This is a genomic window from Pedobacter montanisoli, assembly GCF_022809115.1.
GTDB lineage: Bacteria > Bacteroidota > Bacteroidia > Sphingobacteriales > Sphingobacteriaceae > Pedobacter > Pedobacter montanisoli.
In genome coordinates this window covers 1498451-1613793 of sequence record NZ_JALGBH010000001.1, presented here as the reverse complement: position 1 = coordinate 1613793, position 115343 = coordinate 1498451, and the positions used below count along the sequence as shown (strand labels likewise).

The 115343-nt window shown below is 35.4% G+C and carries 100 protein-coding genes and 1 tRNA gene (2 of these 101 running past the window's edge); 63 read left to right on the top strand and 38 right to left on the bottom strand.

What is annotated here, in order from left to right; translation table 11 throughout:
* Together parS and tyrS are read right to left on the bottom strand one after the other, a co-directional pair.
* A protein-coding gene (gene parS / locus MMF97_RS07165) for a type II RES/Xre toxin-antitoxin system antitoxin (protein ID WP_243360959.1) crosses the window boundary here: on the bottom strand, positions 1-145 show its 5' portion. Its footprint begins 335 nt before the window's first position; 145 of the gene's 480 nt are visible here — the first part of the coding sequence; it begins with the start codon at positions 143-145; its stop codon lies beyond the left edge, outside the window.
* 98 nt (positions 146-243) lie between these two features.
* Positions 244-1533, bottom strand: a complete 1290-nt coding sequence (gene tyrS, locus MMF97_RS07160; protein ID WP_243360957.1) for a tyrosine--tRNA ligase — start codon at positions 1531-1533, stop codon at positions 244-246.
* Between the two features lie 115 nt (positions 1534-1648).
* On the opposite strand from tyrS, the gene MMF97_RS07155 reads away from it, so the two are divergent.
* The 5 genes from MMF97_RS07155 (at position 1649) to MMF97_RS07135 (ending at position 6853) form a co-directional block, all read left to right on the top strand.
* Positions 1649-2323 carry an ACP phosphodiesterase gene (locus MMF97_RS07155; protein ID WP_243360955.1) on the top strand — a complete coding sequence of 225 codons (675 nt, stop codon included), beginning with the start codon at positions 1649-1651 and terminating at the stop codon, positions 2321-2323.
* A gap of 3 nt (positions 2324-2326) precedes the next feature.
* Entirely contained in the window at positions 2327-3400 is a 1074-nt protein-coding gene (locus MMF97_RS07150; protein ID WP_243360953.1) for a putative type IX sorting system protein PorV2, read from the top strand.
* Positions 3401-3446: 46 nt separating this feature from the next.
* Complete coding sequence (ligA, locus tag MMF97_RS07145; protein WP_243360951.1) at positions 3447-5462, top strand: NAD-dependent DNA ligase LigA; 2016 nt, start codon at positions 3447-3449, stop codon at positions 5460-5462.
* A gap of 28 nt (positions 5463-5490) precedes the next feature.
* Positions 5491-6369, top strand: a complete 879-nt coding sequence (gene dapA, locus MMF97_RS07140; RefSeq protein ID WP_243360949.1) for a 4-hydroxy-tetrahydrodipicolinate synthase — start codon at positions 5491-5493, stop codon at positions 6367-6369.
* 205 nt (positions 6370-6574) lie between these two features.
* Positions 6575-6853 carry a hypothetical protein gene (locus MMF97_RS07135; protein WP_243360946.1) on the top strand — a complete coding sequence of 93 codons (279 nt, stop codon included), beginning with the start codon at positions 6575-6577 and terminating at the stop codon, positions 6851-6853.
* 66 nt (positions 6854-6919) lie between these two features.
* Here MMF97_RS07135 and MMF97_RS07130 read toward each other — a convergent pair whose 3' ends face one another.
* From MMF97_RS07130 to MMF97_RS07035, 20 genes are all read right to left on the bottom strand, one after another.
* A complete protein-coding gene (locus MMF97_RS07130; RefSeq protein WP_243360945.1) occupies positions 6920-7096 on the bottom strand; it encodes a histone H1 in 177 nt (58 codons plus the stop codon).
* A gap of 190 nt (positions 7097-7286) precedes the next feature.
* Positions 7287-8531, bottom strand: coding sequence for an aminotransferase class I/II-fold pyridoxal phosphate-dependent enzyme (locus MMF97_RS07125; RefSeq protein ID WP_243360943.1), 1245 nt, complete (start codon positions 8529-8531; stop codon positions 7287-7289).
* Positions 8532-8739: 208 nt separating this feature from the next.
* On the bottom strand, positions 8740-10386 hold the full coding sequence (gene ftsZ / locus MMF97_RS07120) for a cell division protein FtsZ (protein ID WP_243360941.1): 1647 nt from the start codon (positions 10384-10386) through the stop codon (positions 8740-8742).
* 130 nt (positions 10387-10516) lie between these two features.
* Positions 10517-11869: a cell division protein FtsA gene (gene ftsA / locus MMF97_RS07115; RefSeq protein ID WP_243360939.1), complete on the bottom strand. Its 1353-nt coding sequence runs from the start codon at positions 11867-11869 to the stop codon at positions 10517-10519.
* 31 nt (positions 11870-11900) lie between these two features.
* Positions 11901-12971: a cell division protein FtsQ/DivIB gene (locus MMF97_RS07110; RefSeq protein WP_243360937.1), complete on the bottom strand. Its 1071-nt coding sequence runs from the start codon at positions 12969-12971 to the stop codon at positions 11901-11903.
* The gene (gene murC / locus MMF97_RS07105) at positions 12964-14316 is read right to left on the bottom strand and encodes a UDP-N-acetylmuramate--L-alanine ligase (protein WP_243360936.1); all 1353 of its coding nucleotides are present in this window, start codon (positions 14314-14316) and stop codon (positions 12964-12966) included. The genes MMF97_RS07110 and murC overlap by 8 nt, the downstream gene beginning before the upstream one ends.
* Before the next feature lie 18 nt (positions 14317-14334).
* A complete protein-coding gene (murG, locus tag MMF97_RS07100; RefSeq protein WP_243360934.1) occupies positions 14335-15441 on the bottom strand; it encodes an undecaprenyldiphospho-muramoylpentapeptide beta-N-acetylglucosaminyltransferase in 1107 nt (368 codons plus the stop codon).
* Positions 15442-15518: 77 nt separating this feature from the next.
* A complete protein-coding gene (locus MMF97_RS07095) occupies positions 15519-15932 on the bottom strand; it encodes a GxxExxY protein (protein ID WP_243360932.1) in 414 nt (137 codons plus the stop codon).
* Positions 15933-15973: 41 nt separating this feature from the next.
* The gene (locus MMF97_RS07090; protein WP_243360931.1) at positions 15974-17173 is read right to left on the bottom strand and encodes an FtsW/RodA/SpoVE family cell cycle protein; all 1200 of its coding nucleotides are present in this window, start codon (positions 17171-17173) and stop codon (positions 15974-15976) included.
* A gap of 1 nt (position 17174) precedes the next feature.
* Positions 17175-18518: a UDP-N-acetylmuramoyl-L-alanine--D-glutamate ligase gene (gene murD, locus MMF97_RS07085; protein WP_243360929.1), complete on the bottom strand. Its 1344-nt coding sequence runs from the start codon at positions 18516-18518 to the stop codon at positions 17175-17177.
* Entirely contained in the window at positions 18519-19781 is a 1263-nt protein-coding gene (mraY, locus tag MMF97_RS07080) for a phospho-N-acetylmuramoyl-pentapeptide-transferase (RefSeq protein WP_243360927.1), read from the bottom strand.
* Positions 19781-21238 carry a UDP-N-acetylmuramoyl-L-alanyl-D-glutamate--2,6-diaminopimelate ligase gene (locus MMF97_RS07075; RefSeq protein WP_243360926.1) on the bottom strand — a complete coding sequence of 486 codons (1458 nt, stop codon included), beginning with the start codon at positions 21236-21238 and terminating at the stop codon, positions 19781-19783. The genes mraY and MMF97_RS07075 overlap by 1 nt, the downstream gene beginning before the upstream one ends.
* Positions 21239-21250: 12 nt before the next feature.
* Entirely contained in the window at positions 21251-23353 is a 2103-nt protein-coding gene (locus MMF97_RS07070) for a penicillin-binding protein (protein WP_243360923.1), read from the bottom strand.
* Positions 23350-23760, bottom strand: coding sequence for an FtsL-like putative cell division protein (locus MMF97_RS07065; RefSeq protein WP_243360921.1), 411 nt, complete (start codon positions 23758-23760; stop codon positions 23350-23352). Before MMF97_RS07065 ends, MMF97_RS07070 begins: the two co-directional genes overlap by 4 nt.
* Complete coding sequence (gene rsmH, locus MMF97_RS07060) at positions 23757-24662, bottom strand: 16S rRNA (cytosine(1402)-N(4))-methyltransferase RsmH (RefSeq protein WP_243360919.1); 906 nt, start codon at positions 24660-24662, stop codon at positions 23757-23759. The genes MMF97_RS07065 and rsmH overlap by 4 nt, the downstream gene beginning before the upstream one ends.
* The gene (gene mraZ, locus MMF97_RS07055; protein ID WP_243360917.1) at positions 24652-25122 is read right to left on the bottom strand and encodes a division/cell wall cluster transcriptional repressor MraZ; all 471 of its coding nucleotides are present in this window, start codon (positions 25120-25122) and stop codon (positions 24652-24654) included. Before mraZ ends, rsmH begins: the two co-directional genes overlap by 11 nt.
* 199 nt (positions 25123-25321) lie before the next feature.
* Positions 25322-26515 (bottom strand): phosphoglycerate kinase, encoded by a 1194-nt coding sequence (locus tag MMF97_RS07050; protein ID WP_243360914.1) that lies wholly within the window; start codon positions 26513-26515, stop codon positions 25322-25324.
* Positions 26516-26607: 92 nt separating this feature from the next.
* Entirely contained in the window at positions 26608-27603 is a 996-nt protein-coding gene (gene gap / locus MMF97_RS07045) for a type I glyceraldehyde-3-phosphate dehydrogenase (protein WP_243360912.1), read from the bottom strand.
* 57 nt (positions 27604-27660) lie between these two features.
* Positions 27661-28788 (bottom strand): MraY family glycosyltransferase, encoded by a 1128-nt coding sequence (locus MMF97_RS07040; RefSeq protein ID WP_243360910.1) that lies wholly within the window; start codon positions 28786-28788, stop codon positions 27661-27663.
* Between the two features lie 116 nt (positions 28789-28904).
* The gene (locus MMF97_RS07035) at positions 28905-29648 is read right to left on the bottom strand and encodes a glycosyltransferase family 2 protein (RefSeq protein ID WP_243360907.1); all 744 of its coding nucleotides are present in this window, start codon (positions 29646-29648) and stop codon (positions 28905-28907) included.
* Between the two features lie 145 nt (positions 29649-29793).
* On the opposite strand from MMF97_RS07035, the gene MMF97_RS07030 reads away from it, so the two are divergent.
* From MMF97_RS07030 to MMF97_RS06870, 33 genes are all read left to right on the top strand, one after another.
* Positions 29794-30588 carry a polysaccharide biosynthesis/export family protein gene (locus MMF97_RS07030; protein WP_243360905.1) on the top strand — a complete coding sequence of 265 codons (795 nt, stop codon included), beginning with the start codon at positions 29794-29796 and terminating at the stop codon, positions 30586-30588.
* Entirely contained in the window at positions 30588-32990 is a 2403-nt protein-coding gene (locus tag MMF97_RS07025) for a GumC family protein (protein WP_243360903.1), read from the top strand. Before MMF97_RS07030 ends, MMF97_RS07025 begins: the two co-directional genes overlap by 1 nt.
* Before the next feature lie 6 nt (positions 32991-32996).
* Positions 32997-33503: a UpxY family transcription antiterminator gene (locus tag MMF97_RS07020; RefSeq protein WP_243360902.1), complete on the top strand. Its 507-nt coding sequence runs from the start codon at positions 32997-32999 to the stop codon at positions 33501-33503.
* A 135-nt stretch (positions 33504-33638) separates the two neighbouring features.
* Positions 33639-34742, top strand: coding sequence for a glycosyltransferase family 4 protein (locus tag MMF97_RS07015; RefSeq protein WP_243360901.1), 1104 nt, complete (start codon positions 33639-33641; stop codon positions 34740-34742).
* Positions 34743-34753: 11 nt separating this feature from the next.
* A complete protein-coding gene (locus MMF97_RS07010; RefSeq protein ID WP_243360899.1) occupies positions 34754-35608 on the top strand; it encodes an ABC transporter permease in 855 nt (284 codons plus the stop codon).
* On the top strand, positions 35609-36442 hold the full coding sequence (locus MMF97_RS07005; RefSeq protein WP_243360897.1) for a glycosyltransferase family 2 protein: 834 nt from the start codon (positions 35609-35611) through the stop codon (positions 36440-36442).
* Between the two features lie 3 nt (positions 36443-36445).
* Positions 36446-37213 carry a glycosyltransferase family 2 protein gene (locus tag MMF97_RS07000; RefSeq protein WP_243360895.1) on the top strand — a complete coding sequence of 256 codons (768 nt, stop codon included), beginning with the start codon at positions 36446-36448 and terminating at the stop codon, positions 37211-37213.
* A 5-nt stretch (positions 37214-37218) separates the two neighbouring features.
* Positions 37219-38484, top strand: coding sequence for an ABC transporter ATP-binding protein (locus tag MMF97_RS06995; protein ID WP_243360893.1), 1266 nt, complete (start codon positions 37219-37221; stop codon positions 38482-38484).
* Entirely contained in the window at positions 38477-39313 is an 837-nt protein-coding gene (locus tag MMF97_RS06990) for an FkbM family methyltransferase (protein WP_243360891.1), read from the top strand. The genes MMF97_RS06995 and MMF97_RS06990 overlap by 8 nt, the downstream gene beginning before the upstream one ends.
* A gap of 112 nt (positions 39314-39425) precedes the next feature.
* A complete protein-coding gene (locus MMF97_RS06985; RefSeq protein WP_243360890.1) occupies positions 39426-40145 on the top strand; it encodes an FkbM family methyltransferase in 720 nt (239 codons plus the stop codon).
* Positions 40138-41391, top strand: coding sequence for an ABC transporter ATP-binding protein (locus MMF97_RS06980; RefSeq protein ID WP_243360888.1), 1254 nt, complete (start codon positions 40138-40140; stop codon positions 41389-41391). Before MMF97_RS06985 ends, MMF97_RS06980 begins: the two co-directional genes overlap by 8 nt.
* On the top strand, positions 41384-42493 hold the full coding sequence (gene glf / locus MMF97_RS06975; protein ID WP_243360886.1) for a UDP-galactopyranose mutase: 1110 nt from the start codon (positions 41384-41386) through the stop codon (positions 42491-42493). Before MMF97_RS06980 ends, glf begins: the two co-directional genes overlap by 8 nt.
* Positions 42490-43542 (top strand): glycosyltransferase, encoded by a 1053-nt coding sequence (locus MMF97_RS06970; RefSeq protein WP_243360885.1) that lies wholly within the window; start codon positions 42490-42492, stop codon positions 43540-43542. The genes glf and MMF97_RS06970 overlap by 4 nt, the downstream gene beginning before the upstream one ends.
* Positions 43543-43570: 28 nt before the next feature.
* Positions 43571-44470 carry a glycosyltransferase gene (locus MMF97_RS06965; RefSeq protein ID WP_243360884.1) on the top strand — a complete coding sequence of 300 codons (900 nt, stop codon included), beginning with the start codon at positions 43571-43573 and terminating at the stop codon, positions 44468-44470.
* A gap of 26 nt (positions 44471-44496) precedes the next feature.
* Positions 44497-45639, top strand: a complete 1143-nt coding sequence (locus MMF97_RS06960; RefSeq protein WP_243360883.1) for a glycosyltransferase — start codon at positions 44497-44499, stop codon at positions 45637-45639.
* Positions 45640-45644: 5 nt separating this feature from the next.
* A complete protein-coding gene (locus tag MMF97_RS06955; protein ID WP_243360882.1) occupies positions 45645-46676 on the top strand; it encodes an acyltransferase family protein in 1032 nt (343 codons plus the stop codon).
* A 197-nt stretch (positions 46677-46873) separates the two neighbouring features.
* Positions 46874-47848 carry a glycosyltransferase gene (locus MMF97_RS06950; protein WP_243360881.1) on the top strand — a complete coding sequence of 325 codons (975 nt, stop codon included), beginning with the start codon at positions 46874-46876 and terminating at the stop codon, positions 47846-47848.
* 5 nt (positions 47849-47853) lie between these two features.
* Positions 47854-48678 (top strand): glycosyltransferase family 2 protein, encoded by an 825-nt coding sequence (locus MMF97_RS06945; protein WP_243360880.1) that lies wholly within the window; start codon positions 47854-47856, stop codon positions 48676-48678.
* Positions 48678-49691 (top strand): acyltransferase family protein, encoded by a 1014-nt coding sequence (locus MMF97_RS06940; protein WP_243360879.1) that lies wholly within the window; start codon positions 48678-48680, stop codon positions 49689-49691. Before MMF97_RS06945 ends, MMF97_RS06940 begins: the two co-directional genes overlap by 1 nt.
* A complete protein-coding gene (locus MMF97_RS06935; protein ID WP_243360878.1) occupies positions 49691-50545 on the top strand; it encodes a glycosyltransferase family 2 protein in 855 nt (284 codons plus the stop codon). Before MMF97_RS06940 ends, MMF97_RS06935 begins: the two co-directional genes overlap by 1 nt.
* Complete coding sequence (locus MMF97_RS06930; RefSeq protein ID WP_243360877.1) at positions 50545-51399, top strand: glycosyltransferase family 2 protein; 855 nt, start codon at positions 50545-50547, stop codon at positions 51397-51399. Before MMF97_RS06935 ends, MMF97_RS06930 begins: the two co-directional genes overlap by 1 nt.
* Positions 51399-52463 carry an acyltransferase family protein gene (locus MMF97_RS06925; RefSeq protein WP_243360876.1) on the top strand — a complete coding sequence of 355 codons (1065 nt, stop codon included), beginning with the start codon at positions 51399-51401 and terminating at the stop codon, positions 52461-52463. Before MMF97_RS06930 ends, MMF97_RS06925 begins: the two co-directional genes overlap by 1 nt.
* A gap of 19 nt (positions 52464-52482) precedes the next feature.
* A complete protein-coding gene (locus tag MMF97_RS06920; RefSeq protein ID WP_243360875.1) occupies positions 52483-53682 on the top strand; it encodes a glycosyltransferase family 4 protein in 1200 nt (399 codons plus the stop codon).
* Positions 53669-55108 (top strand): exosortase Y-associated Wzy-like protein, encoded by a 1440-nt coding sequence (locus MMF97_RS06915; protein WP_394801155.1) that lies wholly within the window; start codon positions 53669-53671, stop codon positions 55106-55108. The genes MMF97_RS06920 and MMF97_RS06915 overlap by 14 nt, the downstream gene beginning before the upstream one ends.
* A 144-nt stretch (positions 55109-55252) precedes the next feature.
* Entirely contained in the window at positions 55253-56464 is a 1212-nt protein-coding gene (locus tag MMF97_RS06910) for a sensor histidine kinase (RefSeq protein WP_243360873.1), read from the top strand.
* 58 nt (positions 56465-56522) lie between these two features.
* On the top strand, positions 56523-58241 hold the full coding sequence (locus tag MMF97_RS06905) for a M3 family oligoendopeptidase (RefSeq protein WP_243360872.1): 1719 nt from the start codon (positions 56523-56525) through the stop codon (positions 58239-58241).
* Positions 58242-58425: 184 nt separating this feature from the next.
* A complete protein-coding gene (locus tag MMF97_RS06900; protein WP_243360870.1) occupies positions 58426-60369 on the top strand; it encodes an amino acid permease in 1944 nt (647 codons plus the stop codon).
* Positions 60329-61450, top strand: coding sequence for an ATP-grasp domain-containing protein (locus tag MMF97_RS06895; protein WP_243360869.1), 1122 nt, complete (start codon positions 60329-60331; stop codon positions 61448-61450). Before MMF97_RS06900 ends, MMF97_RS06895 begins: the two co-directional genes overlap by 41 nt.
* A 32-nt stretch (positions 61451-61482) precedes the next feature.
* Positions 61483-62640, top strand: a complete 1158-nt coding sequence (locus tag MMF97_RS06890) for an XrtY-associated glycosyltransferase XYAG1 (RefSeq protein ID WP_243360867.1) — start codon at positions 61483-61485, stop codon at positions 62638-62640.
* An 11-nt stretch (positions 62641-62651) separates the two neighbouring features.
* The gene (locus MMF97_RS06885; RefSeq protein ID WP_243360866.1) at positions 62652-63275 is read left to right on the top strand and encodes a class I SAM-dependent methyltransferase; all 624 of its coding nucleotides are present in this window, start codon (positions 62652-62654) and stop codon (positions 63273-63275) included.
* Positions 63272-64135 carry a glycosyltransferase family 2 protein gene (locus tag MMF97_RS06880; RefSeq protein ID WP_243360864.1) on the top strand — a complete coding sequence of 288 codons (864 nt, stop codon included), beginning with the start codon at positions 63272-63274 and terminating at the stop codon, positions 64133-64135. The genes MMF97_RS06885 and MMF97_RS06880 overlap by 4 nt, the downstream gene beginning before the upstream one ends.
* A gap of 33 nt (positions 64136-64168) precedes the next feature.
* Positions 64169-64750 carry an exosortase/archaeosortase family protein gene (locus tag MMF97_RS06875; protein ID WP_243360862.1) on the top strand — a complete coding sequence of 194 codons (582 nt, stop codon included), beginning with the start codon at positions 64169-64171 and terminating at the stop codon, positions 64748-64750.
* Positions 64731-66458 carry a carbamoyltransferase family protein gene (locus MMF97_RS06870; RefSeq protein WP_243360860.1) on the top strand — a complete coding sequence of 576 codons (1728 nt, stop codon included), beginning with the start codon at positions 64731-64733 and terminating at the stop codon, positions 66456-66458. The genes MMF97_RS06875 and MMF97_RS06870 overlap by 20 nt, the downstream gene beginning before the upstream one ends.
* 1 nt (position 66459) lies before the next feature.
* Here MMF97_RS06870 and obgE read toward each other — a convergent pair whose 3' ends face one another.
* The 5 genes from obgE to MMF97_RS06845 all read right to left on the bottom strand — a co-directional run bounded on the left by obgE (position 66460) and on the right by MMF97_RS06845 (position 70309).
* Complete coding sequence (gene obgE, locus MMF97_RS06865; protein WP_243360857.1) at positions 66460-67467, bottom strand: GTPase ObgE; 1008 nt, start codon at positions 67465-67467, stop codon at positions 66460-66462.
* 104 nt (positions 67468-67571) lie between these two features.
* Positions 67572-68141: an adenylate kinase gene (locus MMF97_RS06860; protein ID WP_243360855.1), complete on the bottom strand. Its 570-nt coding sequence runs from the start codon at positions 68139-68141 to the stop codon at positions 67572-67574.
* Between the two features lie 397 nt (positions 68142-68538).
* Positions 68539-68612: transfer RNA gene (locus MMF97_RS06855), tRNA-Arg, on the bottom strand.
* A 98-nt stretch (positions 68613-68710) separates the two neighbouring features.
* Positions 68711-69175, bottom strand: coding sequence for a redoxin domain-containing protein (locus tag MMF97_RS06850; protein WP_243360854.1), 465 nt, complete (start codon positions 69173-69175; stop codon positions 68711-68713).
* A gap of 225 nt (positions 69176-69400) precedes the next feature.
* A complete protein-coding gene (locus MMF97_RS06845; RefSeq protein WP_243360852.1) occupies positions 69401-70309 on the bottom strand; it encodes an SDR family oxidoreductase in 909 nt (302 codons plus the stop codon).
* Positions 70310-70550: 241 nt separating this feature from the next.
* Here MMF97_RS06845 and atpD point away from each other — a divergent pair, with 241 nt between their 5' ends.
* The 3 genes from atpD to MMF97_RS06830 all read left to right on the top strand — a co-directional run bounded on the left by atpD (position 70551) and on the right by MMF97_RS06830 (position 73655).
* On the top strand, positions 70551-72053 hold the full coding sequence (atpD, locus tag MMF97_RS06840; protein ID WP_243360849.1) for a F0F1 ATP synthase subunit beta: 1503 nt from the start codon (positions 70551-70553) through the stop codon (positions 72051-72053).
* 113 nt (positions 72054-72166) lie between these two features.
* Positions 72167-72412 carry an ATP synthase F1 subunit epsilon gene (gene atpC, locus MMF97_RS06835; protein WP_243360846.1) on the top strand — a complete coding sequence of 82 codons (246 nt, stop codon included), beginning with the start codon at positions 72167-72169 and terminating at the stop codon, positions 72410-72412.
* A gap of 184 nt (positions 72413-72596) precedes the next feature.
* Positions 72597-73655 carry a hypothetical protein gene (locus tag MMF97_RS06830; protein ID WP_243360844.1) on the top strand — a complete coding sequence of 353 codons (1059 nt, stop codon included), beginning with the start codon at positions 72597-72599 and terminating at the stop codon, positions 73653-73655.
* Positions 73656-73785: 130 nt separating this feature from the next.
* Here the strand turns inward: MMF97_RS06830 and MMF97_RS06825 are convergent, their stop codons facing one another.
* The 4 genes from MMF97_RS06825 to MMF97_RS06810 form a co-directional block, all read right to left on the bottom strand.
* The gene (locus tag MMF97_RS06825) at positions 73786-74874 is read right to left on the bottom strand and encodes an acyl-CoA dehydrogenase family protein (RefSeq protein ID WP_243360842.1); all 1089 of its coding nucleotides are present in this window, start codon (positions 74872-74874) and stop codon (positions 73786-73788) included.
* A gap of 17 nt (positions 74875-74891) precedes the next feature.
* Positions 74892-75503: a nicotinamide riboside transporter PnuC gene (pnuC, locus tag MMF97_RS06820; RefSeq protein ID WP_243360840.1), complete on the bottom strand. Its 612-nt coding sequence runs from the start codon at positions 75501-75503 to the stop codon at positions 74892-74894.
* 380 nt (positions 75504-75883) lie between these two features.
* Entirely contained in the window at positions 75884-76639 is a 756-nt protein-coding gene (locus tag MMF97_RS06815; RefSeq protein WP_243360838.1) for an energy transducer TonB, read from the bottom strand.
* 46 nt (positions 76640-76685) lie between these two features.
* Complete coding sequence (locus MMF97_RS06810; RefSeq protein WP_243360836.1) at positions 76686-79541, bottom strand: DNA gyrase/topoisomerase IV subunit A; 2856 nt, start codon at positions 79539-79541, stop codon at positions 76686-76688.
* A gap of 233 nt (positions 79542-79774) precedes the next feature.
* Between MMF97_RS06810 and MMF97_RS06805 the strand changes: the two genes are divergently transcribed.
* Together MMF97_RS06805 and MMF97_RS06800 are read left to right on the top strand one after the other, a co-directional pair.
* The gene (locus tag MMF97_RS06805; protein ID WP_243360834.1) at positions 79775-80263 is read left to right on the top strand and encodes a YdeI/OmpD-associated family protein; all 489 of its coding nucleotides are present in this window, start codon (positions 79775-79777) and stop codon (positions 80261-80263) included.
* A gap of 8 nt (positions 80264-80271) precedes the next feature.
* Positions 80272-80754, top strand: coding sequence for a YdeI/OmpD-associated family protein (locus MMF97_RS06800; RefSeq protein WP_243360832.1), 483 nt, complete (start codon positions 80272-80274; stop codon positions 80752-80754).
* Between the two features lie 31 nt (positions 80755-80785).
* Here the strand turns inward: MMF97_RS06800 and MMF97_RS06795 are convergent, their stop codons facing one another.
* The gene (locus MMF97_RS06795) at positions 80786-81214 is read right to left on the bottom strand and encodes a DUF6326 family protein (RefSeq protein WP_243360831.1); all 429 of its coding nucleotides are present in this window, start codon (positions 81212-81214) and stop codon (positions 80786-80788) included.
* A gap of 222 nt (positions 81215-81436) precedes the next feature.
* On the opposite strand from MMF97_RS06795, the gene MMF97_RS06790 reads away from it, so the two are divergent.
* From MMF97_RS06790 to MMF97_RS06760, 7 genes are all read left to right on the top strand, one after another.
* On the top strand, positions 81437-81751 hold the full coding sequence (locus MMF97_RS06790; RefSeq protein ID WP_243360829.1) for a phosphoribosylpyrophosphate synthetase: 315 nt from the start codon (positions 81437-81439) through the stop codon (positions 81749-81751).
* Complete coding sequence (locus MMF97_RS06785; RefSeq protein WP_243360827.1) at positions 81751-82104, top strand: DUF488 domain-containing protein; 354 nt, start codon at positions 81751-81753, stop codon at positions 82102-82104. Before MMF97_RS06790 ends, MMF97_RS06785 begins: the two co-directional genes overlap by 1 nt.
* A gap of 9 nt (positions 82105-82113) precedes the next feature.
* Positions 82114-82569 (top strand): hemerythrin domain-containing protein, encoded by a 456-nt coding sequence (locus MMF97_RS06780; RefSeq protein ID WP_243360825.1) that lies wholly within the window; start codon positions 82114-82116, stop codon positions 82567-82569.
* A 224-nt stretch (positions 82570-82793) separates the two neighbouring features.
* Positions 82794-83825 (top strand): LLM class flavin-dependent oxidoreductase, encoded by a 1032-nt coding sequence (locus tag MMF97_RS06775; RefSeq protein WP_243360823.1) that lies wholly within the window; start codon positions 82794-82796, stop codon positions 83823-83825.
* Between the two features lie 164 nt (positions 83826-83989).
* Positions 83990-85216, top strand: a complete 1227-nt coding sequence (locus MMF97_RS06770; protein ID WP_243360820.1) for a carboxypeptidase-like regulatory domain-containing protein — start codon at positions 83990-83992, stop codon at positions 85214-85216.
* A gap of 36 nt (positions 85217-85252) precedes the next feature.
* A complete protein-coding gene (locus tag MMF97_RS06765; RefSeq protein ID WP_243360818.1) occupies positions 85253-86320 on the top strand; it encodes a PA0069 family radical SAM protein in 1068 nt (355 codons plus the stop codon).
* A gap of 62 nt (positions 86321-86382) precedes the next feature.
* Positions 86383-87264 (top strand): ATP-grasp domain-containing protein, encoded by an 882-nt coding sequence (locus MMF97_RS06760; RefSeq protein WP_243360816.1) that lies wholly within the window; start codon positions 86383-86385, stop codon positions 87262-87264.
* 558 nt (positions 87265-87822) lie between these two features.
* Here the strand turns inward: MMF97_RS06760 and MMF97_RS06755 are convergent.
* A complete protein-coding gene (locus MMF97_RS06755) occupies positions 87823-90363 on the bottom strand; it encodes an ATP-dependent Clp protease ATP-binding subunit (protein WP_243360815.1) in 2541 nt (846 codons plus the stop codon).
* A gap of 374 nt (positions 90364-90737) precedes the next feature.
* On the opposite strand from MMF97_RS06755, the gene ettA reads away from it, so the two are divergent.
* On the top strand, positions 90738-92417 hold the full coding sequence (gene ettA / locus MMF97_RS06750; RefSeq protein WP_243360813.1) for an energy-dependent translational throttle protein EttA: 1680 nt from the start codon (positions 90738-90740) through the stop codon (positions 92415-92417).
* A gap of 160 nt (positions 92418-92577) precedes the next feature.
* Here ettA and MMF97_RS06745 read toward each other — a convergent pair whose 3' ends face one another.
* Entirely contained in the window at positions 92578-93729 is a 1152-nt protein-coding gene (locus MMF97_RS06745; RefSeq protein ID WP_243360812.1) for an acyl-CoA dehydrogenase, read from the bottom strand.
* A gap of 246 nt (positions 93730-93975) precedes the next feature.
* Positions 93976-94380, bottom strand: coding sequence for an RNA-binding S4 domain-containing protein (locus tag MMF97_RS06740; RefSeq protein ID WP_243360810.1), 405 nt, complete (start codon positions 94378-94380; stop codon positions 93976-93978).
* Between the two features lie 78 nt (positions 94381-94458).
* Between MMF97_RS06740 and MMF97_RS06735 the strand changes: the two genes are divergently transcribed.
* From MMF97_RS06735 to miaA, 8 genes are all read left to right on the top strand, one after another.
* The gene (locus MMF97_RS06735) at positions 94459-95277 is read left to right on the top strand and encodes a 2,3,4,5-tetrahydropyridine-2,6-dicarboxylate N-succinyltransferase (protein WP_243360809.1); all 819 of its coding nucleotides are present in this window, start codon (positions 94459-94461) and stop codon (positions 95275-95277) included.
* A gap of 12 nt (positions 95278-95289) precedes the next feature.
* Complete coding sequence (locus MMF97_RS06730; protein ID WP_317228600.1) at positions 95290-96492, top strand: glycosyltransferase family 4 protein; 1203 nt, start codon at positions 95290-95292, stop codon at positions 96490-96492.
* Positions 96493-96540: 48 nt separating this feature from the next.
* Positions 96541-97422 (top strand): glycosyltransferase family protein, encoded by an 882-nt coding sequence (locus MMF97_RS06725; RefSeq protein ID WP_243360808.1) that lies wholly within the window; start codon positions 96541-96543, stop codon positions 97420-97422.
* A 4-nt stretch (positions 97423-97426) separates the two neighbouring features.
* Positions 97427-98419, top strand: a complete 993-nt coding sequence (locus MMF97_RS06720; RefSeq protein ID WP_243360806.1) for a glycosyltransferase family 2 protein — start codon at positions 97427-97429, stop codon at positions 98417-98419.
* 2 nt (positions 98420-98421) lie between these two features.
* Positions 98422-98985, top strand: a complete 564-nt coding sequence (locus tag MMF97_RS06715) for an L-threonylcarbamoyladenylate synthase (protein ID WP_243360804.1) — start codon at positions 98422-98424, stop codon at positions 98983-98985.
* Positions 98986-99090: 105 nt separating this feature from the next.
* Positions 99091-100491 carry a CCA tRNA nucleotidyltransferase gene (locus MMF97_RS06710; protein ID WP_394801158.1) on the top strand — a complete coding sequence of 467 codons (1401 nt, stop codon included), beginning with the start codon at positions 99091-99093 and terminating at the stop codon, positions 100489-100491.
* Positions 100492-100556: 65 nt separating this feature from the next.
* Positions 100557-101210, top strand: a complete 654-nt coding sequence (locus tag MMF97_RS06705) for a plasmid pRiA4b ORF-3 family protein (protein WP_243360801.1) — start codon at positions 100557-100559, stop codon at positions 101208-101210.
* Positions 101211-101251: 41 nt separating this feature from the next.
* A complete protein-coding gene (gene miaA / locus MMF97_RS06700) occupies positions 101252-102160 on the top strand; it encodes a tRNA (adenosine(37)-N6)-dimethylallyltransferase MiaA (protein WP_243360800.1) in 909 nt (302 codons plus the stop codon).
* On the opposite strand, the gene MMF97_RS06695 is transcribed toward miaA, so the two are convergent.
* Positions 102157-102651, bottom strand: a complete 495-nt coding sequence (locus tag MMF97_RS06695) for a cytidine deaminase (RefSeq protein ID WP_243360798.1) — start codon at positions 102649-102651, stop codon at positions 102157-102159. The two genes, miaA and MMF97_RS06695, sit on opposite strands and share 4 nt — an antisense overlap.
* Positions 102652-102798: 147 nt before the next feature.
* Between MMF97_RS06695 and MMF97_RS06690 the strand changes: the two genes are divergently transcribed.
* Genes MMF97_RS06690 through MMF97_RS06675 form a run of 4 tightly spaced genes read left to right on the top strand, consistent with a single transcriptional unit; the run spans position 102799 to position 111457 of the window.
* The gene (locus tag MMF97_RS06690; RefSeq protein WP_243360797.1) at positions 102799-107784 is read left to right on the top strand and encodes a translocation/assembly module TamB domain-containing protein; all 4986 of its coding nucleotides are present in this window, start codon (positions 102799-102801) and stop codon (positions 107782-107784) included.
* The gene (tamL, locus tag MMF97_RS06685; protein ID WP_243360794.1) at positions 107756-110068 is read left to right on the top strand and encodes a translocation and assembly module lipoprotein TamL; all 2313 of its coding nucleotides are present in this window, start codon (positions 107756-107758) and stop codon (positions 110066-110068) included. Before MMF97_RS06690 ends, tamL begins: the two co-directional genes overlap by 29 nt.
* A 4-nt stretch (positions 110069-110072) precedes the next feature.
* On the top strand, positions 110073-111071 hold the full coding sequence (locus MMF97_RS06680) for a YihY/virulence factor BrkB family protein (RefSeq protein ID WP_243360793.1): 999 nt from the start codon (positions 110073-110075) through the stop codon (positions 111069-111071).
* 8 nt (positions 111072-111079) lie between these two features.
* Entirely contained in the window at positions 111080-111457 is a 378-nt protein-coding gene (locus MMF97_RS06675) for a VOC family protein (protein WP_243360791.1), read from the top strand.
* Positions 111458-111502: 45 nt separating this feature from the next.
* On the opposite strand, the gene MMF97_RS06670 is transcribed toward MMF97_RS06675, so the two are convergent.
* Together MMF97_RS06670 and MMF97_RS06665 are read right to left on the bottom strand one after the other, a co-directional pair.
* Complete coding sequence (locus MMF97_RS06670) at positions 111503-113557, bottom strand: ATP-binding protein (protein ID WP_243360789.1); 2055 nt, start codon at positions 113555-113557, stop codon at positions 111503-111505.
* A gap of 128 nt (positions 113558-113685) precedes the next feature.
* A protein-coding gene (locus tag MMF97_RS06665) for a DNA topoisomerase IV subunit B (protein WP_243360787.1) crosses the window boundary here: on the bottom strand, positions 113686-115343 show its 3' portion. The gene runs 223 nt beyond the window's last position; 1658 of the gene's 1881 nt are visible here — the last part of the coding sequence; the start codon falls outside the window, past its right edge; it ends in the stop codon at positions 113686-113688.

The following is a 115343-nucleotide window of genomic DNA, read 5'->3' as shown; positions in this document are numbered from 1 at the left end:
CTTTACGTGCAAGATTTAGCAATTCAAAATCCGTTGGATTTGCAAACTGCCCTCCAAAAACAACTGAAAGAGGTGATTGGACAGTTTCATAAGCCATTAAAGGCTCATTAACTTGAGAATTATTTTCTTCTGATTTCTTTTTCATACCAGACAATTGTACACCAATTTACACATTTTGTCTGGTAATTTATAATATTTTCAAAAAATAATTCCTACAACTTATGAAACGACAACAGTAGCTTTTCAGGATATGGCTCTTATCAAGAAGTAATTTCTCTTTCCTTTTTGCACCACGATAAACTCTTCACTAATCAGGTTTGACAAATTATATGAAGTTGAAGCTTCTGTCACTTTAACTTTATTAATACTTAAGCCACCACCCTGAACCGTTTTTTTCACCTCTCCTTTTGATGGGAAAATAGAAGTCTTTTCTGCAAGCAAACTGGCTGCATCAATACCATCAGCAAGCTCAGTTTTGGTAATACGAAACTGTGGTACTCCTTCAAACATTTCCAGCACACTTTTCGAATCCAAAGTTTTCAAAAACTCCAGATCTCCGTTACCAAATAAAAACTCTGAAGTTTTGACAGCTGCATCCAAGGCTTCTTTAGAATGCGTTCTTACAGTAATATCTTCAGCTAAGGCTTTTTGCAAGATACGCAAATGCGGTGCTACATCATGTTCCTGCTCTAACTGCTCGATTTCTTCTTTATTTTTTAAAGTAAAAATCCTGATCCATGTCTTCACATCACTATCTGATGAGTTTAACCAGAACTGATAAAATTTATATGGTGAAGTTTTTTCTGGATCAAGCCATACAGCTCCACTTTCTGTTTTACCAAATTTAGTACCATCAGATTTTTTGATCAGTTGTGTGGTTAAAGCATATGCCGTACCGCTGTCTTTTCTTCTGATCAATTCTGTACCTGTTACAATATTACCCCACTGATCAGAACCTCCCATTTGCAACACGCAATTATAGTGCTTCCATAAATAATAAAAATCGTAACCCTGCACCAATTGGTAAGTAAACTCGGTAAATGACATACCTGTATCTCCTTCTAAGCGCTTTTTCACACTGTCTTTAGCCATCATATAATTTACGGTAATATGTTTACCTACATCTCTAATGAAGTCTAAAAAATTAAAGTTTTTAAACCAATCGGCATTGTTAACCATTACCGCACCATTACCTTCATCTTCAAACTTTAAAAACTTTGATAATTGTTCTTTCATTCCCTTTAGGTTATGAGCAACCATTTCTTCAGTTTGCAAATTACGTTCAGCCGATTTGCCCGAAGGATCGCCAACCATACCTGTTGCACCTCCTACCAATGCAAAAGGCTTATGTCCTGCACGTTGGAAATGAATTAAGGTCATGATTTGTGTTAAATGGCCAACATGTAAAGAATCAGCGGTTGGATCAAAACCAATATACCCAGCACACATGCCTTCATTCAGTTTCTCCTCAGTATTTGGCATAATATCATGTAACATGCCGCGCCAACGCAGTTCTTCTACAAAATTTGTCATCTTTTATTATTTTACCGCAAAGATAGTTTTTTTGACTTTCCTGCCAAAGATTCAGAAACAGTGCTATTTAACTTTTATATATAATTATCACAGATTTTTAAACGTATATTTAAACATGAACTTCCTTTCACATTTCTATTTTGACAGGCATAATTCCAATTCATATTGCATAACAGGCACCGTATTACCAGACCTGGTAAAAAATGCAAATAAAGACTGGAATTGTTATCCTCAAAAACATGAAGAATTATTTATTGGGGAAGGAAAACAACTGGAATTGTTAAAAGGATGGAAACGTCATCTAAAAGTTGATCAGCTCTTTCATTCGTCTGTTTTTTTTCAGGATGAAACGCAAAAGCTCAAACAATGGTTAATTCCTTTTTTAGAAGGCAGTCCTGTACGTCCATCATTTTTAGCACACATTGGCTTAGAATTGATGCTCGATCATCTTTTGGTAGAACAACGACTTATTGATATCCACCATTTTTACCATCACCTTTCAAGCAGTAAAGGTCAGCAGCTTGATTTGTTTTTAAGTAAATGCAATATTAACGATCTGCCTAAGTTCAATCATTTTTATGACAATTTCCTTTCGAGCAGGTATTTATTGAGCTACCAGAAAATTGATAACATCAGCTATGCTTTGCAGCGCATATGTATGCGTTTATGGAAAGATCCTTTTGACAAAGAAAATCTTAGTGAATTAACAGGTCAATTGCTTCATTACAAAAAGGATTTGGAAACCAATTTTATGAGTATATTTGATACCATTGAAAAAGAGCTGAATTAAAACATGCGCAAACCGTTACTTTTTTGTTTCTTTCTTTTAAGCATACAGTCTCTACATGCCCAAAAACGTAAATACAGTAACGAATTTCTCAATATAGGTGTTGGATCTGCTGCCTTTGGCATGTCTGGCTCTGTAATTGCCAACGTTAATGATGTAACATCCGGCTATTGGAATCCCGCAGGTTTGGCAAGAATGGAAACCCCAAAGCAAGTTGGCCTGATGCATTCTGAATATTTCTCAGGTATCGCTAAATATGATTATGCAGCTTTTGCTACTTCTGTTCAGGATAATACAGCCGTTGTTGGTGTTTCGGCCATTAGATTTGGCGTGGATGATATTCCTGACACTTCTGAACTAATAGACGCCGACGGCAATATCAATTATGACAGGGTTAAGAAGTTTTCTGCCGCCGATTACGCCTTTATCTTTTCTTATGCCCGAAAAAGTAAAAATGCAAGAAGAGATTTCACTTATGGGGCCAATGTAAAAATCTTACATCGCTTAGTAGGACAATATGGTAAATCATACGGATTTGGTTTTGATGCGGGTGTGCAATATAAAACAGGAAAATTTGTTTTAGCAGCTATGGGTCGTGATATTACAACCACATTTAATACCTGGAGTTATAATGCCGATCAGTTAAGTACAGTTTATACGCAAACGGGTAATGATATTCCTAAAAACTCAACAGAAACCACCTTACCCAGAATTATTTTAGGTGCTGCTTACAGTACAGCCATTAACGAACAGTTTAATATCATGGCAGAAGCCAATCTGAATTTCACTACAGATGGAAAACGAAATGTACTTTTGTCTGCCAATCCCATTAGTATAGACCCCACTTTAGGTCTAACTGTTGACTATAAAAAAATTATCTCATTACGTGCTGGTTTGGGGAATATCCAGAAAAGTACAGATTTTACGGGCAAGCAATTTTATTCTTATCAACCCAACATGGGTGTAGGTGTTAAGATCAATAATTTCTCCATAGATTATGCACTTACCAATATTGGTAATAGCTCTGATGCATTATACAGCAACGTTTTTTCGATCAGAATAGATTTCTCTACTTTTTAATAAATCCTGCCAAATTTTAATATACTCCTTTAGTATATTTGCTCGTATGGAGCTGAATGGTATTAAAGAAAAAATGGATGCGCTGGTTCAGGAATTAAACCAGCATACCTATAATTATTATGTGTTGGCTATGCCTACCATTGCCGACTATGAATTTGACAAGAAACTTGAAGAATTAGCACTATTAGAACAGCAATATCCTGAATTTGCAGATCCAAACTCTCCTACCCAAAAAGTTGGTGGTGATATTACCAAAAATTTCATAACCGTTAAGCATAAATGGCCCATGCTATCATTGGGTAATACTTATAACGAACAAGATTTAAGAGATTTTGACGAACGTGTGCGCAAGGCCATAGGCGATAATTTTGAGTATGTATGTGAACTCAAATTTGATGGTCTTTCTATGAGTTTAACTTATCAAAATGGTAAACTATTCAGAGCTGTTACACGTGGCGATGGCAGTCAAGGCGATGATGTTACAGCCAATATCAAAACCATTCAAACCATACCACATCAGCTAAGAGGTAAAGATATTCCACAGGAATTCGAAATCAGAGGTGAAGTTTTTATGCACCGGGCAGCATTTGAACGTTTAAACAGGGAACGTGAAGAGATTGGTGAAATACCTTATGCCAATCCTCGTAATTTTGCCTCTGGAACAGTAAAAATGCAAGACTCAAAAGAAGTAAAAAAACGCCCTCTTGATTGTTTTTTATATGCCTTTTATAGTGATCAAAATTTATTTCACAGCCATTGGCAAAGTTTAAACGCCGTTAAAGAATGGGGCTTTAAAGTTTGCGAACATACAAAGCTGGTTAACAACATTAACGAAGCCCTAGAGTTCATTGCCTATTGGGAAACAGCGCGTTTTAAACTGAGCTATGATATTGATGGTATTGTGATCAAAGTGAACAGTTATGCCCAACAGCATGAATTGGGTTTTACCGCAAAATCGCCAAGATGGGCCATCTCTTATAAATATAAAGCCGCAGAAGTAGAAACAGTACTAGAAAAGGTAACTTATCAGGTTGGTCGTACAGGTGCAGTTACCCCTGTTGCCAATCTTAAACCTGTTGTACTGGCCGGAACTACGGTAAAGAGAGCTACCTTACATAATGCAGATGAGATCAAAAGATTGGACCTTCATGAGCACGATACCGTTTATGTGGAAAAAGGTGGGGAGATTATTCCTAAAATCATCAAAGTAAATCTTGAAAAAAGGGTTTCAGACCAAGCTATAAATTATATTACCAATTGCCCTGAGTGTAATACTTTGCTCATTAGAAGGGAGGGAGAAGCTGCATATTATTGTCCTAACGAAGATGGTTGTCCTCCGCAGATTATTGGTAAAGTACAGCATTTTATAGGCCGAAAAGCGATGGATATACAGGGCTTAGGCGATGAAACCATAGAAACATTTTACCGTAAAAATCTCATCAACAATATTGGTGACCTGTATGATCTGCATTTAAAATATGAGGAATTGGTAAAATTAGAGCGTTTTGGACAGAAATCTATTGATAATATGCTCAAAGGCATCGAAGCTTCTAAAACAATGCCATTTGAAAAGCTGTTATTTGGATTGGGCATCAGGTATGTAGGTGAAACAGTTGCCAAAAAACTGGCTTACGCTTTTATAAATATAGATAACCTTGCAAAAGCATCTTTTGATGAGCTTATAGCTGTTGATGAAATAGGCCAGCGTATAGCAGAAAGCATTCAGGATTATTTCAGCAAAGCAGAACATCTGGCGCTGATTGATAAATTAAGAAAAGAGGGTCTGCAACTTGAAACTCAGGTACAAGTTATCAGCTATGATAGTGATGCACTTAAAGAAAAGTCTTTTGTCATTTCAGGTGTTTTTGAAAAACATAGCCGAGAAGAGTTAAAATCATTGATTGAAAGTAATGGTGGCAAAATTTTAAGTGGCATTTCAGCAAAACTTTCATACCTTGTTGCCGGCGATAACATGGGACCGTCAAAATTAGAAAAGGCAACCAAATTAAATATACCAATTATAAGCGAAGATGAGTTAATAGCATTAATAGACAACGCTTAAACGAAAAAGAATAAAATCACATAAATAAATGAAAAATTTCCACGGAACAGGTGTAGCATTGGTCACACCTTTCAATGCAGACGGATCAGTAGATTATCAGGGCTTGGAACGCCTGATTAATCACTTGGTTAATGGAGGTATAGATTACCTCGTATCTTTAGGTACAACTGGCGAAACTGCCACATTAAGCAAGGAAGAGAAGAAGAAGGTGTGGAATTTTACAGCCGAAATAAACAACGGAAGATTGCCCCTGGTTGCTGGTATAGGTGGCAATAACACACAAGAAATTGCAAACGAGATTAAGGAGTTTCAAAACAACAGTTATAGTGCTGTATTATCAGTAAGTCCTTATTACAATAAACCTACACAAGAAGGTATTTACCAGCATTATAAGTTTTTAAGTGAACTTAGTGCTATGCCTATTATGGTATATAATGTTCCTGGCAGAACAGGAAGCAATATCACTCCAGAAACCACTTGTCGTTTGGCACATGACTTTAAAAATATCATTGCTACCAAAGAGGCTTCGGGAAGCTTTGAACAGTTTAACCAGATCATGAGAGATAAACCCGAAGATTTTTTACTGATATCAGGTGATGATCCTATTGCTTTACCCATGATAGCAGCAGGTGCTGTAGGTGTGATCTCGGTAATTGGAAATGCACTTCCAAAACACTTATCAGAAATGATCAATCTTTGCCTTGAAGGTAAATTTGCACAGGCTCTGCCTCTGCATTTAAGCTTACTTGAAATTACCCGTTTGGCATTTATCGAAGGAAATCCTGCGGGTATCAAATCTGCTTTAAAACAATTAAATATTTGCGATGATGTGGTTCGTTTACCTTTGGTAAAAGCCAGCAATAATCTTAATGCACTAATTGCTGATCAGCTGAAGCAATTGATGTAAGCGGTCTTCATTAAATCTATACATAAGAACAAACTCCGGTTGAAATTCAACCGGGGTTTGTGTTTTTTAGCTCTCTCTTTTGCTATAAAAAGATGATATCAAATCATTTTTTTCTTACACATAAAAATGTTACAGGAAATATCTATAAAATGTCATTTAAGGGCATAATGATTGCTCTAAGCCTATATACACTTAAAACACACAAATGAAAAAATTATTATTAATTGGACTTGCAGCCTGTATTATGAGCTGCAAAGTACTCGGCTATGGTGAACCAACATTTCATATAGGAATGTCTGAAACCGAGTTTAAACAAAGCAACAGATATGCTTCTTATGTCTATGGCGATGATACGAATACTCGTATCTACAGAACATTTAATCAATATCAGGGAGCGTACAAATTTTTCATCTTTTCTAAAGATAAGCTGGTGCGCTTTGAAGAAGGTTCTTTACCTGATGACTTCAAATATATGAGGTTATAATAAAAATGAAAGAAGCGCCTTGGTAATGGGGCGCTTCCTTCAGAAAAAACTTACAAACTTAGTTAGTTAAGCTTTGTTTTTAGTTTCTTGAACTTCTAAACGAATACTTTGTGCTAAGTTCTTTAAATCCTGCATGCCTTTACGCACCCTTGTTCCGGCTGCACTGTTTGATTTGTTATAGAACTTGTCAGCATCTGCTTCGATTGAAGATACCAACGCTTTTAATTCAGCAAATTTTTTCATTGTTTAAATACTCCTTTACTTAGTTTTTTAGGTTTTAATTAATACAGTATTACTAATGTAAGGTGTTTATTTAAATAAAAAAATAGCTATTCTAATAAAAGAATAGCTAAAAGTTATTTTTTTTCCACATTTTCTGATTTTACACAAAAAATGCCTCTATTTTGAGTAACATACAGTTAATCAGACACAACTATTCTGCCGTAGAAAATTTGTTTTGCTGATAATAACCTTTTTTCAATTTCTCAGCAACTTCACTAAATGCATCTAAAGTTCGCTGAACATCTTCTAAGCTGTGTACTGCCGTTGGTATTAACCTTAACTCGATCATACCTTTAGGAATAACAGGATATACTACAATAGAGCAGAATATACCATAGTTTTCACGTAGGTCTTGTGTTAAAGCTGTTGCCTCTAATAATTCTCCTTTTAAGAAAACAGGGGTTACAACTGTATTGGTTACTCCAATATCAAAACCACGTTCTTTTAAGCCATTTTGTAAAGTAGTAGCAACAGTCCATAAACGTTCTCTCAATTCAGGATTGTTTTTCAATAATTCCAGACGTTTCATTAAGCCTAAAACCATTGGCATAGGCAATGCTTTTGCAAAAGTCTGCGAACGCATATTATATCTGAAATAATCTGTAATTTCTTTGCTCGATGCTACAAAAGCACCTATACCTGCCATAGATTTAGCAAAAGTGGCAAAATACACGTCAACCCCATCTATACAATCCTGAGCCTCATGCGTACCTGCACCCGTTGGTCCCATTGTTCCAAAACCATGCGCATCATCTATTAATAATCTGAATTTAAATTCTTTTTTAAGATCAATCAGTTCTTTCAGTTTGCCCTGAGCACCAGACATACCAAATACACCTTCAGTGATCAATAATATTCCACCTCCGGTTTGTTCAGCCAGTTTAGTTGCTCTTTGTAATTGTTTGCGGGCATCTTCTACATCATTGTGTTTATATACAAAACGTTTGCCCATATGTAACCGCAATCCGTCTAAGATACAGGCATGCGACTCGCCATCATACACAACAACATCATTTCTGTCTAACAGGGCATCTATAATGGATACCATACCCTGATAACCAAAGTTTAACAGGAATGCATCTTCTTTGCCTACAAAAGCAGCTAAATCTTGCTCTAATTGTTCATGGTACTGGGTATTTCCAGACATCATACGGGCTCCCATAGGGTAAGCCATTCCAAAATCTATCGCTCCCTGAGCATCTGCTTTACGTACTTCAGGATGATTTGCCAAACCGAGATAGTTGTTCAAACTCCAAACCAAATGCTCTTTACCTCTAAAATTCATATGAGGTGCTATTTCTCCTTCCAGTTTTGGAAATGAGAAATACCCATGAGACCATTTTTGGTGTTGGCCAATTGGTCCCATACGTTTTGAAACTTTATCGAATATATCCAATTTATTATTGTATTAGTGAATCTTATATTAGAATTAAAATTGCGCAAATTTAACCTTAAAATAACTATTTATCAACCCACAACTTATATGCTTAGCAGACATTTAGGTTATTTTTATGTAAAAACGAAACGTATTTTTAAGATTTTAAACAAAAAAGCCTTAGCAACAATAGTTGCTAAGGCTGATCTATATTTATGTTTACGGCTTATTAGTCAACATTATCGTGTAAAAAAGAGTTGTTAGGTCTGATACCTGTTTCTCCATCTTCATCATTGCTCAATGTAAAACGCGAAACCTGCGATTCTGATGAATGTTGAATTTGTTGTAACTGCATTTGTTTACGTTTATAAGCAGGCTCATTTTCCAGCTCTTGTAAACCGTTAGAGGTACGCAGTTTCATGCTCAGGTCTTTTAACCTTAATATTCTTTCTTTAGATTTTCTCAATTGCTCTTCAATTGATTCGTCTGTTTTATCCTCATCAACATCATAACTCTGCGTTTCTGCAACCGGAACATAGTCTTCTTCAGGCTCGTTTATGGTAGCAACAGGTGTTTCGAAAACAAAATTCGTTTCTGATACCTTAACTTCAAATTCAAATCCAGCCTCATTATTATTCTGACTTTCATTAGCTGGCTCTTCTTCAACCAATTGATGGAAAACAGCTTTATTTTCAGGTTGTTCTATCTGCGATTGTGCTATGCTATTATTGAACAGATCTCCAAATAGGTTTGATTGCTTAGGCTCTTCCTGAATTTTTAAAACAGGTTCTTCAATTACCGGTTCAGACTTAGGTTCAATGAAAGTATTTACGGGCTCAACCGGTTTAATCAACGGTGCATCTTCAGGAGTTAGAAGAGATACCTTTTTGATATTTTCTTTTTCTTTATCGCGTTGTTCTTTAGTTTGGAAACCAGTAGCAATAATAGTTACTGAAATTCTGTCGCCTAAATTCTCATCGATACAATTACCCCAAATCAAATCGGCAGAAAGACCTGCTTTATCCTGAATGTAATCGGTAATCACAGAAACCTCATCCATGGTTACTTCCTTAACACCAGAACTGATATTTAGCAAGATATATCTGGCTCCTTCAATTTCATTATCTTTTAAAAGAGGTGAAGCTAAAGCGCCTTCAACAGCTGCCAAAGCTCTGTTTTCGCCTTCGGCTGCATAACTTCCCATGATGCATACACCACTTTCTTTCATTACAGTGCGTACATCTTTAAAGTCAACGTTGATATAGCCCGGAACAGTAATAATTTCGGCAATTCCTTTTGCTGCAGTTGATAAAATATCATCGGCCTGAGCAAAGGCAGAACCTAGTGTCAGGTTTCCGAAGATTTCTCTTAATCTGTCGTTAGAAATTACAAGGTAAGAGTCAACGTATTTTTTCAGTTCTTCTAAACCGTCATCGGCCTGCATTTTACGTCTTTTACCTTCAAAAGCAAAAGGTGTAGTTACAATAGCTACAGTTAAAATATCTAATTCTTTAGCTGCTTTGGCAATGATAGGGCTTGCTCCCGTACCTGTACCTCCACCCATTCCGGCCGTGATAAAAAGCATTTTGGTTGTACTGCCCAACATGTTCTTTAAATCATCTATATTTTCTATAGCCGAATTTTTTCCAACTTCAGGTATAGAACCAGCTCCCATACCCTCGGTTAAACTGGCACCTAATTGTACCTTGTTAGGAATAGGACTAAATTCTAAAGCTTGCGCATCTGTATTACAGATGATAAAGTCTACTCCTGTAATTCCCTGACGGTACATGTGGTTTACAGCATTACCTCCGCCACCTCCAACACCAATTACTTTGATGATTGAAGATTTATCTTTTAACATTTCGAACTGCATATGATTATGAATCAGTTGTTTAAAAAATTAGATTTTTCTATTCAACGCTACTGTAATATTAACACTTTTTTAACAGTCGTTTTCCACAATTGTTAAGATTGTGGAAAAATCCCAATTTGTGGAAAAATACTTACGGACGGATGTAATCTTCATCGCTTACATTCATATCGTCTTTAATAAATTCTGACGTTTTTTGAAGCAGCGTACTAAATAATCCTCGTTTTTTTACTTTATCTTTTCCTTCAGGCTGGGCAACTATTACACCTGGTTTTTTCATTTCCTCTAAAAGTTCTTCTGTTTTCTGAATACCTTTTATCAGCAAACCTACACTGGTTGCATACATAGGGCTTTTCAAATCATCATAAACAGTTTTAGGCATTTCTTCATATTTAGAAAGGTGCTCATTTGGATAACCCACACGGCAATCTAAACCGGTTACATATTCTACCAATTGGTTTAAATGCTTCAATAAAGCACCTCCACCTGTAATAACCACACCTCCTATCAGTTTCTTTTCATATCCCGATGACTTGATCTCGTAGTAAACATGCTCTACAATTTCTTCCATACGGGCTTGTATGATATAAGCGAGGTTTTTCACTGAAATTTCTTTCGGTTCTCTTCCTCTTAAACCTGGTACGCAAATAATTTCATTTTCTTTATTTTCTTCAGCTAAAGCAGAGCCAAATCTGGTTTTTAACAACTCAGCTTGGTTACGCATTACAGAACATCCTTCTCTGATGTCTTCTGTTACACTGTTACCTCCAAATGGAATTACTGCTGTATGACGAATAATACCCTCATGAAAAATAGCCACATCAGTGGTTCCACCGCCTATATCAACCAAGCATACCCCTGCTTCTTTTTCCTCTTCGCTAAGTACGGCTTCTGATGATGCTAAAGGCTCCAGAATAAGCTCCTGTGTTTGTAAACCGGCATTGGTTACACAGCGCATAATATTTTTTACGGCTGTAACTTGTCCCGATATAATATGGAAGTTGGCTTCAAGGCGTACCCCTGCCATACCTACCGGATCTTTGATGCCTGGTTCATTATCAATTGTAAATTCTTGCGGCAAAACATGGATGATTTCTTCTCCCGGAGGCATAACCAGTTTAAACATATCGTCAATTAATTTATCGATATCTTTTTTGCTGATCTCGCTGTTGAGCTCTCTGCGGGTTAATATACCACGATGTTGCAAACTCTTAATATGTTGTCCGGCAATACCCACATTTACCACCCTGATCTCTACATTAGACTGACCGCTGGCCAGATCTACTGCCGAGTTTATTCCTTGTACCGTTTTCTGTATATTAGATACCACACCACGTGTTACTCCTGCCGATTCTGCTTTTCCTATACCTAATACTTCTATCTTTCCATGTTGCGTTTTACGCCCCACAATAGCACAGATCTTAGTTGTACCAATATCTAAACCTACAACTATTGGAGACTGAACGGTAGTTTTCTCTTTGCCCATAACTCTATTAATTTATTGTTGCCTTTAATTTTTATCTATTTTTCTTATCGGTAGCAGAACTTACGTTTTTTACACTTTCTTTCTTTACCGGGGTATTTGCTTTTTGTTGCTTATTAGTATCTTCTTTGGTACTCTTTGTAACGGTTGTACCTGCTTTACTGTTATTTTTTTCTGCACTGGCACCTATTTTTTGCTCATGAACCTCAGCCGTAGCCTTTTTAATTTCCTGAGCAATTGATTCTTTTACTACAGAATCTATGGCCTGTTGTCTATCCTGGCTATTATTTGGCTCAACCACTTTTACCTGTTCAAGCTTCTTAATAGAAACAGAATCTCTTCTTTCGCATACCACCTGATTAGTGTATTTCAGGTTGATGGTTTTATAAGTATTCCACCCCACTTTAGGCATAGCCTGTTTATAAAAAGCCATTAAATTATTCAGCTTTGTATCTATATGGTCTGCATTGCCTAAAATTATGCGCTGGTTACCTATTCTTGGTACCAGTTCAAAATCATTTTTGTCATCTACATAAATCTGCTCAATCTGTGCATCCCACAGCGTATCGCTTTTAATATACAAAGCTGTTTTATACAGATCTTTTGCTAAAGGTGTAAAAAGCGTATCTATCTTACCACTAAAACCTTCTAAAATATTGCCATTTGCAACTAAAACGTTGGCCGTAAAATTTGCCGACACTGGCATTTTTAAACCTTCTTTATCTATATAATAGTCCTGCCCTCCGGCATTGATTACTCTAAGTACAGGCTGGCGTTGTTTAATTTTAACATAAATCACACCATCCATATCTGCATACACCTTAGCAAATCCTATATATGGATTGTCTTTGATGTCACGCTCAATACTGTGAATATTTATTTTTTCAAGCGATCTGCCCAGTAATTTCCCATCTTTATTAATGATCGCCTCTATTTCTTCTCTTTCAATAAAATTATCTGCTCCCGGAATTAATATCTGTACATCAATACATTTAGTGCTTTGTTTCTTAACGTTAATAAAACTCATTAATACCACAACCCCTGCCAGGCAGACAAGCCAGGCAAAACCTTTAAAAATAGCTCTCCAATTTATTTTTTTAAGCATTGTTTAAAGTTTCTTTTAGTGGTTCAACCAAAGTATCAATATCGCCTGCGCCAATGGTTAAAATTAACTCAGGTTTTTTATTTTTTATAAGACTGGTAACCAGATTTTTTCCACAAACTTGTTTGTGCTCTACTGTTATCTTATTTAAAAGCATTTCTGCATTTATCCCTTCTATAGGTAATTCTCTTGCAGGATAAATGTCTAACAATATTAAATCATCAACGGTACTTAACACTTTTGCAAAATCATCTGCAAAATCACGGGTACGTGTAAACAGGTGCGGTTGAAATATTGCTGTTAATTTCTTTTCGGGATAAAGCTGACGCACAGCATCTAGACAGGCTCTGATCTCTTCGGGATGATGTGCATAATCATCTATATATACTTGTTTTTCTGTTTTAACGATAGTTTCAAATCTGCGTTTTACTCCTTTAAAATGGGCAACAGCTTTTTTAATCAACGTAGGTTTAATACCCAAACTTAAAGCCACACCTATTGCAGCCGTTGCATTTTCTACATTATGCCTACCCGGCATAGCCAAAGTAATATCTTTTATGGTTGTAAAGCCATCCTCAAAATCAAAAACAAAATCCCCATTTACCACTCTGATGTTAATTGCTCTTAAAGCAGATTGCGATCCTGAACTATAAGTAATGCCATGTAAAGGCAATCCTTCTCTAACAAAGAGCTTTCCATCTTCTTTGATCTGGCTTACAAAAAGATGAAACGATTCTTGTAAGTGAGCCGCATCTCCATAAATATCCAAATGGTCGGCATCCATAGAGGTTACCACAGCAATATCAGGGTGTAGCGTTAGAAAAGATCTATCGTATTCATCTGCTTCTACAACCAGAACATTATTTTTACCATAAAGTACATTACTGTTATAATTGGTAGCGATACCACCCAAAAACGCTGTACAGCCATAACCTGTATGCGTAAGGATATGTGCTACCATTGATGAGGTAGTTGTTTTACCATGTGTACCCGCCACTGCAATACAAAACATGCCCTGACTAATGATACCCAAAACCTCAGATCTTTTCTTAATAGAAAATCCTTTATCTCTAAAGAAATTTAAAATCTTAGAGTCTTTAGGAATAGCAGGTGTATATACGATCAAAGTCTCAGGATTTACCTCATTAAAATCACTCGGTACCTGGGCAATGTCATCTGTGTAAGTAATATTAATGCCTTCTTCTTCTAGGGCACGTGTTAAACCTGTTTGTGTTTTATCATATCCACAAACCATACAGCCTCTTTTTGTAAAATAACGGGCAAGGGCGCTCATACCGATGCCTCCGATACCTACAAAATAGACTTTTTTAATGTTTAACAGTTCCATATTACTTCTTATGCTTTATTAACGCTTAACCAGTTTTAATACCTGCTGCGCTATGATGGTATCAGCATCGGCTAATGCCATTTTACTTATATTCTCGCTAAGCGTTTCGCATTTTTCACTATTATTTAACAGGTTCAGTGCCTCTTTTACCAATGTATCTTCTGCTGCATTATCTTTAATCATTACAGCCGCATTATTTTTAACCAAAGCCATGGCGTTCTTTGTCTGATGGTCTTCGGCCACATTTGGCGATGGAACTAGAATAACTGGCTTTTTAATAATACAAAGCTCTGCAATGGTACCTGCTCCTGCTCTTGATACAATCACATCTGCAGCAGCATAAGCCAAATCCATCTTGTTTAAAAATTCCAGGATGCAAACATTAGGATGATAGTTTAAGCCTATTCTTTCTATTACACCTTTGTAATAGAACTTGCCTGTTTGCCATATCACCTGTACATCACTGGCAATAATCTCATCAAGATGTTTTTCTATACTTTTGTTTAGGGTTCCTGCTCCTAAGCTCCCTCCTGTTACCAATATGGTTTTCTTTAAAGGGTTTAATTTTAAAAGCTCTGCTCCGGCATAATGCTTACCTGTGATTTCTACTACATCCCTACGGACCGGATTACCTGTTTTCAATATTTTATCTGCAGGAAAAAATTGTTCCATTCCATCAAACGCTACACAAATCTTTGAAGCGTTTTTACTTAACAGCTTATTGGTTACACCGGCAAATGAATTTTGCTCCTGTATCAAATAAGGTATTTTTCTTTTTGAGGCTGCATATAATAATGGTCCTGATGCATAGCCACCTACGCCTACTACCACATCTGGTTTAAACCTTTCTATAATTTTACCCGCTTTGCGCACACTTTCTATCACTTTAAAGGGTAAAGTCAAGTTTTTCAATACCGACCCTCTTTGTATGCCTCTAATATTTAAGCCCTCTATTTCATAACCGGCAGCCGGAACTTTTTCCATTTCCATTTTGCCTTCTGCACCTACAAAAAGAATTTCACATTGCGGTGATATTCTTTTTAATGCATTGGCAATGGCAATGGCGGGAAATATATGCCCGCCTGTGCCACCTCCAGATATGATAATTTTTGGGAAATTATTCATTTTGTTTTTGTTAATTATTTTTTCATTATTCTATTTTGAACCTCAAAAGGAACAAAAGAGAACAAAAACTTTATATTTTATTCGGGTAAACATCTAAACCCATCGTTTACATAAGTTTTCTGTCCTTCTTTATAAATGTTAATTACATTAAAATTGTAGATGATACCTTTGGGTGCTTCTAACAATTTCATATAGGTAAGAACTTGTGCTTCGTGAATTGGCATTATCTTATCTACTGCTTTCAATTCTACTACCAATATATCTTCAATAAACAAGTCGCATCTAAGGAGGGCATCAATATTTATCCCTTTATAACAAACAGGTACATTCAATTCGGTTTTAAATGTAATCCCCCTAAGAGCAAGCTCGTATTCCATACACTTATGATAAGTACTTTCTAACAATCCCACACCTAAAGTTTTATGAACTTCTATGGCTGCTCCATTAACTTGATAAGTTAAATCGGTAAGATATGTTTTCGTTACTAACATTATTTTCTCTTTGTATCCTTTTATGTCTTTTGTGGTAATACCTATGCCATTGCAGGTATTTCACCTACAATTACCTTATTACTTTTTTCACCGCCATTTTTTTCGCTTGTTTTTCCTTCATTCTCTTCAACATCTCTACTCACACTTAAAATAATGCCAAAAGCTATACTTGTAAAAATCATTGAAGTACCTCCCATACTTACCAGGGGCAAAGGAACTCCCGTTACCGGACCTAAGCCCACTGCAACCGCCATATTTGCAAAAGCCTGTATAGTTAAGCTAAAGCTCAGACCAGCAGCTAGTAATGCACCAAATGCTTTGGGACTTCGCGTAACGATACGTACGCACCGATAAAGCAGAACCAGATAAAGGGTAACGATTGCTAAACCACCTACTGTGCCGTACTCCTCAATAATAATGGCAAAAATAAAATCAGAGTACGGATGTGGTAAAAAATTCCTTTCGGTACTATTACCTGGTCCCTTACCAAAAAAACCACCTGTTGCTAATGCAATTTTTGCATGATCTGATTGGTATGTTTTATCAGAATGTTGTAATTCGGGATGAAAAAAAGCATTCATACGCGATTTGTAGGTTTCTCTTCTTGGTCCTAAAAACACTACAAATAGCAAAAGCACAAATCCAGCTGCACATACAGTTAAAATCTGTTTTATACTGATACGCCCAATAATTAGCAATAAAATACTTACTCCAAACAGCATCAAAGCTGTTGAAAGGTTAGCTAATGCAATTAAAATAAATACCACACAAACTGAACCCATAATAGGGACAAAAGCCTTCTTAACATCTTTAATGTTCTCCTGTTTACGGGTTAGCATTCTGGCTAAAAATGTAATTAACGCAAGCTTAGCCAAATCTGAGGTTTGGAAAGTAAGGTTAATGACCGGAATTTTTACCCAGCGTGATGCATCGTTGATATTGCTACCAAATATTAGTGTATAAATAAGCAATGGTATTGTAATGATCATTAATACTTTAGAGATACCTGCGTAATATTTATAATCCAGCAAGTGTGCTATATAAATCATGGCAATACCAAGCAATACAAAAATCACATGCTTATAAAGCAGGTATTTCTCTACTGTTACCCCTTTTTTATAGGCAATTGCTCCTGTAGCACTATATACCGCCATAACAGAGATCATGGATAACATGATTATAATTAACCATATCCATCTGTCTCCTTTGGTTTTCTCTAATAGTGTATTAATGTTAAACATATTACAACTCCTTTACAGCTGCTTTAAATTGGTTTCCTCTGTCTTCGTAATTCTTGAACAAATCAAAACTTGCACATGCCGGCGATAAAAGCACCGTACTTCCTTTTTTGGCTAAATGATATGCTACCTGAACAGCTTCTGCGGCAGAAAATGTATTTACAATAACTTCTACATCTTCTTCAAATGCTTCATGGATGCGCTTATTGTCTTTACCTAAACATATAATGGCTTTTACCTTGCTCTTTACCAGGTCTTTTAGCATGGTATAATCATTGCCTTTATCTACACCGCCCATAATCAGCACAATATCTGTGTTTACACTTTCTAGGGCATACCAGGTAGAGTTTATGTTGGTAGCTTTAGAATCATTGATATAGGTAACATCTGATATCTTGGCCACAAACTCTAACCGATGCTCAATATTCTTAAAGTTGCCCATGCTTTCGCGAATGGATTCATTACGCAACTCCAGAACCTTAGCTACAATACCCGATGCCATCGAGTTATAAATGTTGTGTTTTCCCTGTAAAGCTAAATCGTTGATTGACATGGTAAATTCCTGGTTTAAGTTTGTGTTGATGTATATTGTTTGGTTTTCTATATATGCTCCCATTTCCACTTTTTTATGGATAGAAAAAGGATATTTTTTTGCTGCTACTTTAAGTCGTTCCAACATTTTTAATGTTTCGGCATCATCTGCACAATAAATAAATGCATCATTAGCAGTTTGATTTTGTGCGATACGCATTTTTGATAATGCATAATTCTCCAGTTTATAATCATAGCGATCTAAGTGATCTGGAGTTATATTAAGTAAAACCGCAATATCTGCTTTGAAATCGTACATGTTATCTAACATGAAACTTGAAATTTCAAGCACATACCAATCGTATTCTTTCTCCGCTACCTGAGCTGCAAAGCTTTGACCTATATTTCCGGCCAAGCCTACATTAATTCCTGCATTCTTTAAAATATAGTAAGTAAGCATTGTAGTAGTAGACTTACCATTAGAACCGGTGATACAGATTGTTTTTGCATTGGTATAACGTTTTGCAAACTCTATCTCTGATATAACAGGAATATTAAGCTCATTTATGGCCTGTATGATAAAAGCTTTATCGGGAATACCCGGACTTTTGATGACTTCTACAGCGTTAAGAATTAAATCTGTGGTGTGCTGGTTTTCTTCAAATGGAATTTGTAAATCGGTAAGACTGGTTTTGTAAGCAGGGGCAATGGCGCCAAAATCTGACACAAAAACATCAAAGCCTTGTTTTTTTGCCAGTTTAGCTGCTCCTACGCCGCTTTCGCCTGCTCCCAATATAACCACTCTTTTATTTTCCATTTAGCGTAGCTTTAAGGTTACGAATGTGATTACCGCCAGTATAATTCCTATAATCCAGAAACGGGTTACGATCTTAGCTTCATGATACCCTTTTTTCTGGTAATGATGATGTAAAGGCGACATCATGAAAATCCTTCTTCCTTCGCCAAATCTTTTCTTGGTATATTTAAAATAACTTACCTGCAGGGTTACCGATAATACTTCAACCAGAAAAACACCACACATTACAGGAATTAGTAATTCTTTACGTATCATAATGGCAAAAACAGCAATGATACCGCCTATGGTTAAGCTTCCGGTATCGCCCATAAAAATCTGGGCCGGATAAGAGTTGTACCACAGAAAGCCTACACACGCACCTACAAATGCTCCGGCAAAAATGATCAGCTCACCAGAGTTGGGGATGTACATGATATTGAGGTAATCGGCAATTACGGTGTTACCCGATACATAAGCCAAAATACCCAGGGTTATACCTATAATAGCCGATGTACCTGTTGCCAGACCATCTATGCCATCGGTTAGGTTTGCTCCGTTTGAAACGGCTGTAACAATGATAATTACAAAAGCCAAAAACACTATAAATGCGTATTTTTCATAGCCAGAACCTAAAAACTTAAGTACTTTGGCATAATCAAATTCATTGTTTTTATAAAAAGGCACATTTGTTTTGGTCGATTTTACATCTTGTGTATAATAGTAGCTCTGACCTTTTTGTCTCAACACCATAGGTGCTGCGTTTTCTACTTTAGCCGTATCTATTTTTACGTTCTCATCAACCGTTTGTCTAACCACAATATTAGGATGGAAATACATGGTTACACCAACTATAACAGCCAAACCAACCTGTCCTACCACTTTAAATCTTCCGGCAAGTCCTTCTTTATTCTTTTTAAATACTTTAATATAATCATCTAAAAAGCCTATTGCACCCATCCAGATGGTGGTTACAATCATCAGAATTACATAGATATTGGTAATATTGGCAAATAAGATTGTTGGGATAAGAATACCCATCAAAATCATGATACCACCCATTGTGGGCGTACCTTGTTTTTGCATCTGACCTTCAAGCCCTAAATTTCTTACGGTTTCACCTACCTGCTTTTTATGCAAAAAATCAATGATCCTGCGACCATAAACCGTTGTAATGATCAACGATAAAATGATGGCAAGCGATGACCTGAAAGTAAGGTACTGGAACAACCTTAATCCCGGAAAATCATAGTGTTTATGCAGATATTCAAATAATAAATATAACATCAGCTTTTAGGGTTTAGTTGTTCTCTTAAGATTTCTTTATCGTCAAAATGGTTTCTTACACCTTTTATTTCCTGGTATTTTTCATGCCCTTTACCTGCAACCAAAATAATATCTCCAGGATTTGCTAAAAAGCATGCTGTTTTTATGGCCTCACGCCTGTCTACAATACTAATGGTTTTACGTTGGTTACTGGGTGATACTCCTGCCTGCATATCTTCTATAATCGTTTGAGGATCTTCACTGCGAGGATTGTCGGAAGTTAAAATCACTTTATCGCTCCAGTCGCAAGCCACCTGCGCCATTACCGGGCGTTTGGTTTTATCCCTGTCGCCACCGCAACCTATTACAGTAATTACTTGTTCATTTCCTTTTCTTACATCGGCAATGGTGCTCAACACATTCTGTACAGCATCAGGTGTATGCGCATAATCCACAATACCCACTATTCCTTTATCGGAAACCAAGTAATCAAACCTGCCTTCTGCACCATTCAGATTACTCAACAACGTTAATACCTTTAAGCTATCTTGCTCTAAAAGAACAGCAGTACCATACGCAGCCAAGAGATTGTAAGCATTAAAAGAACCAACCATTTTAAAATAAACCTCTTTATGATCTATATCCAGATGTAGGCCGCTAAACTTATTTTCTATAACACGTGCATGAAAATCTGCCATTTGTTTTAAGGCATAAGTTTTTTTGTAAGCCTTGGTGTTTTGCAACATTACCGTACCATTTCTGTCGTCGATATTGGTAAGCGCAAAAGCAGATTTAGGTAACGCATCGAAAAAGCCTTTTTTAGCTTTCAGATAATTGTCAAACGTTTTATGAAAATCTAAATGATCGTGCGTAATATTTGAAAATACTCCTCCTGCAAAGTTTAAACCGCTTATGCGATGTTGCGCAACTGCATGCGAGCTCACTTCCATAAAACAATATTCACAACCTGCCTCTATCATGCTGTTTAGCAAGCTGTTAAGTTCAACAGGATTAGGTGTGGTGTGACTGGCAGATACAATGCGATCATCTACATAATTCTGTACTGTAGAAATTAAGCCTACTTTATAATTTAAAGCTTTAAAAAGCTGATAAAGCAACGTAGTTATGGTAGTTTTACCATTTGTACCCGTTACTCCTACCAGTTTAATTTTTCGAGAAGGGTTATCGTAAAAATTACAAGCTGCAATACCTAATGCCTCTGCAGAGTTTTCAACTTCTACCCATGTTACTTCTTCGTTTAAATTGGCTGGCAGGTCTTCGGCAATAATTACTGTAGCGCCATTTGTTATAGCTTGTTCAATAAAAAGGTGTCCGTCTGCAGCAGTACCTTTAATGGCAAAAAATGAAGTACCAGATTTAACTATTCTTGAATCAAAAGCAAGGCCCGACACTTGTTCTGCCGTGTTTCCTTTGATACTTTTAATCGAAATTCCGTAAAGTAAATCTTTTAACTCCATGCTCAATTTATTTTATTGCAATTGCAACTCTACCATTAATCCTTTTCCTATGCGTGAACCGGCTTGTATAGATTGTCCCACAACTTTACCACTTCCTTTTACTCTGGCTTTCAAACCCACATTACCCAATAAAAACATAGCATCTTTTAATCCCATTCCATTCACATCAGGCATAATCCCTTTCTCCATTTCGGTATCATGATACGCCACGCCATTACTGGTGTCTATTGAATTAAAATATTCTGATTTTGCTGCATATAGCGGTTTTATACCTAAAGCATTATATACTTTCTTCACAGCCTTACTTTGACCAGCCTTAGCTTCTGGCGGCTGGGTATTACCTACATAATGAGTCTTTACATCAGGTTTATACATATCTATATCGCTTGCATAAATGCGATCTGCTATTTCTCTAAACACTGGCCCAGATACCAAAGCTCCATAATAGGCACCTTTAGGATCGTTAATTACCACTATCATTGAATATTTAGGTTTTTCTGCCGGAAAATATCCAACAAACGAAGCCTGATATTGTCGTTTAGCCTTATAACCCAGATTGTTATCTGCAACTTGCGCAGTACCCGTTTTACCTGCAATCTTATACAAAGGGTTGTAAACAATCTGTCTTCCGCTACCATTTGTAACTACCGCTTCAAGCATTTCCTGCATTTTTTTAAGCGTTACATCAGAGCAGATTTTCTCGTTGATTACTTTCGCTTTAAATTGTTCTATAGGATTACCCAGTCTTCTGATCTCTTTTACAAATATTGGCGCCAGGTATTTACCATTATTTGCAATAGCATTATAAAACGAAAGCATCTTTAAAGGCGTAAGCTGCATTTCATATCCATAAGCCATTTGTGGTAAAGACATGTTTTTATTCCAGCTTTTATTTTTTGGATTTTTAACTACCGGTTGTGCTTCTCCCGGAATTTGCAGATCCATTTTTTCATTTAAATGCCAACTGTATAAATGGTCTGTAAACTTAGATTGGTTATCCTTGTAATATTTATTAACCAAGGAAGCAATAGCCGCATTAGAAGATTGTTCAAAAGCTTTTTTAACTGTTACCACCCCAATACTTCCATGCGAATCTTTAATTACGTGTCCTGGTATAGGATACTCGCCAGTTGCTACCATGGTGTTGGTATCTACATATTTATCTTCAAGCAAAGCCATATAAGATGCAGCTTTAAAAGTTGAACCAGGATCCTGATTACCTGCTATCGCATAATTAAATTGCTCTTTATAAACACCTTGCTCTACACGGGTAAAATTAGCTACCGCTCTAACTTCTCCGGTAGCTACCTCCATGATAATTACCGCTCCATGGTGTGCATCGCTTTTAATCAATTGCTTTTCTAAAGCACTTTGAGCCAGATCCTGCATATTGATATCGATAGTAGAAATGATATCAGCACCATCTTTTGGCGCAACTTCTGCATCACTGTTTACCGGTATCCATACCCCTCCGCTAATCCGCTGCATTAATCTTTTACCAGATTCGCCATTAATATAATTACCATACGCACCTTCTAAACCTACACCATTCTTAACATTCTCATTCTTATAGCCTATGGTTCTTGCCGCAAGTGCTTTAAAAGGCAGAATACGTCTGTTTTGCTGAATAGCCATTAAGCCACCAGAATGCTTACCTATATTATATAAAGGAAATTGTCTTATTTCTTTCAGATCCTGATACGAAACTTTTCTTTTGATAAGCACATAGCGAGCACTATCTTGTCTTGCTTTTCTCAAAAGCCTCGAATAATCTTTTGCGCTTTTATCTTTAAAAAACTGCGCTAGTTTAAATGCAAGAGAATCAACTTTTGAGTAAAACAGCTCATTATCCTGTATTCCTCCAGCAAACATATCCATACGTAATTCATATTCAGGAACAGAGGTAGCCAGCAAACTACCATCAACAGAATAAATATTACCACGAGTAGCTTCAATATCGAACTCTCTAACCGACAAACTATCAGCCATAGCTCTCCATTTATGCCCCTGTCTAAACTGAACATCGCCCAATCTTAATACTACAGCAAGCGCAAAGAGTACAATAAGCCCGAAGGCCAAGTACACTCTCATTAATATGTTTGCTCTAATATTCATTTTTTGTCTTCAATTACAAGTTTTTGTGGCGGCTCTATCAATTCCCTGATACCTAACGTATCAACTTTTTTAGCCACCTCAGTCATTTTGCTCTTAAACATCAAATCGGCCTTAAGCGATTTGTATTCTGAACTCAACTCCTTAACTTCTTTACTTAACTTATCAATTTCACGTATGTTCTTAACTGCCATATGGCTGTTTGCGATGTAAATCATACCCAACACACATAAAAAAATAAGGTAAGGCAACACTCCTGTTGCTGTTTCTTTCGAAACCACCCCTTCCACAAAAAGCTTTCTGAAAAAGATGGTCAAACCACCTTCTTTAACTTCTTTATCAACTTTCTCTTCCCGTTCTACAATCTCTTCTTCGGGCTCTTCCGTTTTTATCCTGAATTGGTTATTCATAATTTTTCCCCAATTCTTAATTTGGCACTTCGTGAGCGTGTATTGCTCTTTAATTCTTCTGGCCCTGCCACAATTGCTTTTCTGGTGATCACCTGAAAAGGTTTTACATCATTACCAAAGAAATCTTTATCAACCTCACCTTTAAATTTCCCCTTAGCGATATAATTTTTAACCGGTCGGTCTTCTAAAGAATGATAAGAGATTACCACCAACCTGCCTCCCGGCTTCAAAACCTCAGCGCTCTGTTCTAAAAATTGCTCTAAAACCTCAAGCTCAGCATTCACTTCTATACGCAAAGCCTGAAAAACCTGCGCCATATATTTATTTTCTTTACCTTTAGGGATATGTGAAGCAATAACCTGCTTAAAATCGCCTAGCGTTTTAATCTCCTTATCTAAACGAGCCGTAACAATGGTTCTTGCAAGAGATTTTGCATTTTTAACCTCTCCATACAAACCAAAGATCCGATGCAAATCTCCTTCTGAATAGGTATTTAAAACCTTAGCAGCCGTAAGCGAGCGTTGCTTATCCATGCGCATATCCAGATCAGCATCAAAACGTATTGAAAAACCTCTTTCTGCTTCATTAAACTGATGCGAAGAAACTCCAAGATCGGCCAAGATCCCATCAACCTGTTTATAGCCCAGCAAACGGAGATTATTTTTCAGGTAGCTAAAATTCTGATCAACAAATTTGAAACGAGGGTCTTCTATTTTATTTCTTTGCGCATCTGGATCCTGATCAAAAGCCACTAAAACCCCATCTTTGCCTAATTTCTCTAATATAGCCCTTGAATGTCCGCCACCACCAAAAGTCACATCAACATATACACCAGACGGATTGATATTTAAACCATCCAAACATTCATTTAACAGCACCGGAACGTGGTAATTATTTTCCATCTTCACCTCCTTTATTTTTTCCTCCCATAACTTCTTCAGCTAAAGCAGCAAAATTTTCAGGAACATCATCAAAAAGGTTATCATAAACCTTTTTATCCCAAACCTCAATTTTATCTAACTGGCAAGCCAACACAATCTCAGCTTCTATACCAGCATATTCCATCAAGGCTTTAGGCAACAATACCCTTCCAGCAGCATCCAAACTCAAAGGCATTGCCCCTCTTTGAAACGCACGCACAAACTCACGGTTCTTGCGCTCAAACATATTCAACTTAGCAAGTTCAGCTACTGTTTCATCCCAAACCTTTTTAGGGTAGATCACTAAATTCTTCTCAAAACCCCGATTCACAACTAACCCATCTCGCTCCACATCAAGCAATTGCTTTTTGAGCAAAACAGGCACCATAAGGCGTCCCTTTGCGTCAAGTTTACAATCAAATTCTCCGATGAGTTGGGTCATAATAGTAGCTACACTTTTTATGTAGTGTAAAATTAAACACTATCTACCACTTTTTACCACTTTTTACCACAAAAAGTTTTCAACATACACTTTCTCCCACAAAAGCTTTGTTTTTAACTTATTTTCATCATTTTTCAGACATAAAAAAACGGAGGCCTGAAATTCAGACCTCCGTTTTTATTCATTTTTTAAGAACCTACTATTGTTGTTGTATCGCTTTTACACCGGGCAATTCTTTACCTTCCATATACTCTAAAAGAGCACCGCCGCCTGTAGAAACGTAACTCACCTGATTTTCAAATCCAAACTTGGCAATGGCCGCAGCCGAATCTCCTCCACCGATTAGTGAAAAAGCCCCGTTTTGGGTAGCTGCCACTACTGCTTCAGCTACTGCTTTGGTTCCATGCTCAAAATTGCTCATTTCAAAAACCCCCATCGGCCCATTCCACAATACTGTTTTTGAATTTTTAATTACTTCACTAAAAATAGCTATGGTTTTTGGACCGATATCCAATCCCATCCAACCCAAAGGAATTTCTCCGATTCCTGTCTCAGATTTTTGGGCGTTATTGTCAAATTTATCAGCAATTATCGTATCTACTGGCAAAACCAATTCTACACCTTTCGCTTTAGCTTTTTCTATCAACTCTAAACAAAGTGATAGCTTATCTTCTTCTAACAATGAATTACCTATCTCTCCTCCCTGAGCCTTAGCAAAAGTATAAGCCATTCCACCACCAACAATCAGATTATCAACCTTATCTAAAAGATTTTCTATCAGTAATATTTTATCTGAAACTTTTGCCCCACCCATAATTGCCGTAAATGGTTTATTGGCTCCTTTTAAGACTTTGTCTGCATTTTCAATTTCTTGTGCCATCAGGTAGCCAAAGTATTTTACATTTGGAAAGAACTTTGCAACAATGGTTGTAGATGCATGTGCTCTATGTGCAGTACCAAATGCATCATTCACATAGACATCTGCTAAATCAGCGAGTTGTTTGGCAAAATCCTCATCTCCTTTTTCTTCTTCTGCATGAAAACGCAAATTTTCCAAGAGCAATACTTCTCCCGGAAATAAATTAGCAGCCATTTTCTGCGTTTCCTTTCCAATACAATCATCAGCAAATTTCACAGGGATATCCAGCATTCTTGACAGGTCTCCAACAATATGTTTTAAAGAATACTTTGGATTAACGGCTCCCTTAGGTCTTCCTAGATGAGACATCAATATTACTGAACCACCATCATTCAGAATTTTCTGAATGGTTGGAAGAGCTGCTTTCATCCTTTTATCGTCAGTAATATTAAAATCAGCATCTAAAGGCACATTAAAATCTACCCTCACCAATGCTTTCTTGTCTTTAAAATTGTATTGATCTACAGTATTCATATTTTATTCTAAGTTTAATATCATTTTATAATGAGGTCTTATCTGCTGAATTTAATCTGAGATGATTTCGAAGCCTAAAATTCTGTTAAAATTTAACCATAATTAAGGCTCATCTTTTTTACAACATCTATTAATCTGTTTGAATAGCCCGATTCATTATCATACCAACCTACTACCTTTACCAAATTACCTACAACTGATGTAAGCTGCGCATCAAACACACAAGAATATGGATTATTGATAATATCTACTGAAACAATAGGGTCTTCTGTATAATACAAAACATTTTTAAGTACTGTTTGTGCTGCTGTTCTAAATGCCTCATTAATTTCCTGAACTGATGTTGTTTTTTTTAGGGTACAGGTAAAATCAGTTAACGATCCATTTAAAACAGGAACTCTTATACCAGCTCCTCCTAATTTGCCTTCAAGTTCAGGAAAAACATAAGTAATGGCTTTCGCGGCTCCTGTTGTAGTGGGTATAATTGAAGAACTTGCGGCTCTTGCTCTTCTTAGATCTTTATGGGGTGCATCATGCAGATTTTGATCTCCCGTCATAGAATGAACAGTAGTGATATAGCCATCGTTAATTCCCCAATTATCGTTTAATATTTTAACCAATGGGGCTACATTATTGGTAGTACAGCTAGCATTAGAGATAATAGGTGCCGTAAAATCAATTGTGTTTTCATTTACACCGAAAACCACCATAGGAATATCTCCATTACCTGCGGGTGCCGATATCAGCACCTGTTTAGCTCCGGCCGCCAAATGTTTTTCAGCTCCTTCTTTATTGGCAAATTTTCCTGTGCTTTCTAAAACAACGTCAATATTTAATGCCTTCCAAGGAAGCAAAGCAGGATCTTTCTGAGCTATTACCCTGATTTCCTTACCATTAATAATTAAGCTATCCGAAGTATAAGAAACTTCCCCGTCAAATCCCCCGTGAACAGAATCATATTTGAAGAGATGAGACAGTGTTTTTGGCTCTGTTAAATCGTTAATAACTGAAACATCTAATTGATGCTTTAAGGCATTTCTTAAAAAAGTTCGGCCAATTCTACCAAATCCATTTATAGCTAAATTCATAACACAAAGCTACTTATTTAAGTATAAACGATTTATTTTTTTTCTAAATAATGAAAGTTATATTGCATTGATTGTATCTTTTAAAAACACATCTGCCAAGGTGTAATTTTTAGATCTTTTTTTCCCTTTTAAATAGGTTAAAGCAATATTAAATATGACACAAATTCCAATCTGCAAAATAATAAGAACAAAGTTTCCGAGCTTTTGCAGCAATAATGTAGAGAATATTGTAAGTAAGTTAAATACAACCAATAAAACAACAACTTGTTTATGACCTAGTCCGTATTTTAAAAGACGATGGTGAATATGATTTCTATCTCCTTTAAAAGGTGATCTCTTATTAATAACACGTATAAAAAATATCCTCAACGAATCAAAAACCGGAATAATTAGGATAGCTACAGCAACCGCCGGTGCAGAAAAAACTATAGGATGAGGATTTATTCCGATCTTATTCAGCTCTATGAATTTAATAGCCAAAACCACAGATACCACTCCTATAATTAATGAACCCGTATCGCCCATAAAAATTTTTGCTGGCGAAAAGTTAAAAAACAGAAAACCGATGATTGAACCTAATAAAGCAAAAGAGATAAATGCATAGGCCATTTCTCCCGCTAAGGCAAACAAAAAGCCAAAACTAAAACATACAATAGCACCGATCGTTCCTGCCAGTCCATCAACCCCATCTATTAAATTAAAAGCGTTAATAATGAAAATAATCAGCGCAACAGAAAATAATCCACCTGCAAGAGGATGAACATTCCAAAGCCCAAACACTCCATATAAACTACTTAATCTGAATCCTCCAAATATAACAAGGATAAATGCCACCAATATTTGAAGCAGGAATTTAGTACGTGCGCCCACACCATATATATCATCTTTAATACCAACCGCAAATAGTATAATGCATGAACTTAATAAGAAATTAGCTTCCTGGTAATTAACTACATTAGCAAACATTAATACTGTTATGGTAAAAGCGCAAAAGATACCTATTCCTCCTAAACGGGATATATCATGTTTATGTTCTTTACGATGTAAGTCTGATTTATCAAAGATATTGAGCCTATTGGCTGCATGTATAATTGAAGGGATAACGCTTATCACTACTACAAATGACAAAACAATTACAGCCACGTAATACGCCAGTGGGTAGTCTATAAATAGTTGTTTTAACATGTTGAGTAGTAAGGTTTAAGCGATCAAAAATAAAAGTTATTTACAACATTTAATATTTAATTACAAAATAAGCCATTTAACATTGAGCCGACTATACCTATTTATAGGTATTTATATTAAAAAAACTGTCTGATCTTTCTTGCTTTTTTTAACATTAGAGCAAGTATAGCGGCTTTAACCTCATTGTGTTTCAGAGCCTTATAATCATTTAAAAAAGCCTTGTAACGTTGAGACATATTTCTATTGCTCATTCCCCCTGTACGCATATTAACCATTAGTTTATTGAGGTATTGTACGTTAATGCGGTTTTTATAAAGCAACCGCAGCATAAATTCATAATCAGCCGCAGAACCAAAAGTTAATGAATAAGAACCAAAAGTTTGAAATACTGAACGTTTTAGATACAGTGTAGGATGAGCTGGCATCCAGCCCCATGCTAGATCTTTGGGATTAGAAGATGTGGACTTCCATTTTCGTATAACTCTTTGTGTATTATTTTTATCTACATAATTCAGATCGCCATATACCCCATCAGTATTAGTTTCTCTAAATAAGTTTGCCACAGCAGAAATCACATCTTTTCCTGCAAGCATATCATCAGCATTTAAAATTCCAACAATTTCTCCCGTGGCCATTTCTATGCCTTTATTTAAGGCATCGTACATACCCTTATCAGGCTCTGAAATTAAAATACTAATCTGTTCTTTGTATTGTTGGGCTATTTCAAAACTATCATCAGTTGAATTTCCGTCTATCAATATATATTCAATGTTTTTATAATCCTGCTCAATTACTGATTCGATACAGTATTGAAGATATTGCCGGGCATTATAAACCACTGTTATAATTGTAATCTTCATAATGAAAGCTACCTAAATTTCCTTAAGAGCGCCTGTAAAACTAAGGATTAATTCAAAGAAAGCCAACATAATATAACGTATACTGTTTTTAAATATTTCCTGATAAATTATAAAAAAGTAGTATTTTGCGAACTATTTCAAACAAATGATACACAACAGATTATTAAGAAGAATTTTTATTGTAAACCTGTTTTGTCTGTTTTTTTTAAGCTCGTGTTCATTTAAAAATAGGTTAGCTATTTTAAAGACACCTTTTGATGCCGATACAATTAAAAATGTAATGGTTGTCAATGATCACAACGAAACAGAAACTATCTATAATCTTATCAAGCCCGAAGATGAGCTGGCCATTAGGAATTACCAGAATATGGACCTAATTACCAAACCATTAACAGGAACTACCAATGCATATCAAGGCAATTACATTACTTATAAGGTTAATCAGAATGGTGAAGTGAGCATGCCTAAAATAGGATGGATTAAAGTAGCAGGTTTGACCAGAAATCAGGCTGCTAAACTCATACAACAAGCTTATGAGAAAGACGAGCTAAATGCCCCCTTAATTGATGTGCGTATTGTAAATGCTTATATTGTTCTATTAGGTGAGGTTGGTAAACAGGGTAAATACATTATTGATCGTGAAGATTATGAACTAATTGATTTATTAGGAGATGCTGGTGGATTATTACCAAGCGCAAACCGTAAAATGGTTCGTATTTTTAGGGGAAGCAGAGAAAATCCGGAAATTATCTTAGTTAATCTGAACGATTATGATTTTATTAAAAACCCTAAGTTAAAATTAAAGGCAAAAGATATTGTGTATGTAGAGCCAAGAAGTGCTTTTGCTAATAGTCAAAATCTTCAATCTTACAATCTCTTCATACAAACAGGTTTGATTGTTATTAACACTTTACTTATTATCTATAATCTCGCTAAATAATGGAACAGGTGCCAAACAAACAGGTTCAACAGGAGATTGATTACGTAAAGATTTTAAAGATAGTATTCAGTCGCTGGTATTGGGTAGCCAGTACAATTATTATAGCACTGCTTATTGGTTATGTTTACTTATGGTACACTCCTGATAAGTACAGTACTTCTGCTTCATTAAAATTTGAAGAAAAGCGTTCAGAAATATCTGAACTTTTAAACGTAAGGAACATATACGACCGTACAAATAAAATGCAGTCTGAACAATTTGTAATTCGTTCGAGACCTGTATTAATTAACGCCATTTCTAATATTGATTACAAAATATCTTTTTTCCTGAAAGGGCGTGTAAGAACTACTGATATTTATCCTCAGAAGCCTTTAAAAATCGATATTATTGAACAGGATAGCCTAGGCTTTACCCGTTCTTTATTTGATTATGAGGCCATATCCCCAGATAAGTTCACTTTAACTTATACGTATAATAACAAAGAGATTAATAAAACCTATTCTATTAATCAAATCATTAGTGTTCCGGGTATTAAGTTTAAAATCACTAACAGCACTTATAACGAAAAAAGCAACTCAGTTTATCAGTTTAAGTTTAACAGCAAAAATGATTTTTTAGGCCGGATTAACTGGGGTCTGAATATGAGTGAGACTAAAGGAACCAATATCTTAAGCCTTAGTCAGACAGACATCAACCCGTTTTTCGCTACTGATATTTTAAATGCTGTTTTAAAAGCATATGTAGATTACGACAGAAATCAGAAAACCATTTCTGCAACCCAGACTATACGCTTTATTGATACTCTCCAGTACAATATGTCTAAAGTAGTTAAATCATCTGGAACAGACCTGGAGCAATATAAAATCAACAATAAAATGCTTGACATCTCTACCACTAGTGCAGATGTAATGAATAAGCTAACCAAACTTGAAACCGACAAAAGTACATTGGCTCTTGAAGGGATTTTTATTGCTCAATTAGAAAAAGAAATTGTAAACAACAGAAATGCCAATATTATAAACAACAATTTGCAAGGCATTACAGACCCCATGCTAGAAGGTTTGTTACAACAGTATAATACACTTTTACAGAAAAAAGAAGAGGCTCTGCTTACTTATAAACCTTCTTCAGATTTTGTAAGCCAGTTAGATAAACAAATATTAGAAGTTAAATCAGCTTTTGTAACCAATGCCCGTAATCAGAGACAAAAAAATGATCGTTCAATCGCATTCCTTGATCAGCAAATAGCTGGGATTAAGCAAACCTTTAATACTATTCCAAAAGCCGAACGTGATTTAATTAATCTGCAATCTAATTTTGAGATCAACCAAAAGGTATATAGCTATCTTTCTGAGAAAAAATTAGAGGCACAAATCAGTAAAGCCGCAGTAACATCAGGAGCTACAATTGTAGATTTTGCTCAGATCAATACGCATGCCATAGAACCTGTTCCTCAAAAGATATACATCAATGCTTTAATTATCGGACTAATAGCAGGCATTAGTCTTATTTTTATTGTACGCATGCTTAATCCTTATATATATGATAAGGAAACTATTGAAAGCCTTACTAACATTCCTATTATTGGTGTAATCAGAAGATATCAGGATAAAATAGATGAGGATAACAAACAAATCTTATCTATAAAAAATCCCAAGTCCTTATTTGCAGAGTCTGTACGTTCTGTACGTACAAACCTGAGTTTTTTAGCTGCTGATAAAAAAAACAAGGTAGTTTGTATTACCTCCGAAATTTCGGGTGAAGGTAAATCATTTACTACTGTAAACCTGGCCAGTACTTTGTGCTTAATTGACAAGAAAGTAATTATTATAGCTGCCGATTTAAGAAAATCTAAACTACATCATACTTTTAAAGTAGATAATTTAAAAGGTTTAAGCTCCTACCTCTCAAATCAAACAGAACTTAGTAATGTGCTCTTTAAAACAGAAATAGAGGGCCTTAGTTTTATTCCTGCAGGCCCTGTTCCTCCAAACCCATCTGAATTACTTTATTCAGATAAAATGAAAGATCTTCTTGCTCAACTTACGCAAGAGTATGATTTTGTTTTTATTGACTCGGCTCCTGTTGGTCTCGTATCTGATGCGGTTCCTTTAATCAGAATGGCAGATATTAACCTGTTTGTTATCCGTTCAGGCGTATCCAGATATCACTCGGCCTCTGTTCCGGAAAGATTATCTAAAGAGTTTAACTTATCGAATATTGCTATTATATTAAATGCTTTTGATAACGATATTTTACATAGCAGATATTATACAACCAATTATAGTGGCAGTTATTACGCCAACTATTATTATTACTCTGATTACTCGTTGAAATCAGGTAAAAATGGTTATTATAGTGATGAATCGCATAAGAAATGGTGGGAATTTTGGAAAAAATAATCAATCATGATAGATAATTCTTATAAATGGTACCCTGTTTATACAAAGTCCAGAGCAGAAAAAAAAGCCTATCAAGAATTGCAAAAGAAGAATATTACGTGCTATTTACCTTTAAGAAGAGAGCTTAGGCAATGGAGTGATCGTAAAAAATGGGTAGAAGAACCTTTATTTAAATCATACGTCTTTGTACACATATCCAGCAAAGAATACCCTGAAGTTTTAATGACGCAAGGTATAAGTAGGTTTGTGTATTTCTCCAGTAAAATTGCTTCAATGCCCCAAAAACAAATTGAAGATTTAAAGTTATTACTGGCTAACGGCGACGAGTTAGAAATCATTGAACATGAAATTGAACCTGGCGAAAGAGTTCTCATTAATGCAGGACCTTTTAAAGGAATGATAGCTGAACTTGTTTCTATAAAAAATAAAAGAAGTTTAGTTTTAAAATTAGAAGCTTTAGGTTACGCAATACACATCAATACTTCAATGGCATATATTGAACCATTAGCATAGTATTGAAAATGCATAAAGAGAGATCTCCCATTTCAAAAAGTTTAGGTTTCTCTGTCTTATTAGTTTTGTAGGTCCCGGTAATATGCCATATGTGGGACTGAAAGGGCGAAGCTGTGCAAAGAAGTAAATAGTAAAATGAAAAATGTTCTTTTCTTAACATTAAAAACTTTCAGTTTTACAGGTGGAATAGAAAGAGCATGCAGGACTCTCATACGTGCCCTTTACTTAATTAAAGGTAACAACGTAAGTATTTGGTCCATGTATGATCATCAATCTGATTTAGACGACAGGTATTGTAACCAAGTCCTCTTTAAAGGTTTTGCTTCTCAGAAGCTAAGTTTTTCATTTTCGATTATAAAAAATGCTTTCAAGTTCGATCAAGTTATTTTAAGCCATATTAATCTCTTGATCTTTGGCCTTTTTATTAAGAAGCTAAAACCATCTGCTGAAATTATATTATGGGCTCATGGAGTAGAGGTATGGAGACCTTTATCATCATGGAAAAAAAGATTTTTACAACAAAATGCCACTATTTGGGCTGTAAGCAGTTATACCAAAGAACAACTTATGCTTCTGCATAACATTCCTGCATCATCTATTAAAGTGCTACATCACAGTATAGATCCTTTTTATCATATCCCTGCACATTTAGATAAACCAGCTCAATTGCTCAATACATGGAAGCTTAATCTTTCTTCTTATGTGTTTTTTACGCTTACCAGATTATCTTCTACCGAACATAAAAAGCATTATGATAGTGTAATCAGAGCTATTTCTCGCCTTAAAACAGAACATTCTGATGTTATGTATTTTATTGGAGGTAAAGCCAGTGATGATGAATATCTCAGATTAACCCATCTTATCAAAGAATGCAATGTACAGGATAACGTAAAATTATTGGGTTTTATCCCAGAAAATGAAATAACGACACATTACTTATTGGCTAACTGTTTTGTCCTTCCCAGTAAAAAAGAAGGCTTCGGAATTGTATTTACAGAAGCGGCAATAAGCGGGTGTCAGATTATAGGAGGTAATGCAGATGGCAGTACAGATGCTTTAATGAATGGAAAACTAGGGCAATTAGTGAACCCGGAGGATGAGCGTGAAATATATCAAGCGATGTACAACGCTATACAAAAAAACGATCATCAACGAGCAGAACAACAAAAATTAGCATTACAATATTTCAGTTTTGAAGTATTTAAAGAAAATACTCAACGGCTACTTAACGCTTCATAAGAAATACAATAATGAATCATCAGCAACATGATTGGACCATAGAGCCTCAAAGCTCGTTATTTGACTTAAAGCTTAAAGATACCTGGGCTTACCGCGATCTTTTATGGCTTTTAGTAAGAAGAGATTTTGTTTCTTTTTATAAACAGACTATTCTAGGCCCGTTATGGTTCTTTATTCAACCTTTGCTAACTACCATTATCTTTACGTTCGTATTTGGAAACTTAGCAGGAATTAGCACTGACGGATTGCCTAGGCCTTTGTTTTACATGGCTGGTATTACCGCCTGGAATTATTTTGCCGATTGTTTAACTAAAACATCCACTGTTTTTAAGGATAATGCCAACATCTTTGGAAAAGTATATTTTCCTCGTTTAATAATGCCATTAAGTATCGTAGTGAGTAATCTGGTACGATTTGGTGTACAGTTCTTACTGTTTTTAATGGTAATGGCTTATTATTATTTCATTGGAGCAAAATTTAGCATAACCTGGGCTATTGCATTATTTCCTGCAATAATTACCCTTATGGCCCTGTTAGGTTTAGGTTTAGGAATGATCATTTCTGCCTTGACAACGAAATACCGTGATTTAGCTTTTTTAGTAACCTTTGGAGTGCAATTACTAATGTATGCTACTACGGTAATTTATCCTTTAAGTACAGCCAAAAGCAATTATCCTGATTATGCATGGCTTATTGAATACAATCCTATGACTCCATTGATCGAAACATTCAGATATGGATTTTTAGGCCAGGGTACATTCTCTTGGTTTTATTTTGGATATACAGCCATTATAACCCTTGTTGTTCTGTTTTCAGGCATTATCATTTTTAATAAAGTAGAGAAAAACTTTGTAGATACTGTTTAAATGTCTCCGCTGTTCAGTGTACTTATTGCAAATTATAACAATGGCTTATACATTAAGCAATGTATTGACAGTATTCTGCAACAAGATTATTCTCGTATAGAAATCATTATTGTAGATGATGCCTCCACCGATAATTCACTTGAGATCATTACGCCTTACTTAAATCAATATGACCATATTAAGCTCTTTAAAAATGAAACTAATAAAGGTGTAGGTTATACCAAGAATTATTGTATTGCTAAGGCAAATGGCGATATATATGGTTTTGTTGATCCTGATGATACCATATCACCTGAAGCAATCAGTATAATGGTAAAAGCCCATCTGCAATATACACAGGCATCCTTAATCTATAGTAACTATTTTCTTTGCAATGCTGATCTTACTATAAAACAACTATGTAACTCAAATCAGGTTATAAATGGAGATCACCATTTTTTTAATGACACCAAAGAATATATAAGCCATTTTGCCACATTCAAGAAAAAATTTCTTGAGCAGACGCAGGGTATGAATCCTTCTTTAGAATATGCTGAGGACTTAGATTTGTATTTAAAACTTTATGATGTAGCACCATGTATTCATATCCCTCAACCACTTTACTATTACCGCATTCATAAAAATGGACTTTCATCGCTTAAAAACGGTAGTCGGTCTCAATATTGGCGATGGTTGGTAATGTCAAAACGGGCTGAGGAAAGAGGTATTAGTCTGGAACAAAAATTTTCTGATACCTTTATTAAGAAAGAAAGTATAAAATTTTACTTAAGCATTGACCAATTTATAAGAAAAAGCACCCTTTTTAAAGCAACAAAAAAGGTATTTAAACAATAGCAAATGCTTTTATCTATCATTACCGTAAACTTAAATAATGCTGAAGGTTTCTTAAATACTGCAAAAAGCATTGTTAACCAAACTACAAATCATTTTGAGTGGCTGGTAATTGATGGAGGCAGTACAGATGATAGTGTTAAACTTATTCAGTCATTTGAGCAATATACCAGCTACTGGATAAGTGAACCTGATAAGGGCATTTATCAGGCCATGAATAAAGGCATTGCACAAGCCAAAGGCGATTACCTGTTGTTTCTGAATAGCGGCGATGTTTTATATAATGAACATGTACTTGCAGAGCTTATTCCTATACTTCAGAAAGAAGGGGTTTATTATAGCAATGCGGCAAATCAAGGCTCACATACCGCAAAAATCAATACCATTAAATATCCAAAGCAATTAAGTAGTGACTTTTTTATTAAACGTTCTTTGAATCACCAAAACTGCATCATAAGTAGATCCTTATTTTTAAAATATGGTTTTTACGATGAAGGTTATCAAATATGCGCTGATTGGGATTTCACAGTACAACTCTTCATTAAGGGAGAAACATTTTCTTATATAGAAGATTTGATCATCAGTTGTTTCAATACAGATGGTGTTTCAAGTGATTATAAAACGGTAGCAAGGGAGCGAAAAGACATTATACAACAAAAATATCCTGCATATCAGTTGCAACACCAGCAATTATTAATTAAAAAAAACAGTTTGTTATTTCGGCTAAAAAATAAAATTAAACGAACGCTGTTATCTCGGTTTTCCATGCCTTAACCTCTATGCAGAATATTGCTATTAAAGTAGAAAATCTAAGCAAAGCATATCAGCTTGGAGAAATTGGTACCGGAACCATCAGTAAAGATTTAGCACGTTGGTATGCTCGCATACAAGGGAAAGAAGATCCTTTTCTTCGTATAGGAGAAACCCATGAAAGAGCAAACAAAAGAAATTTAGATGTTGTATGGTCACTAAAAGATATCAGTTTTGAAATAGAAAAAGGTGATACAGTAGGAATTATAGGTCGCAATGGAGCAGGTAAAAGTACTTTACTTAAAGTATTAAGCAGGGTTACCTCCCCTACTACAGGACGCATTACAGGTAAAGGTCGCATAGCGTCTTTGTTAGAAGTTGGAACCGGTTTTCATCCCGAACTGACTGGCCGAGAAAATATATACTTGAATGGCAGTATTTTGGGGATGCGTAAAAAAGAGATTGCCCGAAAGTTTGATGAGATTGTGGATTTTGCAGGGGTAGAAAGATATATAGATACGCCAGTAAAACGTTACTCGAGCGGAATGTATGTACGTTTGGCTTTTGCTGTAGCTGCACATCTGGAAAGTGAAATCCTCTTTGTTGATGAGGTGTTAGCTGTAGGAGATGCGGAATTTCAGCGGAAATGCTTAGGCAAGATGAATGAGGTAAGTAAAAGTGAAGGGAAAACAATTCTATTTGTGAGTCATAGCATGGATAGTATACATTCATTATGTCGTAAAAGTATTTTACTTAAACATGGACAGATGCACTGTTTCGATGCCTCTGAGAAAGTGATACCTCTTTATCTTAGCGACAATGAAGTTATGCCTAAAAAGAGCGGAACAGGAGAAATTAATGTAAGCTCTCTTACATTGAGGGATAAGAACGGAAACAATCTTGATTTTCTCAATGCCTATCAGGAAGTTTATCTGTCTTTAAACGTCCATTGTAAGGTTCCTGTTAAAGATGTGAGTTTTGCTTTATGCTTTAACAATATTCATAAATTAAGAGTATGCAGTTTATGGACAAATTTTACAGACAAAACTTACAATTTAGAACCTGGAGATTATACATTAATTTATAAAATACCAACATTAAATCTTATACCCGGTTCTTATGAACTGGTAACCTATATTGAAAGTAAAAGCCGTGTTATAGAACGTATTGATGATTTTAAGGAAATTACGGTTGGATTAAATCAGGATAGTCCAAAAAGGATAACAGAGCCTATAAGTACAACAGGTGTATATTGGCAGAACTTCACAGCCGAACTCCACAGAAATAATGCTTAAAAAATTATACAGAAAGATATCCAGGTTTTCTGTTCTTCATAAAAAGGCAATGCCTTATTGGTCTGAATGGGATCAAAGAATAGCGGATGTGATCTCTTCTGATGATAATCATTATATACCCAGGGTAACTAATGCAGGAAAAATATTTGATACCTATCAAATAATGCATAATGGTTTAAAAATAATTAAAGGAAGCTATTACGGAGAAGGGATAACCAAAATGCTTTTAGATAATAAAGGTGTTCATGAACCTCAGGAAGAAAAAGTATTTCAGCAAGTTCTAAAGACCCTGCCTCAAAATCCTGTAATGATAGAATTGGGATCATATTGGGCCTTTTATTCCATGTGGTTTTTACAACAATACCCAATGGGTAGATCTTACCTATTTGAACCCGATATCCAAAATCTGGAGTTTGGAATAAAAAATTTTGAACTCAATCATTTTAATGGGGATTTTACTCATGCTTTTATAGGAAAACAATTTCATAACAATATACCTCCTATTCTTACCATAGATCAGATTGTAGAAGAAAAGGAAATATCCTTTATAGACATATTGCATTGTGATATACAAGGTTATGAATTAGAAATGTTGATGGGGGCACAACACACAATTAAAGAACAAAAAGTAGGATATTTCTTTATTTCAACCCATTCAAATAAACTTCATAGAGATTGTTTAAACTTTTTAGAGAAGCAGGGGCTTATCATTGTATGCGAGTGTGATCTTAAACAAACCTATTCAGTAGATGGCTTAATTGTAGCTAAAAATCAAAGTTACAAAGGCATAGAAAACATAGAAATCAGCAAAAAAAGTGCCTTCAGTTAAGCGTTTTATTAAAAGATATATAGTTAAGCCTGTTTTTAACCAGCTTGGCTTTTTTTACTATTGCCGGCAAAAAGTTTTCTTTCCCAGAAATAGTCTTATTTTTCGCAGAGCTATGGATGAAGGCTATTATGAAGAAAAGAATATAGCCCTGATGCGCAGTCTTATCAAAGCAAATACTACGGTATTTGACATAGGAGCCAACATAGGCTTAATGTCTATTCCTATTTTAGCTTCTATAAACTCTGTTAAGGTTATTTCTGTAGAAGCCTCGCCTAATTCATTTCCATTTTTAGCAAAAACGCATCGTTTAAGTGATTTTCAAAACAGATGGACCATTTTAAATAAGGCTGTGTTCAATTATGAAGGAGAAATAAGTTTTAAACTTACCCATAAAAATAACGCTGCTTATGAAAGTATATTAGATACTAAAAGATGCAACTTTACAGATACCATACAGGTAGAATGCACTACTTTAGATAAAATTTGGGAAGATTTAGACAAACAGGAAGTATCATTTATTAAAATTGATATTGAAGGAGCCGATCTGCCTGCCCTACAAGGAGCAATTAATTGTATAACACATTGCAAACCTGTCATTCTAATGGAATGGAATAAAGAAAATATTATTCCCTTTCAATTAAAAAACACAGATCTGCTCTCTTTCATTAAGAAGATTAATTACACTTTATACACCTTGCCTTATTTTAACAAATGTGAAGATATTACAGATTTGGAACTTTTCTCAAACATCTATGAAAATTTTCTTTTATTGCCAAATAAAGGAGATGAAATTGCTGGTATTGATTATAAACCTCGTTTTCTAAATGTCTAACATAGCTATTAAAGCAGAAAATATAAGTAAAGCCTATCAATTAGGAGAAATTGGTACCGGAACTATTAGCAGAGATCTGGAGCGCTGGTATGCCCGTGCAAGGGGAAAAGAAGATCCTTTCTTACGCATAGGAGAAATCAATGATCGTAGTACCAAAGGTAATAGCGATATAGTATGGAGTTTAAAAGACATTAATTTTGAAATAGAACAAGGTGATGCTGTGGGTATTATTGGCCGGAATGGTGCTGGTAAAAGTACCTTGCTAAAGGTATTGAGCCGGGTTACGTCTCCTACTACAGGACGTATTACAGGTAAAGGACGTATTGCTTCATTATTAGAAGTAGGTACAGGTTTTCATCCTGAATTGACTGGCCGTGAGAATATTTATCTTAACGGGGCTATTTTAGGAATGAGAAAACGTGAAATCAGGAAGCATTTTGATGCTATTGTAGATTTTGCTGGTGTAGAACGCTATATAGACACTCCTGTTAAACGTTATTCAAGCGGAATGTATGTTCGTTTAGCCTTTGCCGTAGCAGCACATTTAGAAAGCGAAATTTTAATTGTTGATGAAGTACTTGCAGTAGGTGATGCAGAATTTCAAAAGAAATGTCTGGGTAAAATGGGAGAAGTAAGTAAAGGCGAAGGAAGAACAGTATTATTTGTAAGCCATAACATGGGAAGCATCAAGACTTTATGTAATAAAGGTATACTTCTTAAATATGGCCAGGTAGAATATCAGGGTGATGTAAATAAAGTTGTAAATAGATATAGCCAGATCAACGAGGATGAAACCAACATTGAATATCAAAACGATGGAAATCAAGAAGAAAAGATAAGTCAAATCTTTTTAACCAATTCCAAGAATGAACGAAAAGCATCTATATCTGAACTTAATGAAACTTATTTTTTAAACTTTGAATTTAAATTAACGAACAAACTGAATGTTAATTTTGGATATACCATATACACTTCTAGCGGAGAAGCACTGCTCTCAAGTCCAATTTTAGCAAATTTCAATGCAGATAAAGATTTATTCCATACTAAAATCGAACTTCCACACCGTCTTCTTAAAGCAGGCACTTACATGTTAGAAGGGGCTTTATGGAGAAACGGAGGAGATGTTATAGAAAAGAAAGATAACTTTATGCATATTATCGTTGAACCAAGAAATAAAATTGAAATGGAAGGTGGCTCTATTAGAGGTATTTTACAAAATCCTCACGATTGGATAATCTATGAATAATTTTTTAATTGTTGGTGCTGGCTTTTCTGGATCTGTAATTGCTGAACAACTGGCAAAGAATCCGAATAATCAAATTACGATTTTAGAAGAACGTAATCATATTGGAGGTAATTGTTATACCGAAAGGGATTCTAAAACCAACATAATGCTTCATGTGTATGGTCCGCATATTTTTAATACAGATAATATAGAAGTCTGGAACTACATACAACAATTCACAGAACTTAAACCCTATACCAATAGAGTTAAATCTGTTTATAAAGACAACATATATTCTCTACCTATAAACTTACATACGATCAATCAATTTTTTGGAAAAACATTAAATCCTGAAGAAGCAAAAGAATTCATAGCCGGCCTAGGAGATCAAAGTATTAATGATCCTCAAAATTTTGAAGAACAAGCTTTAAGATTTATAGGAAATGATTTATATAAAGCATTTTTTTATGGTTATACAAAGAAACAATGGGGTTGTGAACCTAAAGAACTCCCTGCCAGTATTTTAAAAAGACTACCTGTACGTTTCAATTATAACGATAATTACTACAGTACTTCATTTCAAGGTATCCCTATAAACGGATTTACAGAGATATTTGAAAAAATGCTTAATAGCCCCAATATTAAGGTAAAATTAAACACAAAATTTATTCCAACAGATTATCAAATAAGTACCTATGATCATGTTTTTTATACAGGCCCGTTAGATGCTTTTTTTAACTTTAAATATGGCAGATTAAGCTATAGAACAGTATATTTTGAAAAAAACTACGCAAAGGGAGACTATCAGGGTAATGCCGTAATTAATTATGCTGATGAAAGTATACCATATACACGCATACACGAACATAAGCACTTTACCCCGTGGGAGATACATGATGAAACCATTTACTTTAAAGAATACAGCAAAGAAACAGAAATAACAGATACTCCTTATTATCCTAAACGATTAAAAGAAGATTTAAAAAAATTAGAGCTTTATCAAACAGAAGTTCAAAAGCTAAACAATATAACTTTTCTGGGCCGATTAGCAACGTATAGGTATATGGATATGCATCATGTAATTGCTGAAGCGCTTGATATCGTAAAAAACTTCACCATATGATAAAAGATAAGATATTAATTTATGCGCCCATATCATATGACCAAAATGCAGGAGGTCCAACAGGTTTTATATCCCAAAATTTATTAGACAAACCAAGAGAGTTATTTACGCTTTCCAATGATTTAGTGAAAAAGTATGATTTATATAAAAAAATACTGTATAAACTAAATCAAAAGCTCACAAATAAATCATATTGGGAAAGGCATTTCGACAATATTAAAGCATACAAATATCAATACATCTATTTTCATGACTGTAATGTCTTTAATACCGTAAAACATAAAATATCCAGTAAACAAACTGTTATACTGCAGGCACATTGCCCTGAGTTGCCCTCAGAAGAAGGCAGGTCTTTGGGCTTTGATCAAGAAAAAATTAAAGAAATTATCAATGCTGAGCAAAGTGCATTTAACAGAGCCGATATATTGGTATTTCCTAACGAGCACATTTTACCCATATATTCATCTCTAATTAATAAAAACAGCCAGATAGAATACATATTATCAGGAGCTAAGGCTTCTGATAATTTAAAATCTTATCCTCTTGCAGAGCAAAAGATTAATTTGCTTTACATAGGCAGACGCAATAAAATAAAAGGGTTTGATCTTTTATTAGATACTTTCAAAATGGTTTCAAAAGAAAGATCTGATTTAAACCTTATTGTAGTAGGTAAAGGAGAAGATGTAACCAATCATGATCTGGGTATTTATGATGTAGGGTTTTCATCGACCCCTAATAACTGGTTTAACAGTGTAGATTATATTATCAATACCAACAGACAAAGCTATTTTGATTTATCGATTATTGAAGCATTATCAACCGGAACTCCAATTATTATGAGCAATAATTTTGGTCATAAATATTTTGAAAGTAAAAGTTCGTTGATAAGTACTTATGATATCAACAAGCCTACTGAACTATATAATATCTTAAATGGCCCTTTAAGAAAAAAAAGAGCCGACATGGATAATATACTCCTTTTTCAAAAGGAATTAACGGACAAAAAATATTTTTCAAGATTTGAAGCCTTCTGTAAAAGGCTTATATAATACAATTTTCATAAAACACTAATTTATCGTGTTTAAAATAAGCGCTGTAATTTCTGCTCATAACCCAAGAAAAGACTATTTTCCAAAGGTTTTAGAAGGGTTAAAAAAACAAGGAATGCCATTAAAAGAATGGGAATTAATTATTATTGATAATATGTCTAAAGAAAAACTGGAAGACATCTATCAAATAGATTGGCATCCTCATCATCGGTTTATTATTGAAGAAAACTTAGGGCTGGCCCACGCCAGAAAAAGAGGATTTGAAGAAGCTGTTGGAGATTTATTGATCAACATTGATGATGATATTATTCTGACTTCCGACTATCTGGAAAATGCTTGGCATATCTACAATAAATATCCCTTTATAGGAGTTTTTGGTGGAGAAATACACCCTGATTTCGAGGCTAAACCCACTCTTAAAATAGAATATTACAAAAATGCCCAAAGAATAATTGAAAAAGATATATGGTCTAATAATATTGATGAATTTTCTTCTACACCTTTTGGTGCAGGAATGTGTATAAGAAATGAAGTTTTCAAATCATATTTAAGGGTACTGGAAACTGATGAATTTCGTTTGAATTTAGGTCGAAAAGGCGAAGAACTGCTTTCTTGTGAAGACATAGATCTGGTATTTTTTGCCTGTCAGAAAGGTTACGGAAAAGGTATGTTTAAATCTCTCAGCTTTAAACACTTTTTTCCTGAAAATAAAATGGCTAAGAAACATTTGATCAATAACTACTATTGGAATACTTATTCAGCAACTCTACAAAATTTTCACTTATTTAATAAAATGCCTCGGAAAAGATCTTTAACGCAAAAATTAATACGTTTTTTAAGAATCATAAAAATGGATTCCTTTAAAAGAAAAGTAGAATTTGCTAAAATTAAGGCAGAAAAAGAAGCTTTAAAAAAACTAAAGATTTAAAATAATATTAATGTTCTATTAATAATATGCCCTTAAACCTAAGAAAAACAAAGATTTACTTTTTATTACCTGAGTATGAAAGGTTAAACGAAGACGCTGCTGTTTACTTAGCTGAAGGATTAAAAGAGTTAAACATTGATTTCTATTCAAATAGAAATTATTGGAAATTGGATAGTGATCACTATTTATTTGTAAAGAATCCAGCCTTCGATCCTTCTGAAGATGCTGACATCGTTATAATTACAGACAATTGGACAGAATTTATAGAACCTGGAACCTTTAAAAGAATTTCATCTCCCATTCCTCAATGGCTATATAAAAAGAATAGAAAATTCAAGACCGTTTATATCGACACGAAAGTTGGTTATAATACTATTGGTTTATCTGAATGTCTTAGAAATTTTGATTTTATACTACGTACAATGAAAAATAAAAAGACCAAAAGATACGATAACATATATCCTTGGGTCTTAGGCTTTCAAAATCGGGTATTAAATGAAAAGCTAAACCTACCTGTTAAAAATAAGCATTATGAAATTGCTTATAATTTTAATTTTTCTCACCCATACGTACATCCTTTAAGAGCACTTACAGAAAAAACATTTATTAATTTGTTACCACAAAATTTAATTAATCGAAAAATAACTCCACCTGATAAACCCAATAATACATATAGCGATCTTATGTGGCAAAACTCAGTAGGGCTGCATAATCCTGACTATTATCATCATATTGAAAATACCCTAATGGTAGCTTCATTTTGTGGAGAACTAATTCCGGCCTTACCTAATGATCCAAAAAAATATATGGCTGGAGGAAAAAAAGCTACTATAAAAAAGAAATTATATAAGGTCATCTCTACTCTTCTCAATAAAAATGAAAGACTTATCCAATGGGATAGCTGGCGATTTTGGGAAACATTAGCTTTAGGATCTGTACCAATTCACATTGACCTAGAAAAATATGGTGTAGAATTACCCGTAATGCCAAAAAATTGGGAGCATTATATTGGTATTGATTTAAATAATATTGATTATGCGATTAAACGAATATTAGAGGATAGGGAAAGTATTTATAAAATTGCAGCACAAGGTCATCAGTGGGCTATGGAAAATTATAGCCCGAAAGTGTCAGCACAAAGGTTTCTTCAACTGATGAATTCGAAATAACTTATATGCAAAGAATTAAATTTTTAGATGGAATAAGAGGTGTTTCTATCCTTATGGTTGTTGTTTCTCATGCTGCAAGTACAATTCTGTTCCCTTCAAATCTTTCTCCCATAATTAAATTTTTTTTTGATGGCAACCTGGGGGTAAGATCTTTCTTTGTATTAAGTGGATTTCTTATTACCTCCATTCTTCTCAACGAAGAGAATAAAAAAGGGAATATTAACCTTAAAAATTTTTATTTAAAAAGAACTTTTAGAATACTTCCTGTTTATTTCTTATACATCTTATCCATATTCATAATAGATACGACTAATGGAGCATTTACAGTTAATACAAATAGCTATATACAAGCTATTACGTTTACTACCGGATTATGGTTATGGGGAAAAGGCTCTTGGTTATTGGTACATTCATGGTCGCTATCCATAGAGGAGCAATTCTATCTGATTTGGCCATTAGTGATGATATTTAGTAAAAACAGGAAACAGATTTTAATATTAACATTTTTATCATTCCCTGTTATAAGATTATTTGCAGGTTATTTTAAATTATTAAATACCTATAATTATTCTATTTTTTTACAAGGTGACGGAATAGTAGCAGGATGTTTATTGGCTTTTTACTATAACGATGAAAAAATTCAAAAATATTTGAAGTTAAAGTGGATACCAATAGCATTTATAATAATCTATCTTATAAAAGTTCCATTTTATTTTCATTCCTTAGTTGCTTTGACTGCAACTTGTAATAATATCATACAGTCTGTATTGATTGCTTATATTATTGCTACTTTATTAAATCAACCCAAAGGTTTCATATACAATTTTTTAAACACAAGTATACTTATTTATATAGGAAGGATATCTTTTAGCTTGTATATATGGCAGCAATTATTTTTGGTACCAAAAGGTAGTCATCCACAAATAGCTATTTTTCCTTATAACATTATTATGAGTATTGCGATTGCTACTGTTTCCTATTATCTAATAGAACTTACTTTCTTAAGATTGAGAAACAAATATATTCCAGAAGTATGATCAACGCCATACCAAACAGTTTTCCGAAAATCCTTTTTATTGCAGATGAAATCCCTCAATCTGTAAATGCTGGTTCGGTCCAGTTTTATAGATTATTTAAAGATTACCCACCTGATAAATTATTAATTATAGGCAGAGCATCTGCTCCTTATGCTAAAACTTTAAGCTGTCTTTATTATACATTAAAATATCCTTTGATGGATAGGGTAAGAAAAAGCAGATTTAGCCCATATTTAACTGATTTACAGTCCATAGGGTTTTTCCTCCCTACCTTACCTCAGCGGATAAAAAAAGTAATTCATGAATTTGAGCCTGATATGGTTATAAGCCTAATGCAACTCATCACTTTTTATTATCCTGCCTATCATTATGCCAGGCAAAAACATATACCTTTTGTATTATTCTGTCACGATGATGCGGAGGATTTTGCAAAACCGCATAAATTCTTCAAAGAGCATTTAACTAGGTTAAATGCCAAAATTTACCAGTCTGCAAAGAAACGAGTATGTATCAGTCCGGAAATGACAAAATCTTGGGAGGAAAAATATAAAGCAAAAAGTGATTTTCTTTATCCTGTTTCATCTAAAAATATTAAAGCCAAAGCCGTTGAAAAAGTGAAAACTTTGGTTAATAATAATTATTTAACAATTGGCTATGCAGGCTCCTTAGCCTATGGATACAAAGAAGGAATTAATGAAATTATACCTGTATTAGAAAAGACCAACAGTAAACTAAAGATATATAGAAATAATGACCCTGGTATAATTAACTCATCTGTTATTGAATTTGCAGGATTTGCTGAAACACCTGAACAAACGTGGAACAGAATTACTGAAGAATGTGATGTTGTGATTTTACCCTATTCTAAAGAAAAAAAATTTGAAGATTTATACCGAACGCATTTTCCAAGTAAATTGCCTGAATACTTAGGGCTACAGATGCCTGTAATTATTAACGGCCCCTCATATGCCAATGGACTTAGGTATGGAAAAACAAATAATATATTTTTTAACACTACCACTAACACAGAATTGGAGGATGCATTGAAGAAATTGGCTGCTAACGCGGAGCTTAGAATAAAATCTATTGAAACTTCAAATAAAACCTATGATTTTGACCCAAAACTAATTATAAAAAAATTCTATTCAATTATTTATAAGGCACTTCAATAAATTAAATGAAAATATTTGGGCTATGCTTGGTAAAAAATGAAGCAGATTGTATTGAAGAGGTTCTTCAAAAAGCTTCTGTTTGGTGCGATAAAATATTTGTTTTTGATACAGGAAGTGAAGACGATAGTTGGGAAAAAGTATTAAATCTTGCTAAATCGAACAATAGTATTGTACCTTTTAAAAAAGAGATTAGAAAATTCAACAACTTTTTAAGAGGTGAGATATTTAATCATTATAGGGATATAGCTTCTGATGGAGACTGGTGGTGTCGATTAGATGCAGATGAAATCTATATTGACGATCCCCGCACTTTTCTGAAAAAGATATCCCCATTGCATCATGTAATTTGGAGTGCAAGTTGTCAGTACTATTTCACCGAAAAAGACTTGGAGCAATACAATACTGATCCGGAAGAATATGAAAATATTGAATTGGAAAAACGGATAAGGCATTATTTATGCAATCATTCTGAAGAACGGTTTTTTAAATATAGAAAAGATCTTATCTGGCCTAAGGGATCATGGCCAAGACATTTAGGGATCGTATCTCCTCATCGCATAAAATTAAAACATTTACAATATCGTTCTCCGCAGCAAATTCAAAAAAGATTAGTAACCAGACAAAAAGCAATTCAAGATGGTCATAAAAATTTCGCTAAATATTCTCTTGAGAAAAACTGGGAAGAAAAAGTTGTAGATTCAAAAGATTATCATTTTGATACATTAACCGGCAATTATATTATTGATGAAACAATACTGCCTAGGCATCTTGAACGCTGGGATAAAAGATTTTTAAAACATATACTACACTTTCTTAAAATTTTCCCTTAATGTTAAAACTAAAAAATGCTCCCTCAGAAAACCATTTAGGAGTTATTGATGCCTTCCGCGGACTAGCTGCCTTAGCCGTATGTGTTCACCATTTTGCGGGTGGTACATTATTGCCTGAAAACAACTTTTTGAGGATAATCGCTTCCTATGGCCATTTAGGAGTATATATATTTTTTATATTATCCGGATTTGTATTGCCATTATCTATGTATAAAAGTAATTACCGAATAGACAAATTTCATCTTTTCGTAACAAAAAGACTGCTAAGGTTAGACCCTCCTTATCTGATATCAATAGTAATAATCCTTTGCTTAAACTACTTAAGTACACTGTCCTCTCATTATAAAGGAGACGATTTTATTTTTAATGCCAAACAATTGGCATTACATTTTGCATATTTAAATGCATTCTTCAATGAAAAATGGCTAAATCCGGTTTTTTGGACATTAGCTATCGAATTTCAATTTTACTTGCTCATAGCATTTGTGTTTCCTTTATTAAGGAACAAAATTTCATTCTATTTTGTAATTGTAACACTTGCAGCTATTTCTTTATCTTCCGAATCATATAGTTTTATTATAAAATTTCTTCCTTTTTTTCTCTTAGGCATGTTAATGTTCAAGTTTTATGTAAGAGAAATCAGTAAGTCTATTCTCATTCTATCGATATCATTGATATATCTATTGATAGGTTATAAATTTGGGTTAATATATGTGGTATCTGCGTTATTGCCCCTGCTTATCATCATTAACATAGAAATTAAAAATAAAATCCTAGTTACTTTAGGCCATTTCTCCTATTCTCTGTACCTTTTACATGTGCCTATAGGAATGAGAATGATTCATGTGATAGAAATTTTCACGGATAATATTGGATTAAGAGTACTTATGCTGTTTATTGTAACTGTAATAATGGTAGGGATATCATACATTTACTATCTGATCATAGAGAAACCCTCCATTAGATTATCAAAAAAGATATCCTATCAACATTCAAACTTAAAAGCTGCATAATGTATTCAATTATTATAGCCACTTGTAATCGAAGAAATTCTTTACTTAAAGTGATTGATTGTCTCAATAAGCAGTCTTTTAAACCTGAAAAGCTTATAATTGTGGATAGTTCTGAAGAAAATCAAGATTATCTTTCTGACGATATATCTATAATTTATAGACATGTACGCTACAAAAGTGCAGCAAAACAACGAAATGAAGGAGCACAACTTTGCAATTCAGATTATATTGTATTTTTAGATGATGACGTAGAATTTGAACGAGATTTTTTTGAACGGATTTTTAATCTGGTAAAAGCAAAAAACATATTAATTGCTGGTCCTCGTCAAATAGGTGCGGAAATAAAAAAACCTGGTTTATTACTTAAAGGATATTATAGACTACAAGCCGGCTATAAGGATGAAACTTATGGAGGAAAAGTATTTGGTGCTGGTATTAACTGTTATCCCTGCTATGAACATCAACATGATGAGCTTCTGGAAGTAAGTTGGTTACCTTCAACTTGCCTTGTTATAAAAAATTCCATATTTAATGAGGTCAAATTCCCAGATTTTGAAGGATATTCTTATGCAGAAGATGTTTTTCTTACCGCTTCTTTAGCTAAAAAATATCCTGTTTATATCCTTAGAAATATTAGTTACCTGCATCACTCTATTACTACAAATTTCAAGGAAAACATATTGGCTTTAAATAAAATGAAGCTAAAAAATCAGAAAATTATAGCTGAGCAAATTGTTGGTTTGAAAGGAATAAAATTGCAATCTAAGGTTCTTCTACATAAGTTATTTTTGAGCTTGGCTTATCTTAAAAATAAAAAAAATAGTTTCTTACATATACGTTCTATCTGGCAGTAATGAAGATATTAGTAGGTATAGTTTCTAAAAACAGGGCTTCTTTATTACCTAAGGCTATTCAATCTGTTTTAAACCAATCTTATAAAAATATAGAAATTAGTATTTATGACGATTGCTCTGAGGACAATACTTACCTTTTAGAAAAAGAATTTCCTAATATCAATTGGATCTTTAATAAGGAACCCAAAGGGTATTTATATGCCAGAAATAAACTAATGAGAGAAACTAATGCAGATCTCTATTGTAGTCTGGATGATGATTCCTGGTTCATCGAAGGAAATGAATTACAACTTGCGGTAGAACAGTTCAAAAATCAACCAAATTTATCAGCCATTGCCTTTGATATTCTATCGCCGGATAAGCCATACCATAAAAGAATAGAAAAACCATTTTTTACAAATAACTTTATAGGTTGCGGGCATATATTAAGGTTAGAAGATATCAAAAAACTTAATTTTTATGAGCCAAACCCTGGCAATTATGGCGGCGAAGAAAAAGATCTATGCATGCGTATCTTAGATTTTGGAAAAGAAATTCTGTACATGCCAGGTGTACATGTGTGGCATGACAAAACTAACATCGCCAGAAATTTACCACAGCAATATCAGTCGCAAGTTTGGAATGACCTCACTAATGCTTATAGAAGAATGCCTTTTCCTATAGTCATCTACGCTATTCCGGGAAAAATGGCTAAACATATAATATATGGCTTTAAAAATAAACTTACCAAATCAGCTATTAGAGGAATTTTTAAGTTTATAAAGGGCTTTCGAACTATTCAAAAAACCAGATCTCCTATTTCAAAAGATACACTTAATCTTTATATACAGAGATCAAAAGAGAATATCAATTAATGTTTATTAAAGAATTTGAAGGCTTTCGCGGTGTATTGGCAATGTGGGTTTTCTTTAGCCATATTTTGGCTTTTTGTGGTTACCCATGGGCGTCGTTTAATCACCCGTTTAAATTATTTGTTACAGGAACTTATGCTGTAGATTGTTTCATTATTTTATCGGGCTTTGTGATTGCATTATTAATAGATCAAAAGGAAGAAAAATATTCCATGTATATAAAAAGGAGATTTTTAAGACTTTATCCCTTATACATTGTGTGTATTTTTTTAGCATGTTTATTATACATCTTTCATTTTACAGAAAATAAATATACCTTAAATGAATGGATAGCTCATATAGGATTGCACTTAACCATGCTACATGGAGTTATACCTGACAGTATAATTAAAAACGCTCCAGGAGCTATTTTAAATCCAGCCTGGTCAATTTCCTTAGAATGGCAATTTTATTTGGTTATTCCTGTGTTTTTTTATTTTTTCAAGAAGCATCAATCAATTACATTAATCTCTTCATTGATCTTGTCTTTTATTTTAATTGTAGTTACACCAAGACTGGATAATTGGCATCATCCTTCATTTCTTCCCTTAAAATTACATTTTTTCATTATTGGAATAACTTCGTATTTCATCTATAAAACATTCACAAAAGAAACATTAAAATCAAATCTTGTGTCTATTTCAGATGCGATACTGCCAATAGCATTATTTATGTTTCTAGTATTCATAGGTTATTCTAAAGAATTTGGCATATTGGTTTTCTTAATATTCTTTATTTCAGTAATGACTAATAGAATTAAACAGAATTTTTTTAATAAAACTGTTTCTGATTTTTTCAACTTAAGAACAGTACAAAATTTAGGAAAAATCAGCTATTCCATTTATCTCATCCATGAAATAGTTCTTATCATTATAGTTAGAACTATAAAAACGCACATACCTAATATAACAAGTTTATCTTTGCTAGTACTAACATCATTTATTGCCATACCAATTACAATTCTATTATCATCCCTTAGCTACAAGTATATCGAAAAGAGATTTATAAAAATGGGTAAAACCATATAAATTAAAAATTTCTGTTCTCATGCTAATTATATTTTCAACCCATCCCATCCAATATCAAGTTCCTCTTTGGCAGGCCATGGCTAAAGAAGGCATTGATTTTGAAGTTTGGTATTTTACAGATTTTGGCTTAAAAAGTAGCTTTGATATACAATTTGGTAAATCTTTTTCATGGGATTTACCCATGTTGGAAGGATATAAATACCGTTTCCTAAGAGTTAATGAAAATGCCGCTCCAAATAAAGGCTTTAGAGGAATCGTTTTAAAAGATAATTTAAAACGATTATTAAAAGAACGCAAAGCTACCCATGTTTACATTAATGGATGGCAGGTATTAGCTTATTGGCAAGTTTTATGGACAGCAAAGTCTTTAGGTCTCACAACAATATTTAAAGGAGAAAGCAATGATCTTAAACCTGTTTTTTTCTGGAAACAAAAAATCAAAAAATTATTGCTATCACAGTTTTTTAACAGAATAGATTACTTCCTTTATATAGGCGAAGCCAATAAACGTTTATATCTGAAACATAATATTAACCCATCAAAGTTATTACCCGGATTATATTGCGTTGACAATGACAGATTTCATACTTCTTCTCTATATTATAAAGCTCAAAATCAAACTATAAGAAACAATTGGGGGATCGCTAAAGGCATTTTTTGTATTTTATTTTCAGGAAAATTTATTCAAAAAAAACGTCCTTTAGACATCATTAAAGCTGTAAAATTAGCTCAGTTAACCAATCTTGTCCATATTGTATTTGTTGGTGACGGAGAATTGTATGATGAGATCAAACAGCATGCAAATGTCGTCTTTGACAAAGAAAATGGCATTATAAATACAATTAGGGAAAAGGAAGTTAACATTTCTATAATTGGTTTTTTAAATCAAACAGAAATTTCAAAAGCCTATGCTGTTGCTGATTGCCTGGTACTTCCCTCTGATTATGGCGAGACTTGGGGATTAGTTGTAAACGAGGCAATGGCTTCAGGATTACCTGTTATTGCAGCAAATGAATGTGGTTCTGCCGAAGATCTGGTTAAACCTTTAAACCCTTCTTTAGTATATAAAACCGGAGACATTGAAGCATTGGCAGCTTCCATTTTAAACTTAATAAATAACCCTGCTGATCAACAAAAAATTCAGCAACACATTAACAAGTATACTTACCTTTCTACAATCAATTCTGTTAAAACACTATTAGGTAATGCACATAAATAGGCCTAGATATTTACTCTTTCTTATTCCTTTTGCCCTTTCATCTTTATTAAGTGATACACCTGTTTTGAGTTATATCACAGCTTGGCTTGGTTCATTTTATATCTTTTATCTTACATGGTTTTCAAAAAACAGATTCATAAAGAATGATCTGCCTGTAGCATCTCAAATCATGAGACCTATATTTCTTTTGCAACTCATTTTTGCAGGATTTATGTGCTGTACGTCCATTTTCTATTTTTTAGATCATTTAGGATATGAATATTTTGTAAAAGTTAACCCTGGAAATTTTGTATCAAATGAACAGACATATCTAATTGCCAAATGTCAACGTATATGCCTGCTGGCACATATAGGTCTAGTATGGGGTATGTTATACTATTCATCCCTAAAGAAAACCAAAATAAAATATATTTTTCAGCAAAAACAATCTGATTTGTATTGGCTACGCATTGCTTTATTTTTTTATATAACGGCAATAGGCTTCCAATTTTTGCCAGGTTTGTTACAGTTTTCTATTTATTTTAACAATATGGCTATTTTCTCTGCCTCCTTATTATTGTTAAAAGGATTACGAACAAAAAAAACTTTATGGATTGTTTATGGCACAACCATGTTTGGTCTTAATTTTATTAATGCAACACTTACAGGATTTAAGGAGCATATCATTGTGAATGTGATCATTTTATTTGCTTTATTATTTCCCTACTATAAACGCGCTATTACTCTCGTCTCTATTCCCACGATATATGTATTGTTATATATCTTACCTACATATGCAAGCATAGTTCGACAATCATGGAGTGGGGAGAAAACAGCTGTAGAGGCCAGATCCGAAGCTTTAGAAACTATCTTTCAGGAAGATAATGAAGAAATTATAGATAATACTAATTGGGGTTTTTTAACCAATCGTTTTTCTGAAATTGGTATGTTCACTCAATATGTAGATTATGTACCTGCTCACCATGACTTTTACAAAACAGAAATTATACACAATGCCTTAATTGCATTAATTCCCCGGCAATTTTATCCAAACAAACCTATAACAGAACAAGTTGCAATGGAACGTGTTTATGACGCAGGAGTAATTAGCCGACTTTCTTCTGTATCTGCTAAAACCCGTCCGGTTGTAGACGCTTATTTATCATTTGGTTATGTTGGCACATTTGTTTTTCTATTTCTTTTTGGATGCTGTGTTCAGTTTTTTAATGATACAGCAGAACGTTGGTTTGGCGGTTATGAATTTGGATGTATTGTAATGTTTAATGGTTGCTTTCAAGGCTTGTGGCGTGGTAATAATCTCGAATTTATGCTTAATAATATGCTATATGGATTTATAACTATGATTATTGTGTTCAGAGTTTTATTATGGGCCGGCTATGTAACCAAGAAAAGTAATCTATATAATCAAACTTCAGAGAGTTATTAAGTTTCCCCATTCTACTTTCTATCTTGTCAGTTCTTCACTTACAGTCTTATCTATTTCCTGTTTAAAGTATTTAATACCTCAAAAATTCCAACTTTATGGTATAAATTTTGTTCATAAACAAAAGAACCACCAATAACTTGCTCTATGGAAAAAGACCCAACTTTACAACTTGAAATTGAACGTTTACAACAACACATTAAAACATTAGAGCAACAAAATCAAATTTATAGAGAGCGCCTTTCCTTATTAAAGGACACAGAATTACAAACTGCAAAATTATCTGCCATTGTAGAATATTCAGATGATGCCATAATCAGTAAGAATTTAGATAGTATTATTACCAGCTGGAACAAATCTGCAGAACGACTTTTTGGTTATAAAGCAGAAGAAATGATTGGCAGATCAATTCTTAAAATTATTCCTACAGAACGTCAGCATGAAGAAGTAATCATATTAGAAAAGCTACGTTCCGGCAAACATGTAGATCATTTTGAGACGATACGGATGCGTAAAGATGGTAGTCTCATCCACGTTTCATTAACGATCTCTCCTTTAAAAGATGTTGAAGGAAACATTATTGGCCTTTCTAAAATTGCTAGAGATATTACAGATCGTAAACAAAATGAAGCCAATAAACATGACTTTGTTTCTATGATTAGTCATGAACTGAAGACCCCTCTTACTTCTCTTAAAACTTATATGCAGGTAATGCAGAAAAAAATTGAGAAACAACCTGAAATCAATGAGTTTATTCCTGTTGGTTTAGATAAAGCCAATCGCCTTGTTGATAAAATGGTTAAACTTATACATGATTTTTTAGACGTTTCTAAAATTGAAGCTGGTAAGCTTTCATTAAACAGAATAGAATTCGATTTAAATGAGCTGATTAACGAAATTATAGATGACCATGTTTTCTTAAATACAACTCATACCATAACCTGTCAGTTTCATACAGAAAAACTAACTGTTTTTGCTGATAAAGAGAAAATTACTCAAGTAATTATCAATCTGTTAACCAATGCCATAAAATACTCTCCCGCAGGTGGAAATATTATTATTGCCACGCAAAAGCTTAATAATAAAGCCTTTTTTTCTATAACTGATGAAGGACTGGGTATTGATCCTATTGATCAACATCAACTATTCCAACGCTTTTTCAGATGTAGGCGTTCTAAAGAAAAACAAATTTCAGGTTTTGGCATTGGTCTTTATCTGGTATCTGAAATACTGGCCCTTCATGGTTCTACCATTCAGGTTAAAAGTGTAGTAAATAAAGGTTCTACTTTTTCTTTTAAACTCGATTGTTATGCAAAATCGCCTGGACTACATGGTTTAACTAAACAAAGCCTATTTTAAAAACTGAATTTACAATTACAATCCATAACCTATATTTATCTCTTTAAAATTTACACATATGAGCTTGTCAGCCCTTCATAAAAAACAGCGTCACTATATCCCTCAGGATTTAAGTATAGACTGGGAAAACCTTGAACCTATCTTCAACGAGCTTTTAAAAAGAGAAATAAATAGCGTAAAAGAACTTGAGCAATGGTTACGTGATAAAAGTGAACTTGAAGCTGCATTAGAAGAAGATTTTGCATGGAGATACATTAAAATGTCATGTGATACTTCAAATGAGGAACTGGTTAAGAGTTTCCAATATTTTGCTACAGAGATCGAACCTAAAATTTCTCCAATAGCCAATCAGTTAAATAAAAAATTCTGTGAAAGTCCTTTTATTGATCAGCTTGATCAGGAAAAATACTTTGTTTATATCCGTAGCGTAAAAAAAGCCTTAGAACTATTTAGAGAAGAGAATATTGAATTATTTACGAAATTACAGGTTGCCCAGCAAAAATATCAGGCCATTACTGGATCCATGAGTGTTGAACTTGAAGGCAAGACTTACACTTTAGAACAGGCTGCTAATTTCTTAAAAGATACCAACCGCGAAACAAGAGAAAATGCTTGGAGAAATATTCAGCAACGAAGACTTGTTGATAAAGATGAGCTCAATACATTATTTGATGAATTGGTAAAAATGAGACATCAGGTAGCTTTAAATGCAGGCTTTGAAAACTATCGCGATTATATGTTCCAAGCTTTGGGACGTTTTGATTATACCCCTAAAGACTGCTATGATTTTGCTGCCGCAATAGAGAAAGAAATTGTACCTCTGTTAAAAGAACAAGCAGATAAACGTAAAAATGCGCTAAACTTAGCTGAGCTTAAACCTTGGGATCTGGATGTAAGTACCTCAGGCAAACCAGCTTTAAAACCTTTTCACAATGGTAATGAATTGATCGATAAATCTATTCTCTGTTTCAGTGCATTAAGACCTTCATTAGGAGAAAAACTTGCAATTATGAAACGGAACAACCTTTTCGATGTAGAAAGTCGTATGGGCAAAGCACCGGGAGGTTACAATTATCCGCTTGCAGAAACAGGAGCTCCTTTCATTTTTATGAATTCAGCCAATTCTCTACGTGATTTAACCACTATGGTGCATGAAGGAGGGCATGCTGTACATACTTTTTTAACTGCAAACCTGGAACTCAATGATTTTAAACATTGCCCGTCTGAAGTAGCAGAATTAGCCTCTATGAGCATGGAACTAATTTCTATGGATAAATGGAATGTTTATTTTGATAAGGAAGAAGACCTGATCAGGGCTAAAAAAGAGCAGCTTGCTGATGTATTGAAAACCTTGCCATGGGTAGCTGTAATAGATCAGTTTCAGCACTGGATCTATACCAATCCAGATCATAATGCAGCCGATAGAGAAGCAGCGTTTAAACAAATTTATGAAAGATTTGGTGCAGGCTTTGCAAATTGGGACGGTTTAGAACAGCAATTGGGAAATGTATGGCAAAAACAATTGCATCTGTTTGAAGTACCATTTTATTACATAGAATACGCAATTGCACAATTAGGAGCCATTGCTGTATGGAAAAATTACAAAGAAAACCCGGAAAAAGCACTCGATCAATATCTGGCCGCACTGAGCTTAGGTTATACCAAACCCATGAATGTGATTTATGAAACAGCGGGTATTAAATTCGATTTTAGTGCTTCATATATAAAAGACCTTGCTGCATTTGTTAAAGATGAATTAGAAAAATTGGAAGGATAGTTTGTTAATCATTTTTCGCTATTCCGTTGGTTGAAGTGTCCTTACTTCATTTTTCGTTGGTACTTATTTCGCATCTGAACTTAAGACTTTATACTTCATACTTTAACGGCGACCATAAATAGCGCTTTCATTTTTAACACATATTTTTTAAGTTTGGAGAATTCAACCAAGCAACCAGAATTAAATGCTGAATAACCTGTTTAGAAAAAAATCCGTTTCCAAAATATTAGAAGAAGCCTCAAAAGGTTACGGAGATCATGAAAGTTCACTAAATAAAACATTAGGAGTAAGAGACTTAACTGCTTTTGGTATAGCTGCTATTATAGGAGCCGGTATATTTAGCACCATTGGTAAAGCCAGTGCAGATGGCGGGCCAGCAGTGATTTTTCTCTTTATCTTCACTGCAATTGCCTGTAGTTTTGCTGCTTTTGCTTATGCTGAGTTTGCATCTATGGTTCCTGTTTCAGGAAGTGCCTATACGTATTCTTATGTTGCTTTTGGCGAATTAGTAGCTTGGATTATAGGTTGGTCTTTAATTATGGAATATGCCATTGGTAACATAACGGTGGCCATTTCCTGGTCTGATTATTTTACGAGTTTACTCTCCTCCATCAAGATAAAAAGCCTGGGAATAGATGGAATACATGTACCCGATTGGGCTACAATGGATTATCTTACCGCTTTCAATGGACATAAACATGCCGAAGCTTTAATCAACGCAGGTAAAGACATCGCCAATTTAGACGAAGCAACCAGCATTGCCAATAATGCCTGGGTTACAGCTCCGCAAATTGGAAGTTTTCATTTTGTAGCAGATTTACCGGCTTTAGGTATCATTATATTTATTACATGGCTGGTTTATCGTGGCATGAAAGAATCCAGAAATGCAAGTAATGCTATGGTGGTTATAAAATTAGCTGTTATTTTATTGGTTCTGTCTGTTGGTATTTTCTATGTGGATACAGAAAACTGGAATCCTTTTGCACCGAATGGGGTTTCAGGAATATTAAAAGGTGTATCAGCTGTATTCTTTGCTTACATAGGTTTTGATGCCATTTCTACAACTGCAGAAGAATGTAAAAATCCACAACGAGATCTGCCAAAAGGTATGATGTGGGCTATTATCATCTGTACCATTCTGTATATAGCTATAGCTTTAGTACTTACTGGAATTGTTAAATACAACACTTTAGCAGTTGGAGATCCTTTGGCCTATGTTTTTGATCAGATTGATCTTAAATTGATGAGTGGTATCATTGCAGTAAGTGCAGTTTTTGCAATGGCCAGTGTATTATTGGTTTTCCAAATGGGACAGCCTCGTATATGGATGAGCATGAGCCGTGATGGATTATTGCCAAAATCATTTTCTAAGATTCACCCTAAATACAAAACTCCTTCATTTTCAACAATTGTTGTAGGCTTTGTAGTAGCCATACCTTCATTGTTCATGAATCTTACCATTGTAACAGATTTATGTTCTATAGGTACCTTATTTGCATTTGTACTGGTATGTGCTGGTGTATTGGTATTACAAAACAGACCTGATGTACAAAGAGGAAAGTTCAAAATTCCTTATGTAAATTCTAAATACATTATTCCTTTATTGTTTGTAGCCTCTGTTATTTTTGGTTTAACTCAATTTAAAGCAGAAACACTTGCCTTCTTAAAAAATGAAACCAAATCAGTTGATGCAACCACATTTGTAACTTCATTAAATAATGAGGAGTTGCAAAATGTTAAGAATGAAATCGCTCAAAACCCTGTTGTTCTTCAGGGCAAACAAATAGATGCAGAAGCTTATCTGAATAATTTAAGTGCAGAACAATATGAAAGCTTTCTGACAAAGTCTTCTATTAGCTTTGACAAAAAATACGAAAGCGGCTGGAAACTCTTTAAGCACAAAATACCAATGTGGATATTTTTATTAATCTGTGTGGTAATTTCATATTTCTGTTTTACTAAAAATTTGTCTCTGATACCTGTTTTAGGATTAATCAGCTGTTTATATATGATGTGCGAATTGGGCATCAGCAACTGGATTGGCTTTGGTGTATGGCTGGCTATAGGTCTGATTATTTATTTCTCATATGGCTACAGAAACAGTAAACTTGCGCAAAACAAGACATAAAGAAGCCATAATGCTGCAAAAAACGTCAATACTTTTAATCGGTTACGACTCTAATCTTTGTCTTGGCGTTTTATATTGCCTAAAATCGCTTAATGCTGATATTTACCTGTTAACCGGTAACAAGAAGAATGCCGCCCGATTTTCTATCTACCTCAAAAAAGCTTATGAGGAATATGATAAAAACGGTGTACAACAGATTAAGGAAATCGTAAAAAAGCACAATATAGATCTTATTATGCCTATAGATGAGCTTGAAATAAGAAATATAAAGCTTCATACCGAAGAATTAAACAAAATTGCAGTGTGCAGTTGGGCTACCGAAGTGGATAGATTTGATATTGCTATCAATAAAATGAAACTGGCAAAATTTCTTACCGAAAATAAAGTTCCATGTCCAAAGTTTACAATCATAGAAAGTTTGGCAAAATTAGAGAAAGATGCAGCAGATATGGGCTATCCGGTATTAATAAAGCCAGATAGGGAAGCTTTTGGAAGATTGATACAACGTTTTGAAAATTGGGAGGAACTTAAAAATTTCTATATAAAGAATGAAACAAAACTTAACCGTTTTATTCTACAGCCCTTTATAATAGGAAGTGATGTTACCTGCAATGTGATATGCAGAGAAGGAGAACTCATTTGTTATACTATACAGGAATCTCCTGTTAAAACAGGAAGTGATTTTAGCTCAAATGATATTCTGAAGTTTCATGATGATGAACAGGTAATAACTGTAATTGCCAGAATGATGAAATTACTTAACTGGCATGGAGTAGCTTGTATAGATATGAGAAGAGACATTCGAGATAACTCAGTAAAGGTACTGGAAATCAACGGACGTTTCTGGGCATCAGTAATTAGTTCATATATACGTGCGGGGATAAACTTCCCTGTTACTATGGTTAAGTTGGCACTGAAAAAAGAAGTTGAACCATTCAATATCAAATCAGGTCAGCAATTAACTTTAAAACAGGTAGTCTCTTCAACTTTTACCAAAAATCGTAGTTCTATTAAAGACACTAAATATATGAGCTACTTAGCCGATCCATTTGCCAGAATTGCACAGTTACTGAAAATCTAATAACAGTACCGTCAAACTTAATAATCAGCCCTTTGAAGATCATCCAAATATGTGCAGCCTATAAACCCGCTTACATTTATGGTGGGCCAACCATGTCGGTCTCTAAACTGTCTGAAGAATTAACCAGATCCAAACAAGATGTTACCGTTCTTGCTACCACTGCTAATGGAAAAACGGAATTAGATGTTGCTGTTGGTACCGAAACATTGGTTGATGATGTAAGAGTTTATTATTTTAAGCGATGGACCAAAGATCATACCCATTTTTCTCCCTCACTACTAGGATATTTACATAAAATCCTAAAACAAGCAAAGAAAGATAACACTAAAATAATCGTACATATTCATGCCTGGTGGAATTTAGTTTCCATACTATCATGCTGGTTAGCTAAAATGCATAAAGTTCCGGTGATCCTTTCACCAAGAGGGATGTTAAACCACTATACAACCAGCAATAAAAATTCTTTGCCTAAAAAGCTTATACACTCAGGTATAGGTAAAAAATTGTTAAACTACACTTACATACACGCCACCAGTTTTAAGGAGCAGACAGATATTAAAGAAACCTGTACCACTAAAAGTATAAACGTAATTCCTAATTTCGTTAAGTTAAGTCATTTAGCTCTTAAAGAGGCCCCTCCCTACTCTCATTCTTTCCGGCTGTTATTCTTGTCAAGGATTGAACAGAAAAAAGGACTTGAAATATTATTTGAAAGTTTAAGTAAACTGGATTTTAACTGGGAACTTAGTATCGCCGGGAGCGGAGAAGAGCAGTATCTAGAAATGCTAAAAAAATATGCCCAAGATCTAAACATAGCTCATCATATTAAATGGATAGGTTATGTTAACGGCGATAAAAAATTTGAAATCATGGCCAATCATGATTTGCTGGTATTAACTTCTTTTAATGAGAACTTTGCTAATGTTATCATAGAAGCCTTAAGTGTTGGTACGCCTGTTTTAGTTTCAAAAGAAGTTGGATTGGCTGATTATATTTTACAAAATAATATGGGTTGGGTCTGTAAACATCATCCTAATGAGATTGCGCAGGGTTTAGAAGAAGCATTTCAAAGTAAGGATAAACGCAATCATATCAGGCAAAATGCACCAGAAACAATTAAAAAAGATTTCGATACTGATCTACTGGTAAATCAGTATATTAGCCTGTACCACGACCTAACAACCTATTAACCAGATATTCTATGTCAGAGTATAAAGACTACGGTTTTCACAATAACGAAAACAGCCATACACACAATTATCTTTTAATGCCCATAGTAAACCTTATAAGTACTAAAAAAACACCGGTTTTAGATCTGGGATGTGGCAACGGTTCTTTTGCCAATGAGTTAATTAAAAATGGTTTTGATGTATATGGAACGGATGCTTCAGAACAGGGAATAAAGCTGGCTAATCAGATTAATCCTGATCGTTTTTTTATTCAGGATTTAAGCTCTGAACTGCTTCCTGCACAGATACAGAATATGCCTTTTAAAACCATTGTTTCAACAGAAGTAATTGAGCATTTATATGCACCCAGAACCTTTGTATCTTTTGCAAAAAAAATTCTCTTAAAAAACGGTGGTGGCGAATTCATTTTATCTACGCCTTATCATGGTTATCTAAAAAACCTTACCATTGCGCTTACCAACAAAATGGATAGTCATATTAATCCCCTTTGGGATGGAGGTCATATCAAGATCTGGTCAAGAAAAACGCTTACGGCTCTGCTTAAGGAACAGGGCTTCCAGGTTACCCATTTTAAAGGATGTGGCCGTTTTCCTTATCTTTGGAAATCAATGGTTATAAGAGCAACAATAGCGTGAATACCGAGTTTAGCTTCATTATACTTACTTTTAACGAAGAACAACATTTACCCCGTTTACTTGATTCCATAAAAGGATTAGAAGCTGCTGTTTTTATTCTGGATTCAGGCAGTAAAGATAATACCCTGCAGATTGCCGAAACTTATGGTGCAACAGTACAGCAATATGCTTTTACTAATCATCCTAAACAATGGCATTTTGCTTTAAATAACTTTTCAGTTCAAACCCCTTGGGTAATAGGTTTAGATGCCGATCAGATTGTTACTCCAGAACTTTTTAAACGTTTACAAAGTTTTAAGAGTAAGGATTATGAAGCAATCAACGGCATTTATTTTAACCGTAAAAATATTTTTAAAGGTAAATGGATCAAATATGGTGGCTATTATCCAAAATATCTGTTAAAAATGTTCAAGTTTAACGTGGGTTATTCTGACCTGAATGAAAATATGGATCACAGATTTGTAGTTCCGGGAAAAACCATGACATGGAAAGATGGTCATATCATAGAAGAAAATCTTAAAGAAAACGATATTGAGTTTTGGATAGCCAAACACAACAGATATAGTACACTTGTTGCCCTTGAAGAGTTTGAACGGTTACAAACCATAAAACAATCAGCCACAGAACCTTCATTATTTGGAGACCCCAATCAGAAAATTGCATATCTAAAAAACATATGGTGGAAAATGCCTCTATATATCCGCCCGTTTTTATACTTTTTTTACCGTTACTTTATTAAGCTGGGTTTTTTAGATGGCAAAACAGGCTTCATTTTCCATTACCTGCAAGGCTTCTGGTTCAGATTAGTTATTGATATAAAAATTAGCGAGCTAAAGAAAAAAGCTCGCCCTTTTAATTAACTTGCTTTACAGAACTTTATTAATTTTGTTCCTATGACCAGCAAACTAAAACTTATTTATAAGAAACCATGGTTTTTTGCCTTAAGTTTTGTGGTTTTAGCCTTTGCTCTATATCGTTTTAACTACTTCTACATTGGTCTGGTTAATAAAGGAGGAGGATATTACAGCCCTTTTCTTGATCATTACTTGAATTACCCTCATTGGCTGCAACAAATACTTTTAAAAAGTGCCAGTGGCATGCTTCACCTGTTCGGAGTTGATAATTTTGTTTATCACGATAGTATTAAAATAAGCAGAGGAGTATGGGTAAATGTAGGTTACTCTTGTTATGGCATGGGTATCATTACGTCTTTTTGGGCTTTTGTAATTGCCTATCCTTATAAAACAGTAAAAAAGAAATTATATTTTATTCTGGCTGGTACGCTGATCATTATCTTAACCAACGTTATACGCATTGCTTTGGTTGGCTTCATATTCAGCAGGTTTAAAACAGTTAGACAACATGCCGATCTGCATCATGATTTATATAACATTTTTGCATATTTGGTAATTATTTTAATGATTTGGTTCTGGTTAAAAGAAAATAAAAAAAGTAATGTACATCCTGGGAATTAATGCTTATCATGGCGACTCTTCTGCCTGTATATATCAAAATGGCACACTCATAGCAGCGGCAGAAGAAGAACGTTTCAGACGCATCAAACATTGGGCGGGTTTTCCATCTCAGGCCATTCAGTTTTGCTTAGACGAAGCTGGAATTAGAATTACAGATGTAGATCATATTGCTATTTCAAGAGATCCCAAAGCCAATTTTAGCCGTAAAGTTTTTACAGCACTTAAAAATAGGTTAAGCATAAGCAATATGCTTAACCGCGTAAAAAATTTAAAAAAGGCAGCTTCCATAACCGACGAATTCTGCAATCATTTTAACATTGAACCTCAGCAGCTTAAAGCGCAAATACATAATGTAGAACATCATCGTAGCCATTTAGCCAGTGCATTTTTTGCTTCTCCGTATTCAAAAGCGGCATTGCTTTCTATTGATGGCTTTGGAGATTTCACCAGTACAATGACTGGTATAGGAAATGACAATCAGATCAAAGTACTTGAAACCGTTTCTTATCCCCATTCTATAGGTGTTTTTTATACCACTTTTACGCAATGGCTGGGTTTTCCTCATTATGGCGATGAGTACAAAGTAATGGGTCTTGCTCCTTATGGTAAACCTAAATATGTAGAAAAATTAAGAGAAGCTATTAAAGCTACAGATAATGGGCTTTTCGAGCTGAACTTAAAATATTTTAATCACCCCACAAAAGGTGTAAATATGGTATGGGAAGGTGGCATACCTGCGATGGACAGTTTATTTTCTGATGAGCTGATCAAGGATTTTGGTCCTGCCCGCAGATCTGATGAACCATTATCACAAGATCATAAAGACTGGGCTGCATCTATACAACGTATTACCGAAGAAATTATCTTTCATTTATTAAAACATCTCCATACAAAAACAGGATTAGATTCTGTTTGCATTGCCGGAGGTGTTGCACAAAATTCGGTTGCTAATGGCAAGATATTACTGAATACACCTTTTAAGCAATTATACATCCCTCCTGCCGGACACGATGCTGGTACCTGCATAGGTGCATCATTATGGGTTTACAATCATTTGTTACAACAGCCACGTACCGAACCCATGTTACATGGTTATTTGGGTAGTCAGTACAATAATGAGGATATCAAGGAGTTCCTGTCTGACAAAAATGTAAAGTTTGAAAAGTTGGAAAATCATGAACTTTTTGACCGGGTTACCGATTGTCTCATCAATGCAGGTGTAGTAGGCTGGTTTCAGGGCAGAGCAGAATTTGGCCCAAGAGCTTTAGGTCATCGTTCTATTATTGCAGACCCACGACGCACGGACGCAAAAGATATTTTAAATGCCAAGATTAAACGACGCGAATCGTTCAGACCTTTTGCACCTTCTATCTTAAAGGAGCATGTTGAAACTTATTTTGAACAAACAGATAATGTACCCTTCATGGAAAAGGTATTTCAGATAAAAGAAGAAAGAAAAGTACTTATTCCGGCAGTTACCCATGTAGATGGCACAGGTCGTCTGCAAACTGTAGATCAGCATATTGAACCTAAATATTACGGCTTAATCAATCGTTTTTATGAAAAAACGGATGTTCCAGTATTATTAAATACTTCTTTTAACGAAAATGAACCTATTGTAAACCATCCGGCTCATGCGCTAGATTGTTTCTTAAGAACTAAAATGGATATGCTGGTGCTGGAAAACTATATAATCACCAGAGAATAATCTAGCTTTCGGTTTCAGTATTGATGGCTTTCCAAAGTATGTCTTTAAGCTCAACCAAACCTTGTTGGGCAACAGATGAAATAAAAACATAAGGAAGTTTTGGCAGGTCATTTTTCATTTCCCGTTTCAACTCTTCATCCAATAAATCTGATTTGGTAATAGCCAGAACATGCGGCTTTTGCATTAACTCAGGATTATATTCATGTAATTCGCGTTTCAAGATCTGGTATTCTTCATTAATGCTTCTGCTGGTATCAGCCGGAACCATAAACAATAATACAGAGTTACGCTCTATATGTCTTAAAAATCTGAAACCTAGACCTTTTCCTTTTGATGCGCCTTCAATGATACCCGGTATATCTGCCATTACAAAAGATTTGGAATCCCGATAAGCAACTATACCTAAATTAGGTACAATGGTAGTAAAAGGGTAATCTGCGATTTCTGGTTTAGCTGCCGATACAACTGATAGCAAAGTAGATTTACCCGCATTCGGAAAACCAACTAATCCAACATCTGCTAAAACCTTTAACTCCAAGATCATCCATTCTTCTTTTCCAGGTTCGCCTGGTTGGGCAAAACGAGGCGTTTGCATAGTAGGAGTTTTAAAATGCCAGTTGCCTAAACCACCCCGACCTCCTGCTGTTAAGATTTCTGTCTGGCCGTCTTCCGTAATTTCAAACAAGGTTTCACCAGTTTCAGCATCTTTGGCAATCGTACCTAAAGGCACTTCCAGGATTTCATCTTTACCATTTCTACCAGATCTCAAAGCACTGCCTCCACCCTCGCCATTTTCGGCAATGATATGCTTACGGTATTTTAAGTGCAAGAGAGTCCAGATCTGTGCAGAACCTTTTAGGATAATATGGCCACCTCTGCCACCATCTCCTCCATCCGGGCCTCCTTTTGCAGTATGTTTATCGCGATGTAAATGCGCAGAACCTGCCCCGCCTTTACCAGAACGGCAACATACTTTTACATAATCTACAAAATTTGAACCTTGGGACATGAAGATGAATTTACGACTATTAAATTATAAATATCATTAAAAATTTTAACCTGCAGGTTATGCCCGCAGGTTAAAATTTGATGTGTACAATATATATTATTGAATTAAAAACTATCTATAACCTCACAAAGGCTATTAAAGATGATCTCAATCTCACCAATTCCGTTAACCTTTGCCAATTTTCCTTGAGCTTCGTAATAAGGTAACACGTGAATGGTTTTATCAAAATACTCTCCTATACGCTTTTTCAGTTTCTCAGCGTCATCATCTGGTCTTCCGTTAAGCTTATGGCGCTCAGCAATTCTACGGGTTAATTCTTCCTGATTTACATCTAAAGCAATTACACCGTTAACTTTAGCACCTTTACTTTCCAGGAAACGATCTAATTCTTCTGCCTGCGGAACCGTACGTGGAAAGCCATCAAAGATAAATCCTTTAGCTGTTTTATTCCTGTCAACTTCTTCTTCCAGCATAGCAATGGTAATGCTATCAGGTACCAGTTCTCCGTCTGCAATAAGCTGACTAACCTGTTTCCCTAAATCTGTCTGGTTTTTGATATGAGCTCTGAATAAATCACCCGTCGAGATGTGAACCAATTGATATTTATCAATCAATTTTTGTGATTGGGTACCTTTGCCTGCACCCGGAGGGCCAAAGAGAACTAAATTAAGCATTTAAGTATCTATCTTTTATTTTTAAGCCTTTACAAAGACTTTTTTTAAAAAAGCCTTACCTTAAAAACAAAAAGTAAAGCTGCCAATGTTTAATTATTTAAGGTTTAACAGTAAGATAGTGTATTTTTTATACTAAATCCTTAACCTTATTTTTGAGCTGCAAATATATAAATTTTAAAATATTATTTAGGGTATTAGATTCTACAAAAATTAACAAATAAGATATAATTTGTTTACAATGCTAACAAATGCTTACCTGATATTTGAGGGTATTTAACTTCAAAACCAACTTTCCTAAAGAAATAAGGAGGAATTGCATATTTGTTATTTCTTACAGAAACAGAAAAACACAAAGTATTAAGCATAAAAAAAGGACATTCAAATGAATGTCCTTTTGTGCACTCGTAGGGATTCGAACCCCAAACCTTCTGATCCGTAGTCAGATGCTCTATCCAATTGAGCTACGAATGCATTCTCGTTTTTGTAACGGTCTGCAAAGGTAATGCTTCAAAATTAATTTCGCAATTTTTTTTGTACAATAACAAGAAAAAATAATCTGTGTATCGGTTTTATCCTGCTACAATTGCTTTAATCTTTTCAAAATCAGGGAGATTTCCTGCTTCTTCTAAAACCTCAGCATAAATTATCGTGCCGTTCTCATCTACCACAAAAGCCGCTCTTTTGGCTACACCTTTCATACCAAATACAAATTCTTCATAAATGGCACCATATGCTCGGGCGGCCTCCTTATTAAAATCAGATAACAAAGGAAACTGGTAATTTTGATCTTCTTTAAATTTAGCTAAGGTAAAAGGCGAATCAATAGAAATACCCACAATCTCTGCATTAAGATCTTTATAATATCCAAAACTATCTCTCATTGTACAAAGCTGAGTTGTACATACTCCCGTAAAAGCCAATGGAAAGAAATGGATAATCAGTTTTTTACCTTGGTAGTCTTGTAAAGACACCTCTTTTAAATCTGAACTATAAAGTTTAAATGAAGGCGCTTTATCGCCTGTTTGTAATGCCATAATATAATTGTTTTAATTGTTGATTGGTTAGTTAGTTGATTAGTTTATCGGGGTAGCTGGGCAGGAACTTTTGTGTCTTTTGTGGTTCAAAAACAGCCAACTGTTTAGCCTTCTATCTCCAATCTTTCTTCAAAATTATAAAGTTAATTGGTTCATTTGGTTGGTTAATCGTTAACTGCTAAAAAATCTGCAGTACTGATATTTAAAATACTTCATCTTTAATCCTTATTCTTTATTCCCTAATTGCTTCCTCACTAAGGCTAACCCATCTTCAAAGCTATGAGGTCGATAATTTAATTCGGTCATTGCTTTGTCTAAAATAAAACCTGTTTTTAACGGCCGTTTAGCTTCCTGATTTAATGTGGCAGAACTGACTTCTTTAATCAGAGATTTATCCAAGTTCCAGAAATCAGCAACTTTATAAACAATATCAGCAATACGCATCATATCTGGCCCTGAAATATGAAAAATACCTTCTGCTTCTTTCTCTGCCACAGCAACACTTGCCCAAGCCAGGTCTTCGGCTAAGGTAGGCATACGCCATTGGTCATTTACCACGTTAACAGCTGTATTACTCAACAAAGCATTTTTAGCCCACAATACAATATTACTGCGGCTCATATCTTTTAAGATACCATATACCAATATGGTACGGACAATAGCCCACTTACCTTTCATCTGTTGTGTTAATCGTTCTCCTTCCAGTTTGCTCTCACCATAATAACTTACAGGATTTGGCAAATCTGTTTCTTTATAAGGTCCTGCTTTGCCATCAAAAACAAAATCGGTAGATATATATATAAAATGTATAGCCAGTTCTTCGCACAACGCTATCAGGTTAGCGGTGGCTTCTACATTTACTTTCTGGCATAATTCTCTATCGGCATGGCAGGTATCTACATTGGTAATTGCGGCCGCATGAATCAGCGTATCAGGTTTGTGTTTTCTAAGAACTTGGCTCACCTGTTCTATATCACAAATATTCATTTCTTCATAAGTATAATTTCCATCTGCAAAAACCCTGTTCTTTCCCTTACCTGTAGCTATCAGTTGCAGGTTATCTAAAGAAAGAATATAATCTGTTAATTTCTGCCCCAACAGTCCGTTGCTGCCGGTTACCAATATTTTTTTCATTTCTATATCTCAAGCAAATTCTCCTGTACTTTCAGCTACAGAAGACAAGTGAATTTAAGCCTAAAAATACGTTATTTACAACATTTAAAATGCATCGGTTTTGATGTTTAAATAATTGTTAAAAAACTTTTTATTTATCTGTAAAAATTACATTTAAAAGTTATAACTTTGCCAACCGAAAAGTAGGTGCGTAAAAACGCGTTTAACATTTTGATTTTTATAATTTTACCAAAAAGAATATATGCCTAACATTGGAAAAATAGCGCAGATTATAGGCCCGGTAGTTGACGTAAGCTTTGTTAACGATGCCCATTTACCTAAAATTTTCTCTGCTTTAGAGATTACAAAAGAAAACGGACAAAAAATCGTTTTAGAGGTGCAACAACACCTTGGCGAAGACCGTGTTCGTGCCATTGCAATGGACTCAACTGATGGTTTAGTACGTGGAATGGACGCTTTAGACACTGGAGCTCCTATTAAAATGCCTGTTGGCGATGAAATCAAAGGGCGTTTATTCAACGTAGTTGGTGAAGCTATTGACGGTATCAATAAAATTGATAATAGCAATGGTAAACCTATTCACGCTGCTCCTCCTAAGTTTGATGAGCTTTCTACTGAAACCGAAGTACTTTTTACAGGTATCAAAGTTATCGATTTATTAGAGCCTTATGCAAAAGGTGGTAAAATCGGTTTATTTGGTGGTGCCGGTGTAGGTAAAACTGTATTAATTATGGAATTGGTAAATAATATTGCCAAGGCCTATGCAGGTTTATCTGTATTTGCTGGTGTAGGTGAGCGTACCCGTGAAGGTAATGACCTTTTGCGCGAGTTTATCGAATCTGGTGTAATTAACTATGGTGATGATTTCTTACACTCAATGGAAAAAGGTGGTTGGGATTTATCTAAAGTAGATACTGAAAAATTAAAAGATTCAAAAGCAACATTGGTATTCGGACAGATGAACGAGCCTCCTGGTGCACGTGCTCGTGTAGCTTTATCAGGATTAACCGTTGCTGAATATTTCCGTGATGGTGATGGCGAAGGCGCAGGAAAAGACATTCTTTTCTTCGTTGATAACATCTTCCGTTTCACTCAGGCAGGTTCTGAGGTATCGGCTCTTTTAGGTCGTATGCCTTCGGCAGTAGGTTACCAACCTACATTAGCTACTGAGATGGGTTTAATGCAAGAGCGTATTACTTCAACTAAACGTGGTTCAATTACTTCGGTACAGGCTGTATATGTACCTGCCGATGACTTAACTGACCCTGCTCCGGCTACAACATTTGCTCACTTAGATGCTACAACCGTATTGTCACGTAAAATTTCTGAGCTAGGTATTTATCCTGCGGTAGATCCATTAGATTCTACTTCACGTATCTTAAACCCGGCTGTTTTAGGTGACGAGCATTATAATACTGCTCAACGTGTTAAAGAAATTTTACAACGTTATAAAGAACTTCAGGATATCATTGCCATCTTAGGTATGGATGAGTTATCTGAAGAAGATAAATTAACTGTACACAGAGCTCGTCGTGTACAACGTTTCTTATCTCAGCCGTTCCACGTTGCAGAACAGTTTACCGGTCTAAAAGGTGTATTAGTTGACATTAAAGAAACTATCAAAGGATTTAACATGATCATGGATGGTGAAGTTGACGAATATCCTGAAGCAGCATTCAACTTAGTTGGTACAATAGAAGATGCTATTGAAAAAGGTAAAAAATTATTGGCAGAAGCTAATTAGTATATAGTAGTTAGTACTTAGCATATAGATAACTCTTTAGCCTAAGTACTACCTCATTAATTCATTTAGTGAATTGGCTTAAAACTAATTACTAAATACTAACTACTAAAGAAATGAATTTAGAAATATTAACCCCAGATAAAAAAGTTTATGAAGGCGAAGTAACAGCGGTTACTGTGCCGGGAACATCAGGTTCTTTCCAGATTTTGAAAGACCACGCTCCTATTATATCAACTTTGGAAGATGGACCAGTAATAGTTAAAAACAGCAGCCACGAAGAAATCTTTAACATTAAAGGTGGAGTTGTTGAGGTTTTGGACAATAAAATCATTGTATTAGCTGAGGCAATCGTAGCTTAGTTTTATACATTAAAATTAAATAAAAAGCTCCGAAGTAATTTTCGGAGCTTTTTTTTAACCCTTATTTTAACATCCAATTCAAATCAGGAATACAATGTTAAAGTGTTGATAATTATCACAATTTTACTTGTTTAATTAGCTTACTTTTGACAAATTGGAAAAAACTAAATTTTATATATCTAACATGAAATTAAAAAGGATGGCAGGGGCATTGGCCTTAGCCGCATTAGTAATCAGTACATTTTCTTACTGTACTTCTGATGCTAAAAAAGTATCTGGTAAAGCTGGCGGTTCTAAGAAAACAGATAGCACAGGTACCGAACTCGTAGCTGAAGAAGAAATAGATACCAGAACACCTGTTGATACAGCAAAATACAATGAACTGGTAAAGAAACTGGCAAATGGTGATACTACTGGAAAATGGCCTGTAAAAAATCAACCTTATCCATTGGCTGGTGCTATTCTACCTTTTAAACGTATCGTGGTTTATTATGGCAACCTGCATTCAAAAAAAATGGGTGCTTTGGGCGAGTATGAACCGAAAGAAATGTGGAAACGTTTAAATGCAGAAATCAAGCATTGGGAAAAAGTAGATCCTAGCACACCTGTACAGGCTGGCTTGCATTATATAGCTGCCGTTGCAAGTGGCACTGCAGGTAAAGATGGCAAATACATTAACCGTATGGCTAACTCTCAGATTGATTCTGTATTGAAAATTGCTAAAATGCGTCCGAATACGATTGTATTTTTAGATTTACAAGTGGCATTGAGTAACATCAAATCTGAATTACCTCATATTGAGAAATACCTTGAACTACCTTATGTACATTTAGGTATAGATCCTGAATTTTCAATGAAAGATGGTTCTTTACCGGGTAAAAAAATTGGCACTTATGATGCTGCTGATATCAACTATGTATCAGGTTATCTTGCTGATCTTGTAAAGAAACACAACTTACCTCCTAAAGTATTTGTAGTACACCGTTTTACCAAGAAAATGGTTACCAATTCTCAGAGCATTAAATTAAGACCAGAGGTACAGATTGTAATGCATATGGACGGATGGGGAGAACCAGATTTAAAATTAGGTACTTACAGACACTTTATTTATGGTGAACCGGTACAGTTTACAGGTTTTAAATTATTTTATAAAAACGACCTGAAAAAAGCACCTAACCGCTTAATGACACCAGAGGAACTCATGAAATTAAAACCTGTTCCTATTTACATCCAGTATCAGTAATTGATCAAATTCTAAAAGAAGAGGATATTTAAAGTCTTTCGTCATTCTTAATTAAGATCTTGAAAATAAGTTCAGGATGACAACGAAGAAATGGACTTTAAATATCCTCTTATTATTGTATGGTTTACAATTAAATAGCAAACGTAAGTAAAGCATGTTGACTGGCTGTATGCAAATCACGCCATACCCTGTTTATTTCAGTTTCTTTTTTTGCCGCTTCGAGGCCGGCGTAAGGATAAAGCCTATCAACACTTGTTCTGGTTTGATGTGCCAGTTCCCTGCTCAATTTACTCACTTTAAGCAAGGCATGTTCATCAATAGTTCCTTTCCTGTTTAATTGTTGCCACGAATCATCAAAAGCTTGGTAAAACTGATTGCGAGCCGCATCCAATTCATTTTTATTCTTTTTAAGTTCCGTTGTAAAAACGCTGACCTGTTGTGGCTCATATCTTTTAGCTGCTGCTCTTGTAAAGAAGTGCTGCTCTACTAAATCTGTAAAATGTCTTGCCATTCCTAAACTATTTACGGAAAGCGTGGTTTCTGCCAGTTGAAGAAAAGGATAGTCAAATCCTCTATCGGTTACCTGTATATGGGTATTGATTACAAAAGAACGATTTTCAGGCACTTCTAATTCGTTTACCTCAAACGAATGGCTACCTGTAGCGATCATACCTATATATGACCAGCCCGGCAATACCTGTACTTCTGATTTTTTAAAAACAAATGATTTAATTAAAGGATTGCCTTCCCCATCTTGTATAGCATTCCCCTTTTCATCCTGCAAAATGCAATTAGCCGTAAAAACCGTAGCATGCAATGCGCCGCTTGCATACTGCCATCTACCATTAATGATATAACCATTTGCTGATTTCCTTGCCGTACCTCCTGTTGCGCCACTACCTGCAAAACAAGCCTGATCATCTGCTAAGATAGCTTTAACTAATGAGGAATCTATAAAACCGGTAAACCACGAAGCACCACTGCACAAAGTTATAGTCCACGCCAAACTTCCGTCTAAATAAGCCAGTTCTTCTTCCAGTCTTAAAATATCAGGTAGTTTCATCCCCGGGCCGCCATAAATTTCAGGCACAAAAAGTTTAAACCAATTGTGCTGATAAGCCATATCTAATATCAAGGGATGCAATTGACCCAGTTTTTCTGATTCTGCCGACAAAGACCGTATCAGCTCGCGATGCGCTTCGGTTAAAATATTTTTCATGCTTATGCCCATTGCTGTTAATATTGTGCCTTATATATTCTTTTCCAGTCTATAAATCCAAAAATGGCCACCACAAACAAGAAAGCGGTAAGTAAGGCCATCATAAGCAAGCCTTTATGTATAAGCAAAGGTATGGCCACGATATTAGAAACGTTCAGAAAAACCCAATTCTCTATTTTACGACGTGCCAGCAGCCACATACCAGCCCAAGCTGCAGATGAAACAAAAGCATCAAAAGCAGGTACATCAGATTTTGTAAATTTAACCAGTATGGTATATAATAAGATATAACCCCCAACAACTATTGAACAGGCCCTGAGCATTTCAGATCTGTTGGTCCATGATACGGCTAAGGTTTTTCCTTCCTGATTATTTCTTTGCCATACCGCCCAACCATAAATACTCATTACTAGGTAATATAGATTCAATAAGGCTTCGGCATAGAGCATAGTATGTACCAAAAGATACATAGACAACACCACAGATATGATACCTGCAGGATATAATAAGATATTGTTTTTACGTGCCAGTAAAACTTCGGCTACACCAAAAATAACGGCAAACCATTCTAAAAAAGAAGTTGCCAATACCTGTTCTTTAAATAAAGAAAACCACTCCTGAAATTCCATCTTCAATGAATTTTAATTCAAAACCTAAAAATTTATTGAAAACTGCTTTCAGGGCAAAACAGTATTGCAGTGTAACCTCCTTATCCCTACGTCGGTATTATCCGCATCAGGTGTGTTGTTGAGTTAAAAATTGAAAGTAAAAAATTGGAATTTTAATACACGTTCTTTTTAACTCAAAACTGGGTATAATCTCAGCCTGCTAAGTAATAGGTTTAATAAACAAGCACCCCTTTGAGTAAGGCAAATATAGTTTAAATCATTAAATTCGAATGTTAATATTCTAAAAAGGCTTTTTTTAGCAGTTCCTATACCACCTTAAGACTTGAATAAATCTCTTTGTACAGATTTGTCAGTAAAGGTGATTTTATTTTTCTTAGCTATTATTCTACTAATCTAAAAGGAACTGTAATCGAGGTACGTTGAGGGTAGTGTTTTCCTTCATTCATGGCTACATTCCACTTTGTTGTTTTAAGGATTCTTATCACCTCATCTGAACAGCCATAACCTATATCTTTAACGATTAAAAAATCTTTCACTGCTCCTAAAGTATCTATCGTAAATTCGATTTCAACATCTCCTTCAACATTATATTCAATAGCCGCTTTAGGATAAACAATATTTGTTTTTAAGAGTTGATAGAGTTTATTAAGGCCACCAGGATATGTTGCGGGTAAAGGATTATAAATTCCATCGAAATAATACTCTGGTTGTTTAATAACTTTTTTAACCAGAAGCCCCCCCGAATCAGTCGACTGTCTTTTTGCTGAAATAAATAATGATGAGTTATTACTATAGCTTTGGATCTTACTCCTTATTTTCACCAATAAGTACCTGCTCTTATTATTTATAATACGTTGATCATTTACACCATAAAAAAATATTAAAGTATCAATTGGCTTAACCCCACTTAGAAAAAAATATCCATTGCGATCAGTTTTTGCAGTTTTATATTGATATTTTTCATTTAGGTTCTTAGAAATAACTACTGCACCCTCCAAGGCTTCCCCTTTTTCATTAATTACTTTGCCTGAAATATTTATGGTATCAATTAATATAGATACGGTATCTCCAACTTTTTGGGCATAACACGTTACACTTAAACAAAGTATAACGATAATATAAATTAAATTTTTCATTATGCTTCAAGTATTTTATGTCTTCAAGCGTTATTTAATTAAACGTTTAAAAAAAACCCAACTGCCCCTTATCATCCATTTTGATATCATCAGGATTGGTAATTTCAAATGATATTTTCTTCTTTTCAGGTTTCGGTTCCTCGTTCTCCTGAGGCTTCGGTTCTTCACTTTCTTGAGGTTCCGGTTTTTCTATAACAGGTTCGGGAGTTTCAGTTTTAGCGGCCGATTTGAATGTAGCCTTAGCTTTAGGTTTTTCTTCTTCCTCAGTATCTTCTATTTCGGTCGTCTCTTCTTTGGAGTTGGTTTCCGTATCGTTTATTTCTTCTTCTGTAGTTTCTGCATCATTATCCTGTAGTGGTTCTTCCTCTTCAACAATACCGATCTCCAATTCGGCATCCATAAGTTGTACCTGCTTAACTACATGCGGAGTTAAACGGTTTCCATTTGCTTTCCAGCCTTTAATATCTATCAATCCGGTCAGTTCAAGCTCTAAAGTTTCAGGTGTTTTGGTTTTTCCTTTTTCTACATCCAGTATAATTTTGGCATCTGCTTTTCCGGTAATAAGGATCATTTTCGAACCATTTTCTTCGCTGATAAAGCTCACCACTTTACCAATAGGCTGAGTTTCAAAAACAAACCTCTTTACAAAATAATTTTTAGCCTTACCATCATAGTGTATAACACTGTAAACATGTTCAGGATTAAATTTCTGCATGAGTACAATGCCTTCATCAAAGTGGTTGTTCAGCTCAAATGTGCTCAGCTCATAAGTACCGTTGCCATATACCTGTAAGATTTTATCATCGCCATCAAATTCTCCTAGGTATTTACCACGCCCATCTACATTTAAGCGCTTTAAAATATCATCATACCATATTTTAATGCCCGCCAGCGTAGAAACCCCCTTACTCTTCAACAATACTTTTTTAACCGGAGATTTAACCACTATATTACCCATAGAGCCCCGGCCTTTTATGGCAACATTGGCAAAATCAACATCAACACTCAATTTCTTAAGTTTTGAATGCGGTTTTAACTGAACGGTAACAATCTCTGCCTCGCCATTTGGATTGGCTGTAAAGTACAACACTTTAGATCCTTTGGTACCTTTGGTTAAATCATATTCTTTATCGCGGGTTACCCCCAAAACAGAAAAGCGTTTGATATAACTGATACCGCTGGCCCCATCTTTATAAATCATATTATAAACCGTACGGTCATCACCTTTTTTAAATACCTGGGCATGTATAATATGTTTGCCCACAAAGGTTTTATCAGCTACTTTGGTTACAATAAAGCGCCCGTCTTCCCTAAATACGATAATCTCATCAATATCTGAGCAATCGCCCACAAACTCATCTTTTTTAAGTCCCGTACCAATGAAACCATCTTCGCGGTTCATGTAGAGTTTTACATTAGCTAAAGCTACTTTTGCCGCCTCTACTTTATCAAATAATCTGATTTCTGTTTTACGCTCGCGACCTTTACCATATTTATCTTTAATTTTCTGGAACCAGGCAATAGTATATTCAGTAAGATGACGCAGATTGCTTTTCACCTGTTTAATTTCTTCTTCAAGTGCTTTCATCTGTTCGTCTGCCTTTTTCACATCAAAACGTGTAATGCTACTCATAGGCTTATCAATCAGCTTCTTGAAATCTTCAGGTTGTATTTCACGATATAAAGAAGGTTTAAATGGTTCAAACAAGCGATGCAATACCGTAACTACTGTATCAAAATCTCCCGAGTTTTCATAATCGGTATGTTTGTACATACCTTCCTGTATAAATATTTTAAGCAAAGAACTAAAGAAAATCTTCTCCTGTAATTCATGCAACCTGATTTCGAGCTCTTTTTTAAGAAGTGCTTTTGTGCTTTTGGTATTTTGTTCTAAAATATCATTAACACTTAAGAAATAGGGTTTTTCATCTTTAATTACGCAGGTATTTGGTGATATGGATACCTCACAGGAAGTAAAGGCATATAAAGCATCAATAGTTACATCAGGCGAAATACCTGGCGCCAGATGTACCACTATCTCAACCTTAGCAGCCGTGTTATCTTCTATTTTTTTGATCTTGATCTTGCCTTTATCGTTAGCGGCAAGAATGCTGTCAATTACCGAGCCCGTAGTAGTGCTGTAAGGTACTTCGGTAATAATTAAGGTTTTTTTATCTCGTTCTGTTATTTTGGCTCTAACCCTGATCTTTCCGCCACGTTGTCCTTCGTTGTAGTTAGAAAAATCGGCCATACCCCCTGTAAAGAAATCGGGTAGTATGTTAGAACGATTGCCACGCAGAATTTCTATAGAAGCATCTAAGAGTTCTACAAAATTATGCGGCATAATCTTGGTGGCTAGTCCCACGGCTATACCTTCTGCTCCTTGAGCAAGCAACAAAGGAAATTTAACAGGTAAAGTTACCGGTTCCTGGTTACGTCCATCGTAACTCAGTTGCCATTCTGTAGTATCAGGATTAAATACCACATCATTGGCAAATTTAGATAAACGAGCTTCAATATAACGTGGTGCCGCAGCGCTATCGCCCGTAACCGGATCTCCCCAGTTTCCCTGACAATCAATGAGCAGATCTTTTTGGCCCAATTGAACCATTGCATCGCCAATAGAAGCATCACCGTGTGGGTGATATTTCATGGTATTCCCTATTACATTGGCCGCTTTGTTAAAACGCCCATCGTCCATTTCTTTAAGCGAGTGCATAATACGACGCTGTACCGGTTTAAAACCATCGTTAATATGCGGTACTGCCCGATCTAAAATTACATAAGAAGCATAATCAAGGAACCAGTTCTCATACAGACCGTTAATAGGCATTACGGTATGCTTATTATCCTGTCCGTTAGATTCCTGATTTTCGTTTACGTTATCTAATTCTTCACTCATGCGTTCAAAAATTTTTGGGATGCGTAAATATAAGATTTGAGGTGCATTTATGCGACAGAAGTTTTTAACATTCATTGAATAGGAATATGCTTCATCTTTACCTGTGCAATTTTATGATAATTTGACTTTCTCTCTCTGAAATATCCTATTATGCCCTGTATATTTCACGCCTTTTACCTATATTAATTGTAAAAATAGATTTTAACTGATATTCATCTTATTCATAGCGAAATATGGAAAAGCCTTTGGTAAACAAACAATATTTGCTTGAAAAGCATCCGGGTAAAGGTGGATGGACTTATGCCGCTATTCCCGAAGTTATACAGAGCAAAACAAGTACTTTTGGCTGGGTAAAAGTAAAGGGTAGTATAGATGGTTTTGAGTTTAAAAATTCCCGCTTACAGCCTATGGGTAACAACAGGCTTTTTTTCCCTGTAAGAGCCGAAATCAGAAAGAAAATCAAAAAACAGGCTGGCGATTTTGTACATATTATCTTATATGCAGATCATGACCCTGTAGAAGTTCCCGAAGAGCTTTTGCAATGTTTATCAGATCATCCTTTAGCGCAACAGGTTTTTTTAAGTTACACAGAAGGAGAACAAAAAGCTTTTATCAACTGGATTTATGCGGCCAAAACTGATGATACAAAAGTTGAGCGCATAAGCCAAATGCTAAACAAGCTTGAAAAAGGAGAAAGATTAAAAACGAAACAAACCCTGTAAAGCAAAATATGCATCAATTTAAAGCCCCATTAGATATCATTGGCATTAATCCTTTTGTCTATGTTCCTGTAGCTATTCTTGAAGATATCTTTGTAAAAGCAGGTAAAAACAAAGGACATATTCCTGTTTGCGGAATGATCAATCACCAGAATTACAAACAGACTTTGGTAAAATATGCAGGCGAATGGCGGCTATACATCAACACTAAGATGCTTAAAAACTCACCTAAAAGAATTGGTGAAATGGTACATATTACCGTTCAATATGATACTGATGACCGCAGCATAAAACCTCATCCAAAATTTACAGAAGCCTTAGCCGAAAATCCTGAAGCCGAAAAAATATTTTTAGCGCTCCCACCTTATCTTCAGAAAGAAATCATACGGTACATTTCAGGTTTAAAATCAGAAGAAAGTATTAACCGGAATATTGCTAAAGCAATTGATTTTTTATTGGGTAAAGGCAGGTTTGTAGGACGGGATAAACCTTAAGCCAATTCAACCTGATTAAAATTAAAACACCTTAAGCCTTTTTCAATTTTGGCCATGCCCATGCCTTGAAAACAATTATTGCTGTTAATATGCTTTCAAGAAATGAAAGAAACACATAAAAACTCCGCCATTCGGTTATTGAAGATATACCTACCAGCAGCGTAAACAGTGTAACGAATATTCCAACTGCAATATTTAACCATTTGGCTAATTTGACACTGAGCATTAATGATAAGAAAATCATTAAAGCCGGTATAGTTAATATAATAGTTGCCAGCAATAATTTTACAGGGCTATCTAACATGTTCTGCCCATTTAAAAGGCCTTCTACTTTTTTGGGCACATATAATTCAAAATAATCGCCATAAATATAACAGAACATTACTGATGTCCATATTGCAGCAAGTTTTATTCTGATGTTTACTTTGTGATCTTCTAAGATTTGTTTGTTGGCAAGCATATATTCCCTTTATTTTATTAGGACAGCAAAATCTGGTATTTGTTACGATTTAAGTCTAGCAGCCGTTGACCTTGTACAATTTAGATTTGGCATGAAGTTATTCTTTTAAATAGAGCTTATCCTTTATTTCAGATAAATTTATCTGAAATAAAGAATTTGATTATATTTGTTATTGGCAATAGAGAGTTTTAGCCTTAGTAAGTTTTTCATTAACTTTAGTATATGTACAGCTACAATACACTCAGCGAGGCCGTTAACGACCTGATAAAAAGAGGTTATACTACCGATTTTTTATTAAAATCTGATCAGGATTACCTGATATGCTCAGATAACTCTTTTGAATTATCTCCTGATGATTTTGTGATAGACGAAATCTATCGGTTTGAAGGTATGACCGATCCTGCCGACGAAAGCATTGTATTTGCGATATCATCAGATAAACACAACATAAAGGGTATGGTAATCAACAGCTTTGGTGCAGATTTTGGCTACAGGTCTTCTAAACTGGTAGAACATCTCAGAAAAGCAATCAAATAATGTACAGGGCAAAAATTAAAAGGGTATATGACAAGCCCGAAAAAACTGATGGTTACCGCATGTTGGTTGACAGATTATGGCCACGCGGTATCAAAAAGGAAGATGCTCATTTAGATGAATGGAATAAGGAACTTTGCCCTTCAACAGCACTCAGAAAGGCATTTAATCATAAAGAAGAACTTTTTGAAATGTTCGCTTTACGCTACCGGGAAGAGCTAACGGGCAAAGAAGAAGAACTACATCGCGTTAAAGCCATTTTGGATCATCAGAACCTAACCCTTATTTATGCGGCCAAAGACCCTAAAATAAACCATGCCATAATATTATTAGATGTTTTAAAGAATGTAAAATAAAAGCCCGTAATGAGTAATCCCCTAAAACGTCATCCTGCCCTACAACCCTTAAGCAGAGAACATCATTATGGACTGCTCTTAAGCTGGAAAATACGCGAAGGTTTTAAGCGTAATATAGCTCCCGAACGTATCAAAAAATACGCCAACTGGTTTTGGGAAAATCACCTGCATCCACATTTTAATACAGAAGAAAAATATCTTTTTTCTATTCTACCTGCTCAAAACGAACATATCAAAAAAGCTTTATCAGAGCACCGCAGGTTAAAGCGTTTGTTTGCCGAAGAGGGCGAACCTACCCGAACGCTAAGCCTGATTGAAGAAGAATTGGAAAATCATATCCGATTTGAAGAGAGGGTTCTTTTCAATGAAATTCAGCAACACGCAACTCCCGAGCAACTGGAACTAATTGAACAACAGCATCAGCACGTACCTGCCGATAACTGGAACGACGAATTTTGGAAATAATATCTGATCTTTAACTTTTTATAATAAATCTTCCACATTAAATCCTTATTCTACTAATTGAAAGTTGTTCAATTTTAGGTTAAATTACTCTACAGTTGCTCAGCGATTAAATTTTTAAACCACACAGAAGCTATAAGATATAAAAGAATATCTGACAAACTTCTTAACATAGATCAAAATTTAAATGCTTAATCGGCCCTATCTTTGTTAAAAATTTAAATGTTATGGAATTAGGTATCGGAATGTTTGGCGATTTGCAAGTGAACGCCAAAGGAGAAATACAACCGGCAAAACAACGCTTACAGGAAATCATTGAAGAAGTTAAACTGATGGATGAAGTGGGTCTTGATTTTTACGGTATAGGTGAGCATCACCGCCCTGATTATGCGGTCTCAAGTCCTGAAATTGTACTTGCTGCAGCGGCTACGGTTACCAAAAATATCAAATTGGGCAGTGCTGTTTCTGTACTGAGTTCTTCGGATCCTGTTAAACTTTATCAGAACTTTGCCACCATAGACCTGATCTCTAACGGACGTGCAGAATTAATGGCTGGCAGAGGCAGCTTTATAGAATCATTCCCCCTATTTGGTTACAATCTGGCAGATTATGATGCCCTTTTTGAAGAAAAATTAGACCTGTTGGTAAAAATAAATAAAAATGAAACCCTTAGCTGGAAAGGCAAGTTTAGACCTGAGCTAAATGAACAGATGGTTCTGCCCCGTGCAGATCACAACCATCTTAACATTTGGGTAGCTGTAGGTGGTACACCTGCATCTGTTGTTCGTGCAGGCAAATTGGGTTTACCTGTTATGTTCGCTATTATTGGTGGTAATCCGGCACAGTTTCAACCTTTGTTTGAATATTATAAACAGGCTTATGAAGATCATGGTCACGATATGAACAATTTTAAAGTTGGGGTTCATATGCACTCGTTCTTTGGAGAGAACAGTCAGGCCGTTGCCGATTATTATTATCCTGTATATGCGGCTCAAATGGATCGTATTGGACGTTCAAGAGGCTGGCCTCCTTTTCAAAAAGGCCAGTTCGATTTCGGGCGTTCAAAACATGGTGCTTTAATTATAGGTGATGTAAATGAAGCTGTAGATAAAATTCTGCAAATGCATGAGCTTTTTGGCCTAACGCGTTTTTCAGCACATATGGATGTGGGCGGTCCATCTCATGAACACATGATGAAATCAATTGAGTTATATGGTACCCAGATTGCCCCTAAAGTAAGAGAAGCATTAAAGAAATAAATCTTACAATAACCTTAAGAAAAGTAAACTGTCCGGAGAGATACATCATTCTTTTCGGACAGTTTTTGTATATCAACTTTTTATACTCAATAAATCTACGATATTTTCGTAATTTTTCTTGCACTGAAAAGTAAATCTATTTACCTTAGTTCACAAAGCTGATTATGAACTTCAAACGATTTATCTTATTCTTCCTGTTGCAGGTTAACCTTGTAGCAATGGCTCAAAACTCTTTTACCATAAGTGGTATTGTAAAAGACAAGAGAGAAAGTTTACCGGGTGCTGGTATATATATAGGTAATACTAAAATATCTACCATGAGCAATAATGAGGGTAAATTTCTGCTCCCGAACCTTAGCCCTGGTAATTATGATGTAATTGTAAAAATGATCGGCTATAAGCCTTTTGTTCAAAATGTAGAAGTTCTCAATAAAAACATTCAATTAGATATTGTTCTCGAAGAAAGCGAAATTGCTTTAAAAGAAGTTGTGATCAAACCTGATCCAAACCGACTGGCATACCTGCGTTTATTTTATGAATTATTTTTAGGTCAAAGCCCTAACGCCAAGCAATGCAAAGTATTAAACAGCGAAGTATTACAGGTTGATTACAACCAAAAAGATAAGGTTTTGAGCTTAAAAAGTGATGATTTCTTAATTATAGAGAACAAAGCACTGGGTTATCGTTTAAAATATCTACTGCAATATTTCGAATACGATTACCGTACGCAGATTATATTTTACGCTGGTTATCCTTATTTTGAAGAGCTACCCGCCTCTAAAACCAGGCAAAAGAAATGGCAGAAAATGAGAAATGAAGCTTATTATGGTTCATATATCCATTTTTTTAAATCGCTTGCAAAAGGCACTTCGCAGCAGGAAGGATTTATCATCAATAAGCTGATTACTATTCCTAACAAAAACCGACTCCCTGACAGTTTGATCAATGCCAAAATTAAGCAGATCACTAATAATATGCGTTCCATAAATGTGCTTACTTATACCAAATCAGATTCACTTGCTTTTTGGAGTAAAGAAAGGTCAAAACCTAAAACCATTAGCATGTTAGACCGGGCACAGGTAAATACCGACACCTTAGTTAAAACTTATAATGCCGATGTTAAATATATGAACTTTAGCGATGAGCTTTATATTGCCTATACTAAAGCACAAGAAGATAAAGAATATATAAGTTTAAATTTCAGCATGTCTAAACCTATGGATTATGCAAGTTATCAAGTTTCGGTTGTCCAAAAATTAAGTCCTCATATCTTTTTCTTTAATGGTGGCAATGTTGCAGACCCTAAAAGCATGTTATTTAAAGGTTATTGGTCGTATAAGAAAATCGCGGAGCTTCTTCCTCTTGAATTTGAACCAACGTTGAAAAATTAATTTTCATTTTGCTAAAAATTTTAGCATTTTTACTCAATGGAAAATGCTAATTCAACTGATTATCTAAACGGCAGAGGAGCCCAGATCAATACGCATAACCGCTTTGCCAAAAACAATCTGGTAATTGAACATGCAGAGGCTATTGATGACTGGGAAATAGAAAATCCTAAAACTACTTTTATACCTACCCATCCTAAAACCATCGTTAATAAAGTTGACAGCCCGGATACTGCCATGTTCTATTCATTAAATCCTTATCAGGGTTGTGAGCATGGATGTATTTATTGTTATGCCCGTAATTCTCATGAATATTGGGGCTATAGTGCCGGGTTGGATTTTGAAAGTAAAATTCTGATCAAGCATAATGCACCGCAATTGTTTAAACAATTTATAGAGAAAAAAAGCTGGAATGTAGTACCCATTTCAATATCGGGCAATACAGATTGTTACCAGCCCTGCGAAAGGAAATTTAAACTTACCAGACAGATTTTAGAGATTGCTTTGGCTTACAAGCACCCGATATCTATGATCACTAAAAATGCTTTGATCTTAAGAGATAAAGATATTTTGGCTGAACTGGCAAAGCTCAATCTGGTTCATGTAATGGTTTCTATTACCAGTTTAAATGAAAAGTTAAGACAAAAACTGGAGCCACGTACTACAACCGCCCGGCAACGCTTAAAAGTAATAGAAGAACTGAGTGCGCTCAATGTACCTTCAGGCGTAATGACAGCGCCTATTATACCAGGTTTAAATGACCATGAAATTCCTGCTCTGCTTAAAGCAGCAGCAAATGCAGGCGCCTTAGCTACAGGATATACTGTAGTGAGGTTAAACGGCTCCATTGCAAACATTTTTGAAGATTGGTTGAAAAAGAGTTTTCCAGATCGTTATGAAAAAGTATGGCATCAAATCCAAAGTTGCCACAACGGAAATGTAAATGACAGTCGTTATTCTGTGAGAATGCGGGGCGAAGGCAATATTGCTGACATGATACATGATACTTTTAAATTGCACTGCCGCATAAACCAACTGAATGTAAACCGTACTGAACTGCGCACCGATTTATTTAAGATCCCCACGCCGCAACTCAGCCTATTTTAAGCATTCTTAACGTTGCTATGATTTTTTGAACCGGGCATTTTTATAATTTAGCAAAAAATTGAATGATGAAATTAGCATTAATCACTTATCTAGATAAAGGTAAATACGCTTCTCCCACTGCCGAAAATGAAGATGATATCCTATTACGTTTTTTAAAAGGCAAAGGCTTAAATATAGAAAAGATAATTTGGAACGACCAGAACGTAAACTGGTCTGATTTTGAATATGCGATACTCAAATCGCCATGGGATTATTTTGACCTGATCAATGATTTTAATGCATGGCTTAATCAAATTGAAGCTTCGGGGGTTAAATTGTTGAACCCTTTTAATGTGGTAAGATGGAACAGCAACAAACATTATTTAAAAGATATTGCCGATGCGGGTTTAAACGTTACACCAAGTGCATTTTTACTAAAGGGAGAACCAGTTGATCTAAAAGCTTACTTTACTCATTTTAATACCCAACAACTGATTGTAAAACCTACGGTAAGCGGCGGTGCAAAAAACACGCTCAAAATCACTCCTGAAAATTTAGCGGAGGCAGAACAACAATTACATATTTTTCTTAAAGATGAAGATTTTATTGTTCAGCCTTTCTTAAAGGAAATTGAAGAAACCGGAGAATGGTCTTACCTCTTTTTTGGTGGTAAGTTTAGCCATGCTTTATTGAAAACTGCCAAACCAGGTGATTTCAGGGTTCAGCATACTTTTGGCGGAACAATTATACCTAAAACCGTTACACTGGATGAAACCAAAGCAGCAGAACAGTATATAAAACAGTTTGCGCAATCTTGTCTTTATGCCCGGGTTGACGGTGTGTACCTGAACGGTGTGTTCCATTTAATGGAATTAGAATTGATAGAACCGTTCTTGTTTTTAGAAACCGACCAAAACAGTTATGAAAGGTATTACCAGGCTTTACGTAATTTGATTGGTTTATAAGAATATCATTATCGTCATGCTGAATTTATCTCGACATATTTAGAAATAACAAGGCCTTATGGTAGACCCTGAAATAAATTCAGGGTGACGGATATTGAGAAAAGATTTTGAAATAAATTAACCTATCTCGTCATGCTGAACTCGTTTCAGCATCTATGGACAAACACTTTAATATAAGCAATAGACCCTGAGATAAATTCAGGAAGACGCGTGATGGGAAAAGACCTGAAATAAATTTACTCCGTAGCTTTACTTTTCACTCCAAGTCGGGGTGACGTAAAATAAATATAATATTAAACTTATCTCGTCATGCTGAACTCCCCGAAGTAAATTCGGGACAAGCTGTTTCAGCATCTTTAGTTTCCCTATGGGCAAACTGCTTAATATAAGTAATAGATCCAGAAATAAATTCAGGAACACATGATGAAAAAGCCCTTGAAACAAGTTCAGGGTGACGATTGAGGAGAAGGCATTTTACATTTAGACAAGCTCAATATGATAAGATAATTAACAAAAAAGGATGGCAATGCCATCCTTTTTCAATTCAATTCTGTGTGCTTAAGCGCCTTCTTCTTTTTTCTTTTTCTTACCACTACCTTTTGCCTGCACAATGATTTCTTCTTTCTCTTTGTTGAAATCAACTTCCAATGTATCCCCCTCGTGGATCTCTCCTTTTAAAATCTCTTCGGCAATTGGATCTTCAAGGTATTTCTGAATAGCACGTTTTAACGGACGAGCACCAAAACTACTATCGTAACCTTTCTCTGCGATAAAGTCTTTAGCCGCATCTGTAAGTTTTACTTCATAACCCAAGTTATGTACGCGGCTAAACAAGGCTTTTAACTCAATATCAATAATTTTAAATATTTCTTCTCTACCTAAGCTGTTAAACACCACCACATCATCTATACGGTTTAAGAACTCAGGGGCAAATGCACGTTTAAGCGCATTTTCTATTACATTACGACTATGAGTTTCGGTCTGGCTCATTTTGGCATTGGTAGAAAAACCTACACCTTGTCCAAAATCTTTTAGCTGACGGGCACCAATATTTGAAGTCATAATGATAATTGTATTCCTGAAATCTACTTTCCTACCCAAACTATCCGTTAATTGTCCTTCATCAAGCACTTGCAGTAAAATGTTAAACACATCAGGGTGTGCTTTTTCAATCTCATCCAATAAAACCACCGAATAAGGTTTACGACGTACTTTCTCTGTCAATTGCCCACCTTCTTCATAGCCAACATAGCCCGGAGGCGCTCCAACTAAACGAGAAACGGCAAATTTTTCCATGTACTCGCTCATGTCTATCTGGATCAGCGCATCGTCGCTATCAAACATAAAACGGGCAAGTTCTTTAGCCAGCTCAGTTTTACCTACTCCCGTAGGACCTAAGAAAATAAACGAACCAATTGGTTTTTTAGGATCTTTTAATCCGGCTCTTGTACGTTGTATTGCTTTAGTAAGCTTTTTAATCGCATCATCCTGACCAATAATTTTATCTGCAATGGTATCGTACATTTTTAACAGTTTGTTACTGTCTGTTTGTCCAACACGTTGCAAAGGAATACCCGTCATCATCGAAACTACTTCGGCTACATTATCTTCTGTTACCACATAGCGTTTAGCTTTGGTTTCAGCTTCCCAATCGGCTTTGGCTTTATCGAGTTCTTCTAATAAGCTTTTTTCGGTATCACGCAATCTTGCAGCTTCTTCGTATTTCTGGCTTTTTACCACACGGTTTTTTTCCTGTTTAATATCTTCTATCTTACTTTCGATAGCAATAATATTTTCAGGCACGTGAATATTGGTTAAATGGACACGTGAACCTGCCTCATCTAAAGCATCAATTGCTTTATCGGGTAAAAATCTATCTGTGATATATCTCGATGTTAAAGCCACACATGCTTTTATCGCATCTTCTGTATAAGTTACACCGTGGTGATCTTCGTATTTTTCTTTTATTCTGTTCAGAATTTCAATGGTCTCGTCAGGAGTAGCCGGCTCAATCATCACTTTCTGGAAACGACGATCTAATGCGCCATCTTTTTCAATAAACTGACGGTACTCATCTAAGGTTGTTGCACCTATACATTGTATTTCGCCCCTTGCTAATGCAGGTTTGAACATGTTTGAAGCATCTAAAGAACCTGAAGCCCCACCCGCACCTACAATAGTATGAATCTCATCAATGAATAGAATCACATCAGGTGATTTTTCCAATTCATTCATTACAGCTTTCATACGTTCTTCAAACTGTCCACGGTATTTGGTTCCGGCAACCAACGAAGCCAGATCTAAAGTAACCACTCGTTTGCCAAACAATACACGCGAAACCTTGCGTTGTACAATGCGTAATGCCAAACCTTCGGCTATAGCACTTTTACCAACACCCGGTTCACCAATTAAAATAGGGTTGTTCTTTTTACGACGAGATAAGATCTGCGATACACGTTCAATTTCTTTTTCACGGCCAACTATTGGGTCTAAACGACCTTCTTCTGCCGCACGTGTAAGATCACGACCAAAATTATCTAACACCGGGGTTTTAGATTTGATATCAGAAACCTTTTTAGGAGCAGAGAAACCGCCGCCATCTTCTTCTTGATAATCGTCATCACCTCCGGCTGTGCCTCCGGTCTGTGCTTCGTCTTTAAAACCGTTTTTATTGGTTTCTACTTCTTGCTTAAATAAGTCGTAACTGATATTGTACTGCATTAAAATCTGCGATGCAATGTTATCATCGTCTCTTAATATAGACAACAATAAATGCTCTGTACCGATCAGATCACTTTTAAATATTTTAGCTTCTAAGTACGTTATTTTTAAAATTTTTTCGGCCTGTTTGGTCAAAGGTATATTGCCCAAATTTACCGTAACACTTGAGGTGCCTCGTACAGCATCTTCAACTGAGCGACGTAATTTAGCTGTATCTATACCTAAAGATTTTAAGATCTTAATAGCCATTCCATCACCTTCACGTATAAGGCCCAACAATAAATGCTCGGCGCCAATATACTCGTGTCCTAACCTCAACGCTTCTTCCCTGCTGAAAGAAATCACGTCTTTTACCTGTGGAGAAAATTTAGCTTCCATAATTTGTTCATATCGAGACAATGCTAAGCTATAAATTTGTTTTATAAAACCTACGTCTCGATTTTTATATTTTATCAACAATTAAGCCATTTTGGTGGATTAAGGCGCTTATCTCTGGCACAGTTGGGTGATTATTTTAAATGGAAAGCATAAAAACAGCGAAAAATAGCACTGCAAAAGGCTTTGTCGGTAAATTGTAAGGTTTATGTAACAGTAAAAATCAGCCAAATTGCCAGCAAGAGCAAAGAAAACCGCTAAGTTGGCAGAAGAAGGAGGTTTCTAATCACTACACTAAAATGGCATAAAAGAGGCTGCATTTATATTTTTAGCTCTCAAGTTTTAACTGCATCTTTGTATGCTTAATTAAAATTGCTATGTCAGACGAGAAGATCATTTTTTCAATGGCCGGTGTAAGTAAAATTTACCCGCCACAAAAACAAGTCTTAAAAAATATATATCTGTCGTTTTTCTACGGTGCCAAAATTGGTGTTGTAGGTTTAAACGGTTCGGGTAAATCATCCTTATTAAAAATCATTGCTGGTTTAGATAAATCTATTCAGGGAGAAGTGGTATTTTCTCCAGGTTACTCAGTAGGTTACTTAGCACAGGAACCAGAATTAGACCCACATAAAACCGTACGTGAAGTGGTAGAAGAAGGGGTTGCTGAGATTACTGCTATTCTTAAAGAATACGAAGAAATTAATGAAGCATTTGGATTAGAAGAAAACTACTCTGATGCCGATAAAATGGATAAGTTGATGCAGCGACAGGGCGAGCTTCAGGATAAAATTGATGCTTCTAACGCCTGGGAATTGGACAATAAATTAGAGCGTGCAATGGACGCTTTGCGTTGTCCAGATCCAGATACCAAAATCAGTGTATTATCAGGAGGTGAGCGCCGTCGCGTGGCGATGTGCCGTCTATTGCTACAATCGCCAGATGTATTGTTATTAGATGAGCCTACCAACCACTTAGATGCCGAAAGTATCGACTGGTTAGAGCAGTTCTTGCAAAACTACGAGGGAACTGTAATTGCGGTAACCCACGACAGGTATTTCTTAGACAACGTTGCAGGCTGGATTTTAGAACTGGATCGTGGCGAAGGTATTCCATGGAAAGGTAATTACTCTTCATGGTTAGATCAAAAAGCGAAACGTTTAGCACAAGAAGAGAAAACGGAAAGTAAACGCCAAAAAGCATTAGAGCGTGAGTTAGAATGGGTTCGTATGGCACCAAAAGCACGTCATGCCAAATCTAAAGCCCGTTTATCTAACTACGACAAATTGGCGAGTGAGGATGGAAGAGAACGCGAAGAAAAATTAGAGCTATTTATTCCTGCAGGCCCTCGTTTGGGTAATGTGGTGATCGAGGCCAATAACATCTCCAAAGCTTACGATGGTAAACTGTTATTTGAAGATCTAAGCTTCTCCCTACCACCAGCGGGCATTGTAGGGATTATTGGTCCAAACGGTGCAGGTAAAACCACTTTATTCCGTTTAATTACCGGTCAGGAACAACCAGACAGTGGCGATTTTAAAGTGGGTGAAACCGTAAAATTGGGTTATGTAGATCAAATGCATAATGATCTTAACCCTGATAAAACGGTTTATGAAAACATTACCGATGGTTTGGACAACATGTTATTGGGTAACAAACAGGTAAACTCAAGAGCTTACGTTTCTAAGTTCAATTTCAACGGTGCCGATCAGCAAAAGAAAGTAGGTGTATTATCAGGTGGAGAGCGTAACCGTGTTCATTTGGCCATTACCTTAAAAGAAGGTGCCAATGTTTTATTACTGGATGAGCCTACCAACGATATCGACGTAAATACTTTACGTGCTTTAGAGGAAGCTTTGGAAAACTTTGGTGGTTGTGCCGTAGTTATTTCCCACGACAGGTGGTTCTTAGACCGTATCTGTACGCACATTTTAGCTTTCGAAGGCGATTCGCAAGTGTATTTCTTTGAAGGCAACTACTCTGATTACGAAGAAAACCGTAAAAAACGTTTGGGTGATGTTGCGCCTAAGCGTATCAGATATAAAAAACTGGGATAATTTTTCCATTAGAGGGTGTTCAAATTCAACTTTTCTCAAGATCCTGAAACAAGTTCAGGATGACGAAGATGGTTAATTTTGAACACTCTCTTTTTTACCGTATATAAAAAAGGCATCCCCGTTCAGAGATGCCAGATTTAGTATAGGTTAGTTAATAGTTTTACTTTAAAATTTCGCGGGCAATTACAATCTTCTGTATTTCAGAAGTTCCCTCTCCTATTGTACATAATTTGCTGTCGCGATAAAATTTCTCTACCGGAAAATCTTTGGTATAGCCATAGCCACCAAAAATCTGAACTGCATCTGTAGCTACTTTTACAGATACTTCAGAAGCATAATATTTTGCCATAGCCGATTGCTTGGTTACCGGCATGCCGTTGTTTTTCAAATAAGCAGCCTGTCTGATCAGCAATTCAGCTGCTTCAATCTCTGTTGCCATATCTGCCAGTTTAAAACTGATTCCTTGAAAAGAAGAAATCGGCACACCAAACTGTTGGCGTTCCTGCGCATAAGCCAAAGCCGCATCATACGCACCTTTAGCAATACCCAAAGCCAGTGCAGCGATAGAAATACGACCACCGTCTAATACTTTCATTGCTTGTTTAAAGCCTTCGCCCTCTACACCCAATAAGTTTTCTTTGGGTACCCTGCAATTATCAAAAATCATCTCTGTGGTTTCTGATGCCCGCATACCCAGTTTATTTTCTTTTTTACCTGCCGAAAAACCGGGAGTTCCACGTTCAACAACAATTGCCGAAATACCTTTTGAGCTTCCTGCCTCGCCTGTACGCACCATTACCACAGCAACATCGCCCGTTTTACCGTGTGTAATCCAGTTCTTGGCTCCATTAATTACATAATGATCGCCATCCAATACAGCCGTAGTTTTCATGCGTAAAGCATCAGAACCTGTATTGGCTTCGGTTAAGCCCCAAGCCCCAATCCATTGAGCGGTAGCCAATTTGGGCAACCATTTTTGTTTTTGCGCTTCATTACCAAAAGCCAAGATATGACCTGTACACAAAGAATTATGCGCTGCTACAGAAAGGCCTATAGAACCACAAACTCTGGATATTTCTACAATTACATCCACATACTCCTGATATCCAAACCCAGATCCGCCGTAATTTTCTGGAACAAGTACTCCCATTAGACCCAATTCTCCCAGCTGTTTAAAAATCTCAACCGGAAAATATTGCTGTTCATCCCACTCCATTACATTTTTCCTGATTTTTTTCTCGGCAAAATCACTTACCATTTTTCTAATGATCTGTTGGTTTTCGCTCACTTCAAAGCTAAAGCCTGATTGCATAATTTATAAAGATTTAAAAACAAAAAACTGTTTAAATTAAAATGCATGCGAGCAAATGATTTAAACAGTTTTGTTAGATTTATATTTGGTTGAGAGCAATGATAAACAAATTAAATTATACTTTCAAATGCTTTAAAAGCGCTTTTTAGCAGAACAAATTGGTATTTGGTCTATTTGTGCCACCCATTATAATTACAGGTATTTTCAAAGAATTTTAATAGCCCAATATTTTTTAAAGATTTTTTATTATTCGTCATCCGCACCAAACCAATTGTCTAAAAGCTCATCGGTTTCTCTGCGTTCTTTCTTGGTTGGGCGGCCAGCTCCACGATCTCTGCGTAAAGTAGGTGCATGAAAAACAGACTTATACGCTCTGGTTTCTTCAATTGGCGTAAGGTCTTTGTATTTGGTAACCGCTATTTTGGCATCTGTACGGTTATAAGAAAGCTCTAAAACTTCTATAATCTTACGCTCAGGCCCTTTAGATAGATGGTAAACATCACCAATCTTTACAATAGCCGATGGCTTTACATTTTGGCCATTTAACTTTACTCTTCCGGCCTTACAGGCTTCTGTTGCCATGCTCCGTGTTTTAAACATTCTAATGGCCCACAAATATTTATCTACACGTAATTTTTCCTTCTCATCCATAAATAATTCAAAAATAAGCAACTAAAGCATGACCTATTACAATATTTTGATTTATTTTGTAAAAATTTAAATTTTATCATGGTTGCAGATTTAAAAAAACTTATAGAAGAGGCCTGGGAAGATAGAGGTTTGCTTATTTACAATAATTATTGCGAAGCAATTGAAGAAGTAATACAAAGGCTTGATAAAGGTGAGTTACGTGTTGCTGAGCCAGTATTGAACAGCTGGGGCATTAACGAATGGATCAAAAAAGCCGTAATCTTATATTTCCCTATAAAGCAGATGAAAGAAACAAAAGTTGGCCCTTTTGTTTTCCATGATAAAATGGATCTGAAAACCAATTACAAAGATGCCGGCGTAAGAGTAGTGCCACATGCCATAGCTCGTTATGGTGCTTATTTGGCTCCCGGAGTAATTATGATGCCTTCTTATGTAAATATTGGCGCTTATGTAGATGAAGGTACGATGGTTGATACATGGGCTACCGTAGGTTCATGTGCCCAAATTGGTAAACGTGTACATTTAAGCGGCGGAGTAGGTATTGGTGGTGTTTTAGAACCCGTACAGGCAGCTCCGGTAATTATAGAAGATGATTGCTTTATTGGCTCAAGAGCGATAGTAGTAGAAGGTGTAAGAGTAGAAAAAGAAGCCGTTTTAGGTGCCAATGTTGTACTTACCGCATCTACAAAAATTATTGACGTAACTGGCGAAACCCCTGTTGAATACAAGGGTGTAGTACCTTCGCGTTCGGTAGTTATTCCTGGTTCTTATACCAAGAAATTCCCTTCAGGCGAGTATCAGGTGCCTTGTGCTTTAATTATTGGAAAACGTAAAGAATCTACCGATAAGAAAACATCCTTAAATGACGCATTAAGAGAAAATAATGTAGCTGTTTAAGTAATTCTGAAATTGGAGCAACAAAACGATTTACATACTGCATTACAGGAGAGCTCAAAGCTGCCGAAAGGCTTTGGGCTTTCTGCTTTGAAGATTGGCTACGATGGCAAAAGAGCTGCCAATAACCTTACCGGTTTGGGCAATTACAGCCGTTCACTTATTGAGCAGTTAGCTGTGATTTATCCTTCACATAATTTTTATATCTATACGACTAAAATCAAAGAAAATCTCTTGCAATTGCCCCTATTTAAACTGGACAATGTACATTTAAAGCTGGCTAAAGTTAAAGGCTTAGCTCAGGTAATATGGAGAAGTTTTTCTGTAAAAAAGCAGCTCATTAAAGATCAGATCAATTTGTTTCATGGTTTGAGTCATGAGATTCCTTTTGGCATACAGCATACTCAGGTTAAAAGCGTTGTAACCATACATGACCTTATCTTTTTACGCATGCCGCAGCTCTATAAATTGATTGACCGAAAAATCTATACATTTAAGAGTCGTTATGCCTGTGTAAATGCAGACAGGATTATCGCCATAAGTGAATGCACTAAAAAAGATATTATTGAACTTTACAATATATCTCCATCAAAAATTGATGTAGTTTACCAAAGTTGCGATGATATTTTTAAAAAGCCTCTTACAGAAGAAGCCAAAAAATCGGCTCGCGAAAAATACCAACTGCCTGAGCATTATATATTAAGTATAGGCACCATTGAAGCCAGAAAAAATTTAGGACTGATCATAGATGCTTTACCTCATATTAACGAGAACTATAAACTGGTTGTTATAGGTAAGGAAACCAGCTATGCAGCGTTGATAAAAGAAAAAATAAAAAGTAAAAACCTGGAAAACCGGGTAATTTTTCTTAAAAACGTGCCATTTTCTGATTTCCCGGCTATTTATCAGAATGCAAGCTTATTTATCTATCCTTCCAGATATGAAGGATTTGGTATTCCTATTATAGAAGCTTTATACAGCAAAGTTCCGGTAATTGCAGCTACAGGCTCATGCCTTGAAGAAGCAGGTGGACCAGACAGCCTATACATACAGCCAGATGATCCTGATACATTGGCAAAAACAAGTAATCATGTTTTATCAGATCCTGCTTTGGCACAGCAAATGCAACATAAAGGTTATGAGTACGTTCAAAAGTTTAATAACAATTTAGTTGCACATAATCTGATGAATTGCTACCTTAAAACTTTAAGCAACTAAAACTAAGCCCTTTATTTATCCTTAAACAATTAAATCTCTTTACCGTTAATGAAAGTTGCAGGTTTTACATTTATTCGCAATGCTGTTAAGAATGATTATCCCGTAGTTGAAGCAATCACTTCCATTCTTCCCATTTGCGATGAATTTATTGTAGCTCATGGCAATTCTGATGATGATACCCTTAAACTGATTGAACAAATTGGTTCTGATAAGATTAAAATCATACAAACGGTTTGGGATGACGGCTTGAGAGAAGGCGGTAGGACTTTTGCGCAGGAAACCGATAAGGCTTTTAATGCCATCAGTACTGATGTTGACTGGGCTTTTTACATACAGGCTGATGAATGTGTGCATGAGAAATATTTGCCTGTCATCAAAAAAGAAATGGAGTTATGCTTAAATGATCAGCGTATAGAAGGTTTATTATTTAACTATAAACATTTCTATGGTTCTTATGATTTTTTTGCCCAGTCAAGACGCTGGTATAGAAGGGAAATCAGAGTAATCCGTAATATAAAAGGTATGCATTCTTATCGTGATGCCCAGGGTTTCAGATTCAACGACCGCAAGATCAAGGTAAAACATATTGATGCTTATATTTATCATTACGGCTGGGTAAAACCACCTAAAGGCCTTAACCAGAAGGTGAGAAATTTCAATAAATTCTACACTCAGAATGATCAGTGGATAGACAATACCTATCCCGAAGCCACTGATTTTGATTATGGCAATGCCGATGAATTGTTCAGGTTTACAGATACGCATCCCGCTGTTTTTAACTCAAGGGTACAAAATGGCAACTGGAAATTTAATTTTGACCCCACAGGTCTTAAAAATAAAATGCCTTTCAGACGTAAAGTACTGGCATGGATAGAGAAATTAACAGGCATCAGGTGCTTTGAATATAAAAATTATAAAAAGATAGCATAGGTAAATGACAGAGAACTTTAAAAGTATTTCGGTGGTTTTACCTAATTATAATGGTAAACATTTATTGGAAAAATATATTCCTTCTGTTTACCATGCATTACACCAAAGTCAGCTCAATTTCGAGTTTATTGTAATTGATGATTGTTCATGCGATGATTCGGTTGATTTTATACAACAACATTATCCCGAAATACAACTGATCAAAAACCTTTACAACGCTGGTTTTTCTTATACCTGTAATCAGGGCATACAACGTGCATCCAAAGACCTGGTTCTTTTACTGAACTCGGATGTTGAACTTACCCCTGATTATTTTGAAAAACAATTAAGCTACTTTAATCTGCCCGATACCTTTGGTGTAATGGGCTGCATTATGAATTTTGACGGAAAGAAAATCGAAGATGCTGCCAGAATGCCAAAATTCAAAGGTTTTAAATTTAAAGCCAACCGTTTTTATTATGTAGAAGATACCGATCATCAAACGCTTACCTGTTACCTATCGGGTGCCAATGCTTTAATAGACCGCAAAAAACTTATCATGTTAAATGGCTTTGATGAAATCTATTCTCCTTTTTATTTTGAGGATTTTGATTTAGGTCTTAGGGCATGGAAAATGGGCTGGTCTCTATACTATGAACATAAAGCTGTTTGTTTTCACCAGATCAGTTCATCTACCAATAAACTCAACAAATCAAACTTTGTCAAAATCATTTACAACAGAAACAGTTTTATTTTACAAAGTATCCATCTAAACGGAGCTAAAAGAAATTTATGGTATGTGCAACTGTTCACCCTTACCCTGCTTGGCCATTTCATAAAAGGTGATTTCTGGATATTAAAAAGTTTGAAACAATTTTTGATGATGCATACAGATATTGCCAGATCACGCCATAAAAACAGGCAACTTCAAAAACAGACAGGCGTAAATATCAGTTTAGAAAATATTATCGATACCATAAAAAATTCAATAACCGGTAAAAAAACCAAATGGTTGTAGTCATGAGAGAAGAAATTAATAAAGCGTTGGAAGTACTCAAAAACGGTGGTGTAATTCTTTATCCTACCGATACAGTTTGGGGCTTAGGTTGTGATGCCACAAATGAAACCGCTGTTGCAAAGGTAAACGCAATCAAAGGTAGAGCGGCAGATAAAAGCCTTATTGTCTTGTTAGATAATGACAACAAACTGGCTTCATATGTAAACGATATACCTGAGGTTGCCTACGATCTTATTGAATATGCAGAAAATCCTTTAACCGTAGTTTTTTCAAATGCTAAAAACCTTGCCCCAAGCGCAATCAATGCCGATGGCAGCATAGGTATCCGTATTCCGAAATACGAGTTTTGCCAACAGCTTTTACAACGTTTCAGAAAACCTATCGTTTCTACTTCAGCAAACATCAGCGGGCAGCCTACACCTCGTTTTTTTGATGAGATCAGTGATGAAATTCTGGAAGCAGTAGATTATGTGGTTAACTGGGAACAGGAAAACAGAACGGTCAAAAAACCTTCAACTATTATCAAACTGAGTCCATCCGGACAGTTTGAGTTCATCAGAAAATAATAGACTTTTTCTTTAAGGCTTATTTTTACTGTGTTTTATTAACTTTGCAGGAGCGTTTTTACATACAGGATTAATCCCTCAAATACACCCATCAACTTGTATAAAATTAATTTAGAAGACCCTGTTTTTAAGATATTAGCCGAAACCGCAGCTAAGGAAGGAACCGAGATATACGTAATAGGAGGTTTTGTAAGAGATCTATTCTTAAAAAGACCTTCTAAAGATATTGATATCGTGGTATTGGGAAACGGGATAGATTTTGCCGAAAAAGTTGGTAGAAAACTCAGGTCTACGGTTTCTGTGTTTAAGAATTTTGGCACTGCCATGCTTAAATACAACGAACTGGAAATTGAGTTTGTGGGTGCCAGAAAAGAATCATACCGAGCCAATTCACGCAAACCTATTGTAGAAAACGGCACTTTAGCTGATGATCAGTTGCGCAGAGATTTTACCATCAACGCTTTAGCGATCTCACTTAACCCAGGTAATTACGGGGAGGTCATAGATCCTTTTAATGGACTAGAAGATCTGGAAAATAAACTGATCCGTACACCACTTGATCCCGCAGTTACTTTTTCTGATGATCCCCTACGCATGATGCGGGCCATACGTTTTGCAACACAACTCGATTTTAAAATAGATCAGGTAGCTTTGGTTGCCATACATACGCAGAAAGAACGCATCAACATCGTATCAAAAGAGCGTATTACCGATGAGCTGAACAAGATTATTTTAGCCAAAACACCTTCTATCGGTTTTAATTATTTATTTGACACCGGTTTGCTACATCTTATTTTTCCGCAAATGGTAAAATTATATGGTGTTGATACAAGAAACGGAAAAGCGCATAAAGACAATTTTTACCATACTTTACAGGTTTTAGATAACATCAGTCAAACTTCTGATGATTTGTGGTTACGTTGGGCAGCCATCTTACACGATATTGCCAAACCCGCTACCAAGCGTTTTGAAGAAGGCCATGGATGGACTTTTCACGGACATGAAGATAAAGGTGCAAGAATGGTACCTCAAATCTTCGCTCATCTTAAATTACCACTTAATGATAAGATGAAGTTTGTGCAAAAGCTGGTATTACTTCACCTCCGCCCCATTGTTTTAGCGCAGGATAAAGTAACCGACTCTGCCGTGCGCAGACTTCTTTTTGAAGCTGGAAATGAAATAGAAAGCCTTATGTTATTATGCCAGGCAGATGTTACGACCAAAAACGAGTATAAAGTCAAAAAATACCGCAATAACTTTGAGCTGGTAAAACAAAAGCTTAAAGATGTTGAAGAACGTGATCAATTACGCAACTGGCAGCCACCTGTTACGGGTAATGATATTATGCAAACTTTTGGCCTAAATGCAGGCAAGGAAGTGGGACTGCTTAAGAATGCAATAAGAGAGGCCATATTAGAAGGCGAAATAAGTAATAATTATCAGGAAGCCTATGATTTTATGCTTGAAAAAGGCAAAGAAATGGGTTTAAATCCCCTATCAGAATAATTTAAACGCTCAAAAATCATTAATAATTTATATTTTTACGTTAGCAATTTATTTTAATACCCAGAATGGCAATTTACAGATTTAGAATATCTTTTGAAGATTTTGATGACATTAACAGAGAAATAGATATTAAACCTGGTCAGACTTTCGAAGATTTACACAGAGCGATACATAAATCAACGGGCTATAACGCCGAAAAATCTTCTTCGTTTTATGTAAGTACAGATAACTGGATCAAAGGCGAAGAAATTGCGCTTATGCCTAATCAGCGTAAAATAGATAATGGTGTGGTGTTAATGGAAAAAGCAAAGATCAGTAGCTTTATAGAAGACCCACATCAAAAATTTTATTATATCTATAATTTTGAACGTCCTTACGATTTCCATGTTGAACTGATCAAGATCATTTTGGAAAACGATCCGAATATTGAATACCCTTACATCGTAAAAAGTGTTGGCGAAGCACCAAAAATCATGGATAAAAGCGGTTCTGTAGGTGGTGCAAGTGTTGCCAGCAGTTCATCGTCAGATGATTTTGATTTCCTGAACGAGATGGATTTTGTACCTGAAGATACCGATGAACTTGAAGCAATGGGTGGCCGGGGTATCAATGCACAGGAAGAAAATGAAGAAGAGGAAAGTGATGAAGACGATGTATTTTCTAACGATGAGGATGAATATGGCAATGATGATTATAGCGAAGATCGCGATGATTATTAAATAAACTGCCTCATTCAACTTTAAAATATTACAACAAGCCCATGCCACAAAAAAATCTTATCGTTGTAGTTGGGCCAACAGCCATTGGTAAAACTGCCTTAGCCATAGAATTAGCTAAGGCATTTAATACCGAAATCATATCTGCAGATTCACGGCAGTTTTTTAAAGAAATGAGCATTGGCACGGCCAAACCTTCAACAGAAGAACAAGCTGCTGCTCCACATCACTTTATCAATTCGCATAGTGTCACCACTTTGTTCAGCACAGGCGATTTTGAAGTAGAAGCACTACAAATTATAGAAAAGCTTTTTAAAACGCATGATACTGTTATCATGGTGGGTGGCTCTGGTTTGTACATCAATGCGGTATGCAATGGTTTAGATGATCTTCCTGAAATAGACCTCAACATAAGAGAACAACTGAATCTTCTTTTTGAAAATGAGGGTATAGAAGCCATCAGAAGCAAATTAGCCTTATTAGATCCCGAGTATTTTGCGAAAGTAGACCAGAGCAATCCTCAACGTATGATCAGGGGCTTGGAAGTGGTTTTATCTACCGGTAAAAAGCTGAGTTCAATGCTAACCTCACAAAAAAAACAGCGACCTTTTAACATGATAAAAATCGGTTTGAATACCGAACGTGAAACCCTTTATAACCGCATTAACCAAAGAGTAGATTTAATGGTACAAGAAGGATTAATTGAGGAAGTTAAAAGCTTAGAAAAGTACAGAAATTACAACGCCCTCAATACTGTTGGCTATAGCGAAGTTTTTGAATATTTAGATGGTAAAACTGATTTTAAAACTGCTATAGAAAAAATCAAACAAAACACCAGGCGTTTTGCTAAAAGACAAATTACCTGGTTTAAACGTGACGCAGAGATCAAATGGTTTGAGCCCCAGCAAACTCAGGAAATCTTGTCTTATCTAAATACTGTTATTGTTTCTTAAGCGCCCACACTTAACCTATTCTCTACAAATAAGAAAGGCAACAGGCTTTTAATACCCTTAACTTTTAAAATTTTTCCACCTATACAGTAAAACAATACCGTTATCGGGGTATTTTGCTTCTGTTCAAACTCTGCCATAACCTGCAAACAGGCACCGCATGAAGTTACGGGTTGTTCTATCTTAAACTGATCTGTATATGCTGTAATAGCCATTTTGCTAATTACTGCATCAGGATATTTGGCACCTATGCCAAACAAAGCCACCCGCTCTGCACATAAACCCGAAGGATAGGCTACATTTTCCTGATTGCTTCCTAAAACAATCTCTCCATTGTTCAATAAAACTGCATTGCCTACCTTAAATTTAGAATAAGGAGAATAAGATGTACTTAAAGCAGCTTCAGCTTTTTCGCAAAGCAATCTGTCTTCATCACTTAATTCTGCTAAATTATGATAGGTTTCGTAGTTAATTGTGAACTCCAATTTTTCCATAATTGTTAAACATAATCATTATTCCAGTTTTTTAAGAAAAAAATCAATTTTTATTCCCCTCTCTAAACCTTTTATCGGCTTTTATTGTTTAAGTTTATAATATTTAGATAAGTCGATTTCAGTTTTATAAATTCTAATTCTTCCGTTTTGAAGCAGTTTTACAGCAAAAGTCTTAAAGTTTTTCTTTGGATTATAGCCGGGCTTTTGGGTTTGGTAATCTTGCTTATTATACTGATCAATTTTTCATTTGTTCAGAACATCATCAAAAATGAAATCGTAAGCTATTTAAAAGACAAAACAAAGACCGAAATCAGCTTAGAGAAAGTGCGCATTGCTTTCCCAGATGATATTTCCCTAAACAAACTATATGTAGCCGATCTTAAAAAAGACACCTTGCTTTATGCCGATAAACTTAATGTGAATCTCAATTTATTTGCGCTTATTTTTTCCAATAAGGTAGAGATCAAAGACCTTGAGCTAAGTACCGTTACCGCCAATGTAAAACGCGTTAGTCCCGATACTACTTTTAACTTCTCTTTTTTGGTTGATGCTTTTATGAGCGAACAGCAAAAGCCCGAAGAAAAGGTAAAAAAAGACAGCAGCTCTACACTAAAATTTGCAATAGACCAGATCAGTTTCAATAAAATAAATATCCATTATCGTGATGATGTAGCAGGTAATGATATCCGTTTCGGCTTAGGAAGCCTCAAGACAAAAATCAAGACTTTTGATTTAGACAACCAACATTATGTAATCAAAAACTTAGCGTTACAAAATACTTCTTTAAACTATTTGCAACAAAAGCCGTTGGTACATTTAGCACAACATATTGTTAACAGCGTTGACAGTACGCAAAAACAAACCGGAAAATTGCCTACCATAGAATTTGAAGCGCTTGATCTAAACCATATTAACATCAATTACAATGATGACTTAGCCGCAACTCGCTTAAAAAGCTTAATTGATACACTTGGTTTTACCAATTTAAAAGTTGATTTAACGCATAGCAAATACATAGCCGATAAAGCCTTTCTTCATCATTCAAATGTAGGTTTTGCTTTTAAACCGGCTCCTTCAAATAATCTCAGTAAGTTAAAAGATACTGTAAATAAACAACCTTCTTCTCTGTTGGTAATGATAAAACAGATAGACCTTAAGAACAATGCTTTTAAGTTTGATAATCTGGCGGTTAAACCAATTTCATCAGGAATAGATTTTAGCCATTTGGATGTGAGCAAACTATTCTTAGGTGCAACAGACCTGCAATACAATGCCAGTGCTACAAAAGTAAATGTGAAATATGGGTCTTTAACAGACAAAAGTGGATTTAAATTAGACCGGCTTAGCGGCGATGCCATTTACTCAGATAAACAGATCAAACTATCTGGTTTGATCCTTAAAACACCTTATACTAACATTGAAAATACAACCGAGGTAAATTATTCATCGCTTGATGATTTTTCTAAGCATCCCGAAAAAGTGAAGGTAAACCTCAGATTAAAGAATACCATCATTGGATTAAAGGATGCTGCTTATTTCAGCAATGCCATTCCTAAAAACTATGTTAATGAAAAGATCAAAGTAAATGGTAGAGTAAATGGATATTTGGGCAATCTGTCTATTCCTGAATTACAGATCAGCGGATTAAAGAATACAGAAATCGATATCAGCGGTCATGCAAAGGGACTACCCAATATCAACAAAACTTTTCTCGATTTAGACATCAGAAAATTTAACCTCACCAAAAGAGACCTGCTGGCTGTTATTCCTAAAAAATCACTACCCAAAAACATCGAGTTACCGGGCGTTATAAATGCTAAAGGTAAATTCAATGGCAGCATATCTAATTTTAATACCCGATTCGATATACGCACCGATATGGGCAATGCAAAACTGATTGCTAAGCTTGGCGGAAGAAAAGGTCATGAAACTTATGCCGCCGATATTGACCTGTTAAATTTTAATGTTGGCAGGCTCATTAAACAATCGCAAACCATAGGTCGTATCACTACAAAAGCACAGATAAGAGGCCAGTACTTTGATCCAAAAAAAATAGATGCAACTTTTAAAGCACAGGTATTAGCTGCTTCTTACAACAAGTACACTTACAAAAATCTTATCCTTTCAGGCAGTTATAAAAAACAAAATGTTAGTGTTAAAGGCGCCATGGCCGATAGCAATGCCAATTTTAACCTGAATTTAAATGCAGGATTGGCGTCGAAATATCCTTCTGTTAAAGGGGTAATTAACCTTAAGCAAATTGACCTGCAAAAACTGAATTTCAGCAAAACACCTTTAAGGATAGCCGGAAGTATCAATGCCGACATTAAAACAGCTGATGTGGATTTTCTGAACGGAGATATTTTTGCCACCAAACTGCAATTGGTAAAAGATGATCACCACTATGCTTTAGATACCATACAAATCAGCGCAACCAGCACAAGTACAGCCAATAAACTTACCGTTAAATCTGAAATACTTGCCGCGCAAGTGGAAGGTAAATATGAGCTAAGCAAATTGGGCAACGCTTTTATTAACCAAATCAACAAGTATTACCAATTTGGCGAAACTACTAAAATAGACCCGCAGTCGGTAAGATTTAACATTAACTTGTATTACCCTAAGTTTATCAAAGATTTTGTACCACAGCTTACCGCTTTCGCACCTGCTAATTTGAATGGATTTTTAGATACCCAAAAAGACAGTCTGGTGGTAAATGCTTCCTTTCCTAAAATTGTATATGGTAGTTTTAATATAGATACCGTTAAATTTAATACGCGGAATGAAAACGATAAGTTAAACTACAAGCTCAATGTTAATCATATCCAAAGTCCTTCCATTCAATTGTTTAATACAGAATTATTAGGCGATGTAGCCAATAACGATTTAGGTATAAATTTGTTCTTGAGAGATAGGCAGCGAAAAGATAAGTATGCATTGTCAGGTCTGTTGCAAGCGGTTAATAACGGTTTTAAATTTAACCTCGTTCCTGATAAATTGATATTAGATTATGAAAAATGGACCGTATCGCCAGATAATTACATACAATTTGGCAAAGCGGGCATCCTGGCTCATACCTTCAATATCAGCAGAAATGAAGAAATATTAAGCATAAATAGTACTTCAGATCAGCTCAATGCGCCAATAAATGTAGAGTTTAAAAACTTTAAAATAGAAACGCTTACAAAATTTGCCGAAACAGACAGCACTTTGGTTGGCGGAACTATTAACGGTTTGGTAAATGTTAAAGAGCTTACCGGCAGTCCTAAATTTGAAGCCGACCTTAGCGTAAACAAACTAAGATACTTAAAAGATGAATTAGGCAATCTGAGTTTAAAAGTTAACAACGAAACAGAAAATGCTTTTGAAATAAATGCCGGTTTAAAAGGTGTGCACGAACTCAATGCATCAGGTTTTTATTATACCGCACCTAAAAGCAGTTTAGATTTAAAAGTAAATATTGCTAAAATAGATCTGCAACAGATTGAGAGCCTGAGTATGGGGCAAATCAAACAAGGCCAAGGAACTTTAAGCGGTGCGTTTAATATAAAAGGAGAACCCACTGCACCACAGATTTTAGGTTCATTAAAATTTAACGATGCCTCTTTCAGGGTTGCTTACGTAAATTCATTCTTTAAAGTCCCTAATCAGGAAATAAAATTTGACACCGAAGGCATACATTTTAATCGCTTCAACCTGCTCGATTCTCTTGGTCAGGCCGCTGTTATTGACGGAACTATTTATACTGCCGATTTCAAGAATATCAAATTCGGTATCGATGCCAGAACCAATAATTTCAGACTGATCAATTCAACCGTACAAGATAACAATATGATCTATGGTACACTTTATCTCACAAGTACAATTAAAGTACGCGGTACCATGAACAGTCCTGATGTAAACATGAATCTGAAAATAAATAAGGGAACCAAATTCTTTTATGCACTTCCCGTTTCAGATCCTTCGGTAATTGACCAGGAAGGCATTGTGCAGTTTATTGATGAAGATGCTCCTCCATTTAATGGTGAAAAAAGCCTAAAGGTTGATAGCATTAGTAAATCTTCTTTCAAGGGAATGAATTTGGTAGCAGACATCAGTATTGATCCCGAAGCAGAATTAAGCGTAGTTGTTGATCCGGCAAATGATGATATACTTACTGCACGGGGTACAGCCGATTTGAATGCCACCATTGATCCGAGTGGAAAAATAAGCATGACGGGGAAATACGAAGTAGAAGACGGATCTTATAGCCTATCGGTTATTCCTCTATCCAAAAAACCTTTTAAGCTGGTTAAAGGAAGTACCATTATCTGGACGGGTGAGCCCACACAAGCCAATGTTAATTTAACGGCTTTATATGAAGTTAGTGCAGCACCAATAGATCTTTTAAATGATCCTTCAAATGTAACGGCAAAAACCAAAATGCCTTTTCAGGTGTATCTATATATAAAAGGAGAGTTATTAAAACCACTGATTTCCTTCAAGATAGATCTACCTGAAGAAGAAAGAAGTTCTGATGTGGGGACTTTAGCTTATACCAAGTTGCAGATCATAAATCGCGATGAGAATGAGCTTAACAAACAGGTTTTTGCTTTACTGGCCTTAAATAGATTCATTGCCGATAATCCTTTTCAAAGTCTTGCAGGCGGAACAAGCGTAAATTCCATGGCTCGTTCAAGTGTTAGTAAATTGTTAGGTGCACAGTTAAATAGTCTGGCTTCAGATCTTATACAGGGAGTAGATATTAACTTCGACCTCAATTCTACCGATGATTATTCTACAGGCGCTTTAGAACATAAAACCGATTTAGAAGTAGCCTTGTCTAAAAAATTATTTGACGATAGGCTTACTGTTACTGTAGGCAGTTCTTTTGCACTGGAAGGATCGAATACTTCTAACCAAAACGCGGCGAATATTGCGGGCAATGTAAATGTTGAATATGCACTATCAAGAGATGGAAGATATAGGTTAAGAGCTTACAGGCGCAACCAGACCGAAGCTGTGATTGAGGGCCAGATTATTGAAACAGGTTTAGGCTTCACAATGGTAGTGGATTATAATAAGTTTCGCGAAATTTTTCAGAAAAGAAGAAACCGGGTAAGAAATGAGACTGAACAGAAACCTAAAAATTAATTTAATTGCCGCAGCAGCTTTGCTATTTACCTATTCGGTTTTAACAAGTTGCAGTAATACCCGTTATTTAAAACCGGGGCAGGTACTTTATACAGGTGCTGTTGTAAAAGTAAATCCTGATAGCGCCAAAAAAGTAGATGATCAAAAACAACTGGTAAAAGACCTGGAGAGCAAGATCAGACCCGCTCCTAACAAATCTATATTGGGTTTAAAGTTTAAATTGTTTATTTACAATCTGGCCGGAGAACCTACAAAACCCAAAGGTTTTAGGCATTGGCTCAGAACCAAGGTGGGCGAACCACCTGTATTATTAAGTGATGTAAAACTCAAATACAATACAGATGTGCTGAAAAGCTACCTGATTAGCAAAGGGTATTTGCAGGCAACGGTAACGGCTGATACCATAGTAAAAAACAAAAAAGGCAAAGCCATATATACCGCTAATACAGATATCAGATACAAAATTAACCGGGTTACTTTTCCACCCGATACTGGTAACCTTACTACGGCTATTCAGCAAACCTCATCAAAAAGCCTAGTAAAGACAGGAAACTTTTACGATCTCGAAACCTTCAAAAATGAACGTTTAAGAATCGACAATGAACTAAAAGAACGAGGATATTTCTACTTTAATCCCGACTTTATTATCATGCAGGTTGATAGTACCATTGGCAAGAATATGACCAATGTAAACGTAAGAATAAAGAACACCAGTCCTGCCGAGGCATTAAAACCGTATCGGATCAATGACATTAATATTTTCCCTAACTACAATCTTCGCCGAGATAGTATTTTAAGAAAATTGACACCAGCTACTTATAAAGATTTTAACATCTACGATAACCGGAATACCTTTAAACCAAAAGTTTTTGATCGTTTAGTTTTCTTTTCAAAAGGTGAAACTTACAACCGTAAAGACCATAATCAATCGTTAAATCGTATGGTGAACTTAGGTACTTTTCAAGATGTAAGAATGGAGTTTATACCGCATAACGGTTTTAAAGATGATATTTTGGATTTAAATATTTATCTAACCCCATTGAAAAAGAATTCGCTTACTTTTTCTGTTACGGGTACAAACAAGTCGAACAATTTTATAGGATCTGAAATTAAATTAACCCAAACAACCCGCAATTTATTTAGGGGTGCCGAGCAATTAGATGTAAGTGTAAGTGGCGGTTTCGAAACTCAATACAGCGGACATACCAGTGGTATAAATTCTTATTCTCTTACTGGAAATGGAAAGCTAACTTTTCCAAGATTTATTATACCTTTTTTTAAGTTCGAAAGCACAACGGCCTTTATTCCTAAAACCCTCATATCGTTAACTTACCAATTACTAAAGAGAGATAGTCTTTATACACTTAATTCATTTAAGGCAGAATATGGTTACAATTGGAAAGAAAACCAGTTTAAAGAACACAATCTAAATCCTTTTGTAATTAATCTGGTTAAACCTAACAAAGGAGATAGTGCTAAAATAGAAAAACTAGAACAAGAGAACCCCGGACTTAAACAATCCTTGCAGAAACAGTTTATATTAGGCAGCACCTATAACTTTACCTATACCAATCAAGCTTTAACCAATCGCCAAAATAACATTTACTTCTTTGGAGGTATAGAAACATCTGGAAATCTATTGGGTTTATTCAACGTAAAAAATTCAGAAGGCGAAAGAACCCTATTTGGCCAACCTTTAACACAGTTTGTAAGAATAGAAACCGATCTGCGCGATTATTATAAAATTAACCGCAAGGTAACCTGGGTTAACCGCTTAAATTTAGGCTATGGCTATGCTTATGGCAACAGTACCTCAATGCCTTTTATCAGACAGTTTTTTGCCGGTGGAAGTAGTGATGTCCGTGCTTTCAGGGCAAGATCTTTAGGGCCGGGTACCTATCAGATACCTGATGATGTTACCTATGCAGACCAGTCTGGAGATGTGAAAGCGCTTTTTAATTCAGAATTAAGATTTAAATTAGTGAGCATATTTGAGGGCGCAGCTTTTGTTGATGCCGGCAATATCTGGCTACGCAAGGCTGATGAGAGACCTGGATCAGGATTTAAACTTAAAAATGCTTTAAGCGAAATGGCTGTTGGTACAGGTTTGGGCTTACGGGTGGATGCCAAAATATTTGTGATAAGACTTGATGGAGCATTCCCATTAAGAAAACCTTATTTACCTGCCGGAAATCGCTGGGTTTTGAATCAGATTGATTTTGGCAGTAAGAACTGGCGTAAAGACAATTTAATTTTAAACATCGGAATAGGTTACCCATTTTAATACCATGAAGAGACTATTTAGAAAGATAAAGTTATTTTTTCATAATCTGTACCAGCTTTTTGCTGCTGCAGGCCAAGGCTTTATTGATGATAGAGTGATGAAATTAAGCGCTTCATTGGCCTATTATACCATCTTTTCTCTAACCCCCCTCATCATCATTATTCTTTCTTCTGTTACTTTATTTTTGGGTGATAATCTAGACCCCGGCACAAAAATATTTGAAGGAATCAGTGAACTTATAGGCATGCAAGCTACAGGTCAATTAAGAACATTTGTAAACAACGCCAACCTTAGCGGACGAAGTACTTTAGGTTTAATCATTGGTATCGTTACCTTACTGATAGGTTCATCGGCTATTTTTGTAGAAATACAAGATAGCATCAACCTGATCTGGAAAGTTAAGGCCATACCTAAAAAAGGCTGGTTAAAATTTATCGTTAACAGGCTGTTATCCTTTTCGCTCATTGCATCGTTGGGTTTTTTGCTACTCGTATCATTGATTCTTAACAGTGTGGTGGTTGCTATTGGTGGTAAGCTCGATATTTATGCAAGACGATTAGGCATTGGTTCGGTTTCCGAACTTCTTATGCTCATTATTACCAACATCTTAACTTATGCTGTAATCACAACCATATTTGTGGTGATCTTTAAAGTTTTGCCAGATGTAAAACTGAAATGGAAGTCGGCCATTGTAGGTGCACTTTTTACCGCATTACTGTTTAGCTTAGGCAAATATCTTATTGGAATTTACATTGAAAAAGGTAATCCTGGCTCTACATTTGGTGCTGCAAGCTCTATCATCGTAATTTTAGTATGGATATATTACACCTCCATAATTTTATATTTTGGTGCAGAATTTACTCAGGCTTATGCCGAAAAATTTGATAAGGGAATTAGCCCTTCAAAGTATGCGGTACATTTAAAAACGGTAGTAATAGAAAAAGAAGTAAAAGAACTGCCACCTCAACACCCCGAAGAAATTACACCGGTAAAAAACAGCTAAAAGACATAATGAATACTATTGCTTACTTTGAGATACAATCTTCTGATCCGGCACGTGAGATTAAATTTTATCAGCGTGTTTTTAACTGGGTTTTTATTAAACAGGAAGGTTTACCTATTGAATATTACCGGATAGAAACCAACGGAATTGCTGGAGGATTATTAAAACGACCTGCGGCTCTTCCACCAACAGCATCTGGAACAAATGCCTATACCTGTTCTATACAGGTAGAAAATTTTGACCGTACCGCAACGCTTATTTTAGAGAATGGTGGCCAGGTAGCTTTACCTAAATTTGCCATACCAGGCAAATGCTGGCAGGGTTATTTTTTAGATGCAGACAATAATACCTTTGGCATTTTTGAAGCAAATGAAAATGCAGGATAAGTGATTTACCCGTCTTTAATTTATTTTCCTTAATCAGCAGAAATTTTAATTAATATACTTCGTAATCTTATCCATTAATTCTTTTTCAGAAAATGGTTTCAGTACTAAGTCATTAATTCCAGACGATAAATATTTAATCCTATCTTCTTCCAATACATTTGCCGTTATGGCTAAGATATGAATAGATGATTTGCTTTTATTTTTCAGCTTTCTGATTCGTTGTGTAAGCTCTACACCACCCATCTCAGGCATCTGAATATCGGTTAAAACCAGATCGTAATTGTTATGCTCAAATAAATGTAAGGCCTGTTTGCCATCTAGTGCAGTATCAATATTGATGTTATATTTCTTAATTACAGTTTCGGCCAAAAGAATATTCATTTTATTATCATCAGCCAGCAACACCCGTTTTCCTGATAAACGGTTTAAGTTCTCTACACCTATAATGTTTAATTGCTGGTAATCTTTTACTTCAGCATATTCATAGCCTATTTCAAAGAAAAAGTTAGATCCTTTTCCTAGTTCGCTTTCCACACCGATTGTTCCACCTTGTAATTCAATAATGCGTTTACATATGGCAAGACCTAAACCTGTACCTTTTTGTTTTACTTTAGAAGAAGAATAGTAAACCTGTGCAAACTCTTCAAAAATCATATACATATCTTCCTGTGCTATACCAACACCAGTATCAACAACCTGAATTTTTAAAATTTCCTGTTTTTTTGCACTCGCAACAATATCGGCTTTAAGTGTAACTGAACCCTGATCGGTAAACTTAATGGCGTTACTTAGCAAGTTCATGACCACTTGTTTTAACCTTAAAGAATCTCCTTTAAGATTAATACTATCATTAAAAGTAATAGCGGTTTCAAGTTTTAATCCTTTTGCAGATGCTTGTATAGAAATACTGCTAATCAGTTCTTTTAACAATTCGGCCGGATTAAAAACAACTTCATCAAAGCTGACTTTGCCCGTTTCATATTTGGAAAAATCCAGAATATCATTTACCACATCCAACAACATAATAGACGAGGTACGTATAGCATTTACCTGTTCAGATTGTTTAGGTGTAAGGTCCTGTTGTATGAGTTGTTCTGAAAAGCCTATAACCGAATTTAAAGGTGTTCTGATCTCATGACTCATATTGGCCAGGAACCTGCTCTTAGACTGTGCATATTGCGTAGCCTTTTTGGTATAATCGATCAGGTATTTTTCATTTTTATAAATTTTGAAAAGGTTATAGAGTATAATGATGCCCAGTAAGCAGAGTAGTAGGATAGCAATTCTATAAAGCTTATCTATTGTACTCATATTAGCATCTATATTATCTTTTAAGATTTCTTCTGTTTTCTCATGCAATATGACTTCGTTGGCTTTAAAACTTTTTAAAGTTTTTACTACATCTCTGATTATCGTAGTATTTAAACCTAGTATTTCAAGTTCTGCTTTTGATAAAAGATTTTTTCTTGAGTACAGATTTCTGAAATAATTGTTCATCCTTTTCAGATGAACAAGATTATACTGCTTACTCTGTAATGCCGTATCAAGCTTAACCTCTTTACGAACAAATGTTATGAGCGAATCCTGATTTCGTTTAGCCTTAAAAGCATCAACCAGGCGGCCAAGAAGTTTTTTCCTGTTTTTTTCCTGAACGGTAGTTCTCATCGTATCTACCGTAACCATGGTTTTAAATCTTCCAAATTTAAACTCACCATAAGTTTTAGGTTCGGCGGTTCTAATTGCAGTATCTATACCTGCCGAAACCTTAACCAAACTATCGGCAAGGGTCTTGAGTTTAAGATAAAGCGCTGTTTTTTGTTTTTTCTGTTCAAACAGATCTGCCAGTTTACCATTATTACTGGTATCTATACGGGCAATGATACCTGAAATTGTATCTATTTTTTTATTAAAGCTCTGTATGTATTTTTTATCAGCCGTAACTTCGTACAAACGGCAATCGTTATCTGCTCTGTAAAGTAAAACAACACATGAATCAACAGCGGCAAAATCAGTTTTATTTTGCCAAAGTTCCTTTAAATGGGATATCAATGCGGGCACTCTTTTTTTCTTCAGATAGAAGAAAATCGAAGAAACCAGCATTGTTAAAATAAGTAGTGCAACTAACCAGTAACGAAACGTACCGCCCTTTTTATGGTTAAACAATTTTATCTCAGTTTAATGATTTATTTAAGCATCATATCATCTTAAATAACATAAAGCAGAGATTATTATTCATTTAATACCAATTCTTCTGCTTCAGCTTTGCTCACTTCCTCGGCTTCATCTTTCTCAATGCGCAAATTTCTGATGATATGCTGCTGTCTTTCTGGTGTATTTTTTCCCATGTAATATTCTAAAAGACTTTTAATAGTTTGTTCTTTTAAAATCACAGGATCCAGCCGAATATTGTCACCAATAAATATACCAAACTCATCAGGAGAGATCTCACCTAAGCCTTTAAAACGAGTGATTTCGGGCTTGCCTCCCAGCTTCTCTATCGCATTCTTGCGTTCTTCGTCACTATAGCAATAAATGGTTTCTTTTTTATTACGTACTCTGAACAGTGGAGTCTGCAAAATATAAACGTGTCCGGCTTTAACCAAATCGGGGAAAAACTGTAGAAAAAAAGTCATCATCAACAATCGGATGTGCATACCATCCACATCCGCATCGGTAGCAATAACGATATTATTGTAATGTAAACTTTCAAGTCCATCTTCTATATTTAAAGCATGTTGCAAAAGATTAAACTCTTCATTTTCATAAACCACTTTCTTGGTCAGTTCAAAACAATTTAAAGGTTTACCTTTTAAGCTAAAAACTGCCTGGGTTTCTACATCTCTCGATTTAGTGATAGATCCGGAAGCAGAATCACCCTCCGTAATAAACAAGGTTGTTTCGTATCTTCTATCGTGATTAGAATTGAAATGTATTTTACAATCTCTTAACTTCTTATTGTGTAAAGATGCTTTTTTTGCCCGTTCATTAGCCAGTTTCTTGATGCCTGCAATGTCTTTACGCTCACGCTCAGATTGTTTGATACGAGCCTCGATAGCATCTGCCACATCTTTATGCTTATGTAAATAGTCATCTAATTCCTTTTTAAGGAAATCATTCACAAAAGTTCGCACCGTTTGACCATCGGGTGCTACCCTTTCAGATCCCAGTTTTGTTTTGGTTTGCGATTCGAAAACAGGTTCCTGCACACGAATGGCAATTGCAGCAATAATAGAAGCCCTGATGTCTGATGCATCGTAATCTTTATTGTAGTACTCTCTAATTGTTTTCACTACAGCTTCTCTAAATGCAGCCTGATGTGTTCCGCCTTGCGTGGTATATTGCCCATTCACAAAAGAATGGTATTCTTCTCCATATTGCTGGCCGTGTGTCATAGCTACCTCAATATCGTGTCCTTTAAGGTGTATGATAGGGTAACGGATTTCTTCCGGCTTGTTCTGACGAGATAGCAAATCATATAAACCACGTTCAGAGAAGTATTTCTGATTGTTGAAATTAATCGTTAAACCTGTATTCAGGAAAACATAATTCCAGATCATGCTCTCTACAAAATCAGGGATATAATGGTAATTTCTAAAGATGCTATCATCCGGATAAAAAGTTATTGCTGTACCATTTCGCTGGGTAGTTTCAACTTCAGGATGATCGGTAGTGATCAATCCTTTACTGAATTCTACTTTCTTGGTTTTGCCTTCGCGATAGCTTTGCACAATAAAAGTTGTAGATAAGGCATTTACTGCTTTTGTTCCTACCCCATTCATTCCTACCGATTTCTGAAACGCACTACTGTCATATTTACCGCCGGTATTCATTTTTGATACACAATCGATCACTTTGCCCAAGGGAATGCCACGTCCGTAATCACGTA

Bases quoted from the DNA above. Each gene is read 5' to 3' on its own strand.
- MMF97_RS07110 (WP_243360937.1), bottom strand. From the start codon at position 12,971: ATGCTTAAAAAAATAAATTGGAGAGCTATTTTTAAAGGTTTTGCCTGG.
- MMF97_RS06780 (WP_243360825.1), top strand. From the start codon at position 82,114: ATGAGTAATCCCCTAAAACGTCATCCTGCCCTACAACCCTTAAGCAGA.
- MMF97_RS06950 (WP_243360881.1), top strand. From the start codon at position 46,874: ATGGATAGGGTAAGAAAAAGCAGATTTAGCCCATATTTAACTGATTTA.
- MMF97_RS06995 (WP_243360893.1), top strand. From the start codon at position 37,219: ATGCAGAATATTGCTATTAAAGTAGAAAATCTAAGCAAAGCATATCAG.
- MMF97_RS06725 (WP_243360808.1), top strand. From the start codon at position 96,541: ATGAAAGTTGCAGGTTTTACATTTATTCGCAATGCTGTTAAGAATGAT.
- MMF97_RS06920 (WP_243360875.1), top strand. From the start codon at position 52,483: ATGCTAATTATATTTTCAACCCATCCCATCCAATATCAAGTTCCTCTT.
- MMF97_RS07050 (WP_243360914.1), bottom strand. From the start codon at position 26,515: ATGAATACTGTAGATCAATACAATTTTAAAGACAAGAAAGCATTGGTG.
- MMF97_RS06895 (WP_243360869.1), top strand. From the start codon at position 60,329: ATGGCTACAGAAACAGTAAACTTGCGCAAAACAAGACATAAAGAAGCC.
- MMF97_RS06800 (WP_243360832.1), top strand. From the start codon at position 80,272: ATGCATCAATTTAAAGCCCCATTAGATATCATTGGCATTAATCCTTTT.
- MMF97_RS06970 (WP_243360885.1), top strand. From the start codon at position 42,490: ATGATAAAAGATAAGATATTAATTTATGCGCCCATATCATATGACCAA.
- MMF97_RS06810 (WP_243360836.1), bottom strand. From the start codon at position 79,541: ATGAGTGAAGAATTAGATAACGTAAACGAAAATCAGGAATCTAACGGA.
- tamL (WP_243360794.1), top strand. From the start codon at position 107,756: ATGAGACTGAACAGAAACCTAAAAATTAATTTAATTGCCGCAGCAGCT.
- ftsZ (WP_243360941.1), bottom strand. From the start codon at position 10,386: ATGCAGTTCGAAATGTTAAAAGATAAATCTTCAATCATCAAAGTAATT.
- MMF97_RS06695 (WP_243360798.1), bottom strand. From the start codon at position 102,651: ATGGAAAAATTGGAGTTCACAATTAACTACGAAACCTATCATAATTTA.
- MMF97_RS06720 (WP_243360806.1), top strand. From the start codon at position 97,427: ATGACAGAGAACTTTAAAAGTATTTCGGTGGTTTTACCTAATTATAAT.
- MMF97_RS07035 (WP_243360907.1), bottom strand. From the start codon at position 29,648: ATGAAGATTACAATTATAACAGTGGTTTATAATGCCCGGCAATATCTT.
- MMF97_RS07070 (WP_243360923.1), bottom strand. From the start codon at position 23,353: ATGAATATTAGAGCAAACATATTAATGAGAGTGTACTTGGCCTTCGGG.
- MMF97_RS07025 (WP_243360903.1), top strand. From the start codon at position 30,588: ATGGAACAGGTGCCAAACAAACAGGTTCAACAGGAGATTGATTACGTA.
- MMF97_RS06940 (WP_243360879.1), top strand. From the start codon at position 48,678: ATGTTAAAACTAAAAAATGCTCCCTCAGAAAACCATTTAGGAGTTATT.
- MMF97_RS06850 (WP_243360854.1), bottom strand. From the start codon at position 69,175: ATGGCATTACAAACAGGCGATAAAGCGCCTTCATTTAAACTTTATAGT.
- MMF97_RS06765 (WP_243360818.1), top strand. From the start codon at position 85,253: ATGGAAAATGCTAATTCAACTGATTATCTAAACGGCAGAGGAGCCCAG.
- MMF97_RS06785 (WP_243360827.1), top strand. From the start codon at position 81,751: ATGTACAGGGCAAAAATTAAAAGGGTATATGACAAGCCCGAAAAAACT.
- MMF97_RS06675 (WP_243360791.1), top strand. From the start codon at position 111,080: ATGAATACTATTGCTTACTTTGAGATACAATCTTCTGATCCGGCACGT.
- MMF97_RS06925 (WP_243360876.1), top strand. From the start codon at position 51,399: ATGTTTATTAAAGAATTTGAAGGCTTTCGCGGTGTATTGGCAATGTGG.
- MMF97_RS07150 (WP_243360953.1), top strand. From the start codon at position 2,327: ATGCGCAAACCGTTACTTTTTTGTTTCTTTCTTTTAAGCATACAGTCT.
- MMF97_RS06945 (WP_243360880.1), top strand. From the start codon at position 47,854: ATGAAAATATTTGGGCTATGCTTGGTAAAAAATGAAGCAGATTGTATT.
- MMF97_RS06885 (WP_243360866.1), top strand. From the start codon at position 62,652: ATGTCAGAGTATAAAGACTACGGTTTTCACAATAACGAAAACAGCCAT.
- MMF97_RS07095 (WP_243360932.1), bottom strand. From the start codon at position 15,932: ATGTTAGTAACGAAAACATATCTTACCGATTTAACTTATCAAGTTAAT.
- glf (WP_243360886.1), top strand. From the start codon at position 41,384: ATGAATAATTTTTTAATTGTTGGTGCTGGCTTTTCTGGATCTGTAATT.
- MMF97_RS07015 (WP_243360901.1), top strand. From the start codon at position 33,639: ATGAAAAATGTTCTTTTCTTAACATTAAAAACTTTCAGTTTTACAGGT.
- murC (WP_243360936.1), bottom strand. From the start codon at position 14,316: ATGGAACTGTTAAACATTAAAAAAGTCTATTTTGTAGGTATCGGAGGC.
- MMF97_RS07155 (WP_243360955.1), top strand. From the start codon at position 1,649: ATGAACTTCCTTTCACATTTCTATTTTGACAGGCATAATTCCAATTCA.
- MMF97_RS06790 (WP_243360829.1), top strand. From the start codon at position 81,437: ATGTACAGCTACAATACACTCAGCGAGGCCGTTAACGACCTGATAAAA.
- MMF97_RS06900 (WP_243360870.1), top strand. From the start codon at position 58,426: ATGCTGAATAACCTGTTTAGAAAAAAATCCGTTTCCAAAATATTAGAA.
- murD (WP_243360929.1), bottom strand. From the start codon at position 18,518: ATGGAAAATAAAAGAGTGGTTATATTGGGAGCAGGCGAAAGCGGCGTA.
- MMF97_RS07010 (WP_243360899.1), top strand. From the start codon at position 34,754: ATGAATCATCAGCAACATGATTGGACCATAGAGCCTCAAAGCTCGTTA.
- MMF97_RS07005 (WP_243360897.1), top strand. From the start codon at position 35,609: ATGTCTCCGCTGTTCAGTGTACTTATTGCAAATTATAACAATGGCTTA.
- MMF97_RS06985 (WP_243360890.1), top strand. From the start codon at position 39,426: ATGGATGAAGGCTATTATGAAGAAAAGAATATAGCCCTGATGCGCAGT.
- MMF97_RS06870 (WP_243360860.1), top strand. From the start codon at position 64,731: ATGTACATCCTGGGAATTAATGCTTATCATGGCGACTCTTCTGCCTGT.
- MMF97_RS06845 (WP_243360852.1), bottom strand. From the start codon at position 70,309: ATGAAAAAAATATTGGTAACCGGCAGCAACGGACTGTTGGGGCAGAAA.
- MMF97_RS06935 (WP_243360878.1), top strand. From the start codon at position 49,691: ATGTATTCAATTATTATAGCCACTTGTAATCGAAGAAATTCTTTACTT.
- obgE (WP_243360857.1), bottom strand. From the start codon at position 67,467: ATGTCCCAAGGTTCAAATTTTGTAGATTATGTAAAAGTATGTTGCCGT.
- MMF97_RS07030 (WP_243360905.1), top strand. From the start codon at position 29,794: ATGATACACAACAGATTATTAAGAAGAATTTTTATTGTAAACCTGTTT.
- MMF97_RS06745 (WP_243360812.1), bottom strand. From the start codon at position 93,729: ATGCAATCAGGCTTTAGCTTTGAAGTGAGCGAAAACCAACAGATCATT.
- MMF97_RS06830 (WP_243360844.1), top strand. From the start codon at position 72,597: ATGAAATTAAAAAGGATGGCAGGGGCATTGGCCTTAGCCGCATTAGTA.
- MMF97_RS07020 (WP_243360902.1), top strand. From the start codon at position 32,997: ATGATAGATAATTCTTATAAATGGTACCCTGTTTATACAAAGTCCAGA.
- MMF97_RS06770 (WP_243360820.1), top strand. From the start codon at position 83,990: ATGAACTTCAAACGATTTATCTTATTCTTCCTGTTGCAGGTTAACCTT.
- ligA (WP_243360951.1), top strand. From the start codon at position 3,447: ATGGAGCTGAATGGTATTAAAGAAAAAATGGATGCGCTGGTTCAGGAA.
- MMF97_RS06860 (WP_243360855.1), bottom strand. From the start codon at position 68,141: ATGCTTAATTTAGTTCTCTTTGGCCCTCCGGGTGCAGGCAAAGGTACC.
- MMF97_RS06715 (WP_243360804.1), top strand. From the start codon at position 98,422: ATGAGAGAAGAAATTAATAAAGCGTTGGAAGTACTCAAAAACGGTGGT.
- MMF97_RS06805 (WP_243360834.1), top strand. From the start codon at position 79,775: ATGGAAAAGCCTTTGGTAAACAAACAATATTTGCTTGAAAAGCATCCG.
- MMF97_RS06930 (WP_243360877.1), top strand. From the start codon at position 50,545: ATGAAGATATTAGTAGGTATAGTTTCTAAAAACAGGGCTTCTTTATTA.
- MMF97_RS06740 (WP_243360810.1), bottom strand. From the start codon at position 94,380: ATGGATGAGAAGGAAAAATTACGTGTAGATAAATATTTGTGGGCCATT.
- ftsA (WP_243360939.1), bottom strand. From the start codon at position 11,869: ATGGGCAAAGAGAAAACTACCGTTCAGTCTCCAATAGTTGTAGGTTTA.
- MMF97_RS06795 (WP_243360831.1), bottom strand. From the start codon at position 81,214: ATGCTTGCCAACAAACAAATCTTAGAAGATCACAAAGTAAACATCAGA.
- atpC (WP_243360846.1), top strand. From the start codon at position 72,167: ATGAATTTAGAAATATTAACCCCAGATAAAAAAGTTTATGAAGGCGAA.
- gap (WP_243360912.1), bottom strand. From the start codon at position 27,603: ATGAATTTAGCTATAAATGGATTTGGTAGAATTGGCCGAACTTTTTTA.
- mraZ (WP_243360917.1), bottom strand. From the start codon at position 25,122: ATGACCCAACTCATCGGAGAATTTGATTGTAAACTTGACGCAAAGGGA.
- MMF97_RS07130 (WP_243360945.1), bottom strand. From the start codon at position 7,096: ATGAAAAAATTTGCTGAATTAAAAGCGTTGGTATCTTCAATCGAAGCA.
- MMF97_RS06735 (WP_243360809.1), top strand. From the start codon at position 94,459: ATGGTTGCAGATTTAAAAAAACTTATAGAAGAGGCCTGGGAAGATAGA.
- MMF97_RS07135 (WP_243360946.1), top strand. From the start codon at position 6,575: ATGAAAAAATTATTATTAATTGGACTTGCAGCCTGTATTATGAGCTGC.
- MMF97_RS06910 (WP_243360873.1), top strand. From the start codon at position 55,253: ATGGAAAAAGACCCAACTTTACAACTTGAAATTGAACGTTTACAACAA.
- MMF97_RS06680 (WP_243360793.1), top strand. From the start codon at position 110,073: ATGAAGAGACTATTTAGAAAGATAAAGTTATTTTTTCATAATCTGTAC.
- MMF97_RS06875 (WP_243360862.1), top strand. From the start codon at position 64,169: ATGACCAGCAAACTAAAACTTATTTATAAGAAACCATGGTTTTTTGCC.
- MMF97_RS06960 (WP_243360883.1), top strand. From the start codon at position 44,497: ATGCCCTTAAACCTAAGAAAAACAAAGATTTACTTTTTATTACCTGAG.
- MMF97_RS06980 (WP_243360888.1), top strand. From the start codon at position 40,138: ATGTCTAACATAGCTATTAAAGCAGAAAATATAAGTAAAGCCTATCAA.
- MMF97_RS07065 (WP_243360921.1), bottom strand. From the start codon at position 23,760: ATGAATAACCAATTCAGGATAAAAACGGAAGAGCCCGAAGAAGAGATT.
- MMF97_RS06825 (WP_243360842.1), bottom strand. From the start codon at position 74,874: ATGAAAAATATTTTAACCGAAGCGCATCGCGAGCTGATACGGTCTTTG.
- murG (WP_243360934.1), bottom strand. From the start codon at position 15,441: ATGAATAATTTCCCAAAAATTATCATATCTGGAGGTGGCACAGGCGGG.
- MMF97_RS06815 (WP_243360838.1), bottom strand. From the start codon at position 76,639: ATGAAAAATTTAATTTATATTATCGTTATACTTTGTTTAAGTGTAACG.
- atpD (WP_243360849.1), top strand. From the start codon at position 70,551: ATGCCTAACATTGGAAAAATAGCGCAGATTATAGGCCCGGTAGTTGAC.
- dapA (WP_243360949.1), top strand. From the start codon at position 5,491: ATGAAAAATTTCCACGGAACAGGTGTAGCATTGGTCACACCTTTCAAT.
- MMF97_RS06905 (WP_243360872.1), top strand. From the start codon at position 56,523: ATGAGCTTGTCAGCCCTTCATAAAAAACAGCGTCACTATATCCCTCAG.
- ettA (WP_243360813.1), top strand. From the start codon at position 90,738: ATGTCAGACGAGAAGATCATTTTTTCAATGGCCGGTGTAAGTAAAATT.
- MMF97_RS06915 (WP_394801155.1), top strand. From the start codon at position 53,669: ATGCACATAAATAGGCCTAGATATTTACTCTTTCTTATTCCTTTTGCC.
- rsmH (WP_243360919.1), bottom strand. From the start codon at position 24,662: ATGGAAAATAATTACCACGTTCCGGTGCTGTTAAATGAATGTTTGGAT.
- tyrS (WP_243360957.1), bottom strand. From the start codon at position 1,533: ATGACAAATTTTGTAGAAGAACTGCGTTGGCGCGGCATGTTACATGAT.
- MMF97_RS06990 (WP_243360891.1), top strand. From the start codon at position 38,477: ATGCTTAAAAAATTATACAGAAAGATATCCAGGTTTTCTGTTCTTCAT.
- MMF97_RS07090 (WP_243360931.1), bottom strand. From the start codon at position 17,173: ATGTTTAACATTAATACACTATTAGAGAAAACCAAAGGAGACAGATGG.
- MMF97_RS07075 (WP_243360926.1), bottom strand. From the start codon at position 21,238: ATGGAGTTAAAAGATTTACTTTACGGAATTTCGATTAAAAGTATCAAA.
- mraY (WP_243360927.1), bottom strand. From the start codon at position 19,781: ATGTTATATTTATTATTTGAATATCTGCATAAACACTATGATTTTCCG.
- pnuC (WP_243360840.1), bottom strand. From the start codon at position 75,503: ATGGAATTTCAGGAGTGGTTTTCTTTATTTAAAGAACAGGTATTGGCA.
- MMF97_RS07000 (WP_243360895.1), top strand. From the start codon at position 36,446: ATGCTTTTATCTATCATTACCGTAAACTTAAATAATGCTGAAGGTTTC.
- MMF97_RS07040 (WP_243360910.1), bottom strand. From the start codon at position 28,788: ATGTTAAAACAACTATTTATAGACTACCCACTGGCGTATTACGTGGCT.
- MMF97_RS06705 (WP_243360801.1), top strand. From the start codon at position 100,557: ATGGCAATTTACAGATTTAGAATATCTTTTGAAGATTTTGATGACATT.
- MMF97_RS06670 (WP_243360789.1), bottom strand. From the start codon at position 113,557: ATGCTGGTTTCTTCGATTTTCTTCTATCTGAAGAAAAAAAGAGTGCCC.
- MMF97_RS06775 (WP_243360823.1), top strand. From the start codon at position 82,794: ATGGAATTAGGTATCGGAATGTTTGGCGATTTGCAAGTGAACGCCAAA.
- MMF97_RS06955 (WP_243360882.1), top strand. From the start codon at position 45,645: ATGCAAAGAATTAAATTTTTAGATGGAATAAGAGGTGTTTCTATCCTT.
- MMF97_RS06755 (WP_243360815.1), bottom strand. From the start codon at position 90,363: ATGGAAGCTAAATTTTCTCCACAGGTAAAAGACGTGATTTCTTTCAGC.
- miaA (WP_243360800.1), top strand. From the start codon at position 101,252: ATGCCACAAAAAAATCTTATCGTTGTAGTTGGGCCAACAGCCATTGGT.
- MMF97_RS06760 (WP_243360816.1), top strand. From the start codon at position 86,383: ATGATGAAATTAGCATTAATCACTTATCTAGATAAAGGTAAATACGCT.